At 47.1% G+C, this 115,343-nt stretch carries 104 protein-coding genes (1 of these 104 running past the window's edge); 18 read left to right on the top strand and 86 right to left on the bottom strand.

Annotated elements, in window-relative coordinates; all coding sequences use genetic code 11:
• From MUB35_RS08005 to MUB35_RS07935, 15 genes are all read right to left on the bottom strand, one after another.
• Positions 1-755, bottom strand: the 5' end (the start) of a protein-coding gene (locus MUB35_RS08005) for an EAL domain-containing protein (protein WP_244806024.1). Its footprint begins 1,411 nt before the window's first position; the window shows 755 of its 2,166 coding nt (coding positions 1-755); its start codon is at positions 753-755; the stop codon falls past the left edge of the window.
• 182 nt (positions 756-937) lie between these two features.
• On the bottom strand, positions 938-1,657 hold the full coding sequence (locus tag MUB35_RS08000) for an AlkZ-related protein (RefSeq protein WP_033143593.1): 720 nt from the start codon (positions 1,655-1,657) through the stop codon (positions 938-940).
• On the bottom strand, positions 1,654-1,911 hold the full coding sequence (locus tag MUB35_RS07995) for a DUF3795 domain-containing protein (RefSeq protein ID WP_033143594.1): 258 nt from the start codon (positions 1,909-1,911) through the stop codon (positions 1,654-1,656). The genes MUB35_RS08000 and MUB35_RS07995 overlap by 4 nt, the downstream gene beginning before the upstream one ends.
• 67 nt (positions 1,912-1,978) lie before the next feature.
• Positions 1,979-3,454, bottom strand: a complete 1,476-nt coding sequence (locus tag MUB35_RS07990) for a S41 family peptidase (protein WP_244806023.1) — start codon at positions 3,452-3,454, stop codon at positions 1,979-1,981.
• 155 nt (positions 3,455-3,609) lie between these two features.
• Positions 3,610-4,761 carry a hypothetical protein gene (locus MUB35_RS07985; RefSeq protein ID WP_244806022.1) on the bottom strand — a complete coding sequence of 384 codons (1,152 nt, stop codon included), beginning with the start codon at positions 4,759-4,761 and terminating at the stop codon, positions 3,610-3,612.
• Positions 4,751-5,293 carry an RNA polymerase sigma factor gene (locus MUB35_RS07980; RefSeq protein WP_244806021.1) on the bottom strand — a complete coding sequence of 181 codons (543 nt, stop codon included), beginning with the start codon at positions 5,291-5,293 and terminating at the stop codon, positions 4,751-4,753. The genes MUB35_RS07985 and MUB35_RS07980 overlap by 11 nt, the downstream gene beginning before the upstream one ends.
• Positions 5,294-5,515: 222 nt before the next feature.
• Positions 5,516-6,871, bottom strand: a complete 1,356-nt coding sequence (locus tag MUB35_RS07975) for a sensor histidine kinase (RefSeq protein WP_244806020.1) — start codon at positions 6,869-6,871, stop codon at positions 5,516-5,518.
• A complete protein-coding gene (locus MUB35_RS07970) occupies positions 6,850-7,521 on the bottom strand; it encodes a response regulator transcription factor (protein ID WP_103731038.1) in 672 nt (223 codons plus the stop codon). The genes MUB35_RS07975 and MUB35_RS07970 overlap by 22 nt, the downstream gene beginning before the upstream one ends.
• Before the next feature lie 2 nt (positions 7,522-7,523).
• A complete protein-coding gene (locus tag MUB35_RS07965) occupies positions 7,524-8,273 on the bottom strand; it encodes a lantibiotic immunity ABC transporter MutG family permease subunit (protein WP_033143600.1) in 750 nt (249 codons plus the stop codon).
• Position 8,274: 1 nt separating this feature from the next.
• Positions 8,275-9,003 carry a lantibiotic immunity ABC transporter MutE/EpiE family permease subunit gene (locus MUB35_RS07960; protein WP_244806019.1) on the bottom strand — a complete coding sequence of 243 codons (729 nt, stop codon included), beginning with the start codon at positions 9,001-9,003 and terminating at the stop codon, positions 8,275-8,277.
• 1 nt (position 9,004) lies between these two features.
• Positions 9,005-9,706 carry a lantibiotic protection ABC transporter ATP-binding protein gene (locus MUB35_RS07955; protein WP_244806018.1) on the bottom strand — a complete coding sequence of 234 codons (702 nt, stop codon included), beginning with the start codon at positions 9,704-9,706 and terminating at the stop codon, positions 9,005-9,007.
• Between the two features lie 127 nt (positions 9,707-9,833).
• Positions 9,834-11,066, bottom strand: a complete 1,233-nt coding sequence (locus MUB35_RS07950) for an ABC transporter permease (RefSeq protein ID WP_244806017.1) — start codon at positions 11,064-11,066, stop codon at positions 9,834-9,836.
• The gene (locus MUB35_RS07945; protein WP_244806016.1) at positions 11,067-11,951 is read right to left on the bottom strand and encodes an ABC transporter ATP-binding protein; all 885 of its coding nucleotides are present in this window, start codon (positions 11,949-11,951) and stop codon (positions 11,067-11,069) included.
• Positions 11,914-12,693, bottom strand: coding sequence for a hypothetical protein (locus MUB35_RS07940; RefSeq protein ID WP_244806015.1), 780 nt, complete (start codon positions 12,691-12,693; stop codon positions 11,914-11,916). Before MUB35_RS07940 ends, MUB35_RS07945 begins: the two co-directional genes overlap by 38 nt.
• A 4-nt stretch (positions 12,694-12,697) precedes the next feature.
• Positions 12,698-13,216, bottom strand: coding sequence for an RNA polymerase sigma factor (locus MUB35_RS07935; RefSeq protein WP_227210276.1), 519 nt, complete (start codon positions 13,214-13,216; stop codon positions 12,698-12,700).
• A 278-nt stretch (positions 13,217-13,494) separates the two neighbouring features.
• Here MUB35_RS07935 and MUB35_RS07930 point away from each other — a divergent pair, with 278 nt between their 5' ends.
• Complete coding sequence (locus MUB35_RS07930; protein ID WP_244806014.1) at positions 13,495-14,334, top strand: Rpn family recombination-promoting nuclease/putative transposase; 840 nt, start codon at positions 13,495-13,497, stop codon at positions 14,332-14,334.
• A gap of 288 nt (positions 14,335-14,622) precedes the next feature.
• Here MUB35_RS07930 and MUB35_RS07925 read toward each other — a convergent pair whose 3' ends face one another.
• From MUB35_RS07925 to MUB35_RS07820, 22 genes are all read right to left on the bottom strand, one after another.
• Positions 14,623-15,072, bottom strand: coding sequence for an Hsp20/alpha crystallin family protein (locus tag MUB35_RS07925; protein WP_244806013.1), 450 nt, complete (start codon positions 15,070-15,072; stop codon positions 14,623-14,625).
• Positions 15,073-15,508: 436 nt separating this feature from the next.
• Positions 15,509-16,429, bottom strand: coding sequence for a sugar phosphate isomerase/epimerase family protein (locus MUB35_RS07920; protein WP_244806012.1), 921 nt, complete (start codon positions 16,427-16,429; stop codon positions 15,509-15,511).
• A 71-nt stretch (positions 16,430-16,500) separates the two neighbouring features.
• Positions 16,501-17,397: a myo-inosose-2 dehydratase gene (gene iolE, locus MUB35_RS07915; RefSeq protein WP_244806011.1), complete on the bottom strand. Its 897-nt coding sequence runs from the start codon at positions 17,395-17,397 to the stop codon at positions 16,501-16,503.
• 2 nt (positions 17,398-17,399) lie between these two features.
• Positions 17,400-19,490, bottom strand: coding sequence for a cytidylate kinase family protein (locus tag MUB35_RS07910; protein WP_033143820.1), 2,091 nt, complete (start codon positions 19,488-19,490; stop codon positions 17,400-17,402).
• A gap of 168 nt (positions 19,491-19,658) precedes the next feature.
• The gene (locus MUB35_RS07905; RefSeq protein WP_054351059.1) at positions 19,659-20,489 is read right to left on the bottom strand and encodes a sugar phosphate isomerase/epimerase family protein; all 831 of its coding nucleotides are present in this window, start codon (positions 20,487-20,489) and stop codon (positions 19,659-19,661) included.
• A 104-nt stretch (positions 20,490-20,593) separates the two neighbouring features.
• Positions 20,594-21,598 carry a Gfo/Idh/MocA family protein gene (locus tag MUB35_RS07900; RefSeq protein WP_033143802.1) on the bottom strand — a complete coding sequence of 335 codons (1,005 nt, stop codon included), beginning with the start codon at positions 21,596-21,598 and terminating at the stop codon, positions 20,594-20,596.
• A gap of 491 nt (positions 21,599-22,089) precedes the next feature.
• Complete coding sequence (locus MUB35_RS07895) at positions 22,090-23,118, bottom strand: LacI family DNA-binding transcriptional regulator (RefSeq protein WP_054350900.1); 1,029 nt, start codon at positions 23,116-23,118, stop codon at positions 22,090-22,092.
• A 265-nt stretch (positions 23,119-23,383) separates the two neighbouring features.
• Entirely contained in the window at positions 23,384-23,608 is a 225-nt protein-coding gene (locus MUB35_RS07890; protein WP_033143804.1) for a hypothetical protein, read from the bottom strand.
• The gene (locus MUB35_RS07885; protein WP_244806010.1) at positions 23,605-24,837 is read right to left on the bottom strand and encodes a hypothetical protein; all 1,233 of its coding nucleotides are present in this window, start codon (positions 24,835-24,837) and stop codon (positions 23,605-23,607) included. Before MUB35_RS07885 ends, MUB35_RS07890 begins: the two co-directional genes overlap by 4 nt.
• The gene (locus tag MUB35_RS07880; RefSeq protein WP_054350895.1) at positions 24,830-25,525 is read right to left on the bottom strand and encodes an ATP-binding cassette domain-containing protein; all 696 of its coding nucleotides are present in this window, start codon (positions 25,523-25,525) and stop codon (positions 24,830-24,832) included. The genes MUB35_RS07885 and MUB35_RS07880 overlap by 8 nt, the downstream gene beginning before the upstream one ends.
• Positions 25,522-25,686: a hypothetical protein gene (locus tag MUB35_RS07875; RefSeq protein ID WP_186971053.1), complete on the bottom strand. Its 165-nt coding sequence runs from the start codon at positions 25,684-25,686 to the stop codon at positions 25,522-25,524. The genes MUB35_RS07880 and MUB35_RS07875 overlap by 4 nt, the downstream gene beginning before the upstream one ends.
• A 107-nt stretch (positions 25,687-25,793) precedes the next feature.
• Positions 25,794-27,092 carry a sensor histidine kinase gene (locus MUB35_RS07870; RefSeq protein ID WP_227210271.1) on the bottom strand — a complete coding sequence of 433 codons (1,299 nt, stop codon included), beginning with the start codon at positions 27,090-27,092 and terminating at the stop codon, positions 25,794-25,796.
• Positions 27,089-27,808: a LytR/AlgR family response regulator transcription factor gene (locus MUB35_RS07865; RefSeq protein ID WP_227210270.1), complete on the bottom strand. Its 720-nt coding sequence runs from the start codon at positions 27,806-27,808 to the stop codon at positions 27,089-27,091. Before MUB35_RS07865 ends, MUB35_RS07870 begins: the two co-directional genes overlap by 4 nt.
• 121 nt (positions 27,809-27,929) lie before the next feature.
• Positions 27,930-30,026, bottom strand: a complete 2,097-nt coding sequence (locus tag MUB35_RS07860; RefSeq protein WP_244806009.1) for an FtsX-like permease family protein — start codon at positions 30,024-30,026, stop codon at positions 27,930-27,932.
• 1 nt (position 30,027) lies between these two features.
• A complete protein-coding gene (locus MUB35_RS07855; protein WP_244806008.1) occupies positions 30,028-30,771 on the bottom strand; it encodes an ABC transporter ATP-binding protein in 744 nt (247 codons plus the stop codon).
• 320 nt (positions 30,772-31,091) lie between these two features.
• On the bottom strand, positions 31,092-32,141 hold the full coding sequence (locus tag MUB35_RS07850) for a galactose ABC transporter substrate-binding protein (RefSeq protein ID WP_244806007.1): 1,050 nt from the start codon (positions 32,139-32,141) through the stop codon (positions 31,092-31,094).
• Between the two features lie 38 nt (positions 32,142-32,179).
• Positions 32,180-33,154, bottom strand: coding sequence for a substrate-binding domain-containing protein (locus MUB35_RS07845; RefSeq protein ID WP_244806006.1), 975 nt, complete (start codon positions 33,152-33,154; stop codon positions 32,180-32,182).
• Between the two features lie 2 nt (positions 33,155-33,156).
• Positions 33,157-35,010: a cache domain-containing sensor histidine kinase gene (locus MUB35_RS07840; RefSeq protein ID WP_148393079.1), complete on the bottom strand. Its 1,854-nt coding sequence runs from the start codon at positions 35,008-35,010 to the stop codon at positions 33,157-33,159.
• Positions 35,000-36,610 carry a response regulator gene (locus tag MUB35_RS07835; RefSeq protein WP_227245311.1) on the bottom strand — a complete coding sequence of 537 codons (1,611 nt, stop codon included), beginning with the start codon at positions 36,608-36,610 and terminating at the stop codon, positions 35,000-35,002. The genes MUB35_RS07840 and MUB35_RS07835 overlap by 11 nt, the downstream gene beginning before the upstream one ends.
• Positions 36,611-36,751: 141 nt before the next feature.
• Positions 36,752-38,407, bottom strand: coding sequence for an ABC transporter permease subunit (locus MUB35_RS07830; RefSeq protein ID WP_033143813.1), 1,656 nt, complete (start codon positions 38,405-38,407; stop codon positions 36,752-36,754).
• A gap of 18 nt (positions 38,408-38,425) precedes the next feature.
• Positions 38,426-39,934: a sugar ABC transporter ATP-binding protein gene (locus MUB35_RS07825; RefSeq protein WP_033143814.1), complete on the bottom strand. Its 1,509-nt coding sequence runs from the start codon at positions 39,932-39,934 to the stop codon at positions 38,426-38,428.
• A gap of 190 nt (positions 39,935-40,124) precedes the next feature.
• Entirely contained in the window at positions 40,125-41,429 is a 1,305-nt protein-coding gene (locus MUB35_RS07820; RefSeq protein WP_033143815.1) for a substrate-binding domain-containing protein, read from the bottom strand.
• Between the two features lie 255 nt (positions 41,430-41,684).
• On the opposite strand from MUB35_RS07820, the gene MUB35_RS07815 reads away from it, so the two are divergent.
• The 8 genes from MUB35_RS07815 to MUB35_RS07780 all read left to right on the top strand — a co-directional run bounded on the left by MUB35_RS07815 (position 41,685) and on the right by MUB35_RS07780 (position 50,953).
• Positions 41,685-42,371 carry a response regulator transcription factor gene (locus tag MUB35_RS07815; RefSeq protein ID WP_033143816.1) on the top strand — a complete coding sequence of 229 codons (687 nt, stop codon included), beginning with the start codon at positions 41,685-41,687 and terminating at the stop codon, positions 42,369-42,371.
• Positions 42,372-42,387: 16 nt separating this feature from the next.
• Entirely contained in the window at positions 42,388-43,425 is a 1,038-nt protein-coding gene (locus tag MUB35_RS07810; protein ID WP_244806005.1) for a sensor histidine kinase, read from the top strand.
• Positions 43,426-43,496: 71 nt separating this feature from the next.
• Positions 43,497-44,180 (top strand): ABC transporter ATP-binding protein, encoded by a 684-nt coding sequence (locus MUB35_RS07805; protein ID WP_033143818.1) that lies wholly within the window; start codon positions 43,497-43,499, stop codon positions 44,178-44,180.
• Positions 44,177-46,507, top strand: coding sequence for an ABC transporter permease (locus MUB35_RS07800; protein ID WP_244806004.1), 2,331 nt, complete (start codon positions 44,177-44,179; stop codon positions 46,505-46,507). Before MUB35_RS07805 ends, MUB35_RS07800 begins: the two co-directional genes overlap by 4 nt.
• A gap of 9 nt (positions 46,508-46,516) precedes the next feature.
• Positions 46,517-47,080, top strand: a complete 564-nt coding sequence (locus MUB35_RS07795) for a hypothetical protein (protein ID WP_244806003.1) — start codon at positions 46,517-46,519, stop codon at positions 47,078-47,080.
• Between the two features lie 663 nt (positions 47,081-47,743).
• Positions 47,744-48,445, top strand: coding sequence for a LytR/AlgR family response regulator transcription factor (locus MUB35_RS07790; RefSeq protein WP_244806002.1), 702 nt, complete (start codon positions 47,744-47,746; stop codon positions 48,443-48,445).
• A 20-nt stretch (positions 48,446-48,465) separates the two neighbouring features.
• Positions 48,466-49,605, top strand: coding sequence for a M20/M25/M40 family metallo-hydrolase (locus MUB35_RS07785; RefSeq protein WP_244806001.1), 1,140 nt, complete (start codon positions 48,466-48,468; stop codon positions 49,603-49,605).
• Positions 49,606-49,663: 58 nt separating this feature from the next.
• Complete coding sequence (locus tag MUB35_RS07780; RefSeq protein WP_033142160.1) at positions 49,664-50,953, top strand: sensor histidine kinase; 1,290 nt, start codon at positions 49,664-49,666, stop codon at positions 50,951-50,953.
• An 82-nt stretch (positions 50,954-51,035) separates the two neighbouring features.
• Here MUB35_RS07780 and MUB35_RS07775 read toward each other — a convergent pair whose 3' ends face one another.
• From MUB35_RS07775 to MUB35_RS07710, 14 genes are all read right to left on the bottom strand, one after another.
• On the bottom strand, positions 51,036-52,649 hold the full coding sequence (locus MUB35_RS07775) for a response regulator (RefSeq protein ID WP_244806000.1): 1,614 nt from the start codon (positions 52,647-52,649) through the stop codon (positions 51,036-51,038).
• A 29-nt stretch (positions 52,650-52,678) separates the two neighbouring features.
• Positions 52,679-54,538, bottom strand: coding sequence for a cache domain-containing sensor histidine kinase (locus tag MUB35_RS07770; protein ID WP_244805999.1), 1,860 nt, complete (start codon positions 54,536-54,538; stop codon positions 52,679-52,681).
• The gene (locus tag MUB35_RS07765; RefSeq protein WP_033142168.1) at positions 54,535-56,199 is read right to left on the bottom strand and encodes a sensor histidine kinase; all 1,665 of its coding nucleotides are present in this window, start codon (positions 56,197-56,199) and stop codon (positions 54,535-54,537) included. The genes MUB35_RS07770 and MUB35_RS07765 overlap by 4 nt, the downstream gene beginning before the upstream one ends.
• Positions 56,159-57,292 carry a sugar ABC transporter substrate-binding protein gene (locus tag MUB35_RS07760; RefSeq protein ID WP_244805998.1) on the bottom strand — a complete coding sequence of 378 codons (1,134 nt, stop codon included), beginning with the start codon at positions 57,290-57,292 and terminating at the stop codon, positions 56,159-56,161. The genes MUB35_RS07765 and MUB35_RS07760 overlap by 41 nt, the downstream gene beginning before the upstream one ends.
• A gap of 112 nt (positions 57,293-57,404) precedes the next feature.
• Positions 57,405-58,460, bottom strand: coding sequence for a mannonate dehydratase (gene uxuA, locus MUB35_RS07755; RefSeq protein WP_244805997.1), 1,056 nt, complete (start codon positions 58,458-58,460; stop codon positions 57,405-57,407).
• A 29-nt stretch (positions 58,461-58,489) separates the two neighbouring features.
• Positions 58,490-59,848 carry a GntP family permease gene (locus tag MUB35_RS07750; protein WP_103731418.1) on the bottom strand — a complete coding sequence of 453 codons (1,359 nt, stop codon included), beginning with the start codon at positions 59,846-59,848 and terminating at the stop codon, positions 58,490-58,492.
• 209 nt (positions 59,849-60,057) lie between these two features.
• Positions 60,058-61,305: a metal-dependent hydrolase family protein gene (locus MUB35_RS07745; protein ID WP_244805996.1), complete on the bottom strand. Its 1,248-nt coding sequence runs from the start codon at positions 61,303-61,305 to the stop codon at positions 60,058-60,060.
• Between the two features lie 40 nt (positions 61,306-61,345).
• Positions 61,346-61,726: a RidA family protein gene (locus MUB35_RS07740; RefSeq protein ID WP_033142172.1), complete on the bottom strand. Its 381-nt coding sequence runs from the start codon at positions 61,724-61,726 to the stop codon at positions 61,346-61,348.
• Between the two features lie 24 nt (positions 61,727-61,750).
• Positions 61,751-63,832, bottom strand: coding sequence for an acetate--CoA ligase family protein (locus tag MUB35_RS07735; RefSeq protein WP_244805995.1), 2,082 nt, complete (start codon positions 63,830-63,832; stop codon positions 61,751-61,753).
• A gap of 10 nt (positions 63,833-63,842) precedes the next feature.
• Positions 63,843-64,382, bottom strand: coding sequence for a 2-oxoacid:acceptor oxidoreductase family protein (locus MUB35_RS07730; protein WP_033142174.1), 540 nt, complete (start codon positions 64,380-64,382; stop codon positions 63,843-63,845).
• Positions 64,382-65,125: a thiamine pyrophosphate-dependent enzyme gene (locus tag MUB35_RS07725; protein ID WP_033142175.1), complete on the bottom strand. Its 744-nt coding sequence runs from the start codon at positions 65,123-65,125 to the stop codon at positions 64,382-64,384. Before MUB35_RS07725 ends, MUB35_RS07730 begins: the two co-directional genes overlap by 1 nt.
• Before the next feature lies 1 nt (position 65,126).
• Complete coding sequence (gene vorB, locus MUB35_RS07720; RefSeq protein ID WP_103731415.1) at positions 65,127-66,212, bottom strand: 3-methyl-2-oxobutanoate dehydrogenase subunit VorB; 1,086 nt, start codon at positions 66,210-66,212, stop codon at positions 65,127-65,129.
• A 15-nt stretch (positions 66,213-66,227) separates the two neighbouring features.
• On the bottom strand, positions 66,228-66,431 hold the full coding sequence (locus tag MUB35_RS07715) for a 4Fe-4S binding protein (protein ID WP_033142177.1): 204 nt from the start codon (positions 66,429-66,431) through the stop codon (positions 66,228-66,230).
• A 224-nt stretch (positions 66,432-66,655) separates the two neighbouring features.
• Entirely contained in the window at positions 66,656-68,092 is a 1,437-nt protein-coding gene (locus tag MUB35_RS07710) for a trimethylamine methyltransferase family protein (protein ID WP_244805994.1), read from the bottom strand.
• A gap of 305 nt (positions 68,093-68,397) precedes the next feature.
• Between MUB35_RS07710 and MUB35_RS07705 the strand changes: the two genes are divergently transcribed.
• Positions 68,398-69,171 (top strand): IclR family transcriptional regulator, encoded by a 774-nt coding sequence (locus tag MUB35_RS07705; protein WP_081960433.1) that lies wholly within the window; start codon positions 68,398-68,400, stop codon positions 69,169-69,171.
• Between the two features lie 78 nt (positions 69,172-69,249).
• Here the strand turns inward: MUB35_RS07705 and moaA are convergent, their stop codons facing one another.
• The 6 genes from moaA to MUB35_RS07675 form a co-directional block, all read right to left on the bottom strand.
• Positions 69,250-70,230 carry a GTP 3',8-cyclase MoaA gene (gene moaA / locus MUB35_RS07700; protein WP_244805993.1) on the bottom strand — a complete coding sequence of 327 codons (981 nt, stop codon included), beginning with the start codon at positions 70,228-70,230 and terminating at the stop codon, positions 69,250-69,252.
• Between the two features lie 177 nt (positions 70,231-70,407).
• Positions 70,408-71,646, bottom strand: coding sequence for an aminotransferase class V-fold PLP-dependent enzyme (locus MUB35_RS07695; protein WP_244805992.1), 1,239 nt, complete (start codon positions 71,644-71,646; stop codon positions 70,408-70,410).
• 2 nt (positions 71,647-71,648) lie between these two features.
• Positions 71,649-72,068 (bottom strand): hypothetical protein, encoded by a 420-nt coding sequence (locus MUB35_RS07690; RefSeq protein WP_227245274.1) that lies wholly within the window; start codon positions 72,066-72,068, stop codon positions 71,649-71,651.
• On the bottom strand, positions 72,065-74,140 hold the full coding sequence (locus MUB35_RS07685) for an aldehyde ferredoxin oxidoreductase N-terminal domain-containing protein (protein ID WP_227245272.1): 2,076 nt from the start codon (positions 74,138-74,140) through the stop codon (positions 72,065-72,067). Before MUB35_RS07685 ends, MUB35_RS07690 begins: the two co-directional genes overlap by 4 nt.
• A 4-nt stretch (positions 74,141-74,144) precedes the next feature.
• Positions 74,145-74,834, bottom strand: coding sequence for a 4Fe-4S dicluster domain-containing protein (locus MUB35_RS07680; RefSeq protein WP_227245270.1), 690 nt, complete (start codon positions 74,832-74,834; stop codon positions 74,145-74,147).
• A gap of 82 nt (positions 74,835-74,916) precedes the next feature.
• Positions 74,917-75,573 (bottom strand): hypothetical protein, encoded by a 657-nt coding sequence (locus MUB35_RS07675; protein ID WP_227245268.1) that lies wholly within the window; start codon positions 75,571-75,573, stop codon positions 74,917-74,919.
• Positions 75,574-75,853: 280 nt separating this feature from the next.
• Between MUB35_RS07675 and MUB35_RS07670 the strand changes: the two genes are divergently transcribed.
• On the top strand, positions 75,854-76,570 hold the full coding sequence (locus tag MUB35_RS07670; protein WP_227245266.1) for a LytR/AlgR family response regulator transcription factor: 717 nt from the start codon (positions 75,854-75,856) through the stop codon (positions 76,568-76,570).
• On the top strand, positions 76,567-77,889 hold the full coding sequence (locus MUB35_RS07665; RefSeq protein ID WP_244805991.1) for a sensor histidine kinase: 1,323 nt from the start codon (positions 76,567-76,569) through the stop codon (positions 77,887-77,889). The genes MUB35_RS07670 and MUB35_RS07665 overlap by 4 nt, the downstream gene beginning before the upstream one ends.
• Positions 77,890-77,945: 56 nt before the next feature.
• Here the strand turns inward: MUB35_RS07665 and MUB35_RS07660 are convergent, their stop codons facing one another.
• The 8 genes from MUB35_RS07660 to MUB35_RS07625 all read right to left on the bottom strand — a co-directional run bounded on the left by MUB35_RS07660 (position 77,946) and on the right by MUB35_RS07625 (position 86,574).
• Positions 77,946-78,848: a DMT family transporter gene (locus tag MUB35_RS07660; protein ID WP_054351058.1), complete on the bottom strand. Its 903-nt coding sequence runs from the start codon at positions 78,846-78,848 to the stop codon at positions 77,946-77,948.
• Positions 78,849-78,864: 16 nt separating this feature from the next.
• A complete protein-coding gene (locus tag MUB35_RS07655; RefSeq protein ID WP_227245261.1) occupies positions 78,865-80,304 on the bottom strand; it encodes a trimethylamine methyltransferase family protein in 1,440 nt (479 codons plus the stop codon).
• A 122-nt stretch (positions 80,305-80,426) separates the two neighbouring features.
• A complete protein-coding gene (locus MUB35_RS07650) occupies positions 80,427-81,074 on the bottom strand; it encodes a cobalamin-dependent protein (protein ID WP_148393110.1) in 648 nt (215 codons plus the stop codon).
• A gap of 10 nt (positions 81,075-81,084) precedes the next feature.
• Entirely contained in the window at positions 81,085-82,356 is a 1,272-nt protein-coding gene (locus MUB35_RS07645; protein ID WP_054350849.1) for a PocR ligand-binding domain-containing protein, read from the bottom strand.
• Between the two features lie 125 nt (positions 82,357-82,481).
• The gene (locus tag MUB35_RS07640) at positions 82,482-83,168 is read right to left on the bottom strand and encodes a zinc metallopeptidase (protein ID WP_103732496.1); all 687 of its coding nucleotides are present in this window, start codon (positions 83,166-83,168) and stop codon (positions 82,482-82,484) included.
• 96 nt (positions 83,169-83,264) lie between these two features.
• Entirely contained in the window at positions 83,265-83,684 is a 420-nt protein-coding gene (locus MUB35_RS07635) for an aconitase X swivel domain-containing protein (protein ID WP_033142184.1), read from the bottom strand.
• Positions 83,684-84,976 carry an aconitase X gene (locus MUB35_RS07630; RefSeq protein WP_148393111.1) on the bottom strand — a complete coding sequence of 431 codons (1,293 nt, stop codon included), beginning with the start codon at positions 84,974-84,976 and terminating at the stop codon, positions 83,684-83,686. Before MUB35_RS07630 ends, MUB35_RS07635 begins: the two co-directional genes overlap by 1 nt.
• 29 nt (positions 84,977-85,005) lie before the next feature.
• A complete protein-coding gene (locus MUB35_RS07625; protein ID WP_052099565.1) occupies positions 85,006-86,574 on the bottom strand; it encodes a BCCT family transporter in 1,569 nt (522 codons plus the stop codon).
• A 430-nt stretch (positions 86,575-87,004) separates the two neighbouring features.
• On the opposite strand from MUB35_RS07625, the gene MUB35_RS07620 reads away from it, so the two are divergent.
• Positions 87,005-87,910, top strand: coding sequence for a LysR family transcriptional regulator (locus MUB35_RS07620; protein ID WP_244805990.1), 906 nt, complete (start codon positions 87,005-87,007; stop codon positions 87,908-87,910).
• 61 nt (positions 87,911-87,971) lie between these two features.
• On the opposite strand, the gene MUB35_RS07615 is transcribed toward MUB35_RS07620, so the two are convergent.
• The 8 genes from MUB35_RS07615 to MUB35_RS07580 form a co-directional block, all read right to left on the bottom strand.
• Positions 87,972-88,757 carry an ABC transporter permease gene (locus MUB35_RS07615; RefSeq protein ID WP_244805989.1) on the bottom strand — a complete coding sequence of 262 codons (786 nt, stop codon included), beginning with the start codon at positions 88,755-88,757 and terminating at the stop codon, positions 87,972-87,974.
• Between the two features lie 4 nt (positions 88,758-88,761).
• The gene (locus tag MUB35_RS07610) at positions 88,762-89,565 is read right to left on the bottom strand and encodes an ABC transporter permease (protein ID WP_244805988.1); all 804 of its coding nucleotides are present in this window, start codon (positions 89,563-89,565) and stop codon (positions 88,762-88,764) included.
• A 13-nt stretch (positions 89,566-89,578) separates the two neighbouring features.
• On the bottom strand, positions 89,579-90,367 hold the full coding sequence (locus tag MUB35_RS07605) for an ABC transporter ATP-binding protein (protein WP_033142189.1): 789 nt from the start codon (positions 90,365-90,367) through the stop codon (positions 89,579-89,581).
• A 224-nt stretch (positions 90,368-90,591) separates the two neighbouring features.
• Positions 90,592-92,205: a phosphoenolpyruvate--protein phosphotransferase gene (ptsP, locus tag MUB35_RS07600; protein WP_103732836.1), complete on the bottom strand. Its 1,614-nt coding sequence runs from the start codon at positions 92,203-92,205 to the stop codon at positions 90,592-90,594.
• Between the two features lie 40 nt (positions 92,206-92,245).
• Positions 92,246-92,494 (bottom strand): HPr family phosphocarrier protein, encoded by a 249-nt coding sequence (locus MUB35_RS07595; protein ID WP_033142191.1) that lies wholly within the window; start codon positions 92,492-92,494, stop codon positions 92,246-92,248.
• A gap of 84 nt (positions 92,495-92,578) precedes the next feature.
• Positions 92,579-94,042, bottom strand: coding sequence for a glycoside hydrolase family 32 protein (locus MUB35_RS07590; RefSeq protein ID WP_244805987.1), 1,464 nt, complete (start codon positions 94,040-94,042; stop codon positions 92,579-92,581).
• 12 nt (positions 94,043-94,054) lie between these two features.
• Positions 94,055-95,962 (bottom strand): PTS beta-glucoside transporter subunit IIBCA, encoded by a 1,908-nt coding sequence (locus tag MUB35_RS07585; protein ID WP_244805986.1) that lies wholly within the window; start codon positions 95,960-95,962, stop codon positions 94,055-94,057.
• A gap of 324 nt (positions 95,963-96,286) precedes the next feature.
• Positions 96,287-97,267 (bottom strand): LacI family DNA-binding transcriptional regulator, encoded by a 981-nt coding sequence (locus MUB35_RS07580; protein WP_033142194.1) that lies wholly within the window; start codon positions 97,265-97,267, stop codon positions 96,287-96,289.
• A gap of 919 nt (positions 97,268-98,186) precedes the next feature.
• Here MUB35_RS07580 and MUB35_RS07575 point away from each other — a divergent pair.
• The gene (locus tag MUB35_RS07575) at positions 98,187-98,393 is read left to right on the top strand and encodes a hypothetical protein (RefSeq protein WP_244805984.1); all 207 of its coding nucleotides are present in this window, start codon (positions 98,187-98,189) and stop codon (positions 98,391-98,393) included.
• Between the two features lie 8 nt (positions 98,394-98,401).
• On the opposite strand, the gene MUB35_RS07570 is transcribed toward MUB35_RS07575, so the two are convergent.
• Entirely contained in the window at positions 98,402-99,781 is a 1,380-nt protein-coding gene (locus MUB35_RS07570) for a sensor histidine kinase (protein WP_244805982.1), read from the bottom strand.
• Positions 99,778-100,497 (bottom strand): response regulator transcription factor, encoded by a 720-nt coding sequence (locus tag MUB35_RS07565; RefSeq protein ID WP_148393119.1) that lies wholly within the window; start codon positions 100,495-100,497, stop codon positions 99,778-99,780. The genes MUB35_RS07570 and MUB35_RS07565 overlap by 4 nt, the downstream gene beginning before the upstream one ends.
• Before the next feature lie 160 nt (positions 100,498-100,657).
• Here MUB35_RS07565 and MUB35_RS07560 point away from each other — a divergent pair, with 160 nt between their 5' ends.
• The 3 genes from MUB35_RS07560 to MUB35_RS07550 are packed head-to-tail and all read left to right on the top strand — an operon-like array spanning position 100,658 to position 103,077.
• Positions 100,658-101,572, top strand: a complete 915-nt coding sequence (locus tag MUB35_RS07560) for an ABC transporter ATP-binding protein (protein WP_033143259.1) — start codon at positions 100,658-100,660, stop codon at positions 101,570-101,572.
• Positions 101,569-102,342 (top strand): ABC transporter permease, encoded by a 774-nt coding sequence (locus MUB35_RS07555; protein ID WP_244805981.1) that lies wholly within the window; start codon positions 101,569-101,571, stop codon positions 102,340-102,342. The genes MUB35_RS07560 and MUB35_RS07555 overlap by 4 nt, the downstream gene beginning before the upstream one ends.
• Positions 102,343-102,345: 3 nt before the next feature.
• Positions 102,346-103,077, top strand: coding sequence for an ABC transporter permease (locus tag MUB35_RS07550; protein ID WP_103732555.1), 732 nt, complete (start codon positions 102,346-102,348; stop codon positions 103,075-103,077).
• 3 nt (positions 103,078-103,080) lie between these two features.
• On the opposite strand, the gene MUB35_RS07545 is transcribed toward MUB35_RS07550, so the two are convergent.
• The 9 genes from MUB35_RS07545 to MUB35_RS07505 form a co-directional block, all read right to left on the bottom strand.
• Positions 103,081-104,646 (bottom strand): hypothetical protein, encoded by a 1,566-nt coding sequence (locus MUB35_RS07545; RefSeq protein ID WP_244805980.1) that lies wholly within the window; start codon positions 104,644-104,646, stop codon positions 103,081-103,083.
• Positions 104,633-105,352, bottom strand: a complete 720-nt coding sequence (locus tag MUB35_RS07540) for an ABC transporter ATP-binding protein (RefSeq protein WP_103732557.1) — start codon at positions 105,350-105,352, stop codon at positions 104,633-104,635. Before MUB35_RS07540 ends, MUB35_RS07545 begins: the two co-directional genes overlap by 14 nt.
• 26 nt (positions 105,353-105,378) lie before the next feature.
• Complete coding sequence (locus tag MUB35_RS07535) at positions 105,379-105,915, bottom strand: helix-turn-helix domain-containing protein (RefSeq protein WP_054350833.1); 537 nt, start codon at positions 105,913-105,915, stop codon at positions 105,379-105,381.
• A 308-nt stretch (positions 105,916-106,223) separates the two neighbouring features.
• Entirely contained in the window at positions 106,224-106,703 is a 480-nt protein-coding gene (locus MUB35_RS07530) for an MGMT family protein (RefSeq protein ID WP_227211899.1), read from the bottom strand.
• A 68-nt stretch (positions 106,704-106,771) separates the two neighbouring features.
• On the bottom strand, positions 106,772-107,407 hold the full coding sequence (locus MUB35_RS07525) for a GyrI-like domain-containing protein (protein ID WP_227211897.1): 636 nt from the start codon (positions 107,405-107,407) through the stop codon (positions 106,772-106,774).
• Positions 107,408-107,539: 132 nt separating this feature from the next.
• Positions 107,540-108,718 carry a DUF6070 family protein gene (locus MUB35_RS07520; protein ID WP_103731876.1) on the bottom strand — a complete coding sequence of 393 codons (1,179 nt, stop codon included), beginning with the start codon at positions 108,716-108,718 and terminating at the stop codon, positions 107,540-107,542.
• A gap of 184 nt (positions 108,719-108,902) precedes the next feature.
• Complete coding sequence (locus MUB35_RS07515) at positions 108,903-110,990, bottom strand: SdrD B-like domain-containing protein (protein ID WP_033143251.1); 2,088 nt, start codon at positions 110,988-110,990, stop codon at positions 108,903-108,905.
• Positions 110,990-111,298 carry a hypothetical protein gene (locus tag MUB35_RS07510; RefSeq protein ID WP_033143250.1) on the bottom strand — a complete coding sequence of 103 codons (309 nt, stop codon included), beginning with the start codon at positions 111,296-111,298 and terminating at the stop codon, positions 110,990-110,992. Before MUB35_RS07510 ends, MUB35_RS07515 begins: the two co-directional genes overlap by 1 nt.
• A 329-nt stretch (positions 111,299-111,627) precedes the next feature.
• On the bottom strand, positions 111,628-112,161 hold the full coding sequence (locus MUB35_RS07505) for a hypothetical protein (RefSeq protein ID WP_244805979.1): 534 nt from the start codon (positions 112,159-112,161) through the stop codon (positions 111,628-111,630).
• 160 nt (positions 112,162-112,321) lie between these two features.
• Here MUB35_RS07505 and MUB35_RS07500 point away from each other — a divergent pair, with 160 nt between their 5' ends.
• The gene (locus tag MUB35_RS07500) at positions 112,322-112,531 is read left to right on the top strand and encodes a hypothetical protein (protein ID WP_199687227.1); all 210 of its coding nucleotides are present in this window, start codon (positions 112,322-112,324) and stop codon (positions 112,529-112,531) included.
• A 5-nt stretch (positions 112,532-112,536) separates the two neighbouring features.
• On the opposite strand, the gene MUB35_RS07495 is transcribed toward MUB35_RS07500, so the two are convergent.
• Positions 112,537-114,117 (bottom strand): hypothetical protein, encoded by a 1,581-nt coding sequence (locus tag MUB35_RS07495; protein ID WP_244805978.1) that lies wholly within the window; start codon positions 114,115-114,117, stop codon positions 112,537-112,539.
• Positions 114,110-114,712 (bottom strand): ATP-binding cassette domain-containing protein, encoded by a 603-nt coding sequence (locus MUB35_RS07490; RefSeq protein WP_244805977.1) that lies wholly within the window; start codon positions 114,710-114,712, stop codon positions 114,110-114,112. Before MUB35_RS07490 ends, MUB35_RS07495 begins: the two co-directional genes overlap by 8 nt.
• Positions 114,713-115,343: the final 631 nt, after the last annotated feature.

The following is a 115,343-nucleotide window of genomic DNA, read 5'->3' as shown; positions in this document are numbered from 1 at the left end:
TTTTCTATGAAATGGTTTTTCTCAAACAATGGTACAAACTCACCTGGCAGCAGCAGACCTTTTTCCGGGTGCTGCCAGCGCACCAGAACTTCTGCTCCCACCACTTTTCCGGTCTCCATATTGCATTTTGGCTGCATATAGATTTTAAATTCCTTGTTTTGTATCCCGGCTGCCATGCTGTTTGTGATCTCCTGCTCTCTCAGCAGATTTTCCCGCATTCCCTCCCGGTACACAGCCACATGGTGGTCATTTCCTTTGATAGAATTCAAAGCCATCAGGGCCCTGTCGCACATACTCCCCGCTGCCGGCTCCTCTGCGTCCATCCGATAGACGCCAACCGCGGGAACCGCCTGGGAGTTCAGGGGCTTATCGCTGAAGATCCGAAGTATCCGCTCCACCGTGACCTCTTCCTCGTATGCGGGAATACAGAGTGCAAAGACATCATCCCTCAGATTCCCCGCAATATGTGTTTCCTCACGGACCAGGCATTTTAACTGTTCTGCCACGTACTTTAAAAGCAGGTCGCCCTGCTCTCTGCCGTATAATTCATTTATCAGTTTAAACCGCTCAATGTCTATACAGATGATCTCAAAACGTGTCTGAGGAGTCTGCCGTATAGTCCTTTCGGCTGACGCACAGAAAGCTTCCCTGTTGTACAGATTTGTGACCGGGTCATATTCTCTGAGATGGATGACACTTTCCCTTAACTTTCTGTTCTCCTCCAGGAGTTCTCTATATTTACAATCTTCCAGCATTACCAATCCTCAATGATTCTTTCCCAATATTCGTAATTTTAATATAGTTTCATTTTATCACTGCTATGGGGAAAATGCTATATAATTATCACCCTGACGGCAATGACCGGGGAAAATAAAAGGCGGGCAGCATATGCGGATATGCCTGCCCGTCCTTTTATATATCTCCTTTCGCCTCTTTCTTAGCGCACTCTCCCTGCCCTGCCGTAAATAAATTTATGTATGTTTTTATCCACAGCAAGAGGGTTCAGTTTCAGAACCTGTTCCCTGATTCTCTCCTCCGCTTCTTTAACATCAACGGATGTCGCCAGTTTTAAGACCTCGCTGTCCCAGAAGTCCTCCGTTCTGCAAAAAGCAGTGGAATCCCAGCCGTAAGGCTTTCCTTCCGCGCTGAGCTTATGTCTTTTCCCACAGATCGTCAGGAAGAAATTCATCTGAAGCTCCACCAGCGCCCGGTCAAACCGTGATTTGTCTTCTTTTCCAAACCCGGCTGACTTCTTCAGTTCATGAAGCGGCATCACACCTTGTTCTTCTATGCAGGAATAAATGCGTTTTGCCTCATTGCTGATCCTGCCTTCCAGATACATATCCATAAAATCCATGCCTCCTCTGCGGCAGGCGAAAAAACAGGGATACCATTGTCTCGTGATGTATCCGCTTTTTTTGAAAAAACACTTTGCATAGGCTATGTCATCTCTCTCATCCAGGACCCGCATGCGCCACTCCCATGGATCTGTCTCCCGGTCTCCTGTGTGCCATCTGACCGGCGTCTCATAGGGCGGTTCCTTGTCCCACTCCCAGTTTATGATGGAATAAATCCCCTCTGAACTGCCGCCGCCCATGGAAAAACCGGCTTCCAGCAGAACCTGCGTAAAATCTTCATAACTCCTTATATTTTTCATGTTTTACTCCATATTCTGCACTGTTCGATACGCTGCCCGTTGTCTCCTTCCTCCTCTGCATAGGAAAAACTCTTCAGCAGTCCGCAGGAAAATTCTCCGCATGCGCCACAGTGCTCCAGTTTTTTCCCCTCTGCACATCCCTTGACGGGACAGGCGCCCCAAAACGGGTTTTCAATGGCAGTGCATCCGCTGCACTCCTGTTTCAAATAAAACCTGCATTCCTTACACAGTAATCCGCATCTTGACTCTATCATCTTTCTTTTCCTTTCTGCTGTTAAGATACCCGTATTCTACAACAGGAAACATGACAACTGTGTGTCATCATCCGAAAGGAACTCCTATTTCCCCATAGAGAGTTTCCAATGCCTTGTCAGCATCGCACAGAATATCCGGGGTCACCAGTTTATCTTCTGTCTTCTCATCCGCTCTCATGAACTTCTTTGTTGAGATCTGGACATAGAGTTTTGAATTCGGCAGCTGGAAAATGGCGATCTCCCCATAACCGGAGGGGGCATTTCCGGGCGGCTGGCCTATGATCCTGCCCAGATGATTGTCTTTTATAAATTCTGAAAACAGCATGGCAGAGCTGAACGTATCCGCAGATGTAAGTACAAATACCTCTCCGTCAAATACCAGGTCGCTGTGTATGTTATTTTGGCAGACACCGTCTCCTCCGCCGACGGTAAACGGCCCCCGTCTCCAGCTATGCGTTCCAGTCTTATATGTGTCAACATCGAGATAGCGGATGAACTCATTTGCCACCATGGAATTTCCTCCGCCGTTTTCCCTTAAGTCCACCGCCACATTTCGGATATTTTCAGCTTTTACCTCCGTAAACATTTCCTGAAGGCATGTTCTGTATTCCTCGCTGTTCTTGCATTCATTTAAGGTGAGGATGGCAAGACTTCCGGGGACATCAATACGATAGGAGACAAAAGGTTTTCCATCTGCGCCCTGATCTGAAACATCAGCCGCCTCGTATTCCTCGTATGGGATAAAATCTGCCGTTCCGTATACCGCTTCCTTCTCTTCGCCTGTATCATTCCGGAAGGTATAACGCACTTGGTCCGGATCTATATCCAGAAATTCCAGACCTTCCAACGTGATAAGGTCCGTGGCCATACGGCTTAATGCCCTGCTTTCTGTTTCATAACAGTACAGGTCTTCTTTTTCTCTGAATAATTCCTTCAGCCCAATGCCGTTTACCGCAGTTATCTGATATCCATCTTTCTCTTTTTGATGCATATCCTTCAGGTAGTGCCTCATTTTCTGTGTTACGCCGCCTGAAGTATGCGCGTCACCCAATACGGAAACGATATTCTGTACTTTCCGGTACAGCATGATTCCCGTGATCGTTTCCTCATCTTTCAGTTCCTGCACTGCCTTTTCACAGGCCTGCTGCACATCTTCCGGGACCCCGTCTATGAACATGGGATGGTCTTTTTTCAGATAATGCATAAGATAGTCTATATCTTTTTCGGCTTCCCTGTAACTGAGTGTCTGTCCCAGGATATCCACGTATTCCATCTCTGTGTTCATATAAGTGTTCCAGTACGGATTGCAGTACACACCCTGAATCGTAACGACGGCAAACAGCACAGTGTAAACTGTCACTAAAATTTTTGAAAGTATCCCGCCGCCGCTTTTCAGGAAAAACAATACCGCTGCCCCGATCATGAGTCCTGTCAGAAGAACCATCATATATTCCGGTACGTGGGGAAAGTATGGATTTACTTTTAAAAGTACCGGTCCCAGCAGACAGACCGCTGCACTGATCAACAGATATTTCTTTTTCATATTCCCTCCATTAAGTAAATCGGATTTCCGTGTAAAATCATATAATAACACTATACCATACGAAAGTGTACCTGTCTATTTTTTACCGGATAAGCGGAAATTAAGCCCTCCCGGGTATGACCGGAAGGGCTTTTGAAACTGCCTGATATGTTAGACTAGAATACTGAAAAATTGATCATATCCGCCAGACTTTGAAGCTGTTCTTTTGACAAGGATACAGGTCCTTCGGCGGGTTCGTTTGTAAGGGTGTTGATATAATTTCCTTCTGTGTCCATATCAACATTTTTCTCCCAGACATCCGACATATTGACCAGCACAAAATTTTGTGTTCCGTTATAAAAAATATAACTGTGTTTTGTTATATTGTTGATCATAAGCTCCACATCATCCCCATTGCTGTTGGTATACTCCCATTCCTCATAATCGGACAATTCCCCCATATTCAGAACAAGATCTCCAAATACTCCGTTTCTGTTTACAGACATGCCCCCTACATACCGATAGTCTGGCTGGTCCTCTTCCAATTTCACTATAATGTCTCCGTTAAAGTTTCCTTCCGGAAATGTTCTTGCATAATCCCAGATGAAATGTTCTTTATCCAGCAAAAAGTCATTGATGCCAACTTTACTTATAATCTCGTCATATCCTTCTATCGTCTCCGGCTCGCTTAACAGCTTCAGATTATATTTTCCGGTTATCTCATCAATCTTATCGGCTGTTCTTTGACTGAGTGCATTGTATGCACTGTATTTTTCCAGTTCCTGCGGCAGTCCGTTTTTGCTGACCTCCGCTATGGCCTGTAATTCTTCTTCTGAATTCATGTTTTCCAGGAAATAGCTGCTCCACTCCTGCGCTGCTTTATATTCATTGCTCCCGGCAAGGGCATGGGCTGCCATATTTACAGCTTCTTTTTCTTTGCCTGTCTGTTCTTCGCCCTCTGCATTTTCATAGACATATTCTTTTTCCGCCACAGGATGTATCTCATCATCCACCAGAATACTTTTCAGTCCGAAAAAATCAGATGCGCTGGCTGTGAGAGCCAGTCCTGCCAGCATTACGACTGCCGCAGCTAATAGGATCAGCTTTTTCTTACCCATATGTTTTCTCCCCCCGTTCTTTCCTGCTGTGTAGTTTCCCTTGTTTACTCTGTCCAGCAATTCCCTTTGTCGTGCTTCAAATGTATCGGAAAATTTGTGCTCCCCACTGTTTTCTTCCATATGCTCCATCTCCCATGCCTGTCCCAGCAGATATAATACGGATTCCACGCTGTCATCCCGGTCTGTTTTTTTCTTCCGGTCATCCTTCATCCATTTCACCTCCCAATGCCTTTCTCACCTTTTCCTTCGCGCGGCGCAGCCTGGAATAGACGTTTTCCTCACTCAGATTCAGGCGCAGCGCTATTTCATGAACGGGCATTCCTTCAAAATACCTCATACACACCACTTCCCAATACTGTGCGGGCAGGATTTTCCTGATCTCCCGTATCAACTCCCTGTACTGCAGGCTTTTCATATAGGATTCTATGGGCCTGTACGCATCTGTCAGCCACTCCTGCTCCTCCACAGATATATTGCCCTGTTCCCGTCTGTTCTTCCTGTATATGTCTATGGCTGCATTTTTTACAAACCTTGTCAGCAGGGTCTTTATCTTCCGTTCCTCCATTTCCCTGCATTTTCCCAAATATGGTATGAACTTTTCATAGGCATCCCCCACGGCGTCCTCCGCCTGGTATTGGTCGTGCAGGATAGAGAAGGCCACGGCATACATGCCGTTTCTGTATTTCATAAATATGTATTCCAGAAGTTCAGCGTCTGACTGCTTTTCTCTTTTGTTTTCCACCCCATGTCCTCCCTTCTGTTTTTGCTTCAGAATGATCACTCTTAATAATAATAACGTATGGGAAGAGAAAAGTTGGTCACTTTTACAAAATTTTTATTCTATTTTAAAAACTAAGTTTATACTGCGGGATATTAATATTTTCACTTATCCATCCCAAGCTGACCGGCAGACCATCCTTTATTTCCATAGAAAAAGACTGCCGCCTTTACGATCATTCAATCGTCAAAGCGGCAGCCAAACACACACACGCCCTCCCCCAAGGGCTTCCGAATTTCCCAGCTCCAGTCTTCCCCCATGCTCTCCTATAATTCTGTCTGCAATGAACAGCCCCAGCCCCGAATGCTTTCCCCCGCTTCTGGCGCTGCTGCCGGTATAGAATTCTTCTTTCCCTTTCTGCAGCGCTTCTTTTGTAAAACCCGGCCCGCTGTCCTCCACTGTAATACGCAGCGTCTCCTCACAGACCTCTGCGCGCAGGAAAACCCTGCCTCCGCATCCGGCATATTCAGCGCTGTTAGCGAGAATATTCAACAGTGCCCGTTCAAGCCGCTGCCTGTCTGCCCGAATGGTTCCCTCCGGCACTGCCGCCTCCCATATAAGAACTGCCTGTTTTTCTGATGTCAGACCCTGTGCCTTTTTCCTGATATCTTCCAGGAAGGTATCGGCCCGGACGGCCGTTTTTACGGGCATCTCCATATCTCCGCCCCTGGTCATATCCAAAAGCTGCTCCACATAATCCTGCATCTGGCGGACGCTGACCTCAATGGCCTCCACACAGGTGCGGTCATCCCCCTGGAGATTCCCCTCCAGAAGCAGTTCGTTATATCCTCTCACGATCGTGATGGGGGTTTTCAAGTCATGGGCAAGGGCTGATATCCGCTCCTGTCTTGCCTTCTCCATTTTCCACTGGCTTTTCAGTGACTTTTTCAGGGCATCTTTCATTCGGTCCAGAGCCTCTCCAATACGGTCGATCTCCCGGACTCCGCAGTCTGGTACCTGAAATTCCAGATCTTCCTGCTCTATTTTTTCTATAGCGTATTGGATTCCGTTCATCTTATTCTCTAGCATTTTTCCGAAACGCACTGCCATGAACATCAGATACGCCAGAATTTCCAATAATATGATCCCATATATCATCTCCTCCGCTGCGGGCAGATATTTCCGCAGTTTCGGATTCGTAAACTGGGCCTTCATAGTATAGCGCAGCACCAGGACTTCGCCGTCACGCTCTACCACACGATAAAAATCACGGCCCAATCCTGTGTATCCCCTGTGACTTACCTCCCAGGCTTTCTCAGCATCTTTTTGGGGTATGGTCCCCTCTTTCCACTGTCCATTTTCCGTAAAAAGGGCATACGCCATAAGCGGCGGAATATCCTCTGCCCGAATCTTCTCCGCATTTTTCAGACTTTCCTTCTCCTGCTCATACTCCGTATCCCCATGATTTGCCGGGTAAATAAGACCTCTCTGCATAGCCAGTGACATCATTACAAAACCAATGACAGCCAGAAGAACAGAGCCTGCCAGCCAGCTTATGAGATATTTGATAAAAAGCCCTTTTAAACTTCTTTCTCTTTCCATGTGTATCCAATCCCCCATACGGTCTGTATGGGTATCTTTCCGAAATCTTCTGCCTTCTGCCTGATATTTTTCACATGCATGGCAATGACTGAGCTGTCGCCCTCCGCGTCGTATCCAAACACACCCTCATATATCTGTTCCTTCGACAAGGTCTGTCCGTGATGCAGTGCCAGGTATTCGCAGATCGCATATTCCCCTTTTGTAAGGGGCAGCACCTGCCCATCCTTTTCCATCTGTTTCGCTCCCAGATAAAAACGGAACCCGGACACCTCCACAGCATTCTTTTTTTCTCTCTGCTCTCTTCTCAGGTGCGCGTTCACCCTGGCGCGGATCTCCTCTGCCCCGAAAGGTTTTTTCAGATAATCATCCCCGCCCAGGCCCAGCCCCAGAAGAACATCCGCCTCCCCGCTTTTGGCAGTCAGAAAAACAATAGGGCAGTCTGCCAGATCCCGGATTTCCCTGCACAGCGAAAAGCCGTCTATGCCGGGCATCATAACGTCCAGAAGTATTAAAGAATAATCTGATAATGAAAGCTTTCTGACCTCAAGAGGGTCGTTCACAGCCGTAACACGGTGTCCGTCCCTCTCCAGTATCTTCCGAATTAATTGAAGCAGCAGAATATCATCATCCACAGCCAAAATGGATGCCATATTTACGCCTCCTCCCTGCGTCCTTCAAATCTCTGAAACCAGACAAATGATATGACCAAGAATAACACAGATACCGTCAGATAGCAAATTCCCCCAAGGCGCATCTGGCCCCATAATCTCCGGTCAGCCCCTTGTCTCAGGGCAATCAGCAGGGTGGAAAACCGCATTCCGTAAGAAGGCCACCACACATACCAGATACCGTCTCCAAGGCCGGTGAGCATCACTGCGGAGATGACAGATTCTGCTACGCCTACACCAATCGTCACCCCTTCACCAAACCGAAGGCCTAAGAACAGATGCATGACATAGACCGGCAGATTGGATGCCCAGAGTACCAAAACCAAAAGGAAAAGAACTCCTAACCCCACTCCTTTTTCCCCTTTTAAAACAAGTGCAGCTCCAAAACCAAACATCGCAATCCCCACAGCAAGAAGACCCGGCAGATATAAAAGCATCAGTTCCGCCGCCAGGGCTTTTGTGCGGCCGGGTACTGCCAGCAGGTTCTGCATTTTTCCCGCTTTTGCCTCTCGGTCCGTGAGCATTGCCGTTACGATTCCGGCTATAGCAGGGTAAGCCATTGCCAGAAGTGTCACATACGTTGTCAAATGCTCCCAGACGCCTGCCTGCCGAAGCCCCATATATGCCAGATATAAAAAGATTCCCACCAGCGGAATCAGGATATGGACAGGGAAAAAGAGCGAGTGCCGCATTCTGTATCCCTTACTTTTTATAAACCTGTAAAATTCCGTCATTTCACACTGCCTCCCGTCTCATCCACCATTTTATGCTCCCAAATGCGGCTGCTGCCAGCAAAATGATTACCATACCCATCCCCGGAATGAACACAGACGCACTCAAAAGAGTGTCCCCCTGTTCCAACAGAAGCCCGTTCGGACGGATTTGCAGTATCGGGCACATCAGCCGGTCTGCAATGGAGAAGGGAAAAAGGAAGAAGGAACCTTTTTCCACCACGGAAAAGCTGAAAAAAGCAGCCAGAAGCCCCAGCATGACAGTGGGAATCATCCCCAGCTTAGCGGCCAACATCAGATAAAGGGGAATCTGCCATAAACTTACCGCCCACACAACCAGCATCCCCGCTCCGCCTGCGACAGCCGGAACAGAGGAAATAAAAACTATTCCCAGCAAGCTCATCAGTGCCCAGAAAATCACCTGGGAAAACAGCAGCCGCAGGGCCACTGCCGCACATTTCGCTGCCCACTGCCCGGCACCGAACACCGGGGAGGCCAGCATGGTCTGGTAGTGGAGCCTGATTTCACAGCGCATGTTCATGGCACATATAAGAGGTACCAGACAGGGATAAAATGTCCCATACCATATGTTATAGGTAAACTGCTGCGCATAAAGCCCCACCTGGCTTATGAGGTATCCCAGCACTACCGCAGCCACCGGCACCAGCCAGGTCATTTTTCCCATTGTGGAGTGCCGCATTTTCAGTAATTCTGCCTGAATCATCCGCTTCATCTTAATCCCTCCCGTTCCTTCTCACCACATCCATAAACAGCTCTTCCAGATCTTCTTCCCGGGCGACATCCCCCTCATATCCCAGCACGCCGCCTGCTATGATACCGATGCGGTCTGCAGTCTGCTGCACTTCACTCAGGATATGGCTGGAGAGGATCACCGTTATTCCCTGCTCGGGGAACCACCGGATCAGGTTTCTGAGTTCCTGGATTCCGATGGGGTCTAGTCCGTTGGTGGGTTCATCCAGAATCAGAAGCCTGGGATTTCCCAGGAGCGCTGCGGCAATCCCCAGACGCTGTTTCATTCCATAAGAAAACTGTCCGGCTTTCTTTTTTCCCGTGTTTTTCAAATCCACCGTATCCAGGACCTGACGGATCCTCTCGTCCGGAAGTCCCAGCTGCAGAGTATGTACCCTCAGGTTTTCCTCTGCTGTGAGATTTTCATAAATAGGAGGATTTTCGATCAATGCGCCAATCTGGTTTAAATCTTTTCTGCACCACTCATGATCTCCAAAATAAATTTTTCCTCCTGTTGGTCTCAGCATTCCTGTGATCATTTTCAGGATCGTGGATTTTCCTGCGCCGTTTGGACCGAGAAGGCCGTAGATGCATCCCTCCTCTATGGCAAGGGAAACTTTGTTCACCGCCTTGTGCCCCTTGAATGATTTACTCAGATTCTCTGTTCTCAAAATATATTCTTTCATGTGCTTCCATCCTTTCTATTGAAAAATCGCCTGCAGATATCTGTTTGTTTTCAGGCTTTTTCTTATATTCAGGATAGAATGTAATTTTAAATTTTCTATAAATACACATAAAAAATCCGGGGTTTTTCTATTTATTCACCTGATGATGCTTAAAGGCATATCCCGATGCAAGGATAAATCCTGCAATACAGAGCACATCCACCACAAACAGCATGGCCGGCAGACCGATCACCCTTCCGGGTACGTTATATGCCAGATAATCTGTAAAACGAAATTCTGTTATTTTAGACGGCAGCAGTGCCAGAACATGCTTCCAGAGGTATCCCCCTGCGCTTTCATAGAGAAAGCTTGGTATCAGGACCAGCAGAAAATCAGTGATAATGACACCATAGCTGTTCTTAAAAACAGCAGAGAGCAGCAGAGTAACAGCAGTCATGCACAGCACGGCCCCATAGCCCAGCAGCACAACCAGCAGTACAGCCTGCCACATGGTCAGGGAATAGCTGATTGGATTTGCAGTGTCATACGCCTGTATGGGCAAGTTTCCTCCCTGAGGGCCGAATATCATCAGGTAAATGCCTGCATAAGCCAGTACGATTCCCCAGTATACTGCCGTTGCATAGAGAACTGCGGAGAGTATTTTTGCCCTTACCAGCCTGTTTTTCCCATAGCGCATGGTAAGCAGCAGGGAATCTGCGCCGGTCTGGTATTCCCCTGCAAATAGCGGGGCGATTCCAACACAGATAAGCGGCATGATCAGTATGATCCAGCCGGCGGAATTTATCATGCTTTTCCAGAATTGAAAGTTACCCAGCTTTAAATCTTTGACCTCCGCATCCTTTTCCAGCCAGTAATCTTTCTGGTTTTCCTTTATCATGCCCGTCTTTACAAAGCCATCCAGTTCTATGGCAAGCTGCTCACTCCGGCTCTTATAGAAGTCTTTTCCCATGTTCCTCTGAAATACTTCTTTCATGTTCAATTCTCTGCTGCTGCCCTGATAATTTGTCATCAGAAGAGAAAAAAAATCCCGGTTTCTTCTGTAAAGTGTCCCGTACAGCTCCTCATTCAGAAAATCGGTCTCCTCCTTACGGGAATTCGTCTGGGGATCCTCCGTGCAGTCCAGATACTTCTGCATAAACTGCTCCACATTTTCCTGGGTAACCTGCACGGTGGGCAGCTCTTTCAGGGTCTTCACTGCCTCCATTCCGGAAACACTGTTTCCCTTTTCATCTACTGCATAGGTCTGCACAATAACAGAATAGACGCAAAACAGCAGGAACAGGCAGCAGCCCAGTACGGTAAGCTGGTTCAGTCTGCTTCCCCATATTTTTTTCCATTCATATCTCACCAGACGCTTCATCTACCATCTCCTCCTCTCATCCACCTCATCGTAAAATACACTCAGGTACAGATCCTCCAGATTCGGTTCTGCCCTCACTGCTGCTTCCATTGGCTTTGTCGGACTGACAGCGCGCAGACGGATCTGTTTCCCCTGGTGATGAGAATTTACCACACAGATACTGCGGTCCAGATTTTCCAGTTCCCTCTCCGTGGTCTCGCACTCCCATACCTCTCCGCTGATGGTCTCCGTCAGTTCCGTCACGGTACCGTTCATGATAAATCTGCCTTTTTTCATAATCAGGATCTTATCCGCTATATATTCCACATCCGAAACGATATGCGTAGACAGAATAACGATCCGGTCCTTTGAAAGACCGGAGATCATATTCCTGAAATATGCCCTTTCCTTAGGGTCCAGTCCCGCGGTGGGCTCATCCAGGATCAGTATCCTGGGATCATTGAGAAGGGCCTGCGCAATACCAAGCCTCTGCTTCATACCGCCGGAAAATGTACGGATTTTCCTGTCCGCATCCCCGGAAAGATGGGTCAGCTCCAGAAGTTCTTTTGTCCTTTTCTTTGCATAGGACGGCAAAAGTCCCTTCACTGCTGCAATATAGAGCATAAAATCCCGGGCCGTAAAACTGGGGGAATAACCAAATTCCTGGGGAAGGTACCCCAGTAAATCCCGGTAGTCCTCCCCCATCTCTATATTATTGCGCCCGTCCAGCCTGACCTCCCCGGATGTGGGTGTCACAATGCCGCACAGCATCTGCATAAGTGTTGTCTTACCCGCACCGTTGGCTCCCAGAAAGCCGTATATACCTTCCTCCAGCTCCATATTCACCCTGTCCACTGCGATTTTATTTTTAAACTGTTTTGTCAGCCGTTCCATAGTTAATTTCATGATAATTTCCTCCCATATATTTCAAAAGCCTGTTGATTTCCCGTATTGTGACCGCCATACCCAGAGCTGCTGTGATACCCCAGGCAAAAACCCGGTCTGTCTCATAGACCGGAATGGAAGTTGACCGCAGCATATTTATTACAACAACCAGGAAGCCTCCCCATGCCGTGCAGTACCAAAGCGCATTTTCATCCCTGCACCGTCCCAGCACTGCCATGCATCCTGCGCACATAACACTGAAAGGCGCCGCAAAATATAAAATGGCCTGCAAAAAAAGTCCCGCTGTTACACCGCTTGCGAGAAAGGCGCCTGCCAGGCACACTGCCCCGTCCAGACCGCCGAAGAGCAGCAGGCGCACCAGGAGCTGTTCCCTCAAAGAATATCTGGCTGTCTGCAGGATTTCCCGCATGCCGGGCCTGCAGATATGGCACAGTTCATTGACATTTACCAGACATAATATGGGGGCTGTCACGGATATGAGCGGCCAGGCACTGCTGTCAAACCGCAGTTCTGTCTCCAGGATTCCCAGAAGCAGAAGCCCTGTGAGAAGCAGTTTCAGTGCCCAGACTCTTTTACTGATAAAGTGAACCTGTCCTGCAAAAAATTCCGCTTTTGTCACGCGCTTCCTCTCCGGGTGAAGGTCTGCTTCTTTGGCAGCCGAGAGCGTCCGCAAAAAGGCATCCTCCTCATAGTCCGGTATGGGTATCTCCCTGATTTTCTTACTCAGTTTTCTGTCCTTCATGTCTTCACTCCTCCCACCTGGTTTTAATATATTTTTCTGCCAGCTTCAGCCTGTAACGGACTGTGGATACAGGCATAGAGACAATCCCGGCGATATCAGACAGCCGCAGATTCTGATAATAGCGAAGAAGTATCAGCTCTTTCTCCGGTTCCGGAAGTCCGCGGATGATTTCCTGCAGCGTAAGCCTGTCACTGATATTCTCAGTTCCGGAAGAAAAACCGTCTGCAGTCTGCTGCATATCTTCCTCCTCCAAAAGGACTTCCTTTCTCTTTTTGTAATGGTCTTTTATCAGATTGCCGGCTGTCACATAGAGATAATTTTTCAGCTTCCCGGTATGCTCATAGCTGTCCAGATTCTGCAGAAACCGCAGAAAGACATCCTGGGTCAAGTCCTGAGCCGTCTGTCTGTCCTCCACGCGGCAGTAACAGTACGCATAGATATCCCGGTAATATTCTTTTATGAGGATTTCCAAGGAATCCTGCCGGCCGCTTCGGATGTTCTTCAGAATTTTCTTTTCGGACATGGGATTTTCCTTTCTGCTGTATGGTATCTATAGTATATAACGATTGAAAGACAGAAAAAAACAAATCATTTAAAAAATATCGGGAACGGATGGGCCGAACAGAAAAGGCGCAGACCTGCTGAACCGTTATTTTTATTTTAATTTTATATTTTATATATTTATATTTTGCAAAACTATATAATTTTAACGCTTTAAGTAATTGTAAATTTGCTTTATATCCGTTATAATATACACACAGACAGATTGCTTTCGTGTCATATTTTCCGGGAGGATACCATATGGCAAGGAAGAAATTTGAACAGTTAAATTTACAGGATGCATTTTTGTTTTCTGCTGCACTGGAAGATCCGGAGACATGCCGGCTGATATTGGAATTGTTTTTAGGATATCCGATTAACAATATAACCGTACATGCGGAACACAGCATTCTGCTCACCTCTGATTTCAAAAGCGTCCGGCTGGATATCTATGCCAGCGACAAGATAAAGGTGGGGTATAACCTGGAAATGCAGAATAAAAATGAGAACAATTTACCGAAAAGGTCAAGATACTATCAGAGTGAATTGGATGTAACCTCCCTGAAACCCGGGGAAACTTACAACGATCTGAAGCCCAATTACATTATTTTCATCTGCACGTTTGACCCTTTTGGCAAGGGTCTGTACAGGTATACCTTTGAAAACCGCTGTCTGGAAACAGATATGGCACTTGGAGACGAGACACAAAAAATCTTTTTCAGCACAAAAGGGAACAATCCTGAAGATATCTCAGAAGAATTGGCTGCATTTCTGGAGTATGTAGAGAACAGCACAGATCAATGCGCAGCGAAGACTCAAAGTGAAACTGTTCATAAAATCCATAATAAGATCAAAGAATTGAAAAAGAATCGGGAAATGGGGGTAAAGTATATGTTGTTAGATGAGCTGATCAAAAGTGCCGAGAAAGAAGCTGCTGCTGAAAGTCTTGCCAAAGGCCTTGCTGAAGGAAAGAGCAAAGAACAGAGCCGTTACAGCCGGTTAATTCTCCTTCTGGCAGATGATGGAAAGAACGATCAGATCGTAAAAGCCGCTTCTGACGTACATCTGCTGGAATCTCTGTATCGGGAATACGGATTATAATCTTATACTCACCGTCTCTCCAAGCAATTTTCTGCCCTTTGGGGCTCTGTTATTTTCAAATCATACAAGGCGGATGCGAACCATCCGCCTGTCTGAATATTTCTATCATTAAATTCCACAAAATCAAAAAATATGATGCGAAACTCTGTCTGTCATATTATCACCCGCCAAAACCATAGGAACGTAGATTTCTCCGAAGACGCGCATGACTCCAGATGGAACGTATAACTGTCAGGACGGAACATAAAATCCGCTGCGCACTTTTCGGCGCAGCGGATTCAAATAGTTTCAGCCTTCAATAGCAATATATTCCTGCTGTTCCACAGCTTTGGCATCCTTTTTCGGAATAGCCAGTTTCAAAATTCCATCCTCGAATTTTGCATGAATATCCTGCTCTGTCACATCCTCACCCACATAGAAGCTTCTGCTCATGCTTCCTGAATAACGCTCACGACGAATATATCTGCCATTTTCATCTTTCTCTTCCTTGTCTGAAGTTTTCGCGGCCCGGATGGTCAGGTAACCATTCTTTAACTGGGCATTTATATCCTCTTTCCTGAATCCGGGAAGTTCCATGTCCACCTCATAGCCATTTTCTGTTTCCCGCACATCTGTGCTCATGCCATAACTGCCGCCATTTTCAAAAAGAGAATTGTTCTTTCCAAAAAGACCCCTTCCGAACGGGAAATCCATCCAGTCATCAAATAAATTTTCTCCAAAAATACTGGGCATCAACATAAGTCATTTCTCCTTTCTTTCTATGACAAATTATTTTATTACTTCTTCAGAGAATCCCTGTTGTTATAAACCAGGAAATAAATTGTTACTGTTCACTGCGTGCACAGCAACACGCTTGGCGATGCACAGATATGGAGCATTCTGCTCCATATCGCGCGGGCTGCCTCGGGATTTTCATGCCTTCGGCCTGAAAGCACCTCGCGGGACAATGACATGTGAACAATATCAATAAATTTTCTTTTCCTTTGTTCTAGCTGTAATATAACACTTATATATCATATTGTCAAGCACACGATTTAGAATTCACATTATTTTCACATTTTGAAGGACAGCATATAGAACCATTTTACCGGCACTGCCCAATGAAAAACCGGCCCCTCCACATGGTATACTGCCATATGAAAAAGCCGGTTTGCTGTCAGTCGTTAATTATATATTATTTTCCCAGAAGTTCTCTCTCGATCCTCTCTCTTGCCTCCGGTGCCTGTTTATCCATTTTCTCAGGAAAACCGAACATGGAGACGCAGGCGATATTGTCACCGCCCACTTTCGGGGCATTTTCTTTCATTTGTTTATTTGCAAAATCCATATCACGCAGAGTTTCAAAGATGCCGTCAAAATCCACATCTCCTTCCCCCATTGCCAGGTGCTGATGAATGGTCACATCTGCTTTTCCCCGGCCGTTCAGCCACGGCGGATTGGCGATGTAACGGCAGTCCAGTGTCTGATTAAAGGTATCTGCAAACAGTACATGGGTCAGTTCATCTCCCGCATATCTCAGCATGGAACGCACATCCCCTTTGCCCTCGTCATAGAAGAAGCCGTGAGGGGAAGAATATACATATCCCAGATTTTTGGAACGGAAGGATTTTACCAGGTCACAGGTCTCATTGTTCAGCTCGCAGAAATCATAGGGATGGGACTGGATTTCCACACGGATGCCTTCCTTCTCTATAATAGGAAGCAGTTCCTCCATAGATTTGAACCACATGCCATTGCAGATTTCCTGCTGGTTCGGGTCTCCGGACAGCTCTGTGTTGATGACCTGGACACCCATGTCCACTGCAATCTCAATCATACGTTTCCAGTTGGCAACCGCGAACTGTCTCTGCTCTTCCGTGGGGCCTGACCAACGGTATACAACGATGAAAGATGAGATCTCCACGCCTGTCTCCTTCAGAGCCTGCCTGTATTCCTGTTCGCACTCTTTTGAAAAAAGCGGATGTTTGTAAAACGGATTGATTCTCGGATGGGGTGACTGTTCAATATATTTGTATCCCCAGTCTGCAACCTGATGGACCATACGGTTGATGTCCATCTGTTTTGCCAGTACGTCCACGTCAAATGCGATCTTCATATTGATTTCCTCCTAATCTTTATTCTCTGATACCTCCCGGTAAGAATACCGGGAGGTGCAGACTGTTTTGATCATAAACCTGTTTTTTCCGCAATATAAGCTCTTGCCTTCTTTGCATATTCCAGAGGATTGGCCTTTGCGGGGTCCTGCTCAGCTTCCACAACAACCCAGCCTTCGTATCCGGCCTCCTCAAGAATTTTGAAGATTGGTGCAAAGTCCACATCTCCGTCTCCGGGTACGGTGAACACGCCTTCACGGACACCTTTTAAGAAGCTCCATCTCTCGTTTCTGGATTTCTCCACCATCTCTCTGCGGATGTCTTTCAGATGTACATGTTTTACTCTGTTTACATATTTCTTCAGCACATTTTCCGGATCAATGCCTGCAAAGGACAGATGTCCGCTGTCAAAAAGAAGGAATACCAGCTCAGGGTCAACCATTTCCATGAAACGGTCAATCTCCTCCTCTGTCTGCACAACAGTTCCCATGTGATGATGGAAAGTAAGTGTCATGCCCTTGTCCTTCGCTATTTTTCCCAGCTTATTCAGGCCTTCCGCAAGCAATTTCCACTCCCGGTCATCCATGACATATTTGCCTTCCCAGACAGGCTGCTCCATCTTTCCCTGGATGCTGTAGCTCTGCTCGGATACGCCGATCACTTTTGCGCCCATTTCCTTCAGAAAATCCGTGGCTTTGATGAATTCCTTCTCTGTCTCCTCATATGGTCTGGAAATGAGGAAGGAGGAGAACCACTGGTTGCAGATTTGGATTCCTCTTAAATTAAGGGCTCTTTTCAGTACCTCTGTATCTGTGGGATATTTACCGCCCACCTCGGAGCCTGTAAATCCGGCCAGAGCCATCTCACTGACGCACTGCTCAAATGTATTTTCTTTGCCCAGATCAGGCATGTCATCATTGGTCCATGCAATGGGAGCGATACCCAGTCTTACTTTGCTTTTATCCAACATTATCAATTTCCTCCCTTACTGCTCTCTTCTTTGTTCCTAATGTAATCAAGAATCATGGAAACTGTGCCCTGTACACCGGTCTTTGATACATTGACAACCATATCGTAATGTTTCGGGTCATCACGCCGCATGCCGGTGAATTTCTCATAATAGCTGTTCCGCATCTCATCCTTCTCTTTCAGTTCTTCCAGAGAAATGCCGCCGTAATATTCCCTGCCTTCTTTTTCCCTGTATTCATCATCTGCATAGATGAAGAAGGAATAGGTGTGTTCCTGTCCGCCAAGGATAAAGTTTGCACATCTTCCCAGGAATACGCCGGGCGCGCTTCTGGCAAGGCCTTTGATGATCCGGCTCTGTTCTTCAAACATTTTGACAGCGTTCATATCATCCGCTACACCTGCCTGTGGGTAGGCATACGGAGAGAATGTGGGCTCTTTGTCCCCATAGTTATAATTATCCAGATATTTCTGCACTTCCTCCAGATTGGAAGTTTCCATTCCCATCTTCTCTGCCAGCAGACAGATGATCTGACGGTCATAGACACGGCAGTTCAGTTCTTTTGCGATTTCCTCCGCAATCTTTCTTCCGCTGCTGCCATATACACGGCCAATGGCCACATTGATCTTATTCTCAGAGTGCGCTGCCACCGGAATCTCTTCCAGCCCGTTCTTTCCTTCTCTGGAAATCAGCTCGCGCATCATCTTATCATACATTTTATCCAGCTTATAACATGCTGCTATGATAAACATGATCACCCAGATGGCGATGGGCACATACAGATAAAAGGTCTTGATGGCGGAGATCGCAGATGCTGTCTGCTCCGCTGCTGTTGCTTTCAGTCCGTCAAATGCTGCCATGGAAAGAATTGCGCCCATGATAGCGGATGTAAAGCCTGAACCTGCTTTCTGTCCCATACTCATGGAGGAGAACATAAGGCCTTCCACGCGGACACCTGTCTTCCAGTGGCCATACTCAATGGCATCACTTGGCAGGGAATACTGTACGCCGTAGAACGGTGCGATACCAAATCCTCTCATAATACAGGTTGCGACACCTAACGGAACACTTGTGATGTTCAGAAGGAAGAGAAGCTGTCCTGCAATACCCAGGATACATCCGGCGCAGATCAGGTTTCTCTTGCCGTATTTCGGAAGCAGTTTCGGAAGCATTGCAATACCGATGATAGTGGAAATCTTCTCTGCTGCGGAAAGCGGCATAACCAGATCCACATCATTTAACACGTACTGACAATAATAGGTCAGATCTGTACCGATGATGATCTGATAAGCAGTATAGAACACCATCAGGCCAAGGGCGATAAGGAAATATCTGTTGGTAACCGTAACTTTGAAAGCAGTCCAGAACGGAGTGTTTTCTTTTTCCTTTTTGCCGCCGGATGCCTGTACACGTTCCGTACAGGTGCAGTATGTATTGATCAAAACGAATACGGATACAATGGCATATGCCGCAGTCACAAGTATCCAGGCCATCTGCTGGTTGTCAATCAGTTTTGCCACTTTATTGATCAGAGGCAGGGTAAATGCTGTGATGATCATACTTGCCGTAATAGAAAGCACCATACGGATGTTGCAGATCACGTCCCTCTCTCTCCTGTCACGGCTCATAAGTGAACCAAGTGCATGGAAAGGCTGGCTGATTGCGGTATATACCACTGTGTTCATAATGTTATAAGTTACAAATGCATAAATAATCTTCCCCATATCCCCCATGGGAGGCATGGTAAACAGCAAAATGGCTGCCAATGCATACGGGATCGCCAGTCGGAGAATCCAGATTCTGGCCTTTCCGTATTTGGAATGGGTCCTGTCAATAATAGTTCCCATGAGCACATCGGAAAATCCGTCAAATACCCTGGAGAGCAGCATGATCATACCCACTGCGCCTGCAGATATGCCTACCACGTTCGTGTAGAAATATATCAGCAGTGTTGTTGTCATCGTATACATCAAAGTCAGCGCCGGGTCACCAAAACAGTACGCCAGCTTTTCCGACATTGGGACTTTGATGAATTCATTCATATCTTTACCCTTCTGCTTAAAATTCAGCAGTTCGGGAATTCCTCCCTTTGCCATACTATCACCTTTTACAGGGCGGAGCTTACCCATCCGCCCTGCTCCTTCCTCTCATTCTGTGACAAGTCCTGCGCTTTTCTGTCTTCACATTCAGCGTATGGAGTTTGCACAGCCTGTCATTTTTGCTTATCCCATCTCCTTATGCCCTGCAAAGGGCACATATATCGTTTAGAAATATTTTTCTACAAATGCCTTAGTCACTTCAGCAGCTTTTTTCACGTTCTCCTCATGGGACATAGCGTAATATTCCGGACGGAACTCTTCGATCGTGCACACGCCGTCGAATCCGATCTCTTTTAAAGCTGCAGCGATTCCCGCATGGTCTACCACACCTTCTTCCGGCCACAGACGTTTGTCATCGCCGCAGGAGCCAAGGGGCAGGTCTTCGCAGTCATTTAAGTGGTAAGCAAAGATTTTCTTGCCGTCTGCTGCTTTTAAATCTTCCAGTTTAGAGCACATTTCATGGAAATGGAAGGTGTCAACTGTGATACCTACATTGTCACGGTCTACTGCTTTTACCACATCATATGCTGTGCCGAACTGGTTGATGGAACAGTTTGGTGCACCGCAGAACTCCAGGGAGATTTTCATATCAGCGCCTACTTTGTCTGATAAATAGCGGAGTCTTTCCACAGCTTCTTCCTTGATTTCACTGACGCTTTTGTCTTTTACGTCAAAATTCGGAACTGTGATCAGCATTTTCATACCAATCGCTTTGGAAACTTTCAGGATGAAATCCACTTCATCGTCGATTTCTTTTTTACCTGCTTCGTCTCTCTGGTTGAAATAGATCAGGGTGTTGTATGCCCATGGTTTCAGATGATGGTTTTTGAACCAGTCAGCCAATTCCTCCAGGGTATGCTCCTGCAGATAATCTTTTACGCAGTCAAAACGAATCTCAATATAATCAAATCCGTATTTTTCACACATTTCCATATCAGCCAGAAGGGACTGTCCTTTACATTCCAGTGCTGTTGCCTCATTAAATCCAAGTTTCATAATATATACCATCCTTTCGGTTTTTGTCTTATTCATGCCGGATGCTTTGTCTGGTGCATCCGGCTTCATTTCTATTGTATTTCGGTTTATTGCCGTACTTCGGCTTATTTATAAAACTCCGGTTTTTCAACTGCAGCGTTGATCTGTTCTACTGCGCCTGTCTCCTGTGCTTTCACAAGTGCGTCTGCTGTGATAGCTGCCAGGTATCCGTCCCATGCGGTCGGTCCGTTGATCACGCCCTCAGCTGCAGCATCAACCCAGTCCTGAACCTCTGTATCATAAGCGTCTTTGAATCTTACGAAGCAGTCTGTGTCGATGGTTGTGGCAACGGCTGCATTTTTGCGGATGCTTGGGTAAATCGGTGAAGGCATCTTGATCGCGCCGTCTTCACAAACCACTTCACAGTTGATGTCATATCCGAATTTGCAGTTTACAAATACTTCAACATCGATGCATACCCCCTTTTTAGTGCGGAGCAGCATGATCTGCGGGTCTTTTAATTCAGAGTGAGAATATTTTGTCACTTTCGGCATAATAACCTGTGCGGATTCATACTCATCATCCACTAACCAGTGAAGCACGTCAATCTCATGGATTGCTGTATCATGAACAGCCATTGGAGTTGTGTAGTTGGTTCCGACTTCCGGATTTCTGTGTGTGCAGTGAAGAATCAGGGGCTCGCCGTATTCACCGGATGTGAGGGCTTCCTTCACCTGCATATAGCCTTTGTCGTATCTTCTCATAAATCCAAGCTGGATCAGATGTTTTCCTGATTCCACCTCAGCCTCAACTACCTTCAGGCAGTCCTCAGCAGTTGTGCAGAGCGGTTTCTCACAGAAAATTCTCTTTCCTGCCTTGATGGCTGCCAGAAGAGATTCTACATGTGCGAATCCCGGAGATACAATGAACACTGCGTCCACATCAGGGTCGTTGATCAGTTCGTTTGCATCTGTGTATACCTTTGCTCCGCAGATGGCTGCCGCCTGTTTTGCACTCTCCTCAAATACGTCTGATACTGCGACTACCTCAGCTCCCTGAATCTTGTTTGTCAGTCTTTTGATGTGATCCTTACCCATTCCGCCGCATCCGATAACTCCTACTCTTAACATAATACATATCCTCCATTTCTCTTTTTCATTGTTTCCCAGTTATTTGTTTTTTTGTTTTTGTTCTTTCTTGATGATGCAATCATACCATAGCGTTCACGTGAACGCAATAGTTTTTTTGTACAAGATTCACAGTCTATTTTTATTAACTTTTGCTAATTGATAAAAAACAAACAATGTTTTTGTGCATGTTGTCTATTATTTCCAGTTTTATCCTGGATGACAGACTGGACTTTTGTTTATTTTTACTTTAGCTTAGTAATGGAGCATTATTATTTATTCTTTTCCAAGCTATATTTATGGTAATTTTTCTATCATTTATGGATTATAATGATTAAATCTTGAGTATATATTAGTAATGTAAAGTGCGTGCACGTATGTTTTTTCTTTTCATTTGGAATAATCGGCTGAAGTGCCTCAGATACTTTTTTCCGGCGGATATGTCATTTTTCTGTATTAACCACAGTATGACCGCCTGAAAAGCGGTCATACTGCTACAAATTATATCTGTTTTTTATCACAATCTCTGCATACCGGTAAACAGATTCCGGTTTTTCATCATCAAAAAGTAAATGGAACAGCATCATCACCGGTTCATATCCCTGCATATAGGAATCCTGGCCGATGAGAAAATTGATGGCTCCCCGTTCTACCCATTTTTTATTCTCATCCAGAAAATCGTTGCCTATTACTTTGATCTCCCGTTCCTTTTCCTGTTTTACCAATGCTTCGCAGACGCCCTTTACTGCGGTTCCTGTCACGTAGATTCCCTTCAGATCCGGGTACTGCTCCAGCAGCTCCTCCACGATTTTGGCTGCCACCCACTCGTCATCATAGGAATATTTTGTTCCCACAAGCTGGATGCCGGGAAAGCTCTCCAATATCTCGGACTGAAAGCCCCTGATCCTGTTGTTCAGCGCAGGGTTGGAAATATGGCCGGAGATCACAGCCACCTCCCCTTTACCGCCTGTGATCTCTCCCATTAACCCGGCTGCAGTCCTTCCGCTCTGGATGGTATTCTGTCCCACAAAGCATATCCTTTTCGTATCCTCAATATCCGAGTTAAAGGTGATAATAGGAATGCCATACTCCTCGGAAAACTGATTGATCATCTTCTTGAGCATGGTATCTTCGGACGGAGACAGGGCAATGCCCGAATACTCCTGCTCCTTCATTTCCTGCATGATTTCCATGACACGGCCTGCATCCACGCCGTCCACACGAAAAATCTCCACAGTACCGCCCAGACTTTCCACCTCCTGTTTGGCAGCTTTCATCCCCTCATAGACCTGTACCATGAAAGGGGTCTGGGCTGACTGCATGATGATCCCGATTTTCAGATTCCGCTTTGCCATAACAAGGGCCCTGCCCGCAAGACTGGGCTGATACCCCATTTCCTTTGCTATATTCTTTATCTTCTCCGCCACTTCCGGCCGGACTCTTCCTCTGTCCTTCAGCGCCCGGTCCACCGTCCCTCTGGACACCCCGGCCGCTTCCGCTATCTGCTGTAATGTTACTGGCATAATAATCCTCCTGCCCAAAATGTACTCGTGCACGCACTTTTGTCTTATTATATCTCTTTTAACAGCGATATGCAAGGGCAAAGATAGGAAAAGGACCGGACAGAAGCTCCTCCCGTTATTGTTCACATGCCACTGTCCCGCGAGGTGTTTTCAGGCCGAAGGCATGAAAATCCCGAGGCAGCCGGCGCGATATGGAGCAAAATGCTCCATATCTGTGCATCGCGAAGCGTGCTGCCGGGCACGCAGTGAACAGTAACTCTTCCTCTCATTTCCCACCGAAGGTTTTTCTTAATTTCTCCAGCTCCCATGGCTGTTCTACCCAGTTCTCCACGTATCCGCAGTCGCAGCAGACGTAGCGGATCACCGGTATTTTTCCCAAGAGTGTCATTGTTGTGGTATAGATATTATTTCCGCTGGCATACCGGAAGTTATCCGGTATGCGTACAATGTTGTGTGATGCACACTTCGGACATTTATGTGTCTCCTTCATATTCTCTCACCTCTCACTTTCACTGCCAGCCAGCCCGCCTCCCCGGCAAGAAGACCAAGCATCACATAACTCATCACAGGCCATGTGCTGACCAGGACTGCACATAGGAGCATGATCACGGGCACGCAGTATTTCCTGGGATGATGGTACAGGTCACTTTCAATTTTCCATTTTGTCAGCGGAAATTTCCACTCCAGCGCTGTGAGAAGCAGGGCGCTGTGAAGGATAAAAAGCAGAGCGGTAAAGGCCTCTCCCATCCCCACTTCCGGGAACTGTACTGCACAGGAAAGGAAAAATACAGATTCCGGCACCAGTAAATTACATGCTATAAATATGCCATAAGGAACAGCAAACCGCCCAATCTGTCCGGGCAGCATGCGAATCCCCCGGCAGAGCCTGCGGTCTGAGGACAACAGAATCGACACCGGCGTGTTCAGGGACAACAGGGCAAATCCCATGGGCATCATGCTTATGCCGCCCATTTTAGGAATAAAAAAGGAGAACATCAGGCCAAGTCCGCACAGAGCCAGCGTGTTCACCATATAATTGCCGTGTGAGGCCATATACCGGAACAGGTACCGTAGTACATTTCCCTTTTTTCCGTCTCCTGTCAGGCTTCCCACCCGTTTTGCAGCTCCTGTACGGGACCGGCAGAGTAAGCAGGGGTCAGCTCTTCCAAGCAGCACCGCCAGTACGCCCATAGAGGCAAGCACCAGAAACATCCGGCTGTATTTTCCCGCTCCCAAAACAAGGAATCCTTCTCCCGCTGCCAGCACTGCTGCTGCCGGAAATCTTTTTTTACAAAGCAGCCAGTATCCCGCCGCCGTACAGAAGCAGACCTGAAACGCGCAGATAAGGCCGTTTACAAGTTTCCACGGCTCAAAGCCGGACACTGCCAGAAGAACGGTCAGCAGAAACGCTGTTTTCGTCACCACGGTATAGACGGCAAGGGCCGCAGCAAAGGCCCGCACTGCCTTACTGCCGGTAACCGGAAGCATCAGAACACCGCGCAGATCCACACGATTCTCCTCTGAAGACAGGGCTTTCCACATAACACCAGCCGAGAACACCAGCAGGATCAGATAAAAAATCTCTTCCCTGATGACTATGCTGCCCCAGACGGCATAAGTGGCGGTAACTCCGATCCCACAGTATAAAAAAGACCTACCAGCGCGTTCCCAGCGCTTACCCAGCAGCTTTTTTAAGAACACTGCAAAAGTCTCATACATGACGAAGCACCTCTCTTATATCCCCGTTTTCTTTCCATTCCCTGTCCTTAAGCTCCTCCATGCTTCCGTTCTTCAGAAGCAGAATCCTGTCCGCTGTAAGAGACACACTTTCCAGCACGTGGGAAGAAAAGAAAACCGTCCCGTGCTCCTTATATTCTTTGATCTGCGTATACAAAAATTCCGTACTCTGAAAATCCAGCCCGTTAACCGGTTCATCCAGGAAGAGAAGCTCCGGGCGCAGCGCAAATGCTGTGATGAGATACACTTTCTTTTTATTACCGGTGGACAGCTCTTTTATCAGTACATCTTCATATTTCTCAAAGGAAAACCCCTGCACCAGCGTTTCTATATCAGGAACCTGCCTCTTGTATGTGCCGAACACATAGGCCAGATATTCCCGAAATGTAAAATATCCGAAAGGCGCCTCCCCGTCAAAAACAGCATATCTGCGTGACATAAATGCAGGATTTCTCAAAGAGATATCTTCGCCCTCCCATTGGATGTGTTCTGCCTGAAACCGGTCATGAAGGCCGCAGAGACAATTGAGCAAGGTGGTCTTACCCGCACCGTTCAGCCCGATCATCCCCACTGCCTCATGTTCCTGTAACTGAAAGGTCAGATTCTGCAGAACCGGCTTCTCTTTCACATACCAGGCGGTAAGGCCTTTTACGGAAAATTCTGCTTTCATTTGTCCTCCCTGTCCTTTCCCAAATGATATGCCGAAAGAAGAAAACAAGCTCCCAGCACTATATACAGAATACCAAACCAGATATTTGCCGAGAGAAAGCTTACCAATGCTGCCAACAGCCAGATGATTCCAAAGAATAAACGAAAGTAATAATGACGCATATTTGATTCCTCCTCTTTGCTTTTTTCTATGGTCTTATCATAGCACAGAGGAATCCGCTGTACGGATTTGGGCGTAAATGGAGGCATTTTGTCCGCAAATGGAACCCTTACCTCTCCTCCTGTTCCCGGTAATGCATAACTGCCGCAGCGGTAAACACAGAGTCCTTCCAACTGTTTTGCAGGGTACCGTTATATTTTTCCACTGCGGCGGCAGCGCTCTTCAATCCCCATCCGTGAAGGGATTTGTCCTCTTTTGTGGTCATCCATTCCCCATTTTCCCGCACAGGCTGTTTTTCACAGGTATTTTGAACCTTTATGACCAGCATATGATTGATGCGCCGTATGGTCAGCCAAATGCTGCGTCTGCTGTCATCCTCTGCCTGCCCTGCCGCTTCCAGTGCATTGTCCAGCAGATTCCCGAGAACCGCACATAAATCAGCGCTGCGTATGCCCGTCTGCCTGGGAAATTCTATATTGATCTCCATATGGATCTGCTTTTCCTTTGCCGCCATCAATTTGCTGTTGATCAGGTAATCCATGGTTTCATCCCCGGTCCATACTGTTTTGGCAATCCTCTTGACAGGCCCCTGTATGTCCTCCAGATAAGCGGATGCCTCCTCTGTTTTTCCCTCCCTGAGAAGCTGTCCCAGAATTGTCATATGGTTGTGAAAATCATGAAAAAGCCTTGCATTACCCGCATAGATTTCATTGAGCCGCCTGTAATCCCTCTCTAAAAGCTCCTTCTGGGTAGATTTTAATTCTGCCAGCTCCTTTTCCCTCTCGTACTGCCTCTGCGTATAATACACCAGCATTCCCATGAGAAGGACCATGGCAAATATGAGAGGAGCCAGCATTTCCTCTTCTCCTATGGGAAGAATATTCTGCTCCGTGAGCGTCACTGTCAGTATCAGTCCCGCAACTGCGGTCCTGGACAGTATCTGCCGGACAGACTTCTCCTCCTCCCTTTTTTTATAAAGAAAAAAGGATAACACACCTGTGAGCACACAAACGATCCAGTCCGCAGCCAGATTTCCCCCTGTCCCTCTGCCCGGCAGGGTATCCATGCGCAGTATAACACCAATAGCTCCGCATAGGATAAACTTCCACAGGCTGAGTGCCATTGCATATTCTACAGCCAGAAACAGAGCCCTTTTTCTCCTGATTCCATAAATCCATGCTCCGGCAGATGCCGCCAGAATAACCTGCACAGTCAATATCGGAAATTCCGGCACTTTCAGTATAAAAAGAAGACCTGACAAGGCTGCCAGGAAAAACGCTGTCCCCAATACCGCTGTATGGCTTTTTTCTTTCCTGCCGCCGTCCCAGGTACGGATGAGAAAGAAGTACAGCAAAATGCAGATACTGTCTGTAAAAAAGCCGGAAACCAACACCATCCATCCCATCATATATGTGCCCCCCAATACGCTGTGATCTGTTCTTTTACCCCCTGCATATGGGAACGGCTGACAGGCAGCTCCTCCCCGTTCTTTAAAACCAGTGACTGCTTCTGTAGCTGCATAATGTGGATGATATTTGCGATACAACCCCTGTCCGTGAAAATAAATTCTTCTGCCTGCAGTTCCTCATATACCTGCTGCAGACTTTTCCGGACTTTCGAGATTCCCCTGGAAGTGTGAAACACAGAATTTTTTCCATCCTTCATAATGTAATAAATGTCACGATACATTACCTTTTCCAGGGAACTACCGTTTTTTATGGTATAGGAATCTCCCTCTTCAAGCAAAAGCAGCCTGACAGCGTCCGTGATGGCTGCTGTCAGGCGTTTTTCCATATCATTTTTCGGAACATAGCGGAATATGGCGAGTTCATATGCGTCAATGGCATATTCCAGATGGGAAGTGATGAAAATGATCTTCACATCCGGCAGAAAAGGCTTTATTTCTGCCGCCAGTTCCATGCCGTCCGTATCCGGCATCTCGATATCCAGAAGGATCAGATCATAATGAAATCCATCCTCGGAAATGTCATACAGCAGATTCCGGCTGCTTGTATAGGTCGTTATCTCTGCCGCGGCCCCGCAGGTCTTCAGGCACTGCCTGGTATATTTCTCCGACAGGGCAACTGCGGATGCCTCATCGTCACAGACTGCTATTTTCAGCATATCCTTCCCCCTCTTCGTCTCCGTCTTTCTTATATTATAGGGGATAGGATACGCTTGTGCAATGGCATAACCACTTTTGCCCGAAAACGCCTCGCGGTACAGCAAAACGTGAACCGTACTTTTAAATCTCCAGAACACCTGCTGCGTTCTTCATGGAAATCTTGTACAAAGCAAACTGATAGAGTCCTATCAGGGCAATGACTGTCAGCATCAATCCGGCAACTTTTATTTCACCCGTTGTCAGAATGCCGTCATTCTGCCACAGAAGGAGCAGCTCATATAAAAACATCAGAAGACATCCCATGATCGTAGGCAGTACAAAGGTTTTTGCCAACTGGCTTTTCAGAAGCCTGCGCAGGTATTTCTTATTTGCACCCAGCTTTTCCAGATCTTTGAATATCTGGCTGTTTTTCATGGCTGCGTTCTGGCTTCTTGTGTATAAGATAATACTTTCAGCAGCCAGGCATATCACAGCGATGTATGCAAACAGCAGTAAAAAGATGGCACGTCTCATAATACTGTTTTCCTTTTCCATCGGCACAATGGAGGGCTTGTAGAGCCAGTCTGCCTCTAAAGCAGGCCTTTTGCCGTCATAAATACCCGGAAGATCGTATCCATATTCCTCTCCCTGCACTTTTGCCTGATATGCATTGTATGCCCCAATATGATTCATGCTTTCGGGGGCCCTGCTGCAGAACTGTTCATAGAGATCTTTGCTGAATGCGTAGGTCTCTTTGCTGTCTTCCACCTGAAACAGTACCTGGCGGATAATCTTGTCTTGGCTGATATCTGCCTTCAGCTTTTCATAGTCCGCATCATTCAGGATATACCTGGAATCCTCACCATACCCTGCTCCTATCACAAGAGAGCGGTATATCTCCAGTCCGTCATATTCCATAGAAATAAAATCTTCTTCATTCTGCAGATAAAGCCTGGTTGTATCGTCAAATCTGTTAAAAATATTTTCATAGCCCGATTTTGACTGGATTACCCTGTAATGCCCCTCTGCAATCTCGGTCTCTTTTCCTGTCATGGCTTCAAACTGCGCTGCGCTGATACATTCGTAATAGAAATATTTTTCGTTGTATTCCTCAATCATATTATTATTTTCATCCATGTCCTCACGGTTTACACCGTCCCCCAGAACCTGGATAAATTCCGCCTCCCGGTAATCCTGCACAGATACCTGATACTTATCTGCCATGGCAAACACTTCTTCCTCTGACAGTTCATCTGCATCCATGGGATAGCGGTAAGAGATATCGTCTTCATATTCTCCGTAATTGTCACCTCCCTGAAGCGGCAGATAAAAGACGCCAAACTGTACTCCCATAAGCAGTAATGCGATCACCAGCATATTTCTGACAATGGAACCTCCCTGGAATTTTAACATGCCGTAGGATATCATGTTATCATAATATTTCTGCGCATTCTTTCCTTTCCTGTGTGAGGCAATGGAGTAGACCAAAATCCGGTAAAGCCCAACAGCGGCCAGAATATAAAACAAATTGGTCCAGGCCCCCATCCAGTGTCCGCTGATGTTAACGGAGAGGATAGGCACAAAATATCCTATAAAAACCCCCACAAGAATCATCACGATACCGGATATCAGGTAAGATAATGTGATGCCCTTTCGCAGCGGCTCCTGTTTGCGCTGCTCATTGATGATATCCATAACGTTGCTTCTCTTCATAAAACGCACACACATCACAGCCACACAGATAATCAGGAGCATGCAGTAGACAATTCCTCCTGCGATTCCCAAAAATGAGAGGGAGAAGTGGTTATCATTCCCGCTGCTTGCAATATGCTCAAAAATAACACCGATAACACTTGCAAGACCAATGCCAAGCAGAATTCCCACAACGGAGCATCTGACCATCATCTTGCCGATCTCTGTAAATAAAGCCCTGCCAAGCTTACTTTTCCCGGCACCAAGTGCAAGGAAAATCCCTGTCTCTCTGCTCTTATATCTCAAAAACAGACTTGCCGCGTAGATACTGAACATAATGCAGCCTGCTGCTGCAAGGAAGAAGATCATATCCGCTATTTTTCTGGAGTCCCCCCCATTCGGCAGTGTTTTCTGCACCAGGTCACTCCCATACATAACAAGATACGATGTGATCAAAAGAATGGACAGGGACATGCAGAACTGGAACTGCATATATTCCTTTTTGTTGTTTTTCCGTAATTTTGCAAATAATCCGCTCAGCTTCATTCTATTCACCACCGTTCATTTTTCTCAAAACATCTAAAAGCTCTTCCATGAATTCCCTGTGATTTCCATTACTGATCAATTCTGTATAGACGGTTCCGTCCTTCATCACGATCACCCGGTCACAGTAACTGGCAGAGAAACTGTCATGTGTCACCATAAATGTGGTTGCATTCAATTCCTTCTGCGCCTCCAGAAAAGCTCCGATCACTGCTTCGCTGGAACGGCTGTCCAGATTACCGGTAGGCTCATCCGCAAGGATCAGAAGCGGATTGTTCATCAGCGCTCTTGCCACTGCGGCACGCTGCTTCTGGCCGCCGGATATCTCTGCCGGAAATTTGCCGGCGATATCGGAGATCTCAAACATTTTCAGAAGCTTCTCCGCTTTTGTCTCCATCTGCCTGTACGGTTCCTGGTGGATGACTTTCGGAACACATACATTTTCAAAAACATTCAGCCCGTCCAGAAGCATAAAATCCTGAAAAACAAATCCCAGCTTTTCGTTTCTTATCTTGGCGATCTGCTCCTCTTTCATATTGGAAATATTGACCCCGTCCAGCAGGATTTCTCCTTTGTCGTGAGGGATGAAGCAGGAAATGCAGTTTAAAAGGGTTGTTTTCCCGGAACCGGACGGCCCCATAACTGCCACGAATTCGCCTTCCTCTATGGAAAATGAAACGTCCTTTAACACCTCGTAAGTGGTGTTCCCTGTCTTGTAGCTCTTGTATAAATGATTTACCTGTAACATATGTAATCCTCCCTGTTTTCTATAAATTTGTAGTCGTTCAAATATTTTGAACTGATACGGAAATTCAGCCGTTAAGAAGCTTTTGATGAGCCGGACGGCTGTTGTTTGTATGTATTTATTCTATCGAAAAAAGGGAATCGATTACAGATGAGTGAATGACAAGTTTGACATGATTTTTGTAAAGTTTTGCATTTGATGACAGATTTGTATTTTTTTAATTTAATAAAAACCGGAGAATGCCAAATGCATTCCCCGGTCAGAGTTCGCCTGTTCACTTCCTTCCTGTGCATATCTCCATGCAGAAAGACCGCAGCCTACGTTTATCTGTAATTTGCGGGTTCCGGCAGATAATCCTCCACGTTATCCATCGTAACCTTAGAATAAGGCAGATAGATATACTTATCCTTCTCGAACTTAATATCTTCCATCCCCTTACCTGACACAAGGGCAACTGCCAGCTCTGCCATAGCCTCTGCCTGTCCTTCTTTATCGTTATATACCGTTCCGGACATTTCCCCGTCCAGGACTGCCTGGAGTCCCACATCCGTGCCGTCGATCCCAAAAAATACCGGAAGGGCAGATTCTGAATAATTCAACTTCTTGTAGGCATCAATGGCGCCCAGCGCCATATCGTCATTGTTGGCTAAAACAAGCTCTATCTTATTCTGGTACTGACTGATCAGCAATAACATCCTGTTCTGTGCCTGGGCACGATTCCAGTTCGCGATTCCATAGCTCAGTTTCTCCAGTTCAATGCCGTTGTTTTTCAAGGTATCCACCGCGTTTTCCGTGCGGATGATGGCATCCTGATGGCCGGGTTCTCCTTCCAGCACTACATACTGGATCCTGCCGTCCTTGTTGCGGTCTATGCGGCTGTCTGCCTGTATTACGTCTACTGCCAGTTCCCCCTGCATGACTCCGGACTGCTTTGCCTCTGCGCCCACATAATAAAGACCGTCCCACTGCATCAGATCCTCAGCAACGGGTTCCCTGTTAAAAAATATGATAGGCACATTATTATCCCTGGCAAGGTCAATAATCTCCGATGGGTCCGCCCGATCCACCAGGTTTACACAGAGGACATTACAGCCCGCGTCAATCAGTTCCTTCACCTGGTCATTCTGGGTCCTCTGTGAACCGGCGGCGTCCCTAAGTGTCACAGTGGTCTTAAACTCCTCACTTCCATAGTCACTGAGCTTTTCTTTAAAACAAGTGATCAGCTCATCCAGGAAGGTATCACTCTGATTATAGCAGATCACCCCCGCGTGAACCTTGTCAGACACAGCCGGCTGCTGCTCTTGGCAGGCACATAAGAGCTGTGTACTCATGCAGAAGATCAATCCTGCTGCCAATATGTTTTTTCCTCTCATACTATACCCCTGATTTTTCCGGCCGCTTAAAGCGTACTCTACTGGCTCATTGTAAAAAGAACTTCCTGATTCTCTTTTGAAAACAGTGTATCCCTGCGGATCACCGTATAGGAAACAGTTCTGTTCTGCATCGTGTGAAAATAATCATCCAGACTTTCAGCCGTCTCGGTAAGACTTTGATATCCCACATTAAATTCATCGGGCACCACCAGGCATTCCGCAAAGCCTGTGTCCAGATAATATACCGCCTCCGTGGAATTGCCGATTCCATACACCAGAGCTCCGTGCAGATTCTTGGCTGCAGAATATTTACCGGCTGTCCTCAGACTGTTGTCATCCAGCGCAATGACAAAATCCACTCTCGAACGGAACTCCAGCGCATTTTCGTCTGTCTCCGAAAAGGAATCATATACAGACCAGCTTATCACAGCGCCTGTGTCTTTCAATCCATCGAGAAATCCTTTCTCCCGGTTGGCTGCCGCTTCCGAATCAGCGGTCTCTGAGAGGATTCCCACTGTCTTACCTTCTATATTTCCGCTGTAATCTTTCAGCAGTTCCTCCGCCAGGGCCGTGCCCATGGCATAGTGGTCCGGCTCTGTGACCGGCAGGGCGGAGTCCTCTTTTTTCTTTGACGCTGTACACCCTGCCAGCATGACAGGAACTTTCTTTTCCACATCTCTTAACATGTTTTCCGTGTCAGCATCCGGAGCGGGCTGTACTATAATTGCATCTGCCCCGTTCTCAATCTCGCGTTCGATCAGGCTCTTTTCCTCCTCTGCAGTCAGTGTGCCCCCCGTGCTGACGACAAACATTTCTATTTTCCGGTCCTCCGCTGCCATTCTGAGCCCGTATTTGAATGCGGACCACTGGTTGTCATCAGAATTTTGGATGATCACGGAGACCTTGTCAAGATCCCTGCCGTTTTTCTCCTGAAGCATGACAAAGGCCAGTACAATCACCATTGCGGCCAGAACCGCTTCTATCAGAATAAACAATCTTTTGCTGTTTTTCATCTCTATTTACCCTGTGTTTTCCTGTCAATCATTTCTTCCCGGCTGAAGATATAGCCCTTCTCCAGAATCCTGCTGTTTTCCTCCGTATAAGGAACCGCCGGCATACAGATGGAGACGGTGGTCCCCTCATCCGGTTCACTTTCAACGGTAAGGCCATATTCTTTTCCAAAGAGAATCTGGATGCGGTTGTTCACATTCACAAGGCCAACACCGGACCCGTGTTTATGCACCCGTTTGCTGTCCGTAAGGATAAGGCTCACCTCTTCCTCTGACATTCCGATTCCGTTGTCTGCCACCGAGAAAACAATATTTTCCCCTCTCATGGTTCCGGTCACCCTGATCTCTCCGCAGTCATCCATGCTGCTGACGCCATAGGCAATGGCATTTTCCAGAATCGGCTGTAGGATCAGCTTCACCGTACAATAGGAATATATGGAAGGATCCACGTCAAATGTAACGGAAAACGCGTTTTTATACCGGACCTTCTGGATATTCATATAGCTCTGGGCATGCTGCAGTTCATCTTTTACACTGATCACCGTGCGGCCCTTGGAAAGGCTGATCCGAAAGAGCCTTGCAAGCTGTGAGATCATAAATACAGCATCATCGTTCCGCTCCCCCTCCACCATCCACGTAATCGATTCCAGGGCATTGTATAAAAAGTGGGGATTGATCTGGCTCTGCAGAGCATCCAGCTCACTTTTTCTTCTTTCATTCTGTTCCAGCACGATTTTACGCATAAGGGTGTCAATCTGCTCATAGGACCGCTGTATGGAATCCCCCAGATGCCGGATTTCCAGGGAGCCTCCCGTATAAATCTCCGGCTTTTCCCCCGCCTCATATTCCATGACCGAGTTATTCAGTTTCAAAATAGGGCTGGAAATCCTGACAGACACAACGCGGTTGATGATCACAAGCATCATTGCCATCAAGAGCATGAGCACCATGATAAAATACCGGATATTGACCATTCCGTGTGTAAATGTGGAATAAGGGATCACTCCGACCAGCTTCCATCCGGTGTAGCTTATGGTGTTGACGATCACCTTGCGGTGTTCCCCCTCAAAGGTCTCGTCGTAGACACCGTCCTTGTATTTTGCGGCTGTTTTACTGTTCTCACTGCCGATTCCATCGCTGATCTGTATCTGCCGCATGTGATAGATAATTTCCCCGTTGCTGTCGCACAGATAATAATATTGTCCGTTGTTCAGGGTATTGATCTGTTTCATCATCCGGGAGATATTGGAATAATCCATATCCACAAGCAGGACACCTAACTGGGAATCCCCCTTATTGGTCAGCTCAACCACGCGGCTCAGAGAAATCACCCAGTAATACCGGAAGGTGCCGTCATCAAACAGGTTCTGGATATGGGGTGTGGAAAAATGCATATTTTCCATTTCCCCCATAGCACGTTTGAACCAGTCCTGCCTGGTCACATCCGGGTCCTCTTTCTGGGACGCAAGGGGTTCCGCTGCCATCAGGCTGCCGTAATTATTGTAAATGGCAATGCTGCGCAGGCTGTCTCTGTTCGCCTCATACAAAAGATTCATCCCTCTCTGGATATCCATATCCTGATTGGACAGATCATTTTCTTTTATAACGTTATAATAGACCGCGTCTGAAATCTGCCGCATACTGCCCAGGTAATCTTCCAGATTCTCTCCTGCCTGTTCCATCAGTTTCTGCGTGCTTTGTATGATCTCCTGCCGGGATAAAACGGAAAATCTGATGTACATCACGATTCCCAGGATCAGCATGATGGAAATAGATATAACGGAGATGGCAAACATGATCGTTGACTGTATGCCCCTGGGCTTCGCGCTTTTCAAACGTCCGAAAAACTTATTTTTCACTTTCTGTATGCTCCGTTCTGTACTTTGAAGGTGACACTCCAAACCGCCTCTTAAATACATAACTAAAATAGTTGGGATCTGTGTACCCCACACTCTTTGCTATGATATAACTTTTCTCATTTGTCTCGATCAGCAGGCGTGACGCCCGGTCCATCCGGTAATCCGTCAGACAGCCGATAAAGGAATTGCCGGTCTCTTTTTTAAAAATCGTAGAAAAATAGGAATTTGACACGCCCAGAACCTCACAGATATTGTCCAGTGAAAGTTCCTCATCCGAATAGTTGCTGCGGATATATTCCATGGCTCTGGATACAATGGATTTCGTGGACCTGCTTCTGGCACTGATCAATTTTTCACGGAAGGACAGGCTGAGATCAGCGAGCCATTTCCGCAGCGCATCAGGTCCCAGATCAAGAAGGCTGCCATACAGTGTCCGCATATCCCCCGAAAAATCCTCCGGCGCAATATCATTATTTGCAGAAAATCGGTACAGAGCACTTACCAGTTCCATGATATCAATGTGGTGCTGCTGCAGGGATTTTGCAGGAAAAGAGATATGATCCAGATACTGATTGACTGCCCGGACAACATCATCGGCTGACTTTAAACGGATCATTTTAAACAGTTCAGACAGTTCCGCGTCGCTGGCGAAATCCGTTGTGCTCATCTCCTGGGGAGCGATCTCCTTCATATTGATCGCCCTGGAGGCACCATAGATCACCCGGTAGGAAACCGCCTCCCTGGCACCGCTGTAAGACTGGGGCAGATCCATGATATTTCTGCAGACCTGGCCGATTCCCACTGTGACCACAGCGCCGATGATACGATGTGCATATCTGCAGAACCTGTCACATTCATCGGTCAATTCCGAGACTTCATATTCATTTTTAAGCTGTGCGATCAGAATGGTATTTCCCAGATAAGAAAAGCATTTTGCCTGCCACTTTTCGCCCAGACGTTCCCTGGCCTGGTTATGGACAGACGTGGACAGCAGCAAAGGATTCATATCCTTCGGCACCTGACTGGATGATGTATGTATGACAAGACAGCAGAAACATGGTCCCGGAAAAGAAATCTGATAATCTGTGAGATACTTCGGGATCTCATCTTCATGGATCCTTCCCTCCACCAGCGTGGAGTAAAAGTTCGCCTGCAGAAGAGGCAGGGACTCCATATAACATTTCTGCAGGATTTCCACATTTCGTTTTTCACTGATCTCCTGATCCAGTTTTATTTTGAGCTGGGTGAGCACATTGGTCAGTTCTATGGAATTGACCGGTTTCAGAATATACTCCTCCACCTCCAGGTGGACAGCCTCTTTCGCATATTCAAATTCATCAAATCCCGTGAAGATCAGGATTTTGGTTGCCGGATATTCTGTTTTAATGCGGTTGGACAGCTCCATGCCGTCCATGTAGGGCATTTTGATATCGGTCATCACCACATCGGGCTGGAATTCCTCCATCATTTCCAGGGCTTTCATGCCATTGTTGGCATATCCGATGACTGAGAAGCCCAGGCCTTCCCAGTTGATTTTTTTCATGATGACCTGAATCACTTCTTCCTCATCATCTACCAAAAGCACTGCGTATGTATCCATATCTTTTGTCTCCATGTGCGTGTATATCCGCCTTGTATTGTAATAGTATAGCAAATCCAAAAATAAATGTAAACGTCAGCCTTTCCAAAATCGACCAAAAGGGTCAGAACAATCTCTGACCCTTTTGGCAAGTATATCTATTTATTTCTTCTGCACATATTTCAGACAGTCAAGTGTTACAGCCGCAATGATGATGATACCTTCAAATACAAACTGAAGGTTCGTATCAATACCTAGAATGGTAAGGGAATAGGTAAGCGCTGTGAAGATCATAACACCAACTACCACGCCTGAGATCTTACCGATACCACCGGTAAAGGATACACCGCCCACAACACAGGCTGCGATCGCATCCATCTCCCAGCCCTGACCATAGGCTGCGGAACCGGAGCCAACCATTCGTGCGCATTCAAGCCAGGAACCGAATCCGTAAAGAATACCTGCCAGAATGAAAGCCCCGACCGTTACACCGAATACAGAAATACCCGAAACTGCCGCTGCCTCCGGGTTGCCGCCCACTGCGTACAGGTTTTTGCCGAAGGTTGTCTTGTTCCAGATGAACCACACAATTGCGATTGCTGCAACTGCCCAGATAATGATGGTGGGGAAACCGTTTAGTTTAGGAATGATCATATTGGGTATCGTGGGCTCAATGGCACCGAAGGATACACCTTTAGTCGCGTATGTAACAAGTCCGAAGATGACCAGCATGTTCGCCATGGTCGATATAAACGGATGCATTTTAAATCTGGCTGTAAAAAAGCCTGCGATTGCTGTGAAGAAGGTACATAACACGATACACACCAACAGAGCCAGGATCACTCTCACACCAATAGGCATCCCTGTAAAATCAAACACATGTCCGAAAACCGCGCCTGTATTAATGCCCTGATGCATGATGATCGTTGCGGTTGTCATACCCATACCAACCATACGGCCAATGGACAGGTCCGTACCGGTAAGGAGGATCAGTCCGGCAACGCCCAGCGCCAGGAACATCCTGGGGGAAGCCTGCTGAAGAATGTTTAATACATTGTTATAGGTAAGCAGAGGTACATTTTTTACCATAGGTGTGATCGCACACAGCATGATAAAGATCAGAATGATGGCAATATACAATCCGTTCTGCAGAAGAAAGGCTCTGCGGTTGAATGTATATTTATAATTTTCCCATTTCTGCGCTCTTGACTCCACAAAGGTGAATTTTGACATCCGAAGCATATCAATCAGATGATATTTGTAGTTATATGCCATATGTCTTCTGTCTTTTACCTGCTGAAGGTCCTTTTCCAACTGCATTTTGGCGTCAAACAGCCGGTTCTTATAAACATACTTTTCATCCTTTATCTCCTGATGATCCGTAAGTTTTGACATGATCTGCTGATGCTCTTTTTCCAGTTCCGCAATCCTTCTGCGGTGTTTTTCCTGGACGGCTGCTTTTTCCTGCTCACAGCTTTCTTTGACCGGCTGATAATAATCCCTGTCAAAATGCGTTTTGAGATATGCCTCCGCGTCGGAGATCAGTTTTGAAACCTCATCTTTATTTTTTGCCTCGACCGCCTTTGCCTTCTCCATCTCTGTCCGGATTTTGGCAATCTCGGCATCTTTCTCTTCTTTTGTAAAATTACGGTCTCTCTTTATACTGTCGATTTTATTCTGAAGAGAGATCACTTTGTCTATTCCATCCACTCTGAAGCTGTCGATCTTTGCCTGAATCTTGCCGACATAATCCTCGATTGGCTGACGCAGCTGTATTTCCTGTTCAGCCGTAAGAATCTTACTGTTTCCTTTCGCCATATCCTTCCATCTCCCTCATTATAGGTATTTTGCGCTGAGTCTTAAAAGTTCTTCCTGATCTGTCTCTTTTGTGTTCACGATTCCGGAAAGGTGTCCGTTTGACATGACTCCAATGCGGTTCGTGATTCCCAGAATCTCGGGCATTTCAGAAGAGACAACAATGACGGTCTTTCCCTGTTTTGCCATATTGATGATCAGCTCGTAAATCTCGTATTTCGCACCCACGTCAATTCCTCTCGTCGGCTCGTCCATCATGAAAATCTGGGGACCGCGCTCCAGCCATTTTCCGAAAATGACCTTCTGCTGATTGCCGCCGGAGAGGCTTGAGATCATATCATCCGGGCCCATGCACTTGGTATGCATGATTTTGATCTCGTTTGCCGTTGCCTTGATCATTTTTGAATCGGAGAGTGCCACCCCCGACTTATACTGTTCCAGGTTGGCGATCGTAGTGTTAAACGTAAGGTCTCCTTTCAAAAAAAGGCCGTTTGCTTTCCGCTCCTCTGTTATCATGGCAAATCCATGTTCCATGGCTTCCTTGGCGCTGCTGAAATTCATCAGACGGTTATTAAAATAAACACGCCCGGCCGCCCTGGTGCGCACACCGAAGATGGTTTCCAGAAGCTCTGTCCTGCCTGCCCCAACCAGGCCGTACAACCCGAAAATCTCGCCTTCTCTTACGTCAAATGAAATATCCTGTAAATGAGGTTCAAACTTTGTGGACAAATGCTGAATGGACAGAATCACATCCTTTGGCGTATTGTCAACCGGCGGGAATCTGTTTTCAAGAGAACGTCCAACCATAGCTGCAATAAGTTCATTCATATCTGTGTCTTTGGAACTCTTTGTCATGACCAGATTACCGTCACGGAGTACGGATATCTCATCACAGATCTCAAAGATCTCATCCATTTTATGAGAGATATAGATCAGGGAGATTCCCTGCTCTTTTAACATTCTCATCATCTCAAAGAGCTTATCCACCTCCTGTACTGTCAGTGAGGATGTAGGCTCATCGAGAACGATCACTTTTGAGTTATAGGAAATTGCTTTTGCGATCTCACACATCTGTCTCTGTGATACAGACATATGACGCATGGACTGTGTGAGGTTTACGGTCATGCCCAGTTTTCTGAAAAGCTCTGAGGCTTCTTTTTTCATTCTGCCCTCGTCGATCACTCCCATGGAATTGGTGGGATAACGTCCGAGGAACAGGTTATCGATCACATTTCGTTCCAGACACTGGTTCAATTCCTGATGAACCATTGCGATACCGTTCTCAAGAGCATCTTTCGGTCCGGAAAAGCTCACTTCCCTGCCTTCAAGGAAGATATTGCCCTCATCCTTCTGATAGGTACCGAAAAGACACTTCATCATTGTGGACTTACCAGCACCATTCTCACCCATAAGCCCCATGACCGTTCCGCGCTTCACATCCAGGTTGATATGGTCCAGCACTCTGTTTCGGCCAAAGGACTTGCTCATACCGCGTATGGATAAGACGATATCATCTTTCTTATCTTCCATATATTTTTACTCCTGTATGATTTTTATAGTCATAAACAATAGAAAACATGCTTCGCAGGCTTTCTATTTTCGTAAATTATTAGGGAGAATTTCTTCTCCCTAATAGTCTGCATTTCAATGGATATTGTAACTACTCTTTTGCACGGTCAGCGCAGTAAATGCGCAGACCTGACTGAACAGTTATTGGATATTACTGATTAAGCAAGGATGTATAAGAAGCTGCATTGTCTGTCTTCACCATGTTGATGGCAAATGCATCGTACTGGCTTGGATTTCCGAGACGGTTTGTGATATTGGACTCTGTCTGTCCGTCACCGCCGATGTAATCCACATCCAGGTTAAGAAGACCATCATAGTTCTGAAGAAGCGGCTGGTATGTTGAGCTTAAGAAGTTATCGGATGCATTGTAGATGTCAAGCCATACCTTCTTTGTAGGATGTGAACTTTCCTCAAGCTGAGTGGAAACCGGCTCATAAACCTTTGTGGAATCTGTGAAGTCCTGGTAGTTGTCAGCAGTAACTGCTACATTCAGTGCGTAGTAGGAACGTTCGTCCTCTTTGTATACATATACGTCATCGCCCAGAACATTGCCTGCTTCATCCGCTGTGCCGATACCGGTGTCAATGTCTGCTCCGTCAAGGGCGTTGCGCAGAACACGAAGGGTCAGGTATGCCTGAACATCTGCATGCTGGCTGATCGTTCCGCCGTATCCTTCCGCGATAGCTGCTACCGCGTCGTTGTTTGCATCGTATCCGAAGGTCGGAACCTTGTTGTCCTTTGACCATGCATTGAACATGGACATGCCCATACCATCATTATTGGAAACAACAACATCAATCTCCTCACCAAAGGAGGATGCCCATGTTCCGATTGCATTGCCTGCTGTAGCCGCATCCCATGTAGCACCTGCGGAGTTCTTCATCTCCTGGGAAGCCAGCTCACGGATCGTATAGGTCTTGCCGCCTGCTTCTATGGAACCATCCTGTACGGCTGCTGCTGATCCGTCTGAATTTGTTCCGACCGGTTCACTGTTGATATCGCCGTCTTTGTCGATTCCTGTGCCAAGGGCTTTCCGAACACCTCTTGTACGAGCAATGGAATCATTATGTCCGATATCACCGATCGCCAGAACGTATCCGATCACGCCGTCACCGTTGCGGTCGATTTTATCAATATTTTTCTCGATGTAGTCTTTTACCATTTGGCCCTGAAGCTCAGCGCCCTGGTTTGCATCGAATCCGACATAATATGTATTGTCATTATATGAAAGTGCTGTCATATCAAGTGCCCCGGTAGAACTGTTGGACGGCTGGCGGTTAAACCATACTAAAGGTTTGTCTTTGTTTGCCACGTCTGATGTCTCGGCTGCCGGTTCCTCTGTTTCTGTCTTTTTTGTTGTGTCTGTCTTTTCTGACGAAGAACCGCCAGAGCCGCATGCTGTAGCTGAAAGTCCAAAAAGTACCGCCATTGTGATCAAAACAATTTTTTTCTTCATATACTTATTCTCTCCCTTTCCTTTGACACTTTTTTCCGTGTTCTTTGTTTTTGTTGATATTGACAGTATATCTGATGTAAGAGAAAGAAAACATAGAATATTTTTCTATGAACATTAAAATTTTTAAGGTTGGATTTGGTATTTATGACAATAGTGCAGGTGTTTTTGTCTACAGTTGCAGATTCCCCATATATGTGAGAAGATTAAGACAGTACCAAACAATAAAGGAAAAGTGAAAAAGGACGGTGTAAATAAATGAAACGTATATTTTTTGTAGAAGATGATTTGAGTTTGATCAATGGTCTGTCTTTTGCCATCAAAAAACAAGGATACGAAACAGACATAGCCCGCACATATCTTGAGGCGGAGAAAATGTGGATAAACGGTAAATATGACTTAGTCATTTTAGATGTCTCTCTCCCCGATGGTTCCGGCTATGATTTATGTAAAAATATCCGCAAAACATCAAAGGTGCCGATCATCTTTCTCACCGCGGCTGACGAGGAGACGGATATCATCATGGGACTTGATATCGGCGGTGATGATTACATCACAAAGCCCTTCAAGCTAGCTGTATTCCTGTCCCGGATCAATGCCCTGCTCCGCAGGAGTGACAATTTTAACCGGGCCGATGCCGAGCTTGATTCCAACGGGATAAAAGTTCAGCTCTTAAAGGGCGAAGTCTATAAAGATAATGAACTGCTTGACGTAACGGCAAGTGAATATAAACTCTTGTGTTTGTTTATGCAAAACCCGGACATTGTCCTTTCGCCTGAACAGATTTTAAGTAAACTCTGGGATTGTGATGAAAAGTACATTGACAGCAACACGCTTACCGTTTATATCCGCAGACTCCGCACAAAGATTGAAGATAACCCCAGCCAGCCGAAGAAGATCGTGACCGTCCGGCGTATGGGATACAAATGGAATACTGTGGATTAAAACGTGGAGGTGCAAAGTGAAAATACTTGTGAATAGAAAAATCAAATTATTTTTTTCCCTGTCCGTTCTGTCTGTCATAATCTTTTCCCTGCTTTCTGTTCTCTTGATCTGTTTGAACGTGAAACATGCAGCTATATATGTGCTGGCCCTATCTCTGTGCATGGTTTTCTTTATACTGGCAGTTGGGTATTGGTATTTCAATGACCAAAATAAGATCATGGAAGATGCGGTCACACAGATGAAAGAATATGTGTCCGGAAATGAAAACGCGCGTATTGAATGTAACGACGAAGGCGAATTATACCGGTTATTCCACGAGGTCAATGCGCTGGCAGCCATCCTGAATGCTCATGTTGACAATGAGAAGGCAACAAAGAAATTTTTAAAAAACATAATATCCGATATTTCCCATCAGCTAAAAACACCGCTCGCTGCCCTTAATATCTACAATGGGATATTACAGGAAGAAGCAGTGGAATACCCCACAATCAAAGAATTTGTGGATTTTTCGGAACAGGAGCTGGACAGAATAGAAACTCTTGTACAGAACCTGTTGAAGATCACAAAACTGGATTCCGGTACAATCGTGCTGGAAAAAAAGGCAGAAAATATATCCGAGATGATGAGCAAGATTGAAAGCCACTTTTCCTACCGTGCAGAACAGGAAGAAAAGAACTTCTCTCTTTTTGGTGATGACACCGTCACATTATTGTGTGACCATACCTGGATGATGGAAGCAGTCAGTAATATAGTAAAAAATGCTTTTGACCATACGGAAAAGGGAAATACCATATCGGTTGAATGGAAACAGTCCGCATCGGTTGTCCAGATCATAGTGAAGGATAACGGAAGCGGCATTCACCCGGAGGATTTACATTATATATTTAAAAGATTTTACCGAAGCCGCTTCTCCAAAGATACCCAGGGTATCGGACTTGGGCTGTCTCTTGCAAAGGCTATTGTGGAAGCACACAGCGGAACCATTGAGGTTGACAGTGAACTGGGAGCAGGTACCACATTTACACTCAGTTTCTTAATTCCTACAAAATTGTAGGCTTATTGTCATCTGCCAGTAAGGTTCACATGGTAGACTTTCCTTATCAAGAAAGAAAGAGGTGTTTCATTATGGACTTATTGGAAGTCAAATCCATTTCAAAAACTTATGGCAGCGGCGAAACAGCCGTACACGCTTTGAAAAAGGTCAGCTTTTCCATACCAAAAGGTGAATTTGTGGCAGTGGTCGGTGAGTCAGGTTCCGGCAAAAGTACACTTCTCAACATGCTGGGCGCCCTGGACACCCCAACCTCCGGCAAGGTCATTATCGACGGTAAGGATACTTTTTCCATGAAAGAGCATAACCTTACGGTTTTCCGGCGCCGGAATATCGGCTTTATCTTCCAGGCGTTTAACCTGATTCCGGAACTGACAGTGGAGCAAAATATCATTTTCCCTGTGCTTCTTGACTATCAGAAGCCCAACAAAAAATATCTGGAGGAGCTTCTTCATGTGCTCAATCTGGAAAAACGCCGCCATCACCTTCCCAGTCAGCTATCCGGCGGCCAGCAGCAGCGAGTGGCCATAGGGCGTGCATTGATCACCCGGCCCTCCCTCATCCTGGCGGATGAGCCTACCGGAAACCTGGACTCTCAAAACAGCAGTGAAGTAATCGCGCTCCTGAAAGAAGCATCGAAAAAATATGAGCAGACCATTATCATGATCACACACAATCGGAGTATCGCACAGACGGCTGACCGTGTATTACAGGTAACGGATGGTGTACTGACCGATCTGGGGAGGTGCCATGAATGAAAAGCTATCTGAACCTTGTTCCCATTTCAGCGAAAGTGCATAAACGGCAGAATCGGATGACAATATTATGCATCATCATATCCGTACTGCTGGTGACAACTATTTTCAGCGGAGCGGATATGATGATCCGGACAGAAAGTATCTTTTTGCAGAAAAAGCATGGCAGCTGGCATATTCAGTTAGAAAATCCGCCAAAGGAAGCCGCAGATAAGATCATCAGGCGCCCTGATGTTACCGCCGTGGGATGGTCAGAGAAATTTAATGATGACGCAGAACTGCCTTATTACATCGGTGAAAAAAAAGCAGTCCTGTGCGGCACCGATGAAACCTATATGACCCGGCTTACAGATGGACTTGAGGAAGGCAGTTTTCCGCAGAAGGATAACGAGATTCTCCTCAGCAGCAATGCAAAGATTGCTCTCCATGCACAGATTGGCGAAAGCATAACCTTACGCACCCCTGCCGGTGATACAGACTTTATTGTGTCCGGTTTTGGCTCTGATGAAAAAGAGTATTATCAGGGACAGACCTATCTGGTGGCCGTATACATGACACGGAATGCTTTTACCGGAATCATGGAACAAAATGGCATAAAAAACAATCCATTCTGTTATATCCAGTATCAGGATGCCGGCAAGGCTGAAAAATCCATGTCGGATTTACAGGAACAATATCAGCTTCCGAAGGAAAGTATCTCTGAAAATACGGCGGTCATGGGGATTGCAGGAAAAAGTAAGAATACGTCCATAATGAGTTTCTACGGGATAGCGGCTGTTTTATTTGTACTGGTGTTGTCAGCAGGGGTATTGATGATTTCCAGCAGTATGAACAGCAATGTGGCCCAGCGGACAAAATTCTTTGGTATGATGCGCTGTATCGGTGCAAGCCGCAGCCAGATCATTCGTTTTGTCCGGCTGGAGGCTCTGAGCTGGTGTAAAACCGCCGTGCCTGTAGGCATGGTTCTGGGCACAGCAGTCAGTTGGGTACTTTGCGCGATACTGCACTATGGCATTGGCGGTGAATTCTCCGTGATGCCGGTATTTGCACTCAGTCCTGTCGGACTCATAAGCGGTGCGGTGGTTGGTGTGGTAACTGTGCTTCTGGCGGCTCGTTCCCCGGCAAAACGCGCTGCCAAGGTTTCCCCGATGGCAGCAGTCTCAGGCAATGGGGAGACAAAGCCCTCTGTAAAACATGCGGTTAAATCAGGGTTCGGCAAAATCGAGTGGACATTAGGTGTTCATCATGCCATAGCTTCCAAAAGAAACTGGCTTATGATGACAGCGTCCTTTTCCCTCATTATCATTCTGTTTCTCTGCTTTTTTGTAGGAATCGATTTTGCAGGCCAGCTTCTTCCGTCTTTTCGTTCCTGGCAGCCGGATATCAGTCTGAACGGTTATGCCAATTCTCTGGTACTTGACCGGCAGCTCAGTGATGAAATCAGTCAGATACCTGGTGTTTCACATGTATTCGGCAGTTCCTACATCAATAAGGTTCCGGTGACCTCCTCACGGGAGGGCATTGAGAATATTAATCTGGTTTCCTATACTGACTATCTGCTGGATGGCTCAAAAGACAGAGTCGTTCAGGGCGATATTTCCACAATCTATGGTGACAGCAATTGTGTCATGATCATCCGCAATAAGGACAATCCAATGAAAGTGGGCGATACCATCCGGATTGGCGAAAATGAGATGAAGATCACCTGCGCCGTATCAGACGGTTTATATCCAAGCGAAATGGGCGTAATATGTTCCCAGGAAACCTTTGACCGGCTGATGGGGGAACAAAATTATAGTCTGATCTGTATACAGCTCGATAAAGATGCCACGGAGAAAACCGTGCAGAAGATCAGTGATCTTACACAAGACGATGTGATTTTTACAGATAACCGACAAAGTAATCAGGAAATCAAGGCTACCTATCTGGCCACGCGTTTCATTGGTTATGGTTTTCTGGCAGTGGTTGCCATGATTACGCTGTTTAATATTATCAACAGTATTTCCATGAGTGTGACCGCCAGGATAAAACAGTACGGTGCCATGCGGGCTGTCGGCATGGACGGAAACCAGCTCACCGGGATGATTGCCGCCGAGACTTTTACCTATGCGGTTTCCGGCCTGATCGTCGGTTGTGTGATCGGACTTTTGCTCAGCGGTTTCCTGCATGTCAGACTGCTCACACATTTCTTCGGGATTCCATGGGAATTCCCGGTAGTCTTACTGGGCGTGATCATTGTGTTTATTCTGGTCTCTGCCGCCGCCGCTGTCTATGCTCCCGCCAAACGACTGCGGAATATGGTTGTTACGGAAACTATAAATGAACTGTAAGGAGGAATTATGTTAAAGCGCAGATTTATTCCTGCATTGCTGCTCGTGGTGACGTTTATGTTCTGTCTCACCGGATGTTCCGATATTGGCCGCGGCTTACTGAATGAGTTAGAAGATAATAAGGAAGGAATAAAAAGTGAACTGGGAGAACTGAAAGACGGTTTGAAGGCTGAAATCAATGAATGGATGGGCTTTGCCAGCAAATATGCCATAACGAAAGACAAAGATTTGAAGGGTGAACGAAAACTTGGCGTTGATGAATATGCCGGAAGTTATGAAGCATCCTATACACAGTTTAATGGAAAGGAGTATATCTTCGGTGGTACTTTGCTGAAACGTGAGTTCGGCACTGCACTGAAAGCAGCTTACTCACTAAAGATCCAATCCGGTACTGCAGCCTTATATTGGCTGGGCAGTCCTGACAGCCATATCATTTCCGGAGATAAGGAGGTTTATATGATTACAAAAGCAACTGCTGATGATGTTTATGAATTTACAATGACCGCCGGGGATAATTTTATTGTTTTGGAGGGCAATGACTTTACCGGCAGCCTGTCACTAAAAGTAGAATGAGGAATAAAAATCCTTTTGGAAAAACTGTTTCATCCGGAATTATATGGCTTGGCTGTGCGCTCTCCTGTTTATTGCTGGTGCCTGTCTGCATACTTTTTGTGATAATTGATGTTCTTATTGAAATCATAAACACATTCCTGCGTTTCGCAGAGGGGAGAAAAAATAGATGAAGATTCTGGTGCTTTTATTATTTTTATTATTCATCTTAATATGGGTGATTGGGTTTCTGTTCTCACATAAAATTGCTCTGGGGATATTGGTTGCTGTTATTATTCTCTGCCGGATGAAAAAAAGTCAAAAATTATAAAAGGTTAAAATGTCGTAATCTGGAGGAAAAACAAGTGGGGGGTATGTTTTTCTTTCAGATTACTTTTATTTTACTGTTTTGTACAATAACTTCTCAATAAATAATTTCACACTTCCAACTCTGTAAATTTTTACTTCACAGCTCGTTTTATGCTACCAATTAAATTTGAAATTGCAATTCTTCTCTGCATATTTTCTCTCCTCATTATTCAGATGCTACATATGGCGTAACATGGATTTCTGCTATCCTTTCACCCTTAATCTGCCAAAATACTATTGTAACCTCCACCCCGAATAAGTTATAATCTTATAATATAATTCTTAAATATACATTAACACTGAAAGGATTACTGACCTATGCTGAATCTGGTAATCTGCGATGATGAGCGGACACTGCGGAATGATTTGAGAAAAGTATTGGAAACAGAGCTGGAACTGTGCGGGGAGACATTTAAGATTGCGGAATTTGACTGCGGAGAATCACTTGTCCGTGCGCTTAACGACTCTGTGTTTGATATTATATTTCTGGATATAGAGATGAAGGATTTGGACGGCGTTGCAACCGCGAGGGAGATAAGGAAAAGGACTTCCGCACCGGAGATTATTTTTGTTACCTCCTATCCTGACTTTGTATTCCAGGGATATGAGGTACAGGCCCTCAATTACATATTGAAACCATATCAGAAAGAGAAGATCATCTCTGTCCTGCATACCGCCCTGGAACGCCTGGGCAGGGATTCTGAAAAATATTATATGGTGGAATCCAGGGGACAGACCCTGCGCCTTCCCTTAAGCCGGATAAAATATTTCTTCAGTGACCGGCGGTCCGTAAACGCTGTCACAGCAGAGGAGACCCATACCTTTTACGGAAAGCTTTCCGAACTGGAGACAGAACTGCCTGAAAATTTCGTGCGGATCCATAACCGTTACCTTGTGAATCTGAAATATGTACAGTCCATACAGGGAAATTCCGTCCAGATGGCTGGGGAAGAATTTCCGGTGAGCCGTTCCTGCAAACAGGATCTGGCGATTGCCTTTGCAAAATATATGCTGAACTAAGCAGAAAAGGAGCAAGAAAAATGAATAAAAAAACAAAAATGATCATAGAAGAATACACCGCCTCCCAGACACAAACAGCTGAAACGCTTCTCATGGAGCTTGGAAAAATCCCGGCCCCCAGTCACCAGGAAGACAAACGTGCCGTATTCTGCCGGGACTGGCTTCTCTCCCAGGGAGCCGAAGATGTTACGATTGACGCTGCTAAAAATGTGGTGTGTAAAATTGGTGTAAAAAAAGATACGGATCTTATTGTATTTATGGCACATATGGATATCGTTTTTCCTGACCTTGAACCTCTGACTATGAAACAGGAAGGCAGAAGACTGTATGCACCCGGAATCGGGGATGACACTGCCAATCTGGTCAATCTTCTCATGGCAGCAAAATTTCTTCTGCAGAATAAACCGAAAATGAATACCGGATTCCTCATCGTCGCCAACGCCTGCGAAGAAGGTCTGGGTAATCTGGACGGATGTAAAGAGATCTTCCGCACTTATGGCAGTCAGATACGGGCATTTTATTCCTTTGACGGCAGCCTGTCCAACTGCACCTGTGAAGCTGTAGGCTCTTACCGGTACAAAATCACCGTAAAAACAGCAGGCGGACATTCCTGGTCTGATTTCGGCACTCCCAATGCCATTGAAATCCTGTGCAGGTTAGTTGAAAAATTATATCATGTGCAGGTTCCCACAGAAGCCAGGACTACCTATAATGTGGGCTATATCCAGGGCGGCACTACTGTCAATTCCATTGCGCAGGAGGCATCCGTATTATATGAATTCCGCTCCACCAGCCAAAAATGCCTGAAGATCATGCAGCAAAACTTTGACGACATCCTTGAAGACATGAAAGGTGCATTTACCATTGAAACTGAGCTTATGGGCGTACGTCCCGGAAACGGAGACATTTCCGCAGAGGCATTAAAAGCCTTCACAGAAAAAAATGCTGAGATCATCCAAATGTTCTGTCCCGGAGAAATCGACTACAATGCCGCTTCCACGGACTCCAATATTCCTCTCTCCCTGGGTATTTCAGCCAACACCATCGGAACCATTGCCGGAAAAAATGCCCATACCAGAGAAGAATGGGTGGACCTGGATTCCATTCCGACAGGAATGAAGATTGCGCTTGGATTAATGCTGCAGTATACAGAACTGTGAGCAGCCGCGGCTGTCCATGTAAAGCTGCCATTATTTTATACAAGCTTAGGAGGATAAAATGACATCTCAACTAATCTATTGGCTGGAATACATCGTCAATTTCACAGGTACCATTGCCTATGTATTTTTCCTTTACCTTCTGATTCGCCGTTTTCTCATACTCCGAAGTGAAAGGAAGCTTTTTATCCTGGCATCCTTTCTGATGCTGACCACCTTATCCGGACCCATCATATATCCGGAGGAGCTGACCGGAACCATTTCGGTTCTTTTCCTCTTTCTGTTGTATCTGCTGATATTCTTTAAAGGGAAAATACTGGAGCGTGTTTCTGTTTGTATAGTATTGTATCCAATACTGGTGACTCTTAATTTTATAACTGAAAATATTGGTTTCCAGATCTGGCTGGCCAATAGGGATATGTCCCCATTGGCACAGACTGCTCTGCATTCTTTTACCACCTATCTTCGTATCCCTGCCTGGTTTCTGATCTGGCTGCTTTGCCGCAGATGGGTCCCCAGGGCCAGGGAGCTGACAGAACGTATGTGGCTTGTCATAGATATCATCTGCCTCGCTTCGGCGATTGGTCTTATTACTTTTATCTATAACTCTCCCCAGGAGGGAGCCCATACCACATATCCCGCCTGTATCGCCTGCATTCTGACCAGTATAGGATGTCTCTATCTGACTTCCTATGTGGCAAAGACCATCCGAAACGAGTTTGAAATACAGAACCTGAAGTACCAGCAGTCTTATTACGAGGAATTGGAGGAAAACCAGAAAACCGTCAGGAAAATACGCCATGACATGAAGAATCATCTGAGTGTCATCTATTCTTTTATCCAGAACCGAGATTTTGAAGGCGCTGCGAAATATTTTCGGGAGCTTTCAGGAGAGCTGACAGTGAATAACCGTATTTTCTGTAAAAACAGTATTGTTAACGCTGTGCTGAACAGTAAATACAGTGCCGCACTGGATAAAAAGATAGACTGCTTTTTCAATATTTCCATTGACGGACTGCTGGGAATCGATGATGTAAGTCTCTGTTCCCTGTTCTCCAATACTCTTGACAATGCCATCGAAGCATGTGAAAAAATACAGGACATCTCCAAACGGCAGATATCGCTGAAGGCGAGGTATGATAAGGGATTCCTCAGCTATGAGATTTCTAATTCCAAGGCGAATCCCGTCACAGTAAAAAAGGACCGCTTTGTAACAGAGAAAAAAGACAAGAGTTCCCATGGATTTGGGGTGCAGAATGTCCGTGATGTGGTGGATAAATATGCAGGGAATCTGGATATTGCTTATACGGATGATCGGTTTACCGTTACTGTTTTGATTGGGAATCTGTAGCTGCCAGCCGTCACTATACTGTAAAAATCCAGAGCAATGCCGCCAAATGCATTGCCCTGGATTTTTTAATGATACTCTGTTGTTACCGTCCCGCCCTGTCACTCAGTCTGTAATCCTTCGGAGACATCCCTGTATATTTCTTGAACTGTGCCGTGAAATATTTATAATCACTGTATCCCACATCCCCGGCAATTTCATAGACCTTTTTTGTGGTGGTACCAAGCAGTTCTTTTGCCTTTTCCATCCGGATACCGGTCAGATATTCCATATAATTCTGTCCCGTCTCCTTTTTGAAGATAAAAGAAAAATAGGTCGTTGACAGATACAGATTCTGGCATATTTCGTCCAGGGAGATCTTTTTGCTGTAGTTCTCGGCTATATAAGCCTTTGCCTGGCCAATCACAAGCCTGTCCCTGGCCGGTTCCTCCACGCCGTTTTCCTTCATCATGAGCACCATGCCTCCGGCTGCCCGCTGCATGATCTCTTTTAATTCTTCCATGGAAAAGACATTCTTCACCCTTGTCTCAAAAGAGCCGTCCGGGTAACTCTGCTCCTGTGCAGGTTTCAGAATGCCGTAGACCGCATTTTTCAGCATGATTCCCAGGACATAACAATAGTTTTTTATCAGCTCCGGATTCATTTTCTTGTGCTCGAACTCCGCGAACATTTTTTCGATGGAAGACCTTACCTCTTCCTCTTTTCCTGCCAGTACCAGCTCCGTGATACTGCTTATCTCTCTGGGGTATTCCTGAATCCACTGTTTTTCAAACTCATATTCAATTCCGTCCCGGAAGAGATTTACAATCTGGCCTGCCTCATGGAAATTGGAATCTATGGCTTTTTTCGCCTGGGCATAGGACTTGTACAGATGGGTGATGGAGGGGTATATCATTCCGATTCCAACACGCACTTCAGGTCTGGCCTCACCGAAGCATTCCTCTTTCATCTTTTCTGCTGCCCTCTTCAGATTGACAGCGAGCAGATTTTCTTTCTGCATCTCCAAATCAGAAAAGACCAGCACCATCTCCTGTGCACTGCGTATCACAGAAACCCCTTCCGGGACATACTCCCGTAAGATTTTCCGATACGCCTGTTTGATTTCTTCTGTCTCAGCGTCCTGAGAGACTGCAGTCCGTATGACAGCCGCCTGTACATTCCGGGTGGACAGCTCCAGCTCCAGACGCATGATCTCTTCCTCCAGGTTTGTATAGGCTTTCCTCTCCCCCTCCAGAAGTTCCAGAAGAAGTGTCTCTCTCAGCTTTTCCATGCCCTCGTTTAATACCAGCATGCGGCGCTGTTCCTCTGCCTCCTCACGGGACCGCCGGTCCAGCTTTTCTTTCAGTCTGCCGAAGACCGCTTCAATCTCCTGCTTTCTCACAGGTTTTACCATATATTCAAAGGCCCCGAAGGAGACAGCCGCCTTCGCATATTCAAACTCGGCAAAGCCGCTCAGAATGACGATTTCTATCTGCGGATACTGTTCTTTCACCTTTTTGGACAGCTCCACGCCATTCATTCCCGGCATTTTTACATCCGTGAGTATCACATCCACGCCGGTCTCCTCCAAAAGCTTCAGCGCTTCCTCCCCGTCTTCTGCCTCTGCTGCTATCTCAAATCCGTTTTCCTCCCATTTGACACCTCTTTTGATTCCCCGGCGGATGATGGATTCATCTTCCACCAACATGATCTTATACATGATTTCAAGCCTCCTTTTCTGCTCCCATATCAGCTTCTGATGACATTTTCTCCCTGTGTACGGGCCCCGGTCTCCCAGGGAATCCTTATGACAGCCCGAGTCCCCATACCTTCTTTTGACTCATAGGAAAGACCGTATGCTTCCCCGTAATAGAGACGGATCCGCAGATTCACGTTCTTGGTGCCAACGCTTCTGGCCGGATCATAATTGCTGTCCTTCATATAATCTGTCACTTCCTTCAGGCGTTCTTCTGTCATGCCTCTTCCGTTGTCCTCGACCCAGAATTCTACTCCGTGTTCCGTGCGGCGGCCCGTAATCCTGATGCGGCCGCCCTGTTTCATACTGCGTATCCCGTGTTCAAAGGCGTTCTCTATGACAGGCTGGAGGATCAGTTTGATGGTCCTGGCGTCCAGGATATCCGGGTCTGTCTCCCATTGGACTTCAAAATTCTTTTCATATAATATGGCAAGTATCTGCAGGTAACTTTTTGCGTTTTCTATCTCCTCCCGGATGGTCACAAACTCCCCGGCAGTTGAGACACAGAGTTTGAAATAATCACCCAGGACGGCGATCATCTCCTCTGTCTGTTCATATCCTTTTTCCTCAGCCATCCAGTAAATGGTTTCCAGCACATTCAAAAGAAAATGAGGATTGATCTGCTGCTGCATAGCATTTAATTCCAGCTCTTTGATGCGCATCTGGATCTTCTCCTCACCGATTCTGCTCATATACATCTTATCGCGCAGTTCCCGCTGTTTTCCGATCATCTCTGTCAGTTTTTGTTCCAGCATGTGATGCTCATCGCCGGACGGAGCTGCTGTACTTTTCTCTTCTGTGACTTCCTGTGTATCTCCTTTCAGACCTGCGCGGTACATTTTTTCCATGATCTGCCCAAGAGGGATTGTCAGGCTTTTTGCCAGCAGATACATGCAGGCCGCTGAAAAAAGAAGAAGGATGAGGGCCAGCAGCCCTTGAATACCAAAAGGATTTTTCGAAGAGATGGTGTCACCGGAAATGGCAAGTTTCCAGCCATTTCTCAGGAGTATGGTATTCACCGCCTCCGGGGCCTCTGCATCCACCGAGGTCTTTGTCTCATCCGAAAGCTCTGCCTCATCGGCAGCCTCCGCATCATTTGCAGCCTCTGCCTCATCTGTAGCCTCTGCCTCATCTGTAGCCTCTGCCTCATCTGTAGCCTCTGCATCATCAGCAGCCTCCGCATCACTAAATAACACTTGTCCCTCTTCCCCCGTCAGGCAGAATCTCTGCTCCTGTGTCCGTTTCAGCAGTGCGACTATTTCCTGGAATGCCTCCATATTACATCTAAGAATCAGATAACACGTAATCTGTTCCGGCTCCAGACCGGGTCTCAGGAGACCTGCCAAATACACATTTCCGTCTTCCCCTGTAAGGAAAACCGGCTTATTCGCAGTTATTTTCTCCCCTTCGGATTCCATAAGCTTCTGAAAATAACTAGCCTCCGCCTCCATATCCTGACCTTTTAAGAACACACTGCCGTCCTCTGATAAAATAATCCCATAGTCAAAGAATGCCTCCTCCCTGCAGGCATGGTACAGGATACTCTCTATTCTGGACGCAGTGGTTTCCTCCCGGTAACCGCTGTTTTCATGATACAGATAGACATCAGCCAGCAGATCCGGGTTTTCTGTCAGATATCTGACTTTCTGCTCATACTCTTCCAGATAGGCATTTAACTGGTTCTGCCCCTGTTCCAGATACATGTTCGTAAACCGCTGCTTACCATTTTCCGCCTGATACCGGCCGCTCCACCCGGAAAAGCAGAGGAGAAGCAGTATAGGGAAAAGGCAGAGGAGGCAAAAGAAGAGGACCATCCTGCGTTTTATGGATAGTTTTCTCAATATTTCCGTCATACATCCCCCTCCTTTATGGGCACCAGAATGTTGATCCCGCTTTCTTCTATTGCTATCCCATAAGCCTCTCCGAAATAAAGCTTCAGGCGCTGATCCACATTGTCACAGCCGGGCAAATCCTGTTTTTCCTGAAAATGCTGTGCAGTGGTCTGCGGCACACCGCCTATAAAAAAACGTATCCTGTCCTCTTCCCGCTTTCCCTCCACATAAAATTGAATTTCCTTTGCCCGTTCTTCCAGAGCCTCATTGATCATGTCCTCCATGACCGGCTGAAGGATCAGTTTCATTACCTGACAGTCCTCTATTCCCTCCTGGATTTTCCAGGAGATTTTGATCCTGTCCCCAAAGCGCAGGTTCTGAAGAAACAGATAGTTCTCCACGCTCTTAGCCTCCTGCCCTACCGTTGTGTACTCCTGCCCTTTGCTGATAATGGTGCGAAAATAATTCCCCACCGCGATCACCACGTCACTGATTTCCTCCGCTCCCTCATACTGCCCGTTCCAATAGATTGTCTCCAGGGTATTGTAGAGAAAATGGGGATTGATCTGTTTCTGCAGAGCGGAAAGCTCCGTCTCTTTTTTAATGCGTTCCAGACGGCTCTCTTTGAGTTCCATCTGCAGCACTTCATTTCCCATATGCCCCAGGCGCTCATTCATCCGGTTGAAGCCCCGGATCAGTTCATGGTATTCATCCCTTCCTCCGTCTGTCAGAAGTTCACTCCACCCGTCACGTTCCATAGCTCTCGTCAGCCTTCCGAGAGGTTCCGTGATACTGGCTGTCATGATCCTCGAGAGAAAGAATACCACCAGAAGTCCTGCTGCCAGCAAAACCACCAGAACAGCAGTCTGCTGATAGACACCACCCAGCAGATAAGAATAGGGCACTCCGTTTACGATTTTCCACTGCATGGCTGTGATCACATGGCCGGAGGTGAACATCCTTCCCTGGTCCGTGGAAGTGATGTTCCCCTTCTCCCCGGACATCCGGTCAAAGGCATTCTCCCCTGCCACCAGCACGCCGCTTCCGTCAAATATGGCTGTTTTCCACTGCTTTCCCGCCCCTGCGTTTTGGCACAGCGTCTCCGCATAATCCTTTTTCAGGGCCAAGACAATATTACCGTAGGGTTCCATTGTCTTGGAGATCACAATATAATTCTCCCGGTCTGTACCGATTTCTTTCGGGATAAAGCTCCACAGCGGCCCCTCCGAGGCTTTTGTCCTGGCAAGCAGGGGGGATTCCTTTTGCGTGACCGGCGATGGATAATAAAACTTCGCCCCGTCGGCACTGCTGATCTCCACAGTATCTACCTCCTGGTTCTGCCCGAAAATGCTGTTTATCAGAAGGCGCATTTCGTTCTCCGTCTTCTTTTTCTCATCCCAGTCCGCGCTGCTGTAGACTGAGAGCTGCCGCAGAAGCGTCTCGTTCTCCTCCACGGCCTCTATCTGGCTGATGTATTTTGAGAAATGCTGCTCCATGTTTCCGGAAGAAATGTCTGCCATGGCGGCAGAATATTCCACAGCCATACCCTTCATTTCCTCATAGGAACGTACAGCACTGCAGATTCCCAGGATCAGGACAGGTACAATGGATGCCAGGAAGAAGAAGGTCCTCAGGCGTTTTTCAATTTTCAGTTTCCGTATCCGGCGAATCATTGTATGCATAGCCCCACTGCTCCTCTGCTTTTTTATACCAGTGCCGCCCGTCTTCCACGTTGTCCCGGTCCATATAATACGGAGGTATGACCGCGTGTCTTCCACGCTCATCCTCCTGCACTTCATAGGTACCGAACCAGGTATCCGCCAGGGTATATTCCCCCACAGGCACCTCTTTTCCGGAAAAAATGTAACCATCCAGCATCTGCACCAGCACATCCCCGTACGCCAGGGCATCCTGCACTACACTGCCGTCGTAATACCCTCCGCGGATCTGTTTTCCGGCAAATGGGTCCCCGTCAATGGTGACAAAGATAATATGTCCCGCCTCCCCTGTCTTTTTCCACATTCCCGCCTCCTTAAGAGCCTGCACAAGACCTCTTGCCGGATGGTCACTGGAACAGTGGACTGCGTCTATCTGCGTGCCATCCGCCAGAACATCTGCAAGCCATGACCTGGCCTCCTCCGGGTCGCCTTTCAGATCAGCGGAGATACACCGGATTTCTTCGTATTTTCCGATTTCCTCCTCGAATCCCTGTTTTCTGGCTTTCCAGGCGCTGCTCTCCTCACTGCCGTAGCCATGGCAGACAATGCCTTTTGGCTCCCCGTATTTCTCTGTGAGAAGCCTGACGATCTCCTGTGCCGCCATTTTTCCGGCTTTATAGTTGTCAAAATTTATGGTAAGACTGACCTGTCCGCCTGTAGATTCGGTATCTACCAGAACAACGGGAACGCCTTTTTCATTTATCTGCTCAATAGCAGAGTTGATGCCGTCCTTGTCGATGGACGCCGCCACGATCACATCCGGGTTACCGGCGCAGAAGTTCAGCATCTGCTGATTCTGCCGTGTCTGGTCGTAATCCGCCACTGCCTCCCGGAATTCCCATCCCGCTTCCTGGGTATCATTTCTGAGAGAGGCGTCTAACAGACGATGAAAATATGTGTTCATGCTTTTCTGTACAAATGCCACTTTCCGGTCATCTGTCTGCATGGTGTTTGTCTCTGAAGGTTCTTCCCGTTCTGTATCCCTGCTGCCGCATCCGCTTGTTGTAAGGGCCAATGCCAGCAGGAGGACAGCAGACAGAAATCGTATTTTTCTCATATTGCTCCCTCCGTTTCCATTTTCTATTTTATCATACCACAGGTTTTGGGAACAGGAAAACAGACCGGCCCATGAGAAATCATTCTGTTCCCCATATGCCGGTCTGTATTCTCTATCTGTTTATTTTATCCAGGGCTTCCCAGATACCGTTTAAGTATGTGGCTCCCAGTGCCCTGTCGTACAGGCCGTATCCCGCTCTGCCTGTCTCTCCCCAGATCATGCGGCCGTGATCCGGACGGATGTAGCCGTCAAATCCATTGTCATGAAGGGCCTTCAGGATGGCAAACATGTCCAGGCTTCCGCATGCTGACAGATGTGCCCTCTCCTCAAATCCTCTGTTGTCCTCCAGGACGGCCACATTTCTGGCATGGACAAAGTGGATCCTTCCCATGGCTGCGTATTTTCCGGCCATTTTGACCACATCATTTTTTGCACTGCAGCCCAGGGAACCGGTACAGAGAGTGATGCCATTGTGCGGGTCGTCCACTAATTTCAGGAACCTGTCCAGATTCTCCTCACAGGTGATGATTCTCGGAAGGCCGAAAATGCTCCAACAGGGATCATCCTCATGGATCGCCATATTTACACCGCAGGATGCGGCTGTGGGGATCACTGCTTCCAGGAAGTATTTCAGATTATCCCACAGATTCTCCTCGGACATGCTGTTGTACTCAGCCACCACCTGTTTCAGTTCTTCCCTGGTATAGCTGGCATCCCAGCCCGGAAGTGTCAGGTCGCTGTCACTGGCAAGAGGATTTACCTGGTCTACCTGCTCCTGGTAGTATACAAGGGAGGTAGAGCCGTCCGGCAGCACATGGTCAAGCTGTGTCCTGGTCCAGTCAAAGACGGGCATAAAGTTATAGCAGATACATTTGATGCCTGCCTCTGCAAGTCTTTTGATATTTTCACAGTAGTTGGCAATATAGCGGTCTCTTGCCGGCTTGCCCAGCTTGATATCCTCATGTACGGGAACGCTCTCAATGACTTCAAAGTGAAGGCCGGCCTCCTCTGTCTGCTTTTTAAGCTCCGCTATGCTCTCCCGGCTCCAGACCTCTCCCACAGGGACATCATAGACTGCAGTCACAATAGAGTGCATGCCCGGAATCTGACGGATATTTTCCAATGTAACCTTATCCTCTTTTCCATACCAACGAAATGATAACTTCATAATTTTTTACCTCTCTTATTTTTTTAACCTTACTGTACAATAAACCAGATGATCGTGGCGCCTATGACACCGACGATGCCTATGATCGTTTCCATCACGGTCCAGGTCTTCAGATTTGTCTTCTCATCCACCTCAAAGAGGGATTTGGAGAGCCAGAAGCCGGAGTCATTTACATGGCTGAAGGCAGTAGCGCCTGCTGCCACGGCAATGGTGATGGTGGCGAGCTGAATCTGTGACAGATCCGCAATGGCCGGCATGGATGCCATGATCCCGGCAGCCATTGTCATGGATACCGTGGCAGAACCAACGGAGATCCTCACCACAGCGGCGATCAAAAATGCCACAAGTACCAGCGGCAGGGGAAGGCCTCCCACGAAATTTCCGAAGGCTTCACCGATACCGGAATTCTGGAGAATGAAGCGCAGCATACCGCCGCCTGCGATCAGCAGAATGATATTTCCGGCGGATGACAGGGATTCTGTCATGATCTTTGTCAGCTCCTCCCTGGTGTAGCCGTGGCGCATTCCCAGCAGCACCATGGCCGTGATCGTGGACAGCAGAAGGGCGATCACAGGGGTTCCCAAAAAGGTCAGTACCGGATTCAGCGGCTTCATAAACGGAATCACGGATGACAGGGTATTCAGAATGATCAGAAACAGCGGAAGCAGTATAATGGCCACCACGGTGCCGAAGGACGGAAGTTTTCCCTCCACCATCTTCTTCTCATTCTGCTCAAAGGAGGACGGAACCGGAAAGTTATATCGGTCCCCTGCGAATTTACCGAACACAGGGCCGGCCAGGATCATGGCCGGAATCCCGATGATGATGCCCAGGATGATCACATAGCTCAATTCCACATTCAGCATCTCTGCCACCAGCACAGGACCCGGTGTTGGCGGGATAAAGGCATGCCCGATGGCAAGTCCGGCCAGCAGGGGAATGGCATAGTGGAAAATGGAACGGTTGGTTTTCTTCGCAATTCCAAACGCAATGGGAATGAGAATCAGAAGGCCTGACTCAAAAAATACCGGCATTCCCACAATAAGGCCCGTGACGCCCAAAGCCCAGGCAGCCTTTTTCTCTCCGAACTTATCAAGCAGTGTCTGGGCGATTACCTCCACACCGCCGGATACCTGCAGGATCGCTCCGAACATGGAACCCAGTCCGATCAATACGGCTATGGTCTGAAGCGTGGTTCCCACACCCTCAGATAAAGTATCTGTAATCATGGTAAAAGGCATACCTACTGCCAGGCCGATAATCAGGGCAGACAGCATAATTGACAGGAACGGCTGTACCTTCAGCTTAATGATCATGAACAGCAGCACGGCAAATCCCAGAAGGGCGCCGATAATCAGCCGCTCCGGTGATGCAACAAAATTCTCCATTTTTTCTTATCCTCCATCATCTTGTAACAGTTTCCGCGGTTTGTTACCTCTTTTCTTGATGGGTTTATTGTAACAAAAAACGGCTTTGGAAAATATGGGGGAGAATTTGTATTTTATATGGTAAAATTATGTTCTTTTCAGGGAAACGCAGTGACAAAAAACCGGCAGCGGAATGATACATTCCCTGCCGGTCTGCTTCTATTCTATATTTACTTTTCCAGGCGGTTTTTTACAAAATCTCCTTCTTTCATGATCACATCCATATGCTCTGCCGCTATGGTCCTGATATCTTCCAGGGGATTGCCGTCTATAACCAGCAGGTCAGCGCTTTTGCCCTCCTCCAGAGAGCCTGTAATATCTCCCACACGAAGGGCTCTTGCACCGTTGATGGTAGCGGCCACAATGGCATCCATCTGGCTGATTCCCGCTTTCTCTACGAATGCGTACAATTCCCCGACAGTCGTCTCTCCATAAGGCGTCATCTGAGAGTTAAAAGAATCCGAACCGATTGTGAGAATAATACCCTTGGCGCTGGCTTTTCTCAAATTATCATAAATACGGTTTAATTCTTTCTCTTTCACTGAATTTCCCGGATATTTGTCGTGGAGCTTTGGATCGTATTTTGGAGGGAATGTATCAAACCATGCCGGCATAAAGTTGATGGTTGGACAAAAAGCAATATTTTTTTCCGCCATAATATCCAGTGTCTCGTCATCCAGTGACTGTCCATGTATAATCAAATGAACTCCTGCCTTAGCAGAATTGTACGCGCTTCCAAAACAATGGGACCAGACAGGAATGTGACGCATATTACACTCATCCACAACTGCCTGCACTTCCTCCATGGTATAATGCTGGTCCATAGCCGTCTCCCAGCGCCAGATACCGCCTCCCGTAGCCCAGATTTTTATAGCATCCGGGTTTTCCCTGAGACGCCGACGCACGGCTTTGCGAAGATCCCAAGGCCCGTCCACACACTCTGCCCACGGATGAGATTCTCTGTTCATCTCTATAGATACCTTATGAGAATCCCCGTGGCTGCATGTGGCGCAGAACCCAAGGCCTGAGGCCACTACTCTCGGCCCCTTCATGACACCCGCCTCTATCATATTCCGGATATGGATGCCGAATCTTGAGATTTCCCCCACGGTCGTCAGACCTGTTTCCAGGCACTCATGTGACTGCTGTACAGCCACCACCGCTTTCTGGATATTGTCCTCCAGCACCCAGTCACTGTCATTGTCTGTGAGATTGCCGGAAAAATGCAGATGTGCATCGATCAATCCCGGCATCACTGTCTTACCGGAAATATCTGTTATATGATATCCCTTAGGTACCGCTTTTCCCGGGCCGGCATATGTGATCTTACCGTTGTCCACCAGCACCAGGCTGTCCTTTACTGCCGCGGCCCCTGTGCCGTCAATGAGCAGGCCGCCCTTTAATGCGATTCTATTCATTATCAATCTCCTTTATGTTCTCTGGAATGTGTATACAGATCTATTCCTCAGCAAAAGCGATCATGGATGCTTCCAGAGGGACATTTTCCGGGAGCGCCTCCACCTGTACGCACACTCTGGTGGGTCTGTGGCTGCCGAAAAACTCCGCATAGGCCTCATTGATGGCAGCAAAATCGTCCAGACTGTTGATGTACACGTCAACACGGGCCACACTTTCCCTGCATCCGCCGCCCGCTTCTACAATGCTGAGCAGGTTGTTCAGCACCAGCGTTGTGGCCGCTTTGATCTCATATACATATTCCCCGTCTTTTGTAAGAGGAATCTGGCCTGAGGTAATGATCATATTGCCGTATTTTCTTCCGTGACAGTAAGGCCCCAGTGCCGGGGATGCTTCCGTGCTCACTAATTCTTTCAGTTCCATATTCTTTCCTCCGCTTATTTTTTATCAATCTATATACTGTACAAGCAGTGCGTCTGCAATGGCTACGCCCTCTTCCGTCACAAACACCGGGTTTATATCCAGTTCTTTTATGCTGTCCTTTCCCTTAGCAGCCATCTCGCTGATGCTCACCAGCATATCCGCCAGCGCTTCCTTATCACATACCGGATTACCGCGGTAGCCATTCAGCAGCGGATAAGAGTTCAGGCTCTCCAGCATCTTTTTCGCCTGCTCCCTGGTAAGCGGCGCCGGTGCGAGCTGCACGTCCTTGAACAGCTCCACGAACACACCGCCCATTCCCACCATGATCATAGGGCCAAAATCCTTATCGTTGTTCACACCGATGATCATCTCCACTCCTGCTTTGAGCATGGGTTTTAGCAGTACACCTTCCAGCTTCGCATCCGGCGCGTTTTTCCTGCAGTTATCCATCACCGTCTCAAATGCCAGGCGAAGCTCTGCCTCATCCCTGATATTTAATTTCACACCGCCCACATCAGACTTATGCTGAATATCAGCAGAATGTATCTTCACGGACAGGGGATATCCCAGATTCCCGGCTGCCTTTACCGCCTCATCTGCTGTGGCAGCCACGGCCTGGGGCGGAATCGTAACGCCGTGTGCTTTCAGGTAATTCAGGCTCTCGTACTCGCTGAGTCCTTGGGAAGACCCATGTGTTCTTTCGGGAACCGCCGCTTCTGTATCCTGGTATTCAAAATTGGCAAAATCCAGCACCTGCTTTAAGATTCGGCATCCGTAGCGCCCTGATGGGAGCAGAGGCACGCCTGCTTTTTGCAGGATATCCGCACTCGCCTGATGCCTTGTGTGCTCAATGAACGGAATCCAGAATACCGGTTTCATATCCGGATTCTCTCTGGCAATGGATACCGCCTCCACCATATGGGAGATGGTATCATCCCAGATCTCCGGCGTGATGGTATAGGCAATACAGATGGCATCCACATGATCGTCTTTTGAGATGGCCTCCATGGCCCGAACCATGACCGGGGTGTTGTATCCGATTCCTGCTGTCATATCAAAAGGATTATTTACGGAACCATAATCCGGAACAAGAGTCTGAAGATATGCTTTCGTCTCCGGATGATATTCCGCCAGGCGGATTCCGAACTCGTCTGTCAGGTCTGCCATGACCCCGGCCTCGCCGCCGGAAACATTCATGAATACGCATCTCTCCCCCTTAGGAAGCTCTTCCAGCCAGGAAAATGCAGCAGCCAGACCGCATAATTCTTCCAGATCCCTGGCCTCTATGACACCGTACCGCTTAAATACAGCTCTCAAGACTTTATCTGCCCCGGAAAGGGAGCCTGTGTGGGATTTTGCCAGCTCCTGCGCTTTGCCGGAACGGCCTGTCTTCAATACCACAACCGGTTTTTTCTTTATTGCCGCTTTGCGGAATGTCTCCACCAGCTTCTCCGGTTTTGACACGCCCTCTATGTATGCAGCCACGACTTTTGTATCCTCATCCTCCACCAGAAAGTCCAGATAATCTTCCACCTTCACATTACAGGAGTTGCCGGAGGAGATCACATGGGAGAATCCCATATTCGGACTGTCCAGCCCTCCAAGCACGATCTGTCCGCTCTGGGAAATCATACCGATATTGCCGGAACGGTCCCGTTCCTCCACCAGAAAGGCAAACGCAAAGATACCGTCAATGAAATTGGCAAACCCCGCACAGTTCGGCCCCATGACCGCGATTCCCAGGCGGTCGGCTTCCCGGACCAGCTCTCTTTGAAGCTCTTTCCCCTCTGCTCCCGTCTCACTGTATCCGCTGGCAAAGACCACGGCTCCTCCGCAGTTCTTCCCTGCCGCTTCCCGTAATAAGGAAAGTATGGTCTTCTGGGGGGTACACAGAATGACCAGATCTACATCTCCCTCTATCTCTGACAGGGAGTGGTATGCCTTGTGGCCGAAGATCTCCTCTCTTCCCGGATTCACCAGATACAGATGATCCAGATTCCCGGAGAATTTGAGGTAATTGCGGGTGGTATCACCGCCGAATCCCGCTTTTTCACTGGCACCTACGATGGCAACTGTCCTTGGTTTCAATAATTTTCTCAAATCCATATATCAGCCCTCACTGCATCTTCTCCGCTTTTTCATATCCCATCATAAAGCACTGCACGTTTTTGTCACTTGCTTTGCCTTTTTTATTGAAATAAGCTTCCAGTGTATCTGCAAACTCATTTACATCCATCATGCCGGTAGCCCTGATCATAGCCCCCAGGACTACCAGGTTCAGGCCTCTCTGGTTCTCCAGTTCTGAGGCAATTTCCATAGCATCCACACCGTATACCTTCACATTTTTCGGGAACTGCTTTTCTCCGAATACGGAGCGGTTGATGATCACGCAGCCTCCTTCCCGCATATCAGACACATATTTGTCATACGCGTCCTCATTCATGCAGCACAGCACATCCAGGTAATCCGGGTAAGGACTTCCTATCTCCTCATCGGATACCACCACACGGCAGAGGGCAATGCCTCCGCGCATCTCCGCAGAATACTCGCTGGTCCAGCTCACATTTTTGCCGTGCTCTGCCGCGATCTCGATCAGGATCTTTCCGGCTGTCAATACGCCCTGACCACCGATACCTGCAAACATAATATCAGCCATTATTCGTCACCCCCATTATCTACATATACTTTCACCGGGAATACCTTTTCATTTTCCTCTTTCATCTTCTTCATGGCATCTGCCGGCGATAATTTCCAGTTAGTCGGACATGGGGAAAGGATCTCTATAATGGAAAATCCTTTCTTGTCCCTCTGGTTCTCAAAGCCTTTCTTTAACATCTTCTTCGTCTGATCAATGTGTTTAGGATCACACAGGGAACCTCTAGCCGCATATGCGATTTTATAATTCTGAAGGATGTTCAGCATATCGAACGGCTCTCCTGCCACCTTGTCATCTCTTCCTTTTTTACTGCTGACTGTCTTGTCTCCCACCAGAGTGGTCGCCGGGCACATCTGACCGCCGGTCATGCCGAATATTCCGTTATTTACCACGATCATAGTTATTGGAACATTCCTCTGGGCCGCGTAGCAGGTCTCGGAAAGGCCGATCACATAAGAGCACCCATCCCCTGCATGGACGTAGACATTGGAATCCGGATAAACCTTTTTGATTGCTGTGGCCACTGCCGCGCAGCGCCCGTGAGGACCTGCGATGCCGTCACAGTTCAGAGTGTCAATAGACCAGTAAGCACAGGCAATATCCACGACCTGGATGGTCTTTTCACAAAGCCCCAGTTCCTCGCAGCACTCTGCGATCAGGCGCTGTATGATACCATGGCCGCAGCCGGGACACCATCCCACCTGCTGGTTGATCATTTCCGGTTTTGTCATTTTAGCTGCCATATCAATATACCTCCAGTTCCTTAACATCTCCTGCCAGTACCCCTTTGCAGAAGTCTACGATTCCCTGAGTTGTGGGAACATATTTTGATGTCAGATAACCGTAGAGGGGAACCTTATACTCTGTGGCCAGACGGATATCCAGTCCCATCTGGGAGGAGAGGCTCATCTCAACAGTTACCAGCCCTTTTAATCCCTCCGGGAGATTTTCAAAGGCTTTTTTCGGATAAGGCCATGCCGTGATGGGACGGATAAGGCCCAGTTTCATGCCTGCTTCTCTGGCTCTTCTCACTGCTGACTTGCATATTCTCGAAGAGATTCCATAGGCAACAAGGATAAGCTCGGCATCCTCTGTCATGAAATTCTCCCAGCGCTGCTCATTGTGATACATATCGGAGAATTTTTTCCGTACCATCGCATCGTATGCACTGTAATCCATGGAACGATCCAGATTGGTGACCTTTACTTTCGGTTCATCTTTTTTCTTCTCACCCTTGATCGCCCAGTCAAATTTACTTCTGTCATGTTCCTTCGGTTCGGGAAGGACTACCTTTTCTATCATCTGGCTGATTCCGCCATCGCTTAAGATGATCACCACAGTGCGGTATTTTTCAGCCAGGTCAAAAGCTTCGTATGTAAGCTCTGCGCATTCCTGCACGGAACCCGGTGTGAGGACAAGCTGCCTGGAATCTCCGTGGCCGCCGCCCCTGGTCGCCAGCCAGTAGGAATCCTGACCCTCTGTGATCTCACCGTCGCCTACACCGTAGCGCATGACATCTATGATGACCGCCGGAAGATTGTAGGAGGAAAGATAGGAGATCCCTTCCTGCTTCAGATCATACCCCGGACCGGAAGAGCTTGTCATTACACGCTCACCGCATGCTGCAGCTCCCCACAGCATACTCATACTTGCGATCTCGCTTTCCCCCTGGATGAAGACGCCCCCGCGGTCCGCCATGTTGGCTGACATGTATTCCAGTATCTCACTCTGGGGCGTGATAGGGTAACCTGCATAGAAGCGGCACCCTGCACGGAGAGCAGCCTCAGCGATCGCCTCATTGCCTTTCATTAATTGAAATCCTTTACTCATCTTCTCTGCCTCCTTCTACTCAATGGTAAATACATAATCGGGACAGATCTTATAGCACTGTCCGCATCCGATACAGGTTTCTTCATCGATTCTGATGATCTCGTATCCTTTTTTGTTGATCTCAGTGAGAGGCTCAATGGCTTTCACCGGACATACCCCTACACACAGGCGGCAGCCCTTGCATAAGCTGGTGTCCGCAGTTGCTTTTGCTTTTGCCATGATTCAATCTCCTTTCGGTATATTTCATTTATTTTTTTAATATTTGATTTCCGACTCCATTTGCATAATATGGACAGGTTCCTGTACCATATATCCTTCAGTTCAGGACCCCTGCCCATATCTCAGTTTCATGTAATCTGTATCTCCTGCTGCATAGCAGAGCGTATTTGAAAATTGCTCTGGCCGAAAGAACACGCACAGCTCTCTTAAAATGTCATGCCCTGTTATCTGCTGTGCTTTGCTACATATGCATCGATTTCTTCGGCTGTACTCTTATCAAGTAAAGTTTCCGGTGCCTCTTCCAGACGGCGCTTCCATTCCTCATTGGCACGGCGGAGTACATAGGTATAATCCTCCATTGGCCTCTTCTTATAATTACTGTCCCAGTCCGTATAATCCGGGTACCATGCGCTATACATATAATCAAGGGTATCGTCACTGGTAATGAACTGTCCGCCGCTGCCCTCTTCCATGATGGACTCTAAGGAAGCAGCCTCCTCCGATACGTCGATACCGTTTCTGATATAGAGCAGACGGCTGGTAATCTCCTCATCGATAATGGTTTTTTCATAGGAAGTAGTCATAAGGCTGTCAAGGGTTCCAATCTCAGATAACTGGTAATCTGCACCAGAAAGGATATTCGCCATGGTACCTTCATAAGATTCAATACCGCACTGGATATCACAGTTCAGGGCATCTGTGCTGTAGGGTATCGTTCTGGACGGCAGGTTATAGAACCTTTTGCCCATCTCCATGGAACCGATTTGAAGCATCACACGTCCCGGAGAACCGCAGCAGTAGGTCGCACCCTTCATATTGCCGGGGCAGGCACCCACTCCGTAGCCTACAGGATTGCCTGGATTCACAAGCTGTGTCAGAACAATGCCTGCCAGGATCTCCGCATTCTGCATAGTGATCGTGCCAAAGATACGGATAGGACCGGTCACCCCTGTACTTGTGGCAGTTCCCATGGTAACAGCCTGTCCGCGCTCAGCCAGCGCAATGATATTGTCAGCCACCTCACGGCTGTAGGACATCGGACTCATAGAAGGCGCAGACCCCGGTGCCAGATATACTTTTCCACCCGGCTCTAACTTCTCACCTGCAGCGATCTCTACCATATCAATAGCCTGATGCATTTCTTCATAAGAAAACAGCTTGGTATAGAAGGGTTTATCCGTATGGTTCAAAAGAGCACGCATGATCTCAAGATGGCGGTTGACCGGGTCCACATCGTTGGCCTCTACACCATTATTGGAGTTCATGGTCATGACTTTGCTGCTCTGGTAGATCTTGACCAGATTTATCACGTCCTGAAGCGTACCGCGGCGGATGCCATTGTCCAGATCGGTTACATTCACCGGTCCGATGGGACCCGGTACGCCATAATCGCCTCCGCCCAGGTTAATGCTCTTCTTGGAATCAAGTCCATGCATCACAAACTGCGAAGGAGCTTTCTCCAGCGCATCCCTGACCTGCGACTCTGTCATGTAAACCTGTGTGCCGTCTACACGGAAACCATGTTTCTTAAAAAGTTCAAGTGCTCTGTCACTGGTGATATTGACACCGTTCTCTGCCAGAAGCTTCATAGAGTAATCGTGAACTCTCTGCAGATCCTTATCGCTGAACATGGACAGCGATACTCTTCTCATTTCTTCCATTTTCCTTCTCCTTTATTTCATAATTTTATTTTAAGTTTCTATTTTTATTATTTATTTCATTTTACTATATTATAATTCATTTTACAAATATAATATTATAAAATTATGCATAATGTTTTTTATCTGCTTTTATGCACATTGTACTACTCATAATTTATTTCATTTTTATAAATTAATATTCTGTTTTCTGCGCAATAAATCATTATATTAAGTTAATGTTCAAAATCTCTCTTGCACACTCATTCATATAAATGTATAATGAAATAAATTATTAATTTCAGAAATCAGGATAAGGAGGATATACTTTGAGCAAGGCAATACAGAAAATGGAAACGATTCAGGCTATAGACCGTGCTTTCCAAATTCTCGAAACAATATCCCGTTCAGGCAATATGACATTAGCTGAATTACATGAAAAGATGAACATCAGCAAGGCTTCCCTGTCACGTTTAGTATATACGCTGGTGGAAAATGGTTATATTGAGAAGAGACCGAACAATGAATACAGTCTCACATTAAAGGCATATGAAGTGGGTATCAACGCCGTACAGAATCTGGATCAGATTTCACTGATCAACTCCACACTTGCCGATTTGAGCCGAGAGACAGGGCGGGTTGCACAATTCTCTGTTGAGGATAACAATCAGCTTTTATGTGTACAGAGCATTGGACAGACTGCACCTTCCTTCTCCGTCTATACAAACGTTGGACGGCGTTCTCCTCTGTACTGCACAAGTGCCGGCAAGGCGATTTTGTCCACATATTCAAACCATGAGATTATTGAGAAATGGGAAAAATTTAATGTAAAGCGTCTCACAGAACACACCATTACGGATGTCCACGCTTTACTTCAGGATATCAGTGAAGTGAAACAGCGGCATTATGCGCTGGATAGGGAAGAAAATGAATATAACATCTTCTGTGTGGGCGCTCTTGTAATGAATTATACCAATACGCCGTTGGGTGCAATCAGTATCAGCGGCACTACGCTCACCGAGGAGGAGGAGCATGCAATAAGTGAAACGCTTATCGCTGCTGTAAGGAGGCTGTCCGCGACTCTTGGATATGTCATGCGGTAGCACTATCCCCATAATCCCCAAAACCCTGTCCTATGTATTCCCGTCACATCAGAAATACCATAGAACAGGGTTACAGATTTATCCTCCTATTTGAATCATCTTATGGGTTTCAGTAATCTTCTGAAGTTGTTCAAAGCAATGCTGATCCGGTTTCTTCATAACAGCCTGATACAAGGCACCCCGCAGTTGCCGGAATTTCTCCCGGTCATCTGCGCCAGAGCGCAGAACAGGTTTTAAAGAAATACTTTCTTCATAACAAAGACAAGGCTTCACATCCCCCTGTGCTGTCATTCTGATTCGATTGCATCTGCTGCAAAATTTCCCGTGCATAGCACAGATAAATCCTATTGAGCCCAGAAAACCCGGTATGCGGTAATATACCGCCGGTCCATTTCCATGTACCGTTTTGTCAGATAAGATATTGGGGTTTCTTTTGGCAATCAGTGAAAACAATTCCTGTGCAGACAGGGATATATATTCTCTCCCGTATCCAATGGGCATAATTTCAATAAAACGAACATCCACCTTGTGCTCTTTCGCCAATCCAATCAAGTATGGCCACTGCTCCTCTGTGACCCCTTTTTGCATGACACAGTTAACCTTAACCCTTATTCCGGCCCACACTGCCGCCTCCAGGCCATCCAAAATCTCTGTAAGCCCGTCCCGACCTGTAATCTGTCTATACTGCTCTGAATCCAGAGTATCCAAACTAATATTTACTCCGTCTATCCTGCTCTCCAGAAGTGCCGGCAGATTCTTTTTTAGTCCAATTCCATTTGTCGTCAGCGTTACCTGCTCCACCCCCGGAATTTTCCTGATTTTCCCTGCCAGCTCAGAACAGCCTCTCCGTACTAAAGGTTCTCCTCCTGTCAGCTTGAACCGGGTAATCCCCAGTGAAACTGCTGCCCGGCAGACCATCAAAATTTCTTCAAAACTCAGTATTTCCCTCGCAGGTATGTTTTCTATATCCTCCGGCATACAGTAACGACACCGAAGATTACACCTGTCCGTTATAGAAATACGCATATAATTAATCTTTCTTCCATAAGGATCTCTCATTTATACATCTCCCATCACAATCTGCTGTTTTCGCTCTATTTATATTAAAAGTATCTCCTCTGTAGGCGGATAATCATCAAGGGGAAAACGTAGAAAAGGTGATTGATCACAGGACGATTGTATTAAAAAGGCCCCTTCTCCATCTTAACTCTGGATAAGGAGCCTAATTATTACAAATCATCTTCCTTTTAATGTGGTCCCTGCTATCGTTTCCGGCACTTTCGCCAGACAATCCAGAAAGTACGCAATCTCTTCCTCCGTATTATAAGGGCTGAGACTTACCCTGCAGGTGGCTGCAGCTCCCAGATAGGTGAGCAGCGGCTGGGCACAGTGCGTTCCTGCACGAATAGTAATTCCGCTGCGGTCCAGATAAAAAGCAACTGCCAAAGGGCTCTGCCCCGCAATATTAAATGACACGATTCCGCCTCTGTCATCCGCATAATCCGGATTGCCGTATATTTTCAGCCCTGATATCCTTCTTAATCCTTCCAAAAGCTGTTGTGTCAGTACAGCCTCATGAGCACGTATCTTCTCTATCCCAAGATTTTCAATATAATCCAGTGCTGCAGCAAAAGCATAAGCACCTGCGGGATCCTGCGTCCCTGCCTCGAATTTCAGGGGGGCCTGCTCAAAGATAGCTTTTCGTTCTGTCACGGCCGTAACCATCTCGCCACCTCTTAAAAAAGGTGTCATCTCTTCCAGATACTTTTTTCTTCCCCACAAAATCCCAATACCATTTGGCCCAAAAGCCTTATGGCTTGAAAAGGCAAGAAAGTCAGCCCCCATTTCATAAGGATTCACAGAACCGTGCAGAAGCCCCTGGGCGCAGTCAATCACAGTAAAAGCGCCGACGCTGTGTGCTTTATCGATAATCTTTTTTAGGGGAAACCATGTGCCCAGTACATTGCTCACCATTGCACACGCTACGATTTTAGTGTGGGATCCGATCTTTTTATCCAGTTCTGCATCTGTCAGTCGGCCATACCGGTCTGTCAGCAGATAAACCAGACGTGCCTTCCGTTCTCTGGCAATCTTCTGCCATGGCAGGAGGTTACTATGATGCTCTGATATGGGAAGAACTATTTCATCACCTTCCGTAATTTTATTGAGAGCAAAACTTTGGGCTACAAGATTAATTGCCTCCGTGGTATTCCTGCAGAAAATAATCTCGCCTACGTCAGCCCCTATATGGTCTGCCACCACTCTTCTGGATTTTTCATAGAGCTCTGTGGCAGCTTTCGACAAATTGTAAGTCCCTCTGTGGGGATTTGCATTCCTCCAGCAATACCATTCTGTCAGCGCATTTATGACACAGTCCGGCTTCTGCGTAGTCGCAGCATTGTCCAGATACACAAAACGGCAGTTCTCACTCCTCAGATTCCTTAACATCGGAAAATCCTGCGCAATATCCAGCATAATCATTCCTCCTCTTCCAGGACCTCCGCATACTGGTTCATGCGGGCAGACAGCACCACACGAACCGTATCTACTATAACGGGCATTCTTTCATTACCTGAAAAGACTCTTTCCAGTACAGCGGCCAGTTCATGGTCTCCTATTATATCATTGACCCAGGCTGTCAGCTTCTCTCCATCCAGAGTTCGGACACCCCCTGTCGGATTGCGCGGATTTCTTTTAGTCACAAAATCAGTCAGGGATTGAAGCGTATAGCAATAATCAACATAACACCCCCTGTGGAAACCCTGGGAAAGCACTTCAAACCGCTCTTCCCAGGATACTTCCCTTTTAAATCTGTGTACTTCATCTGCTGTAGGATAATCCATATGGAATCCAAATATCTCATCCAGAGGTTCGGATTCCATCTCATAGCAGCTCATGACTCTGCTCCCAGTTTTCCAGCGGCTTCCAGAGTATCTGCAACATTTTTCAACCCCATCTGTTCAAGAGTGCTTCTGGTCGGCCAGCCGGTTGCCGTATCCCAGCCTTCTCTTATATAAAAGCGTGTCTTAAAATCTTCAAACTTGTCACGGTCCATGGTGCGCCCTTTACCGGAGCAGTAATCCCATTTCCCATCTTTATACATTGGATATAAAGCATCCTCTGGATTCGGACGTTCATAAACATAACCTGCAAATACTTCGTCATCGCGATGTCTGCCCTGTAGTGTCCAGATTGCCTTATCCAGTGTAAATATCTTGTGTCCGAGCTCCAGGGCTTTTTCCCGGGTCATCTCTTTTCCGGTTACGGCTTTATAGAGTTTACAGCCGTAATCATCAATATCAATCTCATAATTGCCATAGGGATCATTAAAATTAATGCGCGGAAATCCCCAGTCGCAGAAGCATAACGACTGTTCCCATACACGCGCCCAATGACGCCCCCATACAACCGCATCCATTCTCGCATCACTATACATGCCTTCTTCACTGTAATCAAAGCTCATGGGAGTCAGGCCTGTGGATTTTGCGAGCATATTTGCCATCTGGCTTGCAGACAGCAGCGGCGGAATATCCAGAAGTGTAATACAAGCTTTCGGAACCCAGTACACATAAAAATTAAAATAATGCTCATTGATATCACGTTCTCCAAATATACTTCCATAACTCCAGTCTGTTTCCACCTGAGGTGAGTAATGCTCATAGTATCCCCATTGAGGATGTACCAGCACACCTGTCCTGGAATCCTCATCCCAGGTTCCCCATCTCTTCGCAGCCCTGGCAACACCATCAGCCAGCGCATCTCCCAATTCTCCTTCACGATTTACCATCTTCAGCAGAAGCTGACGAGAGAATTCATGCGTCCCATATGTTGAAAAATCAAGATCACCTGTATCAATCTGTTTACCCGGTCCTGCAAGGCCGCGTTTATACAGTGCATATACATAGGACGGCGTATCAATCTCAAATCCATTGATTCCCCAGCGATTCAACAGGTCTGCGTTCAGCCTTCCTGTTTCTTCCGGCTCCACAGAACCTTTTCCCCAGTTGAAGATGATACAAAAGGATTCATTCCCTTTACCATCCGGATAAATAGCACGGCATGCACCATGACATCCTTCACAAGCTTCAGGGCGTGAAGGAAGATAGCTGAAATTTGACAGCCCCTGCCCACGTCCAGGTGTATTAAATAAATGTGTTTGAAAATGGCAGTCATATGGAATATTATCTGGCTTATCAATCTTATAAACGGTCCTGTCAATAATTTCTTCCCGCAGTTTCAGAAGCGCATTGGGATCTGCCACTTTGACGGACTGTGTTCCTGCAAAGCTGACAGCTTTCAGGTTCTTGGACCCCCATACCGCCGCAAAACCGCACTGTGCAGCAATATGGCTTGCATCATGTACGATACCCGCAACACGTCCAAGCCTTTGAGCTATGGGTGCAATTGCCATAACAGCCGGCCGCTGCATGGTGGTTGCTTTACGCTTCTCTGTCCTGATATCATACCACCTGCCATTTTCAGCCCCCTCTGTAACAATCTTTTGAATCTCAATCTGTGTCTCATACGCATCGTATTCATTTTTCCACATTTCAGTAGCATCTTCAATGGTGACCGTGCCGTCATAGACATTGATCCAGACAGGATGATCCGCTTTCCCGGTAACCATGAACGCATCAAAACCTGCTCGCTTCATACTTCCCGCAACACGTCCCCCAAGACTGGAACGATTGTACCACTCTGGTTCTCCAAATGCTCCGATTCCTGTCACTTCCACACGGGCTCCCGCTGAAGGAACCATGGTTCCCGAAAACGGTGTTGCTGCCACCACAATCAGATTTTTAGGGTCAAAAGGTTTGATTGATTTATCTTCGCAGTAATCCCAGAACAGTGCGCTGGCCAGTCCATGGCCCCCCAGCCAGTCCATATATTTTTCAGTGTCAATCATTCTAATCTCATTGTCAGTAAGATTTACATAAGCAATTTTCCCTGTATAGCCGTAAAATGACATATGTCTACTCCTCCTTTTCTGTGTCCGGATCGTCCCAGAAACTTCTTGCAACACCAGAACCTGTAGGCTTCAGACCTGCAGCCTCCACAGCTTCTTTTGGAGGCTGTATTCCTTCATCATCAATGGGGAAGTTCATGCGTGCATAATGAAGGCTCTTACGTAGATTTACATGATATCCTTCTTCTGACTGCTCAGGCATCTCCGTGACAAATTTAATTGCTTTCAATGAGCAGGCTGTAATACACGCCTGCTTGCCACATGGGCCTCCATTCTCTTCCCAAAACGGTGTATCCAGACAAAGGTCGCACTTCAAAGCTTTCTTCTCTTCCGGATCAAAGGCAATACGCGAAGGGGGATAAGGACATGCTTTAATGCATTTTTTACAGCCAATACATTTCTCCTTGTCAATTCTGCGCACACCAGTCTCTGCATCCACATATATTGCCTCTTTCGGACAGACTTCCATACATACCGGCTGCTCACATTGATGACATATGTACTGTTCAATATCATCCTTAGGGTATTTTCCAAATACATTCTTTTTGATCTGAATTCTGGATAATACCGGATTTATGACCCCGTGATGAGCTAAGGTGCAGGCCATCATACAGCTCATACATCCGGAACACTTTTTTGTATCTACTACCAGATACCCTTTTGAGGGCGGTACTGCCGTTAATTTCTTTTCATCCATGATTTGTCTTTTTCTCCTTTATTTCATATTCAGGTCTGATGACGGATGACCTGTAAATCCGTACTCTAATTTTCCGTCAAAATCAGCCGTCAACTGTTTTCTGTTTAAAAAACGGCCTGCCGCATGGCACATCAATTCCTGTTGTTTTTAAAACACCGGCTACTGCAGAATAGTATACGCAGATTCCACTAAACAAAAGGGCCCATCCGCTGAGCATCCCCGTCATTACAGTCATAATCCCAAGGCCTGACAATCCTGACGCTGAAACACCGATTCCTGCAAAAAAGAATACCAGGAAGTCCACTTTCGCACTGTACCGCAGACCCGGAAGCAAAAACAATACAAATGTACCTGATATCAGAAAACTAATGCCGCCAATGGTATTATCAAATGGAATTCCCGAATATGAACACAATGCATGTCCCACATTCACAGCGCCGCCGAATAGCCCGAAACTTGTGGCAAACACAACATAAACGCATCCCGACAGTGTATTGCCAAGCCTTAGATAATAAAGCCCTCCTACGAGATAGATCACAAAGAATCCCAGCAGTACAACTCCGATTGCCAGTTCAAAACCTTCTGTATCACAAAACCCCATAGCATTTGCCCAAAAACAGAAACAAAGAGTTCCAAATCCGATTGCCAATCCCCCTCCGATATCACCAGGCCCGGCAATTCCCTTTTTCGTCCCTTTCTTCTCCTTCTCTTGCGGCAGCATATTTTCATTGTTTCCCATCTTCTCCTCCTTTCCCGCCCCGGAACTTATCCGGACAAAGCCATTATTCACCTGCCGATTCTACTATACATTCATGATATCCAAACTGTATTTAGGCTTCAATACATATGTCATTTTCGGGATTAAAAATGTCATTTTCTGTTCTATTCAGCAATTACATTATATTTTTTCATTAATCGCAGGGAACTTATTGACTTTTCAGAATAAAGAAAATATAATAAATTAAACTTGTCGTCCCCCACAGGCATTGCTGATACATTTGATAAGAGGTGATTCCGTTATGTACAGACTTGTCCATATTGAGGACAGCAAAGAAGATCAGATATGTATCTCTCAGATGCTGGAACAGATTTCAGCAGATATTGAAAAGACTTTTTCACTCACCCAATATACCAGTTGTGAGAGCTTTTTTCGCGAAACAGTACCGTATAGTTTTGATATTGCTATTTTTGACATTGAGATGGAAGGTCTGAACGGTATAGAAGCTGCACGGCAGTTTAGAGAGAAGGATAAATCCGTCATTATTATTTTTGTAACATCCCATGCAGGAAAAGTGTTTCTCAGTTTTTCTGCTGAACCATTTGAGTATTTAGTCAAACCGATTTCCTACGATCACCTGAAGGATACCCTTGAACGCGCAATCAATAAAATTGCCGCTTTTCAGAATAAAAAATTCTATTTTTCCTTCAAAGGAGGGTTCTTCAGCGTTCCATTAGAAAGAATTGTATATTTTGAAAGCATAAAGCGGATCATTAAAATTGTAACTGATACAAATACCTATTACTTTTACAGCAAACTGGATTCTATTGAAAAGGATTTTCTATTCAGGGATTTTATTCGATGCCATCAGAGTTTTATTGTCAATCCTGACTATATCAGACAAATCCAGAAAACAGACATACTTCTGACTACAGGTGATTTGCTGCCTATCAGCAAAGGAAAACAGGGGAAAGTCAAGACACAGTTTATGCATTACGTGGGGAATATCTCATTATGAATATAGAATTGATTATTTACAGACTTGTTGTCTCATCCGTCTCAGGATTTTGTGCTGCTTTTCAGGTCTCTTTGTACCTTACCCTTAAAAGAAAGGTATATTTTTATCTGCATATTTTAGTATCTGCTCTATTGACATACTGTTATTTTAGTATTGATAAATCGCCCCTGCTGATTCCTTACAGTGTACTGGCTGTAGCCGTCTGCTGTATCCTTGTCAATCTGATCTACAAAGAAAAAAGATTTCATAAGCTATACAGCACCTTTCATCAGGGTATTATCAGCATTGCGGCACTCTACGCAGCAGAAAAGTTTGCCGGTATTTCAGCATTATCAGGAAGTGTATCACCTATTGTATTTTTTACAGTAAACGCATTGATTAATGCCATTTGGTGCGTCAGTATGTTTATTGCACGACAGAAAATCTTTACCATACTCCCCGAGCCGGAAGAAAATTACAGAAAAACTTCCATAGCCAGCGGCACAACTTTGTTCCTTCTTTTAATCTGCTGTTCATTTGGAGGAGATATGTTTCTTTTCCGGAAGCTGCCGCAGGAAATTTTATTTACCTGCATGCTTTTGATAATTGTCACACTTTCTGTTCTGGATATTCTGAATATGTGTGTCATATCCAATGAAAAAATGGCGGAGGAAGAACGCCGGATCATTATTGCTTCTCAGAACCAGATTCTGAAACAATACACAGACAACCTGATGGAGCACCACAAAACCATTCGCATTATTCAGCATGACCAGCGGCATCAGCTTACCACGCTTTACACGCTGTTTCATATAGGAAAATCAGAAGAGGCTCTGAATCTCCTCACCAAGCTTACGGAGCATACCCTGCAGCTGAAACACGAGGAATACTGCGATAACAGTATTTTGAACGCGGTTTTGACTGACATCCACAATTCCTGCATAAATAATGGAATTGACTTCCAGGTCAATATCAGCCTCACAGAAAAAATCCGGATTGATGATATAGATATCATTGCTCTCCTGAAAAATGCTCTGGATAATGCCATAGAATGCAGTCTGCAGCTAATGGACCGTACAAGGGCCTGCATTCATCTTACCGTAAACACTAAGGGTGGTTATCTCACTTTTAAATGCACCAACACAGTAGATCATGCCCCCCGTATTATCAATAACCACATCCATTCAACCAAGGGCGGCGACGGTCTTCCTCATGGTTTTGGCATGTCCTCCATGCAGCTCATTGCAAAAAAATACGATGGTCTGATGAAATTAGAATCTGATAGCTTTATCTTCACACTTACCATTGTCCTTACAAACCAGGAGTTCCATACCAGCTAAATTATATAAAATGCTCCCTCCTAAGCGAAATAACTGTTACTTAGGAAGGAGCATTTTTACGCCTGAGCGTCCAGATTCCTCTGGTCTTTATCCAGCATAAACACAGAGACCAGAATGATGATTCCACCGATGATCTGGTTCGCAGTAGGTATTGTACTGTATAGTACCAGTGAAATCACGATGGTCACTACCGGCAGAAAATCCATCATCAGATTTGACAACAGCACACCGATCCTTTTGATCGCAAATATATTCAAAAAATAAGCAATCGTAGAATTAAATACCCCCAGCACGATCAGGTTCATGAACACCGACGGTTTTGCAAGGACGGACGGCTCCACATGATAGAAGAATAAAAACGGCAGCGTAGTGACAGCCCCCACAAGTGCCTGGTAGTTCAGCAATACGGTCTTCTCATATCCATCCGATATCTTGTCTGTCAGGAAACAATAGACTACCCAGGAAATGATGCTTAAAAGACACAGCGCATATCCCTTGAAATTGGTTGCCATCAGATCCCCGATCTTCACACCCATCAGAATATACACACCGACAAGAGAGATCAATATACCCAGGATTCCCAGCTTTGTCTTCTTCCTGTGAAACAGAACGATTTCCATGATCAGCGCAAAGACAGCGGCAAATCCAAAAAGCAGGGAGGAAACCGTAGCCCCTATGGATGTAACACTTAAAATAGTGAACCCATGGAAGAATGTCGTACCGACCAGGCCGGACAGGATGATAATGCCCCAATCCTTTTTCTTCACTTTCATATTCTTTCCGGTCACGAGATTAAATCCGGTAAACAAAATCGTCATGACTGCCATCTGAATGACCAGAATCACTACCGTAGGAAGGTATTCACTGATTACAGCCCTGGAAATATAAGACACACCGTAAATCGTGACGACTACCACCATGGCCAGCAGCCCTATGGTCTTGCCTTTTGTCTTATCCATAAGCATCCTCTCCCCTCTAACGCTTGATGTTCTTCGCCTTCTCCGAGGAACCGGCAGCGACAGCGTCTATGGCATCCCTCACATCTTTTGGCAGGATCTCATAGTCACGCAGCTCTTCCAGCATATCCTTCACTTTTTCCGCACAGATATCACGGATATCACGGCTTCCGTTCGCCTCCCAGTTCTCCCAGGTGCCTCTCTCCATATATCTCGGCATCCATATTTCATCCTTGAAATGTTCAAAGGTGTGGTCAGTCTCCAAGAATGTGTTGCCGGGGCCGACTTCCTCCATATTGTCATAGGCCAGTGTCTCATCGTCAAAGCTGAGCGGACGGGCCATCCTCTGCAGAATCTGCATGCACTCATCGGAATAGATCATATCCGCAAAGTCCACCATAAGGTCCATGTCAAGCTGCATGGAAACGATGAAATCACAGCTCAGTGCTCCGGCGAGTCCGCCCATACCGGTCTCAAATCCGGCCTGTGCATCCAGCACCTTGCCGTCCCGCAGATTGGCCGGCATCTTAGTCGGCAGCCCAACATAATCTCCCATCTGTGACATGCCTACCTTCATGATAATGCTCTCCGGTGAGGACATATTGATGCACATGGTCTTCATATCCATGCTGCGCACATAGCTGGAATAGATCACAGGCGCCCCCGGATTGACAAGCTGGGACAGTGCGATGCAGGCTAATGTCTCCGCATGGGTATGCACCAGTGCACTCTCCACGGACATGGGGGATGTCATGCCCAGGATTCCGCCGGAGCTGATCACTGACGGTACCTTATGCACGGCTGCCTCCATCAATACATTGGATGTATTTTCATCCACTCGGAGCGGCGGCATAGTCAGGACCCAGAAGGAGATGAAAGGACGTTTCAGGAATTCTTCTTCGCTTCCCACTGCCAGACTGGCCATCTTGACGGCATCCCGCACACCCTCTTTTCCTACAGCTCCGCCGGTGATGTGTTTTGTGGTATTTTTAATGGAAGTCGCCCAGGTATACCAGTCGGATGCCGCCATGGGCACATCCTGGGGCGTGACCAGTGCACTGGCGATGGTCACGGTGTCCAGTTTTTCCATGATCCTTGTGATCAGGGCAAGGTCTCTGTCTGTAGCTTTCCTGCGCAGTCCTGTCTCCGGGTCCAGCACATGGGTAGCCATGGTCATGGCAGCCAGTGACGGCACCCTGTCTTTCACATGCACATCTTTATCCGGTGTCCTTCCATATAAAACGAATTCCTCTCGCTTTGGAACCGTCTTTAATCCTTCCTCGATGATGCTGCGCGGTATTTTCACGATTTGTCCGGACACTTCTGCCCCTGCTTTTGCAAAGTATTCTCTTGCCTCTGCCCCCTCAAATTTCATTCCCAGATCTTCCAGCATCTCCAATGCTTTTTCATGTACCCGTACTACTTCCGCGTCGCTTAAATACTTGATCGATGGTCTCATGTTTTACCTCCTCTAAAAAAAACCCTGTTCTGTTGCATTCCCGATACGTATCTTCTTTTGATACATCAAGAATACCACAGAACAGGGTCTGTTACTTTTGCTGTATTTTGCTATTTATTGCTCTATATTTCTTTCAGGAGTTTGGACAGATTCTTGTTCAGGAAGTCCCGCAGTTCAATGGCATCCCTGGTATAATAATCCGCTCCTATCTCTTCCGCATACTCTTTGCTGACGGAAAGGCCTCCCACGAAGACAATGACCTTGTCCCTTATGCCTGCCTTCGTAAGCTCCTCTATGACACCCTTCAATTCACAGACCGTTGTGGGCAGAAGTGCAGACGCCATGACAAGCCTGGCGTCATGTTCCACTGCTGCCTCCACAAACTCCTCTTTGCTGACATCCACCCCCAGATCCACCATATCTATATTCAGAGTGGAGAGGTATATCTTGACCAGATTCTTTCCGATGTCATGGACATCCCCCTCCACGGTACCGATGACCGCAGTGCACTGCCTGGCGCCCCCCTGATCCAGATAGGGAGTCAGACATCTGAGGCCGGCATTTAAGGCACGGGCCACACGCAGCGCCTCCGGCACGCAGACCTCACTGTTGCGGAACTTGTACGCCAGTGTATCCACGCCCAGAATCAGTCCCTCTTTGAGCACTGACTCCGGAGGATAGCAGACAGCAATGGCTTTTCTGATCAGATTTACCACCTCATCCGCCTTCCCGCCCAGAAGGTTCCGCCTAATTTCTTCATATATATCCATTCTGCATCTCCTATAAGAATTTGTTCCTGTACTGTCCCGGATTGACTCCTATCAGCCTTCGGAATGTCTTTGTATAGTAGCTCTGGCTTTCAAACCCGCACTGTTCCATGATCTCCTTCAGGCTCAGTTCCCTGTTCCCCATCAGCTCTATAGACTTTTCGATCCTGACCCTCAGGATATAATCGCTGATGGTTCCTCCGGTCTTCTGACGGAATAAGGTACAGAGATAAGACCTGCTCAAAAATACGTGGCTGCAGATGTCATCCAGGGTGATCTTCCTATTGTAATTCTCTTCTATGTAATCCCTGACATTTTTCATGACACTGATATGGTCATCTGTCCCCAGAAGGTAAATACTGTCAAACCACCGGTTCAGCATCCGGTAGGTGATCTCCATCATTTCCTCAATGTTTTCCACATGCTTCATGTCCTGCCTGTAATGTTTTACACCATTCATGACGACTTCGCTGTCCGCCCCTGCCTCCACGATGGCTCTGGCGGTCACAGCCATGAAATCGTGCAGGGCTGACTTCACAAGAGCCTTGTCGTAGGAACACAGGATCTCGATATCCGTGAACAACATTTCCAGCATGTTCTGTATCTTTTCTTTGTCCGCCATACGGACGTACTGGAGATACCGTTTCTCCCTTTTCAGATAGACAGACCAGTCGAATTTTTCATTTTTCAGTGTCTTCTTTCTCTCTTCGATCCTGGTGGTCATGGCATCACGCCAGCTCATGAGATTCTTCTGGTCCATGAAAATGGCGTTCTGCGTCTTTGAGAGATACTGCATCATGACCTGGAGAAGGTTGGCGGAGGACTGGCACTGGTCTGCGGAGATCACGCGCAGCTTTTTTACCTTCTGCTCCATCTCTCTGCGGTCCTTTTCGCTCAGACAGAACTTTTCCGCGTCCTGACAGAACACATGATCCGGCTCCCACAGAAGGACTTGTCCGCACATGACAGCTCCCACTTCTGTTCCATCCGCATAGATGGGGACTGCCCACATGACAAGGCCGGCATGACAGGCAAAAAAATACGGTTCTTTCCACAGGAATGCCTGCCTGCAGGCCTTTTTATAGGTACGCCTGCAGCGTGCTCTTCCCACCTCCGTGTCCTGCACCTGACGGCAGTATGCGCACTCGTAGTAGTCTTTACTGGCAAGGAAGACCTCCCCGTAAGTGTTCACTGCTATGATTCCCAGCTCTGTTGCCTTTGCGAAATTGTCAAGCATCTCTTCCAGGTAATCTTTTTCCTCTGAATGTTCGTATCCCTCTGCCATATGCTTCCTCCGGACTATTCCTCTTGTCTTTATTCTACTGCCGGAGGGAGAAAAAGTAAACTCGGTATTTTTATGCGTATGTGCATAACTCCCCCTGCGGGACAACGGCTGTAAACAGCAGCGGCCTAATTTCTCCGTCTGCCGGAAAGCAGTACCAGACGTAAAAGCTGCAGGATAGATGAGAGTGCCGAGGCCACATAGGTCAGTGCTGCTGCGCGCAGAACTTTCCCGGCCCCCTGCAGTTCATTTCCCTCCAGGATTCCGGCACCGTCCAGAATCCTGAGTGCTCTGCCGGACGCGTTGAATTCCACAGGCAGGGTCACAAGCTGAAAGGCCACCACCAGAGAAAATAAAATAATACCCGCGTTTACAAGACCCGGTGCTCCCATGAGAAGGCCGATGAGGAACAGCGGCCAGCAGAGGGCAGAACCAAGACTTACGACCGGAACGATCGCGCCTCTGATCTTGATCGGTACATACCCCACATCATCCTGGATCGCATGGCCGCACTCGTGGGCCGCCACGCCGATGGCTGCCACGGACTCTGAGCCGTAGACGGTTTCAGACAGCCGCAGTACTTTGCTTCTGGGGTCATAATGGTCTGTGAGATTTCCGCCGACCCTCTCAATCTTCACCTGGCTGATTCCCGCACGGTCCAGTATGGTCCTGGCTGCCTGTTCCGCTGTCATGTGCCGGGCATTTCCCACGGTACTGTACTTTTTGTAGGTCTGGTTCACATTTGCAGATGCTATGACACAGAGTATTACACCTGCTAAGACCAGAAGATATGTGGCATCATAATAAAAAAACATCCATAATCCCTCCAATGCATGAAATACTTTATTCATTATTTCATTCATCATAAGGTTATGGATGTCTTTCTTTAAATATTCAGAAAGTTAAAAATTTTATTCTGCCCGTTTTAATATTTCTACGGTTCCCTTGTTGCCGTCCACGCGAATGTAGTCTCCGTCATGAATAATCTTGCAGGCCTCTGTTTCAGTCTCCACAACTGCGGGTATTCCCAGTTCCACAATACAGGCAGCACAGCGGGAATCCAGTTTTTCAATGACCCATGCGATGGGCTTGTGGCCTGCCACAGAGGCAGAATAAAAATGGCTGGCCCACCCGTTGCTTCCCTTGGCACAGGGAAGGATCAGGATCTTTCCCCCGATATACGCGCCGAATTTGCTGTTTGCTTCCTCTATGATGATACCCGTTTTTTCATCTAAACCGGCCCATCCCTGTACACTGTCAGGAAGAACAAGCGCTTCTCCTTCCATGACTCCTTCATAGGCTCCGCGTCCTTTGATCATCGTATTTTCCATTATGCTTCTCCTTTCCAATAGCCTGCTGCAGCGGCGTCAATACATTGATAGATATCGCCATAATAGATCGGGACATGCTTGCCTGCTCCAAAGCAGGAGTGCATATAATGTCCCTGTTTACCGGAATCCGTCACCATGGCAGTGACATGCGCAAAAGCTGCAGGATCCATGACCATAGCACAGCTGCTTGACAATACATTTCCGCCTGCCTCCTCAATCGTTTTTACAAAACCGCTTGCTTTTGCCATGGCAAGCGTAGACATATCTGTCCAGACATGGAGTTCCACACCTTCCGCTACCTTTTTCCCTTCTATATAATTTGCTACCTGCTGGATATCCTCCAGGCTGTAGTGCGGGCATCCCATCAGTACAAAGTTGATCTTGCCTTCTCCCGCACTGCAGATCTGGCGGCGGGATTCCTCATAATCCTCCTGTGTGATGGTAAATTCACCTCTGAGCGGTTTGTTTCCTCTGGCATCTTCCAGGGAACGCGCCTCGGGAGTCACACCGACAATATGGCACATTTCACATGCGCTCGTAGTAGCCATTGCGGTAAAGCACTGTTTCAACATGGTCAGGGTAGGTCTGTGGAAATCTCCGGTCAAAACAGGAACTCCGGCGGAGGGCAGCATACGCCCTACTGTGTAGCCAATGATATCCCAGTCAAATCTTGTCTCTGATTTACACTCAATGTGGTATACCGTATCCGCGTAACGGTTTTCCTGAAGATAAAATCCCCATTTAGGAGCACGGCCGCAGATGGATATCCATGTGATCGCCTCTTCTCCGTCTGCGTTGCATCTTGCGCCGAATGCAGAATTGCTCATGGTGATATTGCTGGATTCAGATGTCACCACATGTTCTCCGAATAACGGCACCCAGCCGTTCAGATACGGCGTGCAGGAACCGGCGATGCAGCAGCCTGCCTTCAGTGTACGTCTTAAATATTCTGTATTTCTGTCAAACAATTCTTTCGGAAGATGTGTCACTTTATAATCATATTGATCGCAGGGCGCAACACAGGTCTGACAGTAACAGGTCTTCTCAAATTCGCCTAATTCCACTTTTTCATCTGTACAGAGATACATTTTGGCAAATATCTCATCATATGTATCTGCATCGCAGGTCTCCAGATAGGAATGTGCCCCGAAATACAGTGTGGATTTTGTAATCTCAACCAGTTCTTCCGCGCCCACGACACGGGCATATTTTAAAACATTTTCCAATGCGATTTGTTTAAAACGGCCGAATTTTCCATCCAGCATGTCCTGTTCATATGGTGTTAATTTCATAGGAATACCTCTCTTTTCTCATACTATTTTTATTCTTCATCACTTTTTTCTGATTCCGGCAGCATGTCATTGGGATATTTTTGGATCTCTTTTGCCTGCTTAAAGAAGGAAAAAATACAGATTCCCACAATCAGCATAATCGGCGCCCCCAGGATAACATACATGGCTTTTACCGCATTGACACCATCTGTTGCAACAGTTGTATAGGCGGTAGCTGTGATCAGCAGACCCATGATGATCTTGAATTTTTTCGGTGCTTCATCATCCACGGTCAGATTATGTACAGACATGGTGGCAAGCACGGAAGCAATTGGGTCTGCCATTGTTGTGAAGGATCCAATGATCGCTATGATAAATACAATCTGCACGATATTTCCAATCGGCAGTGACTTGATGATCTGGAATACCGTTGCCTGCATTCCGTAATCCTGCACCATCCCCCATACATCCATGGTACCGCTGGTCTGCAGACTGATGGTCTGTCCGCCGAAGATACCTATCCAGGTGATACAGAAGATCGCAGGGATAATAACATTGACTACCAGGAACTCCCGAAGGGTACGTCCTTTTGCCATCCTGCAGAAAAACATACCAAATACCGGGCAGTACAAAATAAAGGAAGACCAATACTGGACGATCCAGTTGGCATACCAGGTATCATCTGAAAGGGTATTGTTGACTAACGTCTTAGACCCCCAGTTATCCAGTATCTTACCAAAGGACTCTGTGGTAAGTTTGCCGATAAATGCAGTATCACCACAGATAAATACATAAACCAGCAGGGCGCAGAAAATGAAAAATGTGATTGTAGATACATATTTCAGTCCTTTATGAATACCGGAAACACTCATAATGACAAACATCACACCGATAAAGGCAGCTACTAAAAAATACACAAAATTTGACTGGCTGATTCCAAATGCAGATTCCAGTCCGGCACCGATCTGCATCAGACCAACACCCATGGAGTTAGCGCATCCTCCGACCATGGCAAATATCATGACTCCATGAATCAGTGTCTCCAGCCATTGACGGCGGCCGAAAACCGGGTCTAATACGGAGTTGAACTGAAGTTTTTTACGGCGGTTGTAAACAGCAACCGTAAAGGCCACAGAACAGGCTCCATACAGCGCAAATTCAACAAAAGACCACTGCCACATAACCTGAGAGATCGAGAAGATCGCAGCATCACGAGTTCCAGGCTGGCAGCCGGCATATGCCGGCGGCTCAAAAAAGTTATAAAGCGGTTCTCCCATGGCCCAGAACAACAGCCCTGTGCCAATGCTTCCGCAGATAGTCATGGCGATCCAGTGAAATTTGGTAAATTCCGGCTTCGCGTCTTTTCCTCCGATCTTGATATCGCCAAATTTACTTATCATGATATACATGACGATCAAAAAACATACCAGGGCGAACAGGTTAATGACCCACCCTATTTTATCCGCCATACTGTACAGCATGGTATTCAGAACAGAAGCTAACTGTTCTTTAAAAAAGATTCCTATAAGCAGTAATAGTATTAAGCCTGCAAAAGCGGGCCAGAACGCCAGACTGTTGATCGAACCCTTTTTGTGTTTTTTTGTTTCTACATTCTTCATCTTTTACCTCCCTACTTTTGTCAAACACCTTCACGGTGAGCCCTTGCCGTTATACTATATCAGCGCTGATATAACATTGTGATTCTGTTTACACAACCGGTGCAAAAAAACATAAACTCTTCCATTCTCATAATAGAAAAGTTTCCGGACACCCTTCTTTCATAAGAACTTTGTTTCACTTTTGTGATTCTATGAAATATTTTTTTGTTTTTTGAAATAGTTTTATGTTTTTCTGATTAAACTTATGATAAAATGAAACTAATAAAAATTCAAATAGTTAAAAGGATTTACCAGCCATAACTTGAAACTATAGGTACTCTATGATAGAATGATTCAAACTAATTTCCAATCCATCAAGTTTACAGTCATCTTGTGTTTAGAGTGTGTATTTTTCGTGATATTATCAGCGATATGCTGAAGGAAGGTTTCTATGACACTACAACAATTAAGATATGTGGCTTCTATAGCCGAATGCGGCTCGCTGAGCAAAGCCGCCCGGGAATTATATATTGCCCAGCCCAGCCTCTCAAAGGCCATTGCCGAATTGGAGAAAGAAATTCAAAAATCATTATTTGTCCGCACACCCCGGGGTGTATTGTTTACAGACGAAGGCACTGAGTTTCTGGCTTATGCCAGACAGGTACTTCAGCAGATGGATACATTGGAAAAGAGATACGAGATCGGAAGTGTGAACAAACACTATTTTACGGTCAGTTCCCAGCACTATCCCTTTGCCTCTGAGGCGTTTTCAAAGGTAGTTGATTCCGTAAAAGACGAATTATATGAATTTATGTACATTGAGACACAGACTCAGGACATCATTGATAATGTACATTCATTGAAAAGTGAGGTGGGGCTTTTGTATCTGAGCCCGTTAAACAGCACGGTCATAAGACGTGTCCTCAAAGAGGCGCATCTGATCTTTGAACCCATATTTGAAACATTGCCTTATGCCTGTATGCGGAGAGATCATCCCCTGGGAAAGAGGACGGGCCTTACCCTGCCGGATCTGGCTCCGTATCCTTTTCTTTCCTACAATCAGAGCCACAGTAATACTTATTCCATGTCGGAAATTATACTGGAGCCCTTTCACATCAAAAAACATCTGATCGTGTCAGACCGGTCCAGCGCCACCAGTCTGATGCTTAACAGTGACGCCTACTGTATCACAGCAGGCCCTTATCCCGGCACCCTGCATGATGAGAGCTGGGTCTATATTCCCATATACGGCCAGGAAAAACTTATTGTGGGACAGATACGCAATGAACATATGATGATCAGCAAGCTGGCGCTTCGCTTTTTAGAGGCTCTGCAGGATATCGTCGGAGATATTTAAGCTGCATCACTGCCCCTCCTGGCACAGCATCCCATGCTGCCGGGAGGGGTTCGTTTTATTCTCAGCTTCCAACCGATTTATAATGCCTCACCCCCAGTTTCCACAGCCCGAAGCACGGCAGCAAAAATACGCCTCCCAAAAGCGGCAGAAACATGTAAAATCCCCTGCTGTCCTTGTCAAGGATATAGCAGATCGGATAATACTGAATCAGTGCATAGGGCACAACAAAAGTACAGAACTGCAGCACCCTTTTCCCATAAATGGCAACCGGATATTTCCCATACTCACGCGCCCCGTCCGTAAGCACATTCATGAATTCCAGCCCTTCAATGGTAAAAAAGCAGATCGCAGCATATACCAGAAATATCCCTGTAAAGACAGCAGTTCCGCCAAGCAGCATAAACACCACAGTCAGCACTTTATCCCAGGTCCATTCCACATGGCTTTTGGCAATTCCATAGGTAAACATCACCACAGCCTGCAGCATTCTTCCGATTCTGGTAAGCTCGATCTTACTTGCCAACACCTGAAATATTTCATTCCTCGGACGCACCATGATCCTGTCAAATTCCCCATTGCTGATAATGGAAGAAAACGTATCAAACCCTCTGGCAAATGCCTCCGCCAGGGAAAATTCCATCAGTGTGACAGCAAAGCACAGAAGCACCTGGCTGTATGTAAATCCCTCCACCTCATGAAACCTCTGAAACATAAAATACACGCCCAGAAACACATTAAAGGACACCAGAAACTGCCCTATGGCCGTCAGGCAGAAGGACGCTTTATACTGCATCATACTCTGTATCTGAATCTGCATATACTTCTTATATAACCGTAGATATCCCATCCTCTCATCCTCCCTGCACTGTGATCTTCTTCTCTGCCCTGCGCATCAGAAGTTTGCCTAAGAGGACCAGAACTGCCAGCCAGAACACCTGCAGCGCCAGCGCCGAAACCGCGGCTTCGTCTGCCAGATCGCCGCTGTAAATGCGCAGCGGCACATTCTGCATGGAGGCAAAAGGCAGAAGCTCCAGAACCGTTCTCACAGAGTCAGGAAAAAACGGAAGGGGAATGATGCTCCCCGCCAGCAGCTCTACTGCGGAGACAGCCACCATCCGTACTCCGTCCGGTGAAATCGTAAAAAATGTGACCACATAGACTAACATACAAAAAGCTACAACCACCAAAAAGCCCAGAAGCATTCCCGTCAAAAACAGAACCGCTGCTTTTGGGGAGACCGGCAGTGTCATTCCATAAGGGGCAGGCAGGAATCCCGCAGCCAAAAGGATTGGCATACACCGCAGAACAGCCTTGGATATCCGGTTGGCAGCACTCCTTGTAAACCACATGGTATAGATATCCATGGGACGGCACATTTCGTAGGACACATTTCCGTTTTTAATGCAGTCAAAAATCTCATTCTCCATAAGCCAGGCCATGAACAGGGCCAGAAAAGCCTGCTGAAGCCATATGTAGGAACAGGTCGCCTGCAGTGTCATGGGAAATGCTCCCGGGTCTGCCCGGTAAAAGGCCCGAAACACCAGCACCTCCATCCCTCCCCACACAAACTGCGTCACGATCCCCGCTGCCGCCGCTGCCCGGTACTGAAGGCCCATGGAGAAACGAATTCTGAAAAAGGACAGATATTTTCTCATACACACCGCCCCCTTATATCCGGAAACGGCGGTACAGATCCGCCACTGCCTGGTCCAGCCCCCTGTCCGCCCCCGGTATGTCATCCAGCGTACCATCCAGCAGGATTTTTCCCTTTCCGATGAGAATGATCCTGTCTGTCAGCGCCTCAATGTCCTGCATGTCGTGGGTGGTCAGTATCACGGTTGTTCGGTATTTTTCATTGCATTTGACGATGAAATCCCGTACTGCCAGTTTTGAAACTGCGTCCAAACCAATAGTTGGCTCATCCAGAAACAGGATTTTAGGGCTGTGAAGCAGAGACGCCGCGATCTCACAGCGCATTCTCTGGCCAAGTGACAACTGTCTGGCCGGTGTTTTCAATAGTTCCGACAAATTCAGCAGAGATGTAAGCTCCTCCAGATTGGCCTGATATGTATCTTCGGATATACTGTAAATATCTTTCAGAAGCTCATAAGAATCAATAACCGGCACGTCCCACCAAAGCTGCGTCCGCTGCCCGAAGACAACCCCGATATCCTTTACATGGGCAGTCCGGTTCTTCCATGGAATCCTCCCGTTGATGCTGCACACACCGCTGTCCGGTGTGAGGATTCCGCTGAGGATTTTGATGGTGGATGACTTTCCCGCGCCGTTTGGTCCGATATACCCAACCATTTCTCCCTCGCCGATGGAAAAGGAGACGTCATCCAGCGCTTTCACTTCCTCGTATTCCCGATGGAACAGAGTCTTCACTGCCTGCCCAAAACCGGCTCCGCGTCTCGCCACACGGAACGTCTTGCACAGGTGCTGCACTTCGATCATTTTGTTTTTCCTCCTGGTTTTGGCAAGCCACGATATCCCTGGATTTTGCCGGGGAAACCCGTGGCAGAGCCTTCCCTTTGCCGGGAAAGGAACTTTAGTGTAGCACTCGGGCAAACAGGTGTCAAGATGCCCTGCAATAAATTAAAGGCGCATACAGTCCCGGACCATATGCGCCTCCACATTCTCATATATTTTCTCAGTTCCCCTGCTGTATTATGGGCCTGTCATTCTGCTTTTCTGACTGCCTCACGGACCTGCAGCACCATGCCGGGAGCTACGGAAAGTTCATCAATCCCCATCTGCAGAAACTCTTTTGTCAGGGACAGGTCTGCTCCCAGTTCCCCACAGATTCCGACCCAGCATCCATGAGCATGTCCATTGTCAATGACCATGCGTATCAGCCGCAGAAGTGCCGGATGATGGGGGTCATAAAAGGCGTCAAGCCTTGGGTTCTGTCTGTCGATCGCCATGGTGTACTGACTCAGATCATTCGTCCCAATGCTGAAAAAGTCCACCTCTTTTGCCAGCATATCGCTGATGACAGCTGCTGCGGGCGTCTCGATCATGATTCCCTGTTCCACATTTTTGTAGGGGATATTTCTGGCATCCAGCTCCTCTTTTACTTCTTCTACTATTGCCTTGATCCTGCGCACTTCCTCCACAGAGGTGATCATGGGATACATGACCGCGATCTCTCCGTAAGCACTGGCCCGGAAAATAGCCCGAAGCTGGGTCTTGAACACCTCCGGCTCCTCCAGACAGATACGGATGGCCCGGTAACCCATAGCAGGGTTTTCCTCCTGCCCGAGATGGAAATACTCTACCTGCTTATCCGCACCGATATCCAGCGTCCTGATGATCACTTTCTTTCCGGCCATCATTTCCGCTGCCAGCTTATAGCTCTGGAACTGCTCCTCCTCAGTGGGGTATGTATCCTTTTCCAGGTAAAGGAATTCACTTCGGAAAAGCCCGATACCCTCCGCGTCATTTTCCAGTACCGCCGCCACATCCGATACACTGCCGATGTTGGCGTAGAGATTGATCTTTCTGCCGTCCGGGGTTACGGTCAGCCTGCCTTTTAACTGCTGCAGAAGTCTGGATCTCTCCCTGTCCTCCTGCTGTTTTTTCCGCATTTTTTCCAGTGTCTCCTCATCCGGATCAATGTAGAGAATCCCCTGGTACCCATCCACTATGGCCAGTTTTCCGCTCCACTCCTCCTTAACCGGAACGCCGATGAGTGCGGGAAGATTCATAGTCCTGGCAAGGATCGCCGTGTGGGAATTGGAAGACCCCAGTTCCGTCACAAAGCCCAGCAGCCTGGATTTGTCCATCTGTACGGTCTCACTGGGCGCCAGGTCTTTTGCGATCACAATGACCGGCTCCCGGCCTATGCTGCTCCCTGCCCTTTTATTTGACAGGATACCCACCACACGCTCGGAAATGTCCTTTACATCCGCTGCCCTTGCCTTGAAATATTCGTCATCCATCTCAGCAAACATCTGGGCAAAGTTATCGCCGGTCACAGCCACAGCATACTCAGCGTTGACCTGCTGGGAAAAGATGATGTTCTTTACAGAATCATTGTAATCCTCATCCTCCAGCATCATGGCATGTACCTCAAAAATCGCCGCATTGACTTCCCCGACTTCCTTCAGCGCCTTTTGGTAAAGCTGCTGCAGTTCCTCCACCGCACGGTCTCTGGCTGTTTCATAGCGTTCAAGCTGTGCCTGGCTGTCCTCCGCTTTGCAGCGTTTTACCTGCTGTTCACCTCTGGAATAGAAATAAACTGGACCAATCGCAACACTTTTATAAATTGATTTTCCGGTATACTGCTCCATGATAGCTTTCCTTTCTTTTCCCTATGCTTTGCGCCTTTATTTACAGGTTCTCCTCAAAGAACTTTTTGAGTATTTCCAAATCCTCTGTATTGTCTGTGGAAATGACGATCTCATCGCCTTTTTTCACTCCCAGTCCCATAACTGCCATGAGCTTTGAGGCATCCACAGTCTTCTCACCTTTCGTGATCGTGACAGCGCTGTCAAAACCTTTTGCCATTTTAGCCAGCATTCCTGCAGGTCTTGCGTGAATTCCGATTTCGTCCTTGATTACATAATGAAAAGATCCCATATTTTTTTCTCCTTTTCTTTGGTTTGATGCTGCATGTCAGCCATAATTATTGTGAAATGGCACATGCACCTATTGTTTCATTTATCATAAGCCCGTTAAGCATGTCTGCTTCTTCATCGTCCAGATATTTCCCGCATTTTGCAGGCCCCGGACCGAAAGCTGCCTTACGTCACTCTCTGTATAATATCTGGAGGTGAATACATATTCTCCCTCGTTCAGGTAGATTTCCATAAGTGAGGTATCCGCCAGGATACGGATACTGTAAAGCTTCGGTACAAGCGCTTTTCGTACCTTTCTTCCGGCTCCCATGGCCCCTTCAAAAGACAGGGAAAAGACGCCGTCCTCATATTTGAGTACACATTCCTCTTCTATTTTTATGATAAAAGACCTGGAATCTGTCTCCTTGATCACCCAGTCAAAGCAGGAATCCTCAACCAGAATCCCCTGTGTTTTTTCCGGATCCCGGTCCTGTCTGCTGCTTGAAAAAAGCTCTTTTTCCCGCAGCATTTCTGCCTCTTTCACAGGATACTGATACACTTTTCCATTCTTCCATTTAAGCTCCCTCGGTATAGTAAAGGCGTGCTGCCACCCCTGTTCCACCGTTGGATTGTTGTATTCTTCTTTGATATCAGGCAGGCCAGCCCAGCCTACAAGGATCCGTCTTCCCTTTTCATCCCTGAATGTCTGTGGGGCATAAAAATCAAATCCCATATCCCATTCCCGGAACTCTTTCGGCTCCCCTTCTTCCATCCATTTTTCAGGTAGTATAAAGTATCCGGACTGGTAAATATTCTGCCGGCAAAACTCTTCTCTTTTCAGCCCCTGGGGCGATACAGAGAGCAGCCACTGCCCATCCAGACAGAAGGCATCCGGACACTCCCACATGTAACCAAAAGACTCCCTGGTAGTCACTTCTCTTACAAATTCCCAGTGTTTTTTATCTTTGGATGCATATAAGAGCACGGCTCCCCGGTTGTCCTTTTTCCTGCCGCCCAGTACCATATAACAGGTATCCCCTGCTTTCCATACTTTCGGGTCACGGATATGGTTGGTATATCCTGTCGGGTAGTCTTTCATTTCCAGCAGACATTCCTTTTCCCGGAAATGAATGCCATCCTCACTGCATGTATATATCGTATTGGCCTCTCTGCCGCTGTTCACATAGTCATAATCCCCATCCAGCTTTACATTTCCCGTGTAAAAGATGTCCAGCAGCCCGTCCTCCGTAAATGCGCAGCCGGAGTATACTCCATGGCAGTCCCAGGAGCTGTCCGGCAGAAGCGGTGTCCCCTCATACTGCCAGTGCACCAGATCTGTGCCGGTATATTCTCCCCACACTTTCAGCCCGCCTTCCGGGTCAAAAGGGGAATATTGGAAAAAGAAATGGTATTTTCCCCTGTAAAAACAAAGTCCGTTCGGGTCATTGAGCCACCCTGCCGGGGGCATGATGTGGAAGCGAAGCCTCCACTTATCCGGGCCCGGCCGGTTCTGATATTCCGTCTCCCTGCGGCGTATCTCCCGCAGCAGCGTATCTCTCATCACATTCATATCTTACCGCCTCTACTTTACTGTGACTGCCCTGTCAAGTACCTGAATCTCTCCGGCTGCCTCCATGACAACCTCCTGGTAATCATCTGTGTTGGTGACAATAACCGGTGTGGTGATATCATATCCAGCCTTCTTAATATCCTCTATGGAGAAAGTAACAAGGGGCTGACCGGCATGTACACTATCGCCCTCACTGACATGAGTTTCGTAATATTTTCCGCCCAGCTCCACAGTGTTGATTCCTACATGAATCAGGATTTCTACCCCATCTGTGCTGGTAAGTCCCACGGCGTGTTTTGTATCAAAGACAGTCTCCACAGTACCGTCAAAAGGTGCGTATACCGTTCCCTCAGACGGGATCACAGCCATTCCTTTTCCCAGAATCTCACCGGCAAATGTGGAGTCTTTTACCTCTGTCAGAGGAATTGCATTTCCTTTAAGCGGGCTGTAAACCGTATTTTTTTCGCATCTAAATTCTGCCTGTGCGCTGCTGTTTTCCGTCTCACTGCTGTTTTCTGTCTCAGATTTCTGCTCTATACTCTCTGCCGCGGGTATCTGTTCTTCTCTGTATAAAACCCAGGAAATCACAAATGCTGTTATCACCGAAGCCGCAACCACCATAGTATACTGTACTGTATAATCCGTGGTGATCAGATAACCGAACAGCCCTGTAATCCCGTATGCGGAGGCGCCCACGCCGGTAAGTCCGGCCATCAGGCCGCCCACAGCTCCGCCCACGCATCCGGCGATAAAACACTTCATATAACGCAGATTGACACCAAAGATGACCGGCTCCGTAATTCCCAAAAAAGCGGAGAGGGAGGAGGGAAGTGCCAGTGCTTTCAGCTTCTGGTTCTTTGTCTTGAGAGCCATGGCAAGAGCCGCGGCCCCCTGTGCCACATTGGCCGCTGTGGCAATAGGCATCCAGATATTCAGCCCTTTTGAACTTAAAAGTCCGGCCTCCAGAGCGTTATACATGTGGTGCACACCTGCAACCACTGTGGGCGCGTATACAGCGCCGGCCAGAGCGGAACCAATGCCCAGAGGCAGCGTGATCAGGAACTGCACACCGTCCAGAACTCCGTTCTCAATCCAGGAAAAGACAGGACCGAACACGGTAAGCGTCAGATATCCTGTGGCCAGAACGGTCACCAGGGGCGTCACGAAAAGGTCAATGATCTCAGGGACAATCTTATGCAGCTTCTTCTCCAGCATGGACATAAACCATACGGCGATCACCACAGGAATCACATGCCCCTGATATCCTACCAGGTTGATCTGATACAGGCCAAACCAGGCATCTGCTGTCGGAATTGCCTCCGCGGAGGCCACAGACCAGGCATTCATCAAATCGGTATGGATCATGATCATACCGATGACAGCTCCAAGGAAAATGTTGCCTCCGAAGACCTTCGCCGCACTGATCGCTATCAGGATCGGAAGAAATACAAAGGCCGCATTGCTGAACAGATGAATGATCGTGTAAGTCCCCGACTGTGTCATAGCCGGGAATACTTTGCCAAGCCCTTCCAGAAGCCCCATCAAAAGACCGCTGGCCACAATGGCCGGAATAATGGGAACAAAGACATCCCCCAGGGTTTTGATCAGCCGCTGGAAAACATTCTGTTTAGAAGCCGCCGCCTGCTTCACTTCCTCTTTACTGGCAGCGGAAATCCCGGCAATGGCAATGAACTCATCATAGACCTTGTTCACTGTTCCCGTTCCCAGAATGATCTGGAGCTGCCCGGAGGCCTCAAAAACCCCCTTTACTCCCTCCACATTCTCCAGAGCCTCTTTGCTGCATTTTTCGTTGTCGCCGATAACCAGACGAAGCCTGGTGGCGCAGTGTGCAGCGGATACAATATTCTGCCTGCCGCCGATGTTGTCATAGATCTGCTGTGCAATGCTTCTGTAATCCATGCCTTTTCTCTCCTTTTCATGTTATCGTTCCCATATACATATCTAGTATTCTTTTATTTATCCTTTTGTATTCACGCTTTTCTTATATGGAATCGTTCTCATATCTTGTTTTCATTATATCCGAGATATCCGTCTTTGTAAATTGATAATCCTCACAAAACTGAAAGGCAAAAATCATGCATTTTTACCAAAGAACCTCCTCCCGCCTGTAGGACTGCTTTCCCCGTCCAATAAATTGAAAAAAGCCGGAATACCCCATATATGGGATATCCCGGTCACTTTGTTCCATTTACTGTTTTTCGCTGTCTTTTTCTGCTTCTCCCATTAACGAGTGGAGTTCTTCCTGATCACCTCAAAGCCCATCTTCAGCTCTTTGTTCACCGTTCTGTCTGTCTCAAGTATGTCCACCAGCATGGACGCAGCCTCCATCCCGCTTGTCTTATAATAAAAATGCACGGTTGTCAGGCTGGGCGTCACAAGCTTGCCAAGCGGTGTGTCACCTATTCCGACAAGCTGGATATCCTGTGGAATCGATTTCCCAATTTCTTTTAAATAGGACATAGCTCCGATGGCAATATTATCTGTGGCACAGAAGACGGAATCTACCTGAGGCACAGCCTCCAGAAGTTCTTTCATCTTCTCATACCCGGATTCAATACTGAACTTTGCCTCAGCCATCTGCTCCGGCCTGCAGACATTCCCCGCTTTTTTCATAGCTGCCTCAAAGCCCTTCTTCCTGCCGAGTCCCGCAGCCTCATCCTTTGTGGTCACACCGATAAAGCCCACGGTCCTGCCCTTTTCCAGCAGTAACTGTGTCACTTCCCTGGATGCATGGAAATCATCATGATAGACACAGGAATAGCCATCCAGATGCTGTCCCAGGATCACAACCGGAACCCTGCACTCCTTCAAAAGCTTCTTATGCCTGGCGGTAAATATAGTGGCAATAAACACAATGCCGTCCACCTGGTTATCTTTAAACAGGTTCAGGTATTTCAGTTCCTCCTCCACACTGTTGTTGGTATTTGCCAGAAGAAGCTGATATCCGTTCTTCGCCAGCACGTCACTGATACCTGCCACCATGCGGCTCACCGTGTCGGAATTGATTTTCGGAAGGATGACGCCCACAAGCCTGGTCTTCTTCGTGCGGAGCATCTGTGCCTGGCTGGAGGGCTGATATCCTGTCTCCTCAATCACCTTCCTGATCTTTTCTTTTTTCTCTTCACTTACATAGCCGTCATTGAGATAACGGGAAACCGTGGCCCTGGAAACCCCCGACAACTTTGCAATCTCATTGATATTCAACGCTCATCCTCCTGAAAGGCTTATTTTATCATGATTATAACCTGCCGAAATTTATAAATCAAGTTTTGATGATCGTTTAGTATTTTGAAGACCATTTGGAGTTAGTGTTCACACATCATCCGGAATGCACCAGCGTTTCAGATGAGCTGCAAAGCAAGGATGCCTGCCCGTTATATTGGGGGATGTACGTATAAATTTAAATTTTTTCCATTATTTATCTGTAAAAAAAGTAGCAGCAATCGGTAAAATTCATAAGATTACATACGAAATTCAGCGTTTTTTTTAAATTATCTGTAATGCAAGTAAATACCACACTCCAACCCCTTAATTTTACATACCAAACCCAGCATGTTCTTTCATTTTATCTGTAATGCAAGTAAATACCACACTCTAACTCCTTGATTTTACATATGAAACCCAACATGTTCTTTTAATTTATCTGTAATGCAAGTAAATACCACACTCCAACTCCTTAATTTTACCTACGAAACCCAGCATGTTCTTTCATTTTATCTGTAACGCAAGTAAATACCACACTCCAACCCCTTGATTTTACCTACGAAACCCAGCATGTTCTTTCATTTTATCTGTAACGCAAGTAAATACCACACTCCAACCCCTTGATTTTACCTACGAAACCCAGCATGTTCTTTCAGTTTATCTGTAATGCAAGTAATTACCATACTCCAACCCCTTAATTTTACATACGAAACCCAGCATGTTCTTTCAATTTATCTGTAATGCAAGTAAAGACCATACCCCAACCCCTTAATTTTACCTGCGAATCCCAACTTGTTCTTTCAATTTATCTGTAAAGCATGGAAAATTCAAGTCCAAGGTCCTGTACTTCCAGTCCCCAAAGCTATATTAATGAATAGAAAAACCCTGTCACAACAAAAAACTCAGCAAAGGAGATGCCATGTTAGAAAAAATCAAAGAATTTTTCAAAAGGGACTGGTCACTTGCGGAGAAGCTTCTCATCCTTCTCTGTTTCTTTTATCTGGGCATTGTCAAAGGATTCCTGTTAGCTCCCATAAAAAAGGGCGTCAGCTGCGGCAACAACAACGGGAACAATTACCCGGACAGCCGGAAGAACGGGGATAAAGAGGATAAAGAAGAAGCATAGGATGCACCTTACAGATAAATCCGCACGGCATACCCCTCTTCCCATTCCTTTTTCACAAATTCCACCCTGCCGTTATGGGCCTCCACAATCTGTCTCACAATGCGCAGTCCCATAATATGCACACGGGAACTTTCCGGTGAATCCGGATGTTTCAGCGCCCGGAGGATGGATTCCGGAATCCCGGGGCCGCTGTCTGAAAATAAAATACCGGCCCTGTCCCCCGCAATTTTCATTTTCACATAGACGGTACATCCCCCCGGGTTATGCCGGATGCTGTTTCCCACCAGATTCCGAAAGGCGCGCATGAGAAGCCCCCTGTCTCCGGTCAGCCGCAGACGCTCCTCCTTTGGCCCGATCTGCAGTTCTATCTCGTATACATCATCCAGTCCCTGATTATAATAATCCGCCGCACATTCCCGCAATAGCTCTGCCGGTGCATATTCTGTGACAGACAGCGGCTGGGCATGGTATTCCAGCTTGGAGGTCAGGTTCAGGTCTGATATGAGCTGCCGTATCACAAGGCTCTGCTGCTGTATCACGGCCGCTTTCTCCCGCTGCGCATCCGACAGCCCTTCTTCCTTCTCCAGTTCATCCGCATAACCCACGATCAGTGCAAGCGGTGTCCTGATATCATGGGAAACCCCTGCGATCCAATCCGTTCTGGCATTGTCCCTCTGCTCCAGCTTACTGTTCTGCAGACAGAGTATCTCTGACGCCTGATTCAGTTTCGCCGCCAGCTCATCAATCATCCCTTTTTCCGGAATCTCCACCTTCTCTTTCTTGGAAAGCGCCTCAATCCCTCCCGCAACAGGTTTTAAGGCTTTGTAAAAACGGTACCCGAATGCCAGTGCCAGGCAAAGGAGCAGCAGCAGATTCAAAATACAGAATATCCCTGCATTCCATTTTGCATTTCTCATCAGCGTGCCGTCCCAGATTGTGCTCAGCCTCACAATGCTGCCCTTGCTGCAGCCAAATACTAGAAGCCCGTCCCCATGCCGCCAGACATAGACCGGATAATCTTCCAGATACCAGCGGCTGAATGAGGCCACATCCGGTATGCCGAACTGCCTTGGTATTTCTTTCGGAAGTGCATACTCCCACACAGCTTTCCCGTCCCGGTCAAGAAGCATTGCCCACTGAAACGATGTCTCTTTTAATATGTCATACCCCTCCTGTGACAGCCCGTAACCCTCCCCCTGCCTGTGGATCCGGCTGCTTATCTTCTCCATATTCTGCCGTACGGTCATTCCGCTGTTTTGGTTCTCCCCCTCTGTTATACTGGTATATGCCATATATATAAACACTGCCAGATTGACAAAAATGACAAACACGGTAATAAATACAGCCGTCAGGATATACCTGCGGCTGATTTTCCATAGACTTTTCATCTCTGCCCCTCCTCCTTTTTCAGCCTGTAACCAAGGCCCCTGGCTGTCTGGATCCAGACAGGATGGGACGGGTCTTCCTCTATCTTCTCCCGCAGATGGCGGATATGCACCATCAGCGTATTTTCATATCCGTAATAGGAATCCTCCCATACAGCCTGGCAGATCGCGTCAAATGTTACGATCTTCCCCCGATTCTGATTCAGCTTTTTCAGCAGAAGCAGTTCCTTTGCCGTGAGGGAAACGCTTATTCCTTCTGCCGTCACCTGGGCATTTTCAAAAGAAATCTCACGTTTTCCCAGAATCAGAACCTTTTCCTCTTTCGGAAGCTGTACCGAAGAGAAATAGACACGCTTTAAGATGGCATGTATCCTCAATAGCAGTTCCTGAGGCAGAAAGGGTTTGGTGATATAATCATCCGCCCCCAGGCCCAGCCCGAACAGGCGGTCATTGTCCTCATCCCTGGCGGAGAGAAACAGAATGGGCACCTGGGACTGCTCCCTGAGTCTGCGGAACAGGGTAAATCCGTCCCCGTCCGGAAGCATGATATCCAGGATCACAAGCTGCGGCTCCTCCTTTAAGAAAACCTCCAGCCCGCTGCTGCAGCTTCCTGCTGTATATATGCTCTCAAACCCGCTCTTTGTCAGGATTCCGCTGATCATGGATACCAGCTCTGCGTTGTCATCTATCAATAAAATTTTACAGTCATACAAATTCATCTGTCTTCCCTCCTTCTGCCTTTATGATAAAACATTTCCCGCCTGATATCCACAGAGACCGGAAAATTTAAGGTAAAAATAAGGCAGCCTTCAGTCCTGATTAAGTTCCCTGCTGTAACATGAATGCAGAAATCAGAAAAGATAAAAAGGAGGCAGAAATATGGGAATTGTCATTGAAACATCATCCCTTACAAAACAATATGGTAAAAAACAGGTGGTAAAAGACCTGGACTTAAAAGTCCCCGGGGGCAGTATCTACGGATTCCTCGGCCCAAACGGCGCCGGCAAATCCACCACCATGAAAATGATCCTGGGCCTGGCAAAGCCCACTTCCGGTACGGTAACAGTCCTTGGAAAAACGGTGAACAGCAGGAACCGCCTCTCAATCCTGAAGGATACCGGCTCCCTCATAGAATCCCCTTCCTATTACGGACATCTGAGCGGCAGGGAAAATCTGCAGGTCATCTGCACTCTGAAACAGGTCCCGGAAAGTGCCATCGACGAGGTTCTGCAGACAGTGCGCATGGAAAAACAGCAGAACAAAAAAGTGGGTCAGTATTCCCTGGGCATGAAACAGCGTCTGGGACTGGCAGCCGCCCTGCTGGGCCATCCCCGCATCCTGCTTCTGGATGAACCCACAAACGGCCTTGACCCGGCCGGCATCCAGGAGATGCGTGAGCTGATCTGTACCCTCCCGTCACGTTACGGCATGACCGTACTTGTGTCCAGCCATCTCCTCTCGGAAATTGACCAAATGGCAACCTATGTGGGTATCATCAGCAAAGGCTCCCTGGTCTTTCAGGATAAACTGGCCAGCCTCCACGAACACAGCAAGGCCCGCATGAAGCTGCGCACCACAGATGACCGGCAGTCCTTCCTGTCCCTGAAGCATTCCGGACTTCCGGTGGAGATTGAAAAAGAGAATCTGTATCTCTTATCTGACAGAGACGAGGATATTCTTCACGCCGGAACTATTCTGTCTGAAAACAAACTGGGGATTCTTCGTCTGGAGGAGCAGCAGAAAAGCCTGGAGGATATTTTCCTCAATCTTACGGGAAGGAGCATCAGTCTATGAGTAAAATAAAAAGTGGTATCAGCAGTTCCTTTACTGCTGAACAGCAAAAACAGCGCCGCCGCAGAATCTGGATTGTCCCCCTGGGTTTTCTTGTCATTCTGTTTCTATGGGCCTTTATAGGGAAACGCTCTTTATCCGCAGAAGATCTGGCTAGGGGATATTCCTATACCCTGTATCAGTTTCCGCTTCTGAATGTAGTGCTGGTACCGGTTATGACAGCCGTTATTGCCAGCCGGCTGTGTGATATGGAGATCAAGGGAAATACACTGAAACTGCTCTGCACCCTTCAGAAGCGAAGCAGCTTTTACGACTGGAAATTCATCCACGAACTGAAATATCTGCTGATTTTCACCATAGGCGAAGGAATCCTGGTTCCCCTCATAGGCATGTTCTGCCATTTTACACAGAAACTGCCTCTGTCCCTGGTATTTCTGCATGTGGGAACCACCACACTGGTGAGCCTTGTACTTCTGACGCTGCAGCATTTTCTGTCCCTGATGTCGTCCAACCAGATTTTACCCCTGCTTGTGGGGCTTATCGGATCGTTTCTGGGGCTGTTCTCCATGTTTTTTCCGCCCAGAGCGGCGCGGTTTATCCTCTGGGGGTATTTCTCGGCCTTTTCCCCCTACGGCATGGATTACGACAGCCAGACCCGTGTGATGTCTTTTTACAGAATTCCCTTTCCGACGGAAACCTTTGTGCTGTTTATATTGTTCGGCCTGTTATTCTTTGTGGTCTGCCGGACTGTCTTTGTAAAAAAGGAGGTGTAAGATATGTTACGATTGTGCGTCAAAGCGGAAAATAAAAAGCTGCGCCATTCTGTTATATGGGCAGCCTGTATTCTGATTCCCATCATTCCGGCTATTATGGGAACCTTCAATTATCAGCAGAACCTGGGCATCCTCACCGGAAAATGGTATTCCCTGTGGTCCCAGCTTTCTCTGTTTTATGCCAGTTTCTTCTATGCGCCCCTGATCGCCCTGTACTGTTCCTATCTCTGGCGTCTGGAACACCTGAATCACAACTGGAATGTACTTATGACCGCGCCGGTCTCCATTCCCAATATCTTCTTTTCCAAGCTGGCAGTCATCTTTAAGGTGACACTCATCACCCAGATATGGCTGGCTGTGCTCTTTCTTCTCTGCGGAAAACTTATCGGGCTTCCCGGGTGGGTTCCCTCCCAGATCCTCGTCTGGATCCTGCGCGGAACTCTGGCGGCTATGGCGATCGGCGCTCTGCAGCTGCTGCTTTCCATGTGTATCCGAAGCTTCTCGGTCCCCATCGGGATTGCCTTGGCAGGAGGCGTGGCAGGACTTGTGATCAGCAACAAGGGGCTTGGCCTGTACTGGCCGTATGCCCTGATGCTCATGGGAATGAACTCCAATAAAAATGAAGATACACTGGCAGGTCATTCCCTCTCCTTCTTCCTGAGCGTCCTTCTCTTTTTCCTGGCCTTTTCCGGCATCAGCATTCTGCTGCTGAAAAAGAGAGATGTAAAAGCATAACCGCTAAATCTTTGCTTTCCTGATCTGTCCCCAGAGCCCCCAGGCTCCCAGCAGGATCACCGCAGTCATAACACCGGTAAGCAGGCCTGCGTCTATCTGATGCAGTGCCAGAACAGCCAGAATAGGGATCATGCCTCCCACAAGGCCGCCCAGCGTTCCCGCCATGGCCGGCAGGCTCTGCTTCACCAGTGCTGTCTCAGATGTCCAGTTATAATCCGGCATCTTCAGATTTATGAACATTCCCCAGAGGGAATTAAAAAGCGCGCACACCACAGGGGTGACAAACATCAGTATCCTCATGGATAATACCATGGGGAAGCGGATATTGATGATCAGTGCTGCCAGAAGCGCTGCCGGAATCTGCAGCGTAAGGTTCATCAGGATCTTGCTCTTGCATATGGTGATATCCTCAATGGGCATGGATTTCAGTATCCATAGATTTTTCCCTTCCAGTGAAAGGGAAACACAGGTAGTACAGCTCATGGATATCAGGGCACTGATGGCAAAGGGCAGAATCCTGGCTGCCATTTCTGCCATGTTGGGAATTCCCGTCATCTGGTCAAGCTGGTCAAACCTTACAAAGATCAGGGCAATGGCCAAAACAAGAGTCATCAGGCACCCCATCCCCATATTCAGGCAGTAGATCGTGGAGGAAAAGAAGCGTTTCAGCTCTTTTTTATAGAGGGCGTGGATCTGAGATGATGCCTTCAGCTCCGTCAGTTTATAATTGGAACGGGTATGGTATGTCACCAGTGAGGTGTTCAGCTTTTTGTAAACCGGGGATATGAGCTTTACAAAGAGATAAAACCATAACAGGGACCCCGCCAGAAAAGCTGCCATGGCTGCCGCATTTCCCCTGGCTATGCCCTGGAAAAACAGGGCTGCCGGTGGGTAAATCCTGTGCACCTGCGTAAGTATCATTTCACTGATGGAATGTATTTCAGGCATATCAATAGTCTCTGCAAACTGTCCCATTCCCACAGACAGCACCAGCACTGCCAGTGTTCCGATCACGGAAACCACCGTGACCACGGCATTTGCATACTTAAACCTGGATGAAAAAAGTATGATGAGCGTTCCCAAAAGAGCCGCAAGTGTGGTGGGGATCAGCGGAGCCGCCAGGATTCCCAGTATCCACTCCGGATAAAATATTATCCCCGGTGCTGCCCAAACCGCATACCCAATCCCCATGGGAATCAGAATAACGGCTGTCAGCATCAGATTCAGGACATACATGGTCATAAACCGGCTGGCGATCACCGTGCTGGTCTTAACCGGCAGGGACATCACCATATCATATTCTTTATAGGCAAACAGTACGCCGTTTGTCTTGAGTGCCGTAAAAAACAGAGTGATCAGCCCGGTAATGGCAAGGCCGTAGCTTGGGATCACCTCAGCCATTCCCATGCTTCCCAACCCGTAGGAAAGCATATAGGCATAGAAGACAAGCATGAGCAGGACAATCCCAATGGCAAAGGAAGTCATTTTTCTTCCTCTGGACTTCAGGCTCCTTCCGAACTCATTTCTCATCTGCGTCTTAAAAAGCAGCCAGCATTTACTCTTTGTCATGGTCGATCACCTCCAGGAACAGGCTTTCCAGAGATTCATCCTGGGTCAGCTCGGCAGTGCTGCCTGCAACCATCAGATTTCCGTTTTTGATGATAGCAATCTTATTACAGAGTTTTTCCGCCACATCCAGGACATGGGTGGAGAAAAAGATGGCACTGCCGTTCTCACACATCTCATGCATGACTTCCTTTAATGTATGGGTTGCCTTGGGGTCAAGCCCTACGAAAGGCTCATCCAGTACCATAAGCTTTGGTTTGTGGATCAGAGCGGAGATGATGGCAGTCTTCTGTTTCATACCATGGGAATAGGAAGAGATCAAATCCCCCAGGCTGCTGGTGATCTCCAGCATATCACCGTATTTCTGGATCAGTTCCTTCCTCTCTGCTGCAGGGACCCCGTAGATATCACCGATGAAATTCAGATACTGGATGCCTGTCAGGTGTTCGTACAGATCCGGATTATCCGGAATATATGCCAATATCTGCTTACACTCCACCGGAGACTTTCTGATATCCCTGCCGTCAATGAGGATCTCCCCTTCCTCAAACTCCAGAACCCCTACGACTGCTTTTATAGTGGTACTCTTGCCGGCTCCGTTATGGCCGATAAATCCATAGATATCTCCGGCTTCCACATGCAGATTCAGACCGCTGACTGCACGTTTTCCGCCTTTGTAGGTTTTTGTAAAATTTCTGATCTCTAACATTTTCTTTCCTCCCGGCCTGAGCCTTCTTACTTTTTCTTTTCCTCTGTTACCGGGGATGAAATCAGGGTGAGCTTTCTCGGCTTCCTTTTTCCATCCGGCTGGTTATTCATGACGCTGCTGTACAGCTCACCCAGTTTCCCGAAAAACTCCTGAAATTCTTCGTCTGACAGGAGAAAAACCGCGGATGTCAGTGATACCATATCCTTCTGCGGGTCCGCATCCTCCCGCTTCAGATACCGCTGAAATTCTCCCATAATACTCAGAAGAGAGCTGTGTATGAGCTGCGCTATCTCCTCTTTCCCCGGCTCTCTGCCGCCCATGGGATTCTCCTGATTGAGCTTATAGACCTTCTCCACGGTTCCCCGTTTTTTATTTTCCTGCACTACCTGTATCAGGCCCGCGTCCTCCAACATTTTCATATGCCTGTACAGGCTGGCCTTCGGCACATCACTCAGTTCCTCCCCAATCTGCGCTGTCGTCCCCTGCTCATGAAGAATGAGGTACTGGGCAATCCGTATTCTCACCGGATTCATGACGATCTTCGCCAGGTCTGTTCCTTCCATTTGCCACACCTCCTGTTATTCTATACTGCGGCTTAACGTTTTCAATTTATATAATATTCTCATTTTTGATAATAATACACTTCCGGAGATTTGTCAACACAAAAAACGCACCGCAGAGGGTGCGTCTTTCGATTCGTTACTTATTCACAGCCCTGCAAAAAGCGCAGTTCTGTGAACAGTAACACGCTTCGCGATGCACAGATATGGAGCATTCTGCCCCATATCGCGCTGGCTGCCTCGGGCTTTTCATGCCTTTGGCCTGAAAACACCTCGCGGAACAGTGGCCGTGAATAGTAACTTCGATTCTTCTATGTCAGGGGAAACAATGACTTTTCAAAATCTCTCACATAATATTTTATGTTCGTTCTCCCCTTCCGGGCAATGACATGCCCTTCCGCCTCCAGTTTTATTTTCTGTGCCTCCACGCCTCCCGGATACTTGGGATTCAGTTCACCGCCTGCCTTCAGAGTCCGCCAGTAAGGCGTGATATCCTCTGTTCTCTGATGGCTGGCCCAGGCCGCTATGGATACGAAGATGCCGGCTGTGATAGGGTCTGTAAAATCAGCACCATTGCTCCTCGCAAAGTAACTGCGGATCTCCCCCACTGTGGTCAGCCTTCCCTCCGGTATCCGTTTCATAACTTCATCGTAATGAACCGGCGGTGCAAAATACATTCTGCTGCCTCCGTACTTCTGTATGGTTTTTTCATCCGTCACAATCTGTACCTTCGGCATATCTGTGTCTTTGTGAAGCATGGCATTGAAATCCTTCTTGTCTTCATTCGCCATATAAAACACCTCCTTTATGCTCTAAGGATACCCGCTTCCGGATAAATATGCAATGAGACGGTTTTGATTTATACCGTATACCGCAGAATTGTTTTCATTTTTTCCGGCGCTGTACGGCTCATATCTTTCAAATAGATTTCCCTGTGTGTCTTACTGCGCCTTTTTAAATGCATTTCCTCCAGAAAAAGGTCCATCTTTCGGAAAGACTCCGGCTCATCATCAAACAAACCCGTGTGAAGGATCTGTACGCACCTGCCCTCCTCACAGATTTCCCAGGTGATCTCATCCAGCAGCGGATTTGGTTTCTTCTTTTTCACCGCTGCAAGAGCCGCCTCATACATCTCCTCTGTAATGCAGTCCGGCTGCCGTATCATGATCGTGTAGCACAAATGCTCCTTGTCCTCCAGCACATGTGCGTCCGCTCCCGTCTCTTCCTCCATATCCCAGACTCCCTCAAGCGGGTATACGGCAAATTCTTCCATATCTGCATCCCTGTTTCCCATGCCTTTATGCTCTGCCTTATACCGCATTTTTATACTGTAAGCCAGAGAATAAAGAGCTCCCACACGATTTGAAAAGTCCTCATGGTTCGGATTTCCTTTTCCGCTTATCATAAGGAATCTCTGTGCCGGAACACAAACTTCCTCCGGCATTTCCCCCGGGCTGTATAATTTCTTTTCCTGTTTTCTCCAATCATATTTCATAACTTTTCCTCCTGGACTGCTTCTGCGTTCTGCCGGTTGTCCGGCTGCCTTTTTCTGTTTTCTGCATCTATATTACAAGTATAGCACGCAAACGCGACATCTATCTGTCATGTTCAAAAAGACCGCTGCATTTTACTGCCCCTTCTGCACATCCCCATAATACTTCTCCCATTCCTCCTCCGTAAACCTGGCCGTATATGCGGGAATCCTATTCTCCTCTGACGGAAGAATATGATTGGATACATACTGCCACTGCCCGTCTTCCAGCAGCCGCACAGTGACTTCATGGGAATAGGCCCGGTCCAGGTTCTCTTCCGCCCATACTGCGTCCGTCACAAGCGTCAGCGTCCCGTCCTCATTTTCCCGATACGCTGTCACCTCAGGATATGGCATATCGCTGAAAGAATACTCATACCATCCCCTCTTATGCCATAAATATTCCTCTGTCTCACGGTCAAACGGTTCCCTCTCCCTGAGCACATCCGCCGGTATCCTGAAATAAGACACAATCACATTTTCCAATGACTCCGCCGGTACCCTGCGGGTATCCAGTGAGACATTCAACAGCTCTCCATATTTCAACTGATACAGCGGCTCATACAAATCAAAAAAATCCAGCTCCCCATAGTCCTCCTCACTCCATTCTGTCAGGAACATATTATTTCCCTTATATCCTATGGGCATCAGATATTTCAGACCGTATGCCCTGCATTTTTCATCCAGCGGCTTTATCCGTACCGCATCGTGTCCCAGGGGACCGTCATACCCCTCCGGAAGATCTTTCTCATAGAGCAGATATCCCTTCTGTGTATACGCCCAAAATGCCGCCTCATAAGAATCCGCTTCTTTTATCTCCGGCTTCTCCCCCTGCCAGTCGAGTGCTGTCTTTCTCACTTCAAGCTTTTTCTCCTCCGCGGCAAAATCTATACGCAGCAGTTCTCCGCTTTTCCGGATCTGGATCAAAAAAGCAGACACCTTCTCCCCATTCTCTGCCTTCTCACAAAATTCTTCCATAATTTCCGGATTCTCCATATTGATCTGATTCTCCATATCCACGACTGCAAATCCTGCGCTTCCTATACACGCTGCCATCTTCTCTCTTGTCCCTATCTCCATCCATTCATCTGCGTTTTCTGCCTCTGTGTATATTTCCCTATACTCTTCCAGTACGTTTTCAGGGAGAAATTCAGCCTTCTCATTCTTCTGCCCCCTGACATTGTCATCCACCAAAAGCTTCCCGCACCCCGCCAAACTTACGCATAAAATAAGAATGAAGAACATCCGGCGCCCTTCGGTTGTTCTGTTTCTCATATACTATCCTCCTTATTATTACATTTGTAAGATTAAAATCCAAAGAAAAATCATGCCTTTTCCGGCACGATTTTCTGGATACTTGTCTAAAGCTTACACTTATATGGCCTCAAAGTCAATAGAAAACATCAGGGGGCAGAAAAAATACTTTCTGCCCCGGTCTTTACATCAAAGCCAACATCGTTTATGCATCCAGGCAGTCATTAAGCTGACAGGACACATTCTGTAATTTTGCCTGAAGTACGATCTCCAGTCTGGAAACCGTCCCGATCATACTTGTCACAGAGCTATTGAGCTTGAATAATTCCTCATTGGTCACGTCTTCCAAATTGATAAACGCCTGCATTTTCTGTCCCTCTGCATTTAGAATGCGGGCAAGGGCGGCTTCCTGCAGCGCAACGGATTCTACCAAATCTACAAGGGCCCGGCATCTGGGTGTCAGAATGCTTATCGTTACGGTGGATGAGTTATTGTCCGGATTGGGGTCCGGTGTGGAAGAGGTCACAACAGCGGTGTTTACAATAGTTCCCGCTGCCTGAGGGCTTACGATTCCCCGGATGAGGATAATCCGGTTTTCTCCCGCTTCAAGGGTGCCAAGACTCAGTCTTCCGCTCCACGGATTGAAAACAGTACCACCATTTACGGAATATTCCGCATCTGTAAGGGATGGGGGTACTGCATCTGTTAAAAGAACATCTTCAGCCGGAGACGGGCCTGCATTTGACACAGTAATGGTATAGGTTAGTTGTGCCCCCTGTCCCGCAGTGCTTTCACTGGCTGTCTTTACCACAGACAGATCCGCCAGCGCCCCCGATATCAATACCGGGACCTCATTGGATTCCACCTGGAAAGCAGCAGGGATTCCGCCCTCCACAGGCGTATAAGAGTAATTAATAGTTGCCCGGTTGATCGTGGGATTCTCTTCCGGTACCGCATTGGCCACTACAGAAAATCTGACCGCTGTGGTCTGGCCGCCGGCAATATCGGGCAGTGAAAATCCCTCCGCCGGGTCTGCCTGCGGAAATGTGGTCCCATTGATGGTCACACTGCCCGGAACGAATGTCAGTCCCTGGGGTACCAAATCACGGAAGAATACATCTGTAAGCGGATTCTCACAGGTATTTGTCAATGTGACGGTATAATCAAAAATTTCTCCGATACCTGCAGCCGAGGTACTGGCAGTCTTCACCGGAACAAATTGGCGTACCTCTATTTCCTGGAATGCCACATCATCAATGGCATAATCATTCCCGATCACCTCGGGGCCTTCACTCAAAAATTCCACTGTGAGACTGGTATTGTTCCCGGAGTTGAGGACTGTACCGAACTGCTTCCATTCCGGTGCATTTACATTTGGCGGAATCAGCAGGCCCAGCGTTGCGCTGTATAAAATATTACCGTTTCTGTCCAGAACCCGCACGCCCAATTCCGGATTGGGATAACCTGTAACCCTGAACAGATTCAGTATCCATGCAGTAAACAGATAGCTGGTGTTTTCCTCAACATCCACCGCGGCACGGAAAAATACAGCGCCGGGGTTGTATCCGTTTACCACCATCATTCGTCCTGTTTCATTGCCTTCCGTATGGTCTGCGATCCGCCACCATGCGCCAATCTGCTCACTTCTGGCATCATTCATAATATTTTCTACTGTATATTCCCCGCCCATAGGCGCAAAAACATCCGGATTCGGCAGCACATAAGTGAAATCCGGCGTCACATCAGGATATGGCTCAACCGGTACTCCTGTATTGGCAGGCGTCCCCGCCGGGAAACTGCCGAAAGTGCCGTTATCCGCGGCTTCAATGAGATTTTCCCCTGATACCACCGCACACAGATCTACAAGTGCCCCAATAGGCGTATAGATCACCGGGCCGTTCAGAAAGTTCTGATTCATCACATCTGCCATGTCCACTGTCACAAACAGAGTATCCGGCGTCACTGAGTCAAGATTGGTTGAACCGACAGGCGGATTCGTCACCGTACTGATGGGCGGGTTCACACCCTGCGGTATGCTTCCTGTCTCCGCATCGGCAAAATCCCCCGGTGATGGAATGCCTCCCTGTGTTCCGTAGGATTCTACCACCCTGTAATTTCCCGGGGGTACATTGATAAAAGAATAATTTCCATTTACATCCGTGAGAACGGTAAGCCTTTCATTGGTGTCCACATTCTGCAAAACAACCGGAATATTGGCAATTCCGGAATCTCCGCTGTTGACAGTTGCACTTCTGTCCCGGTCAAATATCACTCTGCCTGCTACTACTGCCATCAGCTTTCCCCTCCTGTTCCATTCATACTGCTGCTCGTCACAGAAGGACAACGGACAAACAGCTCTAATTTACTCTGGAGTATCAGCTCCAGCCTTGTGACCGCGCCTGTTATGAGTTCCGCAGACCGGTTCATCCTCATCAGGTCCTCCGGAGATGTTCCCTCCATGGAAATAATCGTCTCCATCTTTTCCCCCTCCGCGTTCAGAATGTGGGAAAGTGAAGTTTCCTGCATAGCAACTGATATTATCAAATCTGTTACAGCCTGGTCCAGCGTAGTGTCCCCCGGCATAATAATGGGCATACCCATAAAATATCCCCCCTAAATATTCATATTCTGAGCAAATATCTGCTCATTATTTATATATATGCAGGTACTTGCCTCCAGTTAATAGGACAGGATATTGGACAATAATACATCCTGTACCGTCATCCGAAAACCCGCATATATTAAATACAAATATGCTGCCATTCCGGTGCTGTCCGGTAACTGTCCTGCTGTTTTCCGATGTGCATCTGCATGGAAACGGACTTTAGAGTGAATTTGAAACTTTAATCCTGCCCGCAGTTTATCACTGTCTGCGGAGAATGATTTTCTAATACGCTCTGGCTTTTTTTAATCAGGGAGAAATATATGAATCAAAAAATAGAACCTCTAACTATAGCCAGTTTGGCTGAGGAAATATATGGCACGGATATATCCGCTGCAGATATCTGTAAAATGAATATAAGTGAAATGAATATTTCTGAAATGAATTGCAGGTGTAAAACCGATCGGGACTGTAATTCTAAGGGCTGCTGCAAATCTGACTGCAATTGTGATTCTAAAGTATGCTGCAAGCCCGACTGTAACTGTGATTCTAAGGGTTGCTGCAAATCAGGCAGCAATTGCAAAACCGACTGTGACTGCGATTGCTGCCCCAAGTGCTGCAGTTCCAAATGTGATTGTGAACCCGGGTGCTGCTGCAAGCCCGGCTGTGACTGCAATTCCAAATGCTCCTGCAACCCTGACTGTGACTGCAATTCCAAATGCTGCTGCAATCCTGACTGCGGCTGCAGTTCCAAATGCTCCTGCAGACCCGACTGCGGCTGCAGTTCCAAATGCTCCTGCAACCCTGACTGCAACTGCAGTTCCAAATGCTCCTGCACCACTGACTGCAACTGCAGTTCCAAATGCTCCTGCAGACCCGACTGTGATTGTAACTGTGACTGTGATTCCAGCTGTGACTGTGATTCCAGCTGTGACTGTGATTCCGACTGTGACTGCAACTGCAATTCCTGCTCCGACGCTGCCTGTGCCATCCTGAAGTCAATCGCCAAGACGGAAAATGCTTTGGCCCACATCCTGAATGCAGAAGGTGAAAAACTACAGAAAGCCATCGAACTGGCCGACAACATCTGTGACCTTCTGAAAGTCAATCAATCCGTCCAACAGACTGTCACCAAAGTCACTTTCCTGGAACAGGTACTCTATGCCAAGCTGGAAGCGCTGGAGTGCTGCCGCTTTGATTGTCCCACAGACAACAGCGAACCGGAGTCATAAACACCCTAATTCCTAATCCGAAATGTCCTCCCGGCTACCCGGTAAACCACAATACAGGCCACCACACAGTAAATCAGACAAAAGCAGGTAACGACCGTTCCAAACACCAGCGTACTCATCCTTAAGTTCATGAACATAAAGCAGACAATATAGGTCGCCCAGGTGACAATTTTGTAAGTCCCCCCGACCACCTCTGTCCCCGCATTATAAGGCTGCAGCAGATAATAACAGGTCAGGTAATGCACGGAAAAGAACGCACTCATAGCCATCACTGACACAAACAGCAGCAAATAATTCACAGGATTATCCGTCCCCCCGGAGAAGTACAGCAGCACCGGCAGCCCCACACCGATCACCGACGCGGGCAGCAGATTCACCTTCACGATCTCTCTGAGCCGGATGCGGAACAGCTTCAAAATAAATTCCGGCTTCTTATAAAAAGAGTATGTGAGCATACTGTGGTCACAATTCATAAACAGCGCCTGCGTAAAACTTGTCCCCCGGTTTATCATATACATAATAAACACAAAGTACGGCAGAAACACCATAAGCATCCTGTTGATCTGTTTCCTGATATCCTCGTTTACCTGAAACAGGAACAGAATCCCCACAAACAGAAACAGACAGATAACCGCCTGCCTCTTCACCGATTTCCAGAGGATTTTCTGATGCCTGCGCACAAAAAGCTCATTAAAATACTCAAATCCCTTTCTGCTGCTGGTAATTCCGGTGTCCTGGCTGATAAGCTTACGGTTCTGCTCCTCAACCGCGGCCTTTACTGTTGCTTTATAATCCATACCGTTTCTGAATTTTGCCAGAAGCTGCTGATACAGGGTTCTGTACTCATCGAACCGCCCCATATAAACTGCTGCCCCGCAAGCCGCCGCCACGGAAAGCACCATGAACGCTGCCATAAGCCACATAGGCAGAAGCACTCCCAGATAAGGAAGCCCATAAGCCGCCGCAAGCAGGACTGCTGTCAGTATCCATCCCAGCTTACCGGGAAGATTCTCATCCCTGCTCTCCCCTGTCCTTTTAAAATCAACCAGATAGTTCCAGGCTATCAGCATCTTCACTGACGCGATAAAAAACGGAAAAAGCAGGCAGCACCACAGCGGAATATTTCTCTCCACCCCAAACCAAATGGTAAAAGGCAGAAATCCCAGGATGCACTTTCCCACCGCATAGGCATAGTTCGTCAGTGTATAGGACCTTGCATCCATACGCATTAAGATCATGGCATAATACTTATCATTACTGGGATTGAACATATAGGTATTCATATAAGACCCGACCAGACTCAGAAAGAACAAAATATGTACAAACAGTCTTCCGTCCCCTGTGTTCTCATAGAGCATCCCCAACCCGAATACCATGATCAGAAGATATAAAACCTTCCCCAGAAAAGTTCCCGCGATTTCCCACAGGCCGGACAGTATATTGGCAAATATCTTCAGCCCCCGGCTCCTGTAGAGGCTCTGGGGAAGAATCTTCCTGATAAGGGGAATCTGCTTCAGGGAATAGAGGATCGTGTTCACACGGTATGTATTTTTCAGCGAAAAAGAAATACGAAACGTCCTAATCATTCTCTTCCTCCTTCAGTGCCCGTATGATCTTGTCCTTAAATCCGCCATTATCCAGATTAGACGGATCTACCACTTCCAGCTCTCCATGGTTGAGGATCACGATCTCATCACACAGGTCAAGAGCCAGCTCCATAATATGTGTGGAAAAAATAATGATCCTGTCCTTTTTCAATGAGCGCAGAAGCTGCTTCATCTCCTCAGCCACCACCACATCCAGGGATGTGAGCGGTTCATCCAGAAGCAGAAGCTTTGGCTGTGCGATGATATTGATCAGCATCTGCATCTTATTTTTCATACCATGGGAATAGTCTTTGAGAAGCCTATCCCTGTCCTCCTCATCAATGTTCATAATGGAAAAATACTCATCCAAAGCTTTTATATCCGCAATACTCTTTTCATTGATATCAATAAAAAATTTCAGAAATTCCCTTCCTGTGAGAAATTCCGGGACAGTGGGCGTTGACAGGACATAACCGATATCCTCCGCCGCTAACTCCGCTCTCTCCCCGTTCTCCTGCAGGAAGAAATCCCCTCCGTCTGTCTTCAGGTCCCGGTTCAGACAGTTAAAAAGTGTGGTCTTGCCTGCCTGTGTCAAGTAAGAACCAAAAAAAATATAATAATATTCTTAAAAAAGCACAGCTAATAAGCAAGTTCTATTGCTGATTAGTTCTATTTTTTTAATGGTACACCGCACCATAAACTGGTGCGGCTGAATATTATCTCACCCCTTGTACCATGGGAACATGTAGATTAGGTATAACCACAACCTTCCTGACACTTTACAGCACCCTTACTCACTGTTCATGCCTCCAGCGCTACCTGGACCGTGATTCTATTATTACGGAGGTATCATTATCATTCTGGGTTTTAGACCGCTGGTTATATGGTCCAAGAAAAAGTGCCGCTCATACCTTTACTTCTTCTATTACGATTCCTGACATTTACCTTGTAGTTATATTCAAGGCAGGTATATCGTGGCGCAGCTCATTGCTCTTCTTCATGCTTTTAAGCATGTCCCAAATGTTTAGTATCTCAAAAGATGAATTCCAACATGTCATTTATGTCATAATAAAGTTAGAATGCATCTACCATGCTGATATTCTATTGTCAACGAATCATGAAAGCTTATCTCAGCCTATAATGAAAATAGGATACTGACTCCACTACTTTTTTCACTTCTCTTTTTGCCTTACAATAGTCTTAGGCAGGATTAAGTTTGATTGCAC

It is taken from the genome of Blautia sp. NSJ-175 (assembly GCF_022867815.1).
Lineage (GTDB): Bacteria > Bacillota > Clostridia > Lachnospirales > Lachnospiraceae > Blautia > Blautia celeris.
This window is presented reverse-complemented; position numbering and strand designations above follow the sequence as displayed.

Excerpts from the sequence above, each read along its gene's own strand:
- MUB35_RS08000 (WP_033143593.1), bottom strand. The coding sequence starts at position 1,657 with ATGAAAAATATAAGGAGTTATGAAGATTTTACGCAGGTTCTGCTGGAA.
- MUB35_RS07995 (WP_033143594.1), bottom strand. The coding sequence starts at position 1,911 with ATGATAGAGTCAAGATGCGGATTACTGTGTAAGGAATGCAGGTTTTAT.
- MUB35_RS07990 (WP_244806023.1), bottom strand. The coding sequence starts at position 3,454 with ATGAAAAAGAAATATCTGTTGATCAGTGCAGCGGTCTGTCTGCTGGGA.
- MUB35_RS07985 (WP_244806022.1), bottom strand. The coding sequence starts at position 4,761 with ATGAAGGATGACCGGAAGAAAAAAACAGACCGGGATGACAGCGTGGAA.
- MUB35_RS07975 (WP_244806020.1), bottom strand. The coding sequence starts at position 6,871 with ATGGAAAGAGAAAGAAGTTTAAAAGGGCTTTTTATCAAATATCTCATA.
- MUB35_RS07970 (WP_103731038.1), bottom strand. The coding sequence starts at position 7,521 with ATGGCATCCATTTTGGCTGTGGATGATGATATTCTGCTGCTTCAATTA.
- MUB35_RS07965 (WP_033143600.1), bottom strand. The coding sequence starts at position 8,273 with ATGACGGAATTTTACAGGTTTATAAAAAGTAAGGGATACAGAATGCGG.
- MUB35_RS07960 (WP_244806019.1), bottom strand. The coding sequence starts at position 9,003 with ATGAAGCGGATGATTCAGGCAGAATTACTGAAAATGCGGCACTCCACA.
- MUB35_RS07955 (WP_244806018.1), bottom strand. The coding sequence starts at position 9,706 with ATGAAAGAATATATTTTGAGAACAGAGAATCTGAGTAAATCATTCAAG.
- MUB35_RS07950 (WP_244806017.1), bottom strand. The coding sequence starts at position 11,066 with ATGAAGCGTCTGGTGAGATATGAATGGAAAAAAATATGGGGAAGCAGA.
- MUB35_RS07945 (WP_244806016.1), bottom strand. The coding sequence starts at position 11,951 with ATGAAATTAACTATGGAACGGCTGACAAAACAGTTTAAAAATAAAATC.
- MUB35_RS07940 (WP_244806015.1), bottom strand. The coding sequence starts at position 12,693 with ATGAAGGACAGAAAACTGAGTAAGAAAATCAGGGAGATACCCATACCG.
- MUB35_RS07935 (WP_227210276.1), bottom strand. The coding sequence starts at position 13,216 with ATGTCCGAAAAGAAAATTCTGAAGAACATCCGAAGCGGCCGGCAGGAT.
- MUB35_RS07930 (WP_244806014.1), top strand. The coding sequence starts at position 13,495 with ATGGCAAGGAAGAAATTTGAACAGTTAAATTTACAGGATGCATTTTTG.
- MUB35_RS07925 (WP_244806013.1), bottom strand. The coding sequence starts at position 15,072 with ATGTTGATGCCCAGTATTTTTGGAGAAAATTTATTTGATGACTGGATG.
- MUB35_RS07920 (WP_244806012.1), bottom strand. The coding sequence starts at position 16,429 with ATGAAGATCGCATTTGACGTGGACGTACTGGCAAAACAGATGGACATC.
- iolE (WP_244806011.1), bottom strand. The coding sequence starts at position 17,397 with ATGTTGGATAAAAGCAAAGTAAGACTGGGTATCGCTCCCATTGCATGG.
- MUB35_RS07910 (WP_033143820.1), bottom strand. The coding sequence starts at position 19,490 with ATGGCAAAGGGAGGAATTCCCGAACTGCTGAATTTTAAGCAGAAGGGT.
- MUB35_RS07905 (WP_054351059.1), bottom strand. The coding sequence starts at position 20,489 with ATGAAACTTGGATTTAATGAGGCAACAGCACTGGAATGTAAAGGACAG.
- MUB35_RS07900 (WP_033143802.1), bottom strand. The coding sequence starts at position 21,598 with ATGTTAAGAGTAGGAGTTATCGGATGCGGCGGAATGGGTAAGGATCAC.
- MUB35_RS07895 (WP_054350900.1), bottom strand. The coding sequence starts at position 23,118 with ATGCCAGTAACATTACAGCAGATAGCGGAAGCGGCCGGGGTGTCCAGA.
- MUB35_RS07890 (WP_033143804.1), bottom strand. The coding sequence starts at position 23,608 with ATGAAGGAGACACATAAATGTCCGAAGTGTGCATCACACAACATTGTA.
- MUB35_RS07885 (WP_244806010.1), bottom strand. The coding sequence starts at position 24,837 with ATGTATGAGACTTTTGCAGTGTTCTTAAAAAAGCTGCTGGGTAAGCGC.
- MUB35_RS07880 (WP_054350895.1), bottom strand. The coding sequence starts at position 25,525 with ATGAAAGCAGAATTTTCCGTAAAAGGCCTTACCGCCTGGTATGTGAAA.
- MUB35_RS07875 (WP_186971053.1), bottom strand. The coding sequence starts at position 25,686 with ATGCGTCATTATTACTTTCGTTTATTCTTTGGAATCATCTGGCTGTTG.
- MUB35_RS07870 (WP_227210271.1), bottom strand. The coding sequence starts at position 27,092 with ATGATGGGATGGATGGTGTTGGTTTCCGGCTTTTTTACAGACAGTATC.
- MUB35_RS07865 (WP_227210270.1), bottom strand. The coding sequence starts at position 27,808 with ATGCTGAAAATAGCAGTCTGTGACGATGAGGCATCCGCAGTTGCCCTG.
- MUB35_RS07860 (WP_244806009.1), bottom strand. The coding sequence starts at position 30,026 with ATGAAGCTGAGCGGATTATTTGCAAAATTACGGAAAAACAACAAAAAG.
- MUB35_RS07855 (WP_244806008.1), bottom strand. The coding sequence starts at position 30,771 with ATGTTACAGGTAAATCATTTATACAAGAGCTACAAGACAGGGAACACC.
- MUB35_RS07850 (WP_244806007.1), bottom strand. The coding sequence starts at position 32,141 with ATGAGAGGAAAAAACATATTGGCAGCAGGATTGATCTTCTGCATGAGT.
- MUB35_RS07845 (WP_244806006.1), bottom strand. The coding sequence starts at position 33,154 with ATGAAAAACAGCAAAAGATTGTTTATTCTGATAGAAGCGGTTCTGGCC.
- MUB35_RS07835 (WP_227245311.1), bottom strand. The coding sequence starts at position 36,610 with ATGGATACATACGCAGTGCTTTTGGTAGATGATGAGGAAGAAGTGATT.
- MUB35_RS07830 (WP_033143813.1), bottom strand. The coding sequence starts at position 38,407 with ATGGCGAAAGGAAACAGTAAGATTCTTACGGCTGAACAGGAAATACAG.
- MUB35_RS07825 (WP_033143814.1), bottom strand. The coding sequence starts at position 39,934 with ATGGAAGATAAGAAAGATGATATCGTCTTATCCATACGCGGTATGAGC.
- MUB35_RS07820 (WP_033143815.1), bottom strand. The coding sequence starts at position 41,429 with ATGAAGAAAAAAATTGTTTTGATCACAATGGCGGTACTTTTTGGACTT.
- MUB35_RS07815 (WP_033143816.1), top strand. The coding sequence starts at position 41,685 with ATGAAACGTATATTTTTTGTAGAAGATGATTTGAGTTTGATCAATGGT.
- MUB35_RS07805 (WP_033143818.1), top strand. The coding sequence starts at position 43,497 with ATGGACTTATTGGAAGTCAAATCCATTTCAAAAACTTATGGCAGCGGC.
- MUB35_RS07800 (WP_244806004.1), top strand. The coding sequence starts at position 44,177 with ATGAAAAGCTATCTGAACCTTGTTCCCATTTCAGCGAAAGTGCATAAA.
- MUB35_RS07795 (WP_244806003.1), top strand. The coding sequence starts at position 46,517 with ATGTTAAAGCGCAGATTTATTCCTGCATTGCTGCTCGTGGTGACGTTT.
- MUB35_RS07790 (WP_244806002.1), top strand. The coding sequence starts at position 47,744 with ATGCTGAATCTGGTAATCTGCGATGATGAGCGGACACTGCGGAATGAT.
- MUB35_RS07785 (WP_244806001.1), top strand. The coding sequence starts at position 48,466 with ATGAATAAAAAAACAAAAATGATCATAGAAGAATACACCGCCTCCCAG.
- MUB35_RS07780 (WP_033142160.1), top strand. The coding sequence starts at position 49,664 with ATGACATCTCAACTAATCTATTGGCTGGAATACATCGTCAATTTCACA.
- MUB35_RS07775 (WP_244806000.1), bottom strand. The coding sequence starts at position 52,649 with ATGTATAAGATCATGTTGGTGGAAGATGAATCCATCATCCGCCGGGGA.
- MUB35_RS07770 (WP_244805999.1), bottom strand. The coding sequence starts at position 54,538 with ATGACGGAAATATTGAGAAAACTATCCATAAAACGCAGGATGGTCCTC.
- MUB35_RS07765 (WP_033142168.1), bottom strand. The coding sequence starts at position 56,199 with ATGCATACAATGATTCGCCGGATACGGAAACTGAAAATTGAAAAACGC.
- MUB35_RS07760 (WP_244805998.1), bottom strand. The coding sequence starts at position 57,292 with ATGAGAAAAATACGATTTCTGTCTGCTGTCCTCCTGCTGGCATTGGCC.
- uxuA (WP_244805997.1), bottom strand. The coding sequence starts at position 58,460 with ATGAAGTTATCATTTCGTTGGTATGGAAAAGAGGATAAGGTTACATTG.
- MUB35_RS07750 (WP_103731418.1), bottom strand. The coding sequence starts at position 59,848 with ATGGAGAATTTTGTTGCATCACCGGAGCGGCTGATTATCGGCGCCCTT.
- MUB35_RS07745 (WP_244805996.1), bottom strand. The coding sequence starts at position 61,305 with ATGAATAGAATCGCATTAAAGGGCGGCCTGCTCATTGACGGCACAGGG.
- MUB35_RS07740 (WP_033142172.1), bottom strand. The coding sequence starts at position 61,726 with ATGGAACTGAAAGAATTAGTGAGCACGGAAGCATCCCCGGCACTGGGG.
- MUB35_RS07735 (WP_244805995.1), bottom strand. The coding sequence starts at position 63,832 with ATGGATTTGAGAAAATTATTGAAACCAAGGACAGTTGCCATCGTAGGT.
- MUB35_RS07730 (WP_033142174.1), bottom strand. The coding sequence starts at position 64,382 with ATGGCTGATATTATGTTTGCAGGTATCGGTGGTCAGGGCGTATTGACA.
- MUB35_RS07725 (WP_033142175.1), bottom strand. The coding sequence starts at position 65,125 with ATGGCAGCTAAAATGACAAAACCGGAAATGATCAACCAGCAGGTGGGA.
- vorB (WP_103731415.1), bottom strand. The coding sequence starts at position 66,212 with ATGAGTAAAGGATTTCAATTAATGAAAGGCAATGAGGCGATCGCTGAG.
- MUB35_RS07715 (WP_033142177.1), bottom strand. The coding sequence starts at position 66,431 with ATGGCAAAAGCAAAAGCAACTGCGGACACCAGCTTATGCAAGGGCTGC.
- MUB35_RS07710 (WP_244805994.1), bottom strand. The coding sequence starts at position 68,092 with ATGGAAGAAATGAGAAGAGTATCGCTGTCCATGTTCAGCGATAAGGAT.
- moaA (WP_244805993.1), bottom strand. The coding sequence starts at position 70,230 with ATGAGAGATCCTTATGGAAGAAAGATTAATTATATGCGTATTTCTATA.
- MUB35_RS07695 (WP_244805992.1), bottom strand. The coding sequence starts at position 71,646 with ATGCTGGATATTGCGCAGGATTTTCCGATGTTAAGGAATCTGAGGAGT.
- MUB35_RS07690 (WP_227245274.1), bottom strand. The coding sequence starts at position 72,068 with ATGAGCTGCTATGAGATGGAATCCGAACCTCTGGATGAGATATTTGGA.
- MUB35_RS07685 (WP_227245272.1), bottom strand. The coding sequence starts at position 74,140 with ATGTCATTTTACGGCTATACAGGGAAAATTGCTTATGTAAATCTTACT.
- MUB35_RS07680 (WP_227245270.1), bottom strand. The coding sequence starts at position 74,834 with ATGGATGAAAAGAAATTAACGGCAGTACCGCCCTCAAAAGGGTATCTG.
- MUB35_RS07675 (WP_227245268.1), bottom strand. The coding sequence starts at position 75,573 with ATGGGAAACAATGAAAATATGCTGCCGCAAGAGAAGGAGAAGAAAGGG.
- MUB35_RS07670 (WP_227245266.1), top strand. The coding sequence starts at position 75,854 with ATGTACAGACTTGTCCATATTGAGGACAGCAAAGAAGATCAGATATGT.
- MUB35_RS07665 (WP_244805991.1), top strand. The coding sequence starts at position 76,567 with ATGAATATAGAATTGATTATTTACAGACTTGTTGTCTCATCCGTCTCA.
- MUB35_RS07660 (WP_054351058.1), bottom strand. The coding sequence starts at position 78,848 with ATGGATAAGACAAAAGGCAAGACCATAGGGCTGCTGGCCATGGTGGTA.
- MUB35_RS07655 (WP_227245261.1), bottom strand. The coding sequence starts at position 80,304 with ATGAGACCATCGATCAAGTATTTAAGCGACGCGGAAGTAGTACGGGTA.
- MUB35_RS07650 (WP_148393110.1), bottom strand. The coding sequence starts at position 81,074 with ATGGATATATATGAAGAAATTAGGCGGAACCTTCTGGGCGGGAAGGCG.
- MUB35_RS07645 (WP_054350849.1), bottom strand. The coding sequence starts at position 82,356 with ATGGCAGAGGGATACGAACATTCAGAGGAAAAAGATTACCTGGAAGAG.
- MUB35_RS07640 (WP_103732496.1), bottom strand. The coding sequence starts at position 83,168 with ATGTTTTTTTATTATGATGCCACATATCTTCTGGTCTTAGCAGGTGTA.
- MUB35_RS07635 (WP_033142184.1), bottom strand. The coding sequence starts at position 83,684 with ATGGAAAATACGATGATCAAAGGACGCGGAGCCTATGAAGGAGTCATG.
- MUB35_RS07630 (WP_148393111.1), bottom strand. The coding sequence starts at position 84,976 with ATGAAATTAACACCATATGAACAGGACATGCTGGATGGAAAATTCGGC.
- MUB35_RS07625 (WP_052099565.1), bottom strand. The coding sequence starts at position 86,574 with ATGAAGAATGTAGAAACAAAAAAACACAAAAAGGGTTCGATCAACAGT.
- MUB35_RS07620 (WP_244805990.1), top strand. The coding sequence starts at position 87,005 with ATGACACTACAACAATTAAGATATGTGGCTTCTATAGCCGAATGCGGC.
- MUB35_RS07615 (WP_244805989.1), bottom strand. The coding sequence starts at position 88,757 with ATGGGATATCTACGGTTATATAAGAAGTATATGCAGATTCAGATACAG.
- MUB35_RS07610 (WP_244805988.1), bottom strand. The coding sequence starts at position 89,565 with ATGAGAAAATATCTGTCCTTTTTCAGAATTCGTTTCTCCATGGGCCTT.
- MUB35_RS07605 (WP_033142189.1), bottom strand. The coding sequence starts at position 90,367 with ATGATCGAAGTGCAGCACCTGTGCAAGACGTTCCGTGTGGCGAGACGC.
- ptsP (WP_103732836.1), bottom strand. The coding sequence starts at position 92,205 with ATGGAGCAGTATACCGGAAAATCAATTTATAAAAGTGTTGCGATTGGT.
- MUB35_RS07595 (WP_033142191.1), bottom strand. The coding sequence starts at position 92,494 with ATGGGATCTTTTCATTATGTAATCAAGGACGAAATCGGAATTCACGCA.
- MUB35_RS07590 (WP_244805987.1), bottom strand. The coding sequence starts at position 94,042 with ATGAATGTGATGAGAGATACGCTGCTGCGGGAGATACGCCGCAGGGAG.
- MUB35_RS07585 (WP_244805986.1), bottom strand. The coding sequence starts at position 95,962 with ATGGATTACAGAAGCATTGCACAGCAGATCTATGACAACATCGGCGGC.
- MUB35_RS07575 (WP_244805984.1), top strand. The coding sequence starts at position 98,187 with ATGTTAGAAAAAATCAAAGAATTTTTCAAAAGGGACTGGTCACTTGCG.
- MUB35_RS07570 (WP_244805982.1), bottom strand. The coding sequence starts at position 99,781 with ATGAAAAGTCTATGGAAAATCAGCCGCAGGTATATCCTGACGGCTGTA.
- MUB35_RS07565 (WP_148393119.1), bottom strand. The coding sequence starts at position 100,497 with ATGAATTTGTATGACTGTAAAATTTTATTGATAGATGACAACGCAGAG.
- MUB35_RS07560 (WP_033143259.1), top strand. The coding sequence starts at position 100,658 with ATGGGAATTGTCATTGAAACATCATCCCTTACAAAACAATATGGTAAA.
- MUB35_RS07555 (WP_244805981.1), top strand. The coding sequence starts at position 101,569 with ATGAGTAAAATAAAAAGTGGTATCAGCAGTTCCTTTACTGCTGAACAG.
- MUB35_RS07550 (WP_103732555.1), top strand. The coding sequence starts at position 102,346 with ATGTTACGATTGTGCGTCAAAGCGGAAAATAAAAAGCTGCGCCATTCT.
- MUB35_RS07545 (WP_244805980.1), bottom strand. The coding sequence starts at position 104,646 with ATGACAAAGAGTAAATGCTGGCTGCTTTTTAAGACGCAGATGAGAAAT.
- MUB35_RS07540 (WP_103732557.1), bottom strand. The coding sequence starts at position 105,352 with ATGTTAGAGATCAGAAATTTTACAAAAACCTACAAAGGCGGAAAACGT.
- MUB35_RS07535 (WP_054350833.1), bottom strand. The coding sequence starts at position 105,915 with ATGGAAGGAACAGACCTGGCGAAGATCGTCATGAATCCGGTGAGAATA.
- MUB35_RS07530 (WP_227211899.1), bottom strand. The coding sequence starts at position 106,703 with ATGGCGAATGAAGACAAGAAGGATTTCAATGCCATGCTTCACAAAGAC.
- MUB35_RS07525 (WP_227211897.1), bottom strand. The coding sequence starts at position 107,407 with ATGAAATATGATTGGAGAAAACAGGAAAAGAAATTATACAGCCCGGGG.
- MUB35_RS07520 (WP_103731876.1), bottom strand. The coding sequence starts at position 108,718 with ATGAGAAACAGAACAACCGAAGGGCGCCGGATGTTCTTCATTCTTATT.
- MUB35_RS07515 (WP_033143251.1), bottom strand. The coding sequence starts at position 110,990 with ATGGCAGTAGTAGCAGGCAGAGTGATATTTGACCGGGACAGAAGTGCA.
- MUB35_RS07510 (WP_033143250.1), bottom strand. The coding sequence starts at position 111,298 with ATGGGTATGCCCATTATTATGCCGGGGGACACTACGCTGGACCAGGCT.
- MUB35_RS07495 (WP_244805978.1), bottom strand. The coding sequence starts at position 114,117 with ATGATTAGGACGTTTCGTATTTCTTTTTCGCTGAAAAATACATACCGT.